A 115,160-nucleotide genomic window follows, 5' to 3' on the forward strand; every position below is an offset into this window, starting at 1 on the left:
CCCATGAAATAATTCAATGCTGATGTACTTTATTTTCCCCTCAAATCGGTTTCGAATGATTTCTAAGGCTTCTCTAAATGCGGGAGTAATATTATTTGCAACCGTTTTGTTTGGTGTATAAAATAATAATTCTGTGATAGAATCATCCAGATATTCGGAGTACATGAGGATTACCTCGATAGGGTCTTCACTGTATGGTTCCAGCGCAAGTTTCAGCGTGTTGAGCGATGCAACACGGAAATCAATCGGGACTAAAATAGTTTTTGTCATCACTTATTGTTTAAGTATTGAGACAAATCTATTTTGAGCAGATTATAAACTTTTAAGAGTGAGATTAGAATTCGATAAGAGTGGATTTATTTTTCTATCAGGGGAATTCTTATTTGTACTTTCGTGCCAACATTTACTTGTGAACTTACAATTAAGTCACCTTTATGCAGATAAACGATATTACGAGTTAGTGGCAATCCGATGCCATAGCCTTCAAAAAGATTAGTATTGGAAGCTCTAAAGAATGGGTCATAAATGTAGGCGATTTCAGATGCTGGAATACCGATTCCTTGGTCTTCAACCATAATAACTACTTGAGAATTACTAGAAGCAATATGTACTGTTACAGGTTTATTGTTTGAATATTTACAAGCATTACTCAGAATATTGGCAAAAGCTAAATGCAACAATTGTTGATTGCCTTTTACTTTTAGTTTTTTGGGGTCTTCTGGGAGGAGGCGTAAATCAACCAAAATTTTATTATTGGGATTTAGTTTATCAATCAAGCTTTTGGTTTCCCAAATAATTTCATCAATTCGAACCATTTCAAAAGTAATAGCTTTGCCTTTGTAGCCAGTTTGAGCTAAGAAAAGTAATGACTTTGTTATTTCGTTTAAACGTTCAGCCTGTTGGAGTATATTTTTAATGGCTGCAATGTATTCTTCAGAAGTTCTGGGTTTCAATAAAGAAAAATCTGCTTCGCCAATAATGGTTGTAAGCGGAGTACCAAGTTCGTGAGATGCATTACTGATGAAGTTTTTTTGGGTTTCAAAAGCCGTTTCGATACGATTAAGGAGTTCGTTGAAAGTACTGGTTAGCTCACTGATTTCACTGCTTTTATCAATATTGTTTTCCAATCGAAGATGAATATTTTCAGTACTGATTTGTTTTACTTTAATGGTGATGTCTCGAATTGGATCAAAAATATGCTTAGAAAAGTAAAATGAGAAAATCGCAACAATTAAAATTACCATCGAAATTCCGCCAATCAATACTGTTCTCAAAAAAATTAAGTGGTTGGAAACATAATAATTTTCTGCCGAAACAATGACAAAATAGCGTTTATTACCTTTTTTATACTGCGAACCCGCTATGAATAAATTACCTTGTTTTTCTTTGTAAGTTCCTACTTTTGAGAGCGAAATAAGAAAATTAAGTGGCAATTTATTTTTTTGAGCAATGTCTTTTAAGGAAACATTTGGTGAAATTTCAATCAAATATTCTTTCTCTTTTTCAAGCGTTTCTAAATGCTGTTTTCGTAAACTTTTTAAGTATCTAGAATTTAATGTTCCAGAATTTAAACTGTATTGTGCCGAAATACTTACTCTGGCTTCTAATCTTTTATAAAAATCAACATAAGAGTATTTGTCTAGAAAATAATAAACAGAAATACCAAATACAACAACAAGAGTAGTACTCAGAAAACCAAGTATGATGGCAAGTTTAGTTTGTGTTTTCATTTTTCTTTTAGCACATATCCCATTCCAACAACGGTATGAATAAGCTTGTTTTCGAAATCGCCATCAATTTTTTTTCTTAAGTAATTGATATAAACATCTACAACGTTGGTTCCCATATTGAAATTAATGTCCCAAGCACTTTCTAAAATATCTATTCTTGAAAGTACTCTTCCTTTATTTTTCATCAAAACCAACAATAAACGGTATTCTGTGGCTGTTAATGAAATTTTTTGTTCTCCTCTCATTACCGTTTTGGCATCGTCATCAATCACTAAATCGCTGATGATAAACGTGTTTTTAACTTTTTCATCTGAATGGTTATCAGTATAAGATGTTCTTCTCAAAAGGGCATTGATTCTGGCATATAATTCAATAAACTTAAAAGGTTTTACCAGATAATCGTCAGCACCAGTATTTAAGCCCAAAGCGATATTCTCGGAAGTACCAAGAGCTGTTAGAAAAAGAATGGGTGTTTTAATGCCTTGAGAACGCAATATCCTACATACTTCAATCCCATTTTTATCGGGCAACATGATGTCTAAAATGATAAGGTCAAAAGAAGATTCTGAAGCCATACTGATGGCAGAATTTCCATTCAAGGCGACGGAGACTTCAAAATTTGCTTCGTCTAAACCCTTTTTTAAAAATTCAACAACGCTAAAATCGTCTTCTACTAAAAGTATTTTTTTATTCATGTTAGTCTATATAGATTTCAAAAAATCAGCGAGCGTATATTTTACCTATTTTCCCATTACTACTAATTTGGCTTTTCTTATTTTCATGGTAGTATAAAAACGAATTTTTTCATTGTGAACAAACCAACCACCAATTGCACCAATTAAACTACCAATTGAAATGTCTAAAAAACGAGTAGCAATTAATAAATCAGGGTTAAGAATTAATGGATTGGCAGCCTCAGCGAGGAGTATCGTCATGGGCGTAATAAAAATAACGGCTAAAGCATAATGTCTAACAATTAATATTTCAATGATAAATTGTAAAACAATAATTGTAATACAAATACTGAAAGGCGAGTGGACGATTGATAGAAAAAGCCAACATAGACCCAAACCTAAAAAAGTACCCAAAATGCGATGAATAACTCTTTGCCAAATATGGTAAAGGTTTACACCTTGCATCACCGCCAAGCAGGAGATGGGAATCCAATAAGGGTTTTGCAATTTTAAAACATGTCCGATAAGCATCGAAGTAAACATAAAAGAACCTACAATCATGGCTTCAACCAAATCTGCATATTTACTTTTTACCAATAAATCAGAAATAATAGCAGCGTCTTTTTTATGATTTTTACGTTTCACTAAAAAGCTATAAAGTAAAGCCAAAGTGCAAGCCAACATGGTTCCCATAGCAATTAGACCAATCTTCTGAGGAATACTTGATAAGTCATGAGGCATGCCACTAGCCAATGAGGCAATCATGATAAAGAAGAAACTTGCAGGTGGTTTTGTCTTAAAATAAAGGTTAATCCAATAGACCATCGTTGAAAAAATGCCGAAAACGATAGTTGAAACAAATGGATTAAAACTGAAAATTAAGCCTACTGCATAAGACACCATAAAGCCAAAGGAGCAAATCAACATGGTTGCCATTCTGCTGACGATTGAATTGGCAGTAGGAATGTATAAAATGACAAGTCCTGACAGGCTTGCTAATAAACCCGATTTTACATTATCAAAAGCCAAGCCAATTAATAAAGGAATTCCTATACAGAGTGAAGCAAGTACAGGAATATGCCAAAGCCTATCCGACTTTTTAAGTTTAAAGAAGGCTTTAATCTCTTGAGATAAAAATTGTTTAATGGATAGCTCTTGCATATTGTTTTTGGATTTTCGATATACTTTGCTTTAGCTATTTATCAAGATTATTTGGGTAGTAAATCACAATACCAGAAACCATTATCAAATGGATTTTCTTGTGCAGAATCATCGCAATCATAACTTGTATCGTCTTTTTGTGTAGCAGGAGTATATTTTCGATAAACGATTTCACCTATTTCAAATTGAATAGCTTCTTTAAATATTGGTCCATCGAAAACAAAAGTATGAAATTCTCCATTTTCACCACAAGGGTCAACATTGTCGGGTAAATCACTTAAAAAGGATTCATCAATGATTCTTCCTACAAAACTCTTATCCAGATACTTATCATTTACACAAGTAGTAATAGTTTTAAAACCTAAGTCAAGGAATTCTTTGATAATATCTTTAGTTGGGATTTTCCATAAAGGAAAAACACCTTTTAAATCCAGTTCCGCTAATTTATTTTCACGATATTGACGTAAATCTTCTAAAAAAATATCACCAAAAATTGAGGCTGTTGCTCCTTTAATTTGTAAATCTAGCAAAGTATTTCTCATTACGTTTTCATAAGCCTCCATCGTAGGCATTTCAGGAAGATACATTTTTACCAAAGGAATACCGATGCTTTCAGCTTGTTGAATTAATAATTCTTCTCTAACACCGTGCATTGAAATTCTACGATATTGTTCATTGATACTTGTCAGTAAACAATTCACGTCATATTCTTTCGAATGAAGGATTTTATATAAACTCAAAGCAGAATCTTTCCCTCCACTCCAATTAAAAATTGCTTGTTGTTTTGTCATTTGTAATAAATCTAGGTTTATCGAATAGGCTTTTTTTATTGGTATTTTTTCGTGTCAAAAAAAATACTAACTCGCTAATTTACAATTCACGACTATTCTATTTATCCTCCAAACATCTTAGCTACAAAGAAAGCTGCACCCGCAGCGGCTGCGCCAATTAATGTTACTTTGATGGCACCACTTAAAGGATTTTGTCCTGTTACTTTACTTTTAAAATAACCAAAAACAAAAAGTGTTAGCAAAGTTACCGCCATTGAATAAAGTAATCCTTGATGAGCGTCTTCAACAAAAAAATAAGGGGAAAGCGGAATAATTCCACCAACGATGTAGGCAGTACCAATCGTTAAAGCAGAATTTCTAGCTCGGTTAATGTCTGGTTTTTCTAAGCCTAATTCAAACTTCATCATAAAATCTACCCATTTTTTTTTGTCTTTTGAAAGGGCTTCAACGATTAAATTTTGTGCTTCTTCATCCAAACCATAGTCGGCAAATACTTCTCTTACTTCCTCTTTTTCTCTTTCAGGAACTCTTTCTACTTCTTCGTATTCTCGTTTTAGTTCGGCATCATAATGTTCTACTTCAGTTTGACCCGCTAAAAAACCACCCAAACCCATCGCAATTGAACCTGCCACAATTTCAGCAATACCTGCTGTAGTAATGATGGAAGTATTAGCCACCGCTCCAGAAAGTCCAGCCGCCAAAGCGAAAGGAACTGTCAATCCATCTGACATCCCGATAACAATATCTTTAATAAAATCAGAGCTTTCTAAGTGTTGTTCTTCCATAATGTTTTTAAGGGCTTTGAGCAATGAGCTTTCAGCCTTGAGCTTTTTCGTGGAAATATACAAAAAATGAGCTTCAAGAAATATGATTTAAGTTTTATCTTAGTCTATTTCTTGAAGCTCAAAGCTAAAAACTCGTTAATGGCTTTACTCCGCCACTCCTACATAACGAGTTTCTTTCATTCTTGAAGCAATAGAAATATAAATCAAGAACGAGATAAACATCAACCCTGCAAAAAACCAAAAATACTTAGCGCCATCTAATTGAGCAAAGAAGCCTTTGTTAGCAATGTTTTCGTTGATAAGCGAAACGGCTAAATTCCCGATAGAAACAGTTGAATAAAAAATAGCAGTCATCGTCGATTTCATAGATTTTGGCGAATTGGTATAAGCATATTCTAAACCTGTAATTGACACTAAGATTTCACCCCAAGCCAAAACTAAATAAGCTAATATTTGCCACCAAACAGAAGGTTTACCACCAGCATCAATACTTTCTTGAATCAAGGCAATAATCACGAAAGATGAAGCTGTCAAGAAAAACCCAACGCCTAAACGACGCAAGGGCGTAGTTTTGATGCCCAGTTTTTCAAAGAAAGGATAGATAAAATAGGTAAAAATAGGAATGAAACTTACTAAGAAGAAAGGATTAAATACTTGTACTTGTTCTGGTAATAAAGCAAAGCCTAAGCCTGTATTCAAATCAATTTTTTGAGCTTGCAAAACCCATTCAGATAAATTTTGGTCCCATAGTGCCCAGAAAATTGGAATAAAAGCAAATACGATGATTAAACGATATACAGCTTTTATATCATCAACTTTTTGTGGGTCATAACTTGCTTTGGCAACGTCTAACCAATGTTCACCCTTTACTCTCTTGCCCATATTTACTAGCGCATTGAAAGAAATAAAAATAAAATTATTTCTATTAATACCCATTGGTGGCACTTTCACATATTTATTTCTACCCGAGAAGAATATTATAGTAGCCAGTACCATTAATATCCCAGGTACTCCAAATGCCCAAGCTGCTCCATATTTTGCATAAATGATTGGAATACAAAGGTTAGATACTACAGAGCCAGAGTTGATTGAGAAATAAAACCAACCATATACTTTAGACATAAAATGTTCATTAGTTTTATCGAATTGGTCGCCCACATTGGCAGAAACATTGGATTTAATTCCACCTGCACCCGCTGCGATAACCGTCATCCCTAATGAAAATAATGCAAGGTTGGTATCAAACATGGCTAACATTAAATGCCCAAAACAATATAAAATAGAGACATATAATATCACTTTATACTTCCCGAAAAACCAGTCAGCAGCAATACCTCCCAAAATAGGCATAATATATGCCAAGGCAACAAACATGTGTACTTTTTGGTTGGACTGAGCTTCGGCAGTTTGTTGAAGGAGCGGATTGAAAGTAGGATTGAAGAATTGTGCAATTAAAAAAGTAGGAAGGATAGAACGCATCCCATAAAAACTAAAACGCTCAGCGGCTTCATTTCCGATAATGTAAGGAACAGCCTTGGGATAGCTATTTGATTTTTGAACCTCTTCGGTTTCAATGGATTTTGATGTCATAAAATAAATTTGTTAATAAAGTATGTGAATGAAATGTAAATAAAATGTTAAGATTGAACGTTTCAAAATTATGCTAAAATACATTTTCTGATTTTTAGAAACAATTTTGAATACATCTCTAAAAGTAAGTCGAATGTCGATTATTTGTACTTTGTTGTTATTTATATCTAAAAATCATCATTTTTATTGTCTTAATCTAATTTTTCACAAAATAAAAATAATCATTTTAACTCATAAAATTGTCAATCCTATTGGTTGTTAATACTGAATCAAATATAGTATTATACTCATAAATCAATAATCGTGAAACATTTTGTGGAACACTCTTTGCTTATGTGGTCGGAAAGGACGATATTTGAAGTCTGTTATTTGAGGTACTGGGAATTGTGAATCGCTTGTAGGAATTAAGGAGTAAGATTTGTCTTTTTTAATTTAATACTTCTTTAACCTGTTTGCTTGTTCGTAAATGCCTAGCTTAAAAAAAGACTGTAACTCAGAAAAATCCAAGATGGGGAAAATAATTGCCATAGCCAACCAAAAAGGAGGAGTTGGAAAAACGACAACCACTATTAACTTGGCGGCAAGTTTGGCCGCTCTCGAATTCAGAACACTCATTGTTGATGCTGACCCTCAGGCAAACTCTACTTCAGGTTTAGGGTTTAATCCTAAGGAAATTGAAAATTCAATTTATGAATGTATGGTTGATGGAGTAAATGTGCAAGATATTATCATTGCTACAGATTTACCTTATCTGCATATCATTCCTTCACACATTGACTTGGTAGGTGCTGAAATTGAGATGATTAATCTTCGTGACCGTGAACAAAAAATGAAAGAATCATTAGGTGTTATTCTTGATAACTATGATTTTATCATTATCGACTGTTCGCCGTCTTTAGGTTTAATCACCATTAATGCCCTTACAGCCGCTGATTCTGTGATAATTCCTGTACAATGCGAATACTTTGCATTAGAAGGACTTGGAAAGTTATTGAATACCGTAAAAATTATTCAATCTCGTTTGAATACCAATTTGGCGATTGAAGGTATTCTATTGACAATGTATGATTTAAGAGTACGTTTGTCGAACCAAGTAGTTGCCGAAGTAACAGCCCATTTTCATAACATGGTATTCAATACCATCATACCTAGAAATATTCGTCTTTCAGAATCTCCAAGTTTTGGTGTTCCAGCCATTGCACACGATTCAGAAAGTAAAGGTGCAATTAGTTACTTGAACCTCGCTCGTGAGGTTTTGGCTAAAAATGGATATGTAACACAAGAGTAGATTTTTCCTTTTGGAAAATGCCATCCCGAAAAATCTGTTCTATATCATCGTATAAGAAATGAGTAAAGTAGAAATCCCAGCAGTAAAAAAACGTGTCGGACTTGGTAGAGGCTTAGGAGCTTTACTTCAAGATTCGGACGAAGTAAATAACACGCAGCCTCGTCAACCTGCAACACCCATCGAACGCCCTACTCGTTTAGAGCAGATTAGTTCGATGAATGAAATTTCGGTTGATTTAATCGAAACGAACCCATATCAACCAAGAACACATTTTGACGAAGAAGCCCTGAATGAATTAGCTGATTCAATCAGAGTTCAAGGTATTATTCAACCCATTACGGTTCGTCAGATTGCTCCGAATAAATTTCAATTAATTTCTGGAGAACGCCGTTTACAAGCTTCTAAAAGAGCGGGCTTGAAAAGTATTCCAGCTTATGTGCGTACTGCTGACGACCAGCAAATGCTAGAAATGGCATTAATCGAAAACATTCAACGTGAAAACTTGAATGCTATCGAAATTGCATTAAGCTATCAAAGATTAATTACTGAATGTTCTTTAAAACAAGAAGAATTAGGCGATAGAGTAGGGAAGAACCGCACAACGGTTAATAATTATATTCGTTTGCTAAAATTACCGGATGTGATTCAAGTAGCGTTAAGAGATACCAAAATTTCGATGGGTCATGCTCGTGCTATTATCAATATTCCAGATAGAGAACAACAGTTAGATATTTTTCAAAAAACCATTGCTGATGACTGGTCGGTAAGAAAAGTAGAAGAAGCAGTTCGTGAATTAGCCAATGCTTCTTTAGTAAATACTGCAAAGAAAGCAATCGGCGGAGGAGTAAAACAGGAAATCAGAAGTTTACAATTCCGTTTACAAGCCTATTTTGGTGCAAAAGTAACCGTCAAGGCAGACGATAAAGGTAAAGGAGAAATTAAAATCCCATTTACTTCTCAAGAAGAATTAGATAAAATCTTATTAGCCATCAAAGCTTAGTTGAAAATCCAGTCCTTCTATCATGAAAAGGACTGGATTTTTCTCTTAAAAAATCTTAATTACCCTTCACCAGACGGAATATTAGCGGTAATTTTGCGTTGAAGTTCAAAAAACTAAAATGAAGAAATTACTTATAGGCTTATTTTTTTTTCTTGGAAGTTTGCTGACAATGCAAGCGCAAGTATTGAAAGAAAGTAATGTTGTTAGTCTGAAAGACTCTGTAACGAGTGCCATCGTCAAGAAAGATTCTGTAAAAAAACCTTATAAAATCATTCCAAGAGTTTCAACGTTACGCTCGGCAATGGTACCGGGCTGGGGACAAATTTACAATCGTCAGTATTGGAAATTACCCTTTGTATATGGTGGCTTTGCGGTGAATATTTACTTTATCATTACCAATCAAGCTAAATATTCTTATTACAAACAGCAATACATTGATAATTTTCAAGTGACAAGCCCACCATCCAGTGCTAAAATTACACTTTATGGTGATGAAAGCGGAACTCAACGAGAAGTAACATCTTCACAGCTCAATACTTTTGTGAATGGTTATCGTAGAAACAGAGATGGTTCTTATTTATTTATTGCGGTAGTTTGGGTTGCTAATATCATTGATGCCAACGTAACGGCACATTTAAAAACCTTTGATTTGACTGACGATATTTCGTTTAAAATTCAGCCAACATTGACAAGTCCAGATATGATGAATGCTGTTTATGGCGCAAAACTTACTTTTGCTTTCAAATAACATTCGTTTATTCGACACAAATACTTATTATTTAATCATAATTAATCCTTTTGGGGAATATTCAATTATACAATCAATTTATTACTATGAATATTGTTTTACTCGGTTATGGCAAAATGGGAAAGGTTATTGAAAAAATCGCCTTAGACCGAGGTCATACTATTGTTGCTCGTATTGACGTCAATAATCGTCAAGATTTTGAGGCATTAACCACTGCGCAAGTAGATGCAGTTATTGAATTCAGCCATCCTTCTTCAGCTTTTGAAAATGTAAAAGCATGTATCAATAAAGGTTTTCCTGTAGTATGCGGAACAACTGGTTGGCTTGAAAATAAACCAACAGTAGAAGCTTTAGCACTTGAAAAAGATGGAGCTTTCTTTTGGTCATCTAATTATTCAATTGGTGTAAATATCTTTTTTCAATTGAATAAGATGTTAGCTAAATTGATAAGCCCACAGAAACAATATACAGTTTCAACCACTGAAATCCATCATACAGAAAAGAAAGATTCTCCATCAGGCACAGCAATTACCATTGCAGAAGGATTGATTGAAAACCTTGAAGGAAAAAGTAAATGGATTAATAACGAAATTCCAGCACAAGATGAAGTAGCCATTTGGTCTGCTCGTGAAGGCAAAGTTCCCGGAACACATATTGTAAAATACATTTCAGACATCGACCAAATCGAAATCTCACACGTAGCGCACGGTCGTGAAGGTTTTGCTTTAGGAGCGGTTGTAGCAGCTGAATGGATTGTAGGCAAGAAAGGTGTTTTTGGCATGAACGATTTGTTGGCGTTGTAGCTTTAAGCTATGAGCTATGAGCTATGAGCTTTAGCCTTTACTAATTTTCAAAAGCTCACAGCTCATAGCTCATCACTCAAAGCTCATAGCTAAACTGTAATTCTATTATCAACTTTACGACTAACCATTGGAGAACATTTCCAACAACGATAAAAATGTCAGAAAAAAAACAACCTAAACAAAAATCACCTTTCCGTGAATGGATTGATTCTGTAGTATTTGCGGTAGTAGCGGCAACTTTAATACGTTTCTTCTTCTTTGAAGCCTATACCATTCCAACGCCTTCAATGGAAAGTTCATTGATGGTCGGCGATTTCCTTTTTGTAAGTAAATTACATTATGGGGTTAGAACTCCAAAAACGCCTCTTCAAGTACCTTTAACGCATCAAAAAATTTGGGGGACAGATATTCCTTCTTATTTACGTTGGTTAGATTTACCTATCAAACGTTTACCGGGTTTCTCTGATGTAAAACAAGGTGATGCAGTGGTATTCAATGTGCCAAACTATACACCAGATGGCGATGCACCAGTTGATTTAAGAACTTATTATATCAAACGTTGTATCGGAACTCCGGGAAAAACTTTGGAAATCCGTGATACGCAGGTGTACATTGACGGAAAGCCAATGGAAAACCCTAAGAAATTACAACATGAGTATTTGTTGAAAGTAAAGGAACAATTGACAGACGAATTCTTTGAAGATCATAATATTTTCAATGGCGTTGATGCAACGGGTCAGTCGAATGCGAACTGGATGGAAGTAAATCTAACAGGACAAGATTCTCTTGTGGGTGGCTTACATGATTATATCATCAATACTTATGCTGGTAATATTGAAGAATTCAAAAAAATGAAGTCTTTCTACAGCGTTGATTTATTGAAAGCTCCCAAAGGTACTCCTGATGGACAAGATGGTATGACAAACGACGATGGCGCAACGCCAATGTTTGGTAGTTCTTATGTTTGGAACAGAGATAACTATGGTCCATTATTGATTCCGAACAAAGGTCTGACTATCAAGTTAGATTCTGGTAATGTAGATAAATACAAGTACATCATTAAGTATTACGAAGGAAATCAAAATGTTGTCATCGACGGACATAGGATTATGGTTGATGGCAAAGCGATTACTTCTTATACTTTCAAACAAGATTATTACTTTATGATGGGCGATAACCGCCATCATTCAGCAGATTCACGTTATTGGGGTTTTGTTCCTGCTGATCACGTGGTTGGAAAAGCAGTATTTATTTGGATGTCTTTAGACCCTAATAAGAACTTCTTGAGTAAAATTCGTTGGAATAGAATTTTCAGATTTGTTGACTAAGTGAAAAACGCTTCAAATGTTAATCGGGCTAAGTAAATGTTAACAGCATTTGCTTAGCCCGATTTTTTATAGTACATGACGATGAATATTTGCTCGCTCCGAATTGGAGTAACACATTTACGAGTGGTATTTGCTTGCTCCGAATTGGAGTGAGGCATTTACGAGTGATATTTGCTTGCTCCGAATTGGAGTGAGGCATTTACGAGTGATATTTGCTTGCTCCGAATTGGAGCGACACATTTACGAGTGATATTTGCTTGCTCCGAATTGGAGCGAGGCATTTACGAGTAATATTTGCTTGCTCCGAATTGGAGCGAGGCATTTACAAGTGATATTTGCTTGCTCCAAGTTGGAGCGACAAATCATCGAGTGATATTTTACTCCTGCACGATTCAGCTACAAGAATTCAGTAAATTTTATCCTACCATTTACCTACCTAAAAAGCCTTTGTTTTTTGATAAGCGCCGTTCAGCTAATTTTTTGAAATTAAAAATTGAATCACTTTATTTAAAAATTGATTCGTCTATTTTTGTAAGAAAAAATACAAATATGAAGAGCGTAATTACATTGATTTTGTCTGTAATGGTTTCCCATTATGGATTCTCACAATCAAGCATCAAACAAACAGAAGTAGAAAGAATTGTTAAGACCTTGAGTGCCGATGACATGATGGGTAGAAGAACTTTTACACCTGGTATTGAAAAGGCTTCCGTTTTTTTACAGGCTGAGTTCAATAGAATCGGCTTGAAACCTTTAGCAGGTTTGAATTCCTTCGAACAGAAATTTAGTATGTATTCGCTTAAACCAGAGCAATCGACTGTTGTTTTAAACAATGCTGAAATCGGCAAAGACAAGTATTTTTTCATGACTGGTCATGAAAGCGTTGCTTGGTCAAGCCCGAAACAAGTATTTTACATTGGCGAAAATGCTAATTATAGAAAGGCTTTTGGCGAGATTTTAAGCAAGAAAGTAGATGCTGTTGTACTGGTAAATCCAAAGCATCAAAAAACATTTGCAAATTATCATCGTCGTTTTAATAGCAGTTCGATGAAGGAAAGTCTTGGAAAAGGAGAGTCACAACTCTTTATCCTTGCAGATTCGGTACAAGTAAATGACCTGAAAGCTGCGTTGACCAATAAAGTAGAGACACTCCCATTAGCCAATGTTGCAGGAGTAATTCCCGGAAAAAGAGCGAATGAATATGTAGTTTTCTCTGGACATTACGACCATCTTGGCTATCAAAAAGCTGTTGAAGGTGATTCAATTGCTAATGGTGCAGACGATGATGCTTCGGGAACAACGGCAGTAGTTACTTTAGCAGATTACTACAAAAAGCTAGGGAAACCAGAACGTACTCTGATTTTTGTATGCTTTACAGCGGAAGAAATTGGCGGTTATGGTTCTCAATACTTCTCGAAACAGTTGAATCCAGATGAAATTGTGGCAATGTTTAATATTGAAATGATTGGTAAGGCTTCGAAATTTGGGGCAAATTCAGCTTTTATTACAGGTTTTGAACGTTCTGATTTTGGAACAATTTTACAAGAAGCCGTAAAAGGTAGTCCTTACAGTTTTCATCCAGATCCTTATACAGAACAGAATTTATTTTACCGTTCCGACAATGCCACTTTGGCTAGATTGGGCGTACCAGCACACTCTATTTCGTCTGACCAAATTGACATTGACAAATTATATCATTCAGTAGATGACGAATTTGAAAGTCTAGATATGAAACACATGACCAATATGATTCGTGCCATTGCAGTAGGAGCGAAGTCGATGGTAGATGGCAAGGCTACTCCGAAAAGAGTAAATAAAGCAGAAGTAGATTAGTGAGATTTCTGTTAAATATGAGTCATCCCGAATTCTCTCTGAAATCTTTTTTCGTGCTATTTCAAGAAAAAATTCGGGATGACTCGTTTTTCGTTAAGAAGTAATTCTTTGTGCTTCTACCAAATCTTCAGGAATATCAATTCCAAAACTATCATAGGGCGTAATAGCAACTTTTATTTTAAAACCATTTGCAAGCCATCTTAATTGCTCTAAAGATTCTACTTTCTCTAACAAAGCAATCGGAAGCTTTGTGATTTTATTCAAAATATCAACTCTGTAAGCATAAATTCCAATGTGTTTGAAGTAATCATGGGCATTTAACCACTTATCTTTTTCGATGCCTCTTAAGTAAGGAATTGTTTGACGAGTGAAGTAAATGGCTTCATGATAATTATTGAAAATTACTTTTGGGGTATTGGGATTGAACAAAGTCGCTTCGTCTTCAATGCGTTTTATCAAAGTCGCCAATTCTGTTTTAGCCGTCAGGCATTGCACCAAAATATCAATTTGTTTAGGCTGTATGAAAGGTTCATCGCCTTGAATATTGATAACATAATTATATCGTTGGAATTCTTTTCCCTCTTTTCTGCGTTCCAATTTAGAAACGATTTGTAAAGCCTCAAAACAGCGGTCGGTTCCGCTTGGATGTTTAGAGGAAGTCATTACAACTTCGCCACCAAAACTTTTTACGTGTTCAAAAATTCTATCATCATCTGTGGCAACAACTACTTTTGCGAGTAAGTTAGATTTTGAAGCTTGTTCATACACACGTTGAATCATGGTTTTACCACTGATGTCCACTAATGGTTTTCCGGGAAAACGAGTGGAAGCGTAGCGAGCAGGAATAATGCCTAATATTTTTAACACTGATAAACTGGATTAGGATGAGATTGCAAAAATATATGTTTAAACTTGTAATCGGAGATTCAAATTAGAATGTAAAATAACAATAAAATTTATGCTAAAAAAAATAGAGGAGACTTTCGCTGGAAAAATTTGGAATACTGTTTTTTATGAAGACAAAATGGTTTTGGAAGTAAGAGATGAATCTAGCCGACAAGTAAGCTTTTCTGCATTGAATTTAAAAACAGGTGAAGTATTATGGAAAGACTATCATCCAGAAAAATCTTGGTGGTTGGGTTTGGTTGGAATTTTTGGTAATCATTTGGTCCTACATAAATATTCAGATCAGCAAAAGCCTGAACCTCTGGGAGTAATCCTAATAAATATTACAACTTGCGAGATTGAACAAAGAATTGAAGACTGGATTTTTTTTAGTTGTGATGGCAATATATTAGTGCTTTATCAGTTAGATGAAAGTAATTTACCTATTTATCAATCGCTTGAAATCGGATTGAAACCATTTCAAAGCTTTATTCCTGAACAAAATCAGCATTTTGTGAGGCATTATCCTGATTCAAGTCCACATTTTCCAACGATTTTTAAATTCCTTTACCATTTAATAAATATTGAGGCTCAAAATGGGGTAGATTATCTGGAAGTCAATGACAAAATTGTAATTTCTTACTATATTTACAGAGGAAAGCAATTCCAAAATTATTTGTTGGTTACCAATAAAGAAAAAAAAATTCTACTACATGATTTCATCGCAGAGAGCGAAGGGATAGGAATAGACACCTTTTCTATGAAATCTGACACTTTACTATATGTTAAAAATCAAAATCAACTCATCGGATATGAAATATAACACTAAGTCCGTTGCTAAGATTGTCTCTATCTTTCTTTTATCAGCAACATATACATCATCTTTTGCCAAAGAAATAAGCCTAGATTCAGTTACAGTACGTAAAGAAGCAGGCAAAACGTATGTAATTCATAAAGTAGAACCTAAACAAACATTGTATTCTATTTTAAGAAAATATGGAAGTTCGATGTCTGAATTTAGAGCAGCGAATCCAGGGATTTCTGATAATGTAAATATTGGACAAATGGTGAAAGTGCCTTTTAATAAGGTAGTTAACACTGCTCCAGCAAAATATACAAGTAACTCAACAGCTTTATTAACCCCCGAACCTTCAAGACCAGCAACACATACTGTTGAACAAGGACAAGGTTTATACGGTATTTCTAGTAAATATAAAGTAGCAATTGCTGATTTGAGAAAATGGAATAATTTAACAAACGACCAATTGTCAGCAGGACAAGTACTCATCGTAGATGCTAAAGAGTATGAACGCAAAAGATATACTAATATCGACGTTCCTGCAAGAGGGGAAGTAAGAAATGAACCTTACAGACCAACATCAACTGTTACTGAACAACCCAAAGTAGCAGCAAAAACAGAAGAACCAGTACCAAATGATGTAAAAACTTCTTCGGAAGTAGTAAGAACAGCATCAGGATACAGAAGAACGATTGAAAGTGGTTTAGCAGAATTAATTGACGTTGAAGATAATTCAGGGAAATATTTAGCACTTCACCGTTCTGCTGGTGTGGGAACCTTGGTGAATGTGAAGAATATCGCTAACGGGCAAAGTATTTGGGTAAAAGTAGTTGGAAAATTACCCGATATTGGAAGTGATAAAGTAATCATTAAATTATCGCCAAGAGCTTTTGAAAAATTGAACCCAACAGAGAAAAGAATTAGAACAGAATTAAATTACATGACCCCTTAAAAAATGCGACGCAATAAAAGACAAATCACTTTTGGGCATATCGTGTTTAATGTTCTTTATACATTGGCATTTCCAGCCATCGCAACATTTGCTTTTTTATATACAGTGTTAGTTTGGATTTTTTCAATTCCTTCAAAACTTATCGCATTTGTTGCTTCAAAAATTAAATAAAAATACTCGGTATTATTCATCGTAATAATGCCGAGTATTTTGTTTTTATCCCTTCTATAATGACTAATTACGTCGCTGATTTATTAGCAGAAAAGTATTTACAGTACAATCAACCCAATTTTATTCCGAACGACCCAATTTCTATTCCACATCTTTTTACCAAGAAAGAAGATATTGAAATCATGGGTTTTTGGGCTTCTATTTTAGCTTGGGGACAAAGAAAAACCATTATCAATAAATGTAAAGAATTAATTACTTTGATGGATGGCAGTCCACATGATTTTATCTTGAATCATCAAGATTCCGATTTAAGAGCTTTTCTTTCTTTCAAACATCGTACTTTTAATGCTACAGATACACTGTACTTTATCGCTTGGTTTAGAGATTTTTATCAAAAACATGAATCTTTAGAACAAGCTTTCTTAGTAGAAAATAATAATCCAGAAGAATCTAATATTAAAAATAATCTTATCGGCTTTCATGACCTTTTCTTTAGTTTAGAAGATTATCCAGAAAGAACACGAAAACATGTTGCTACGCCACTCAGAAATTCTTCTTGTAAACGCTTGAATATGTTTTTGCGTTGGATGGTTCGAAAAGATAATCATGGAGTAGATTTTGGCATTTGGGAAAATATACCAATGTCAAGATTAGTTTGTCCTTGTGATGTACACGTAGAAAGAGTAGCTCGTAAATTAGGTTTAATAGAAAGACCTAAACCCGATTGGCAAATGGCGGTTGAGTTAACCGAAAATCTAAAACTACTCGACGCCAACGACCCAGTAAAATATGATTTTGCCTTATTCGGTTTAGGAGTAGAAGGAGAGATGTAACCTTGAACCCTGAACTTTTATTTTGCCTAAATTTTTAAATAGTAAGTAATATTATCCAACATGAAAATTACTCAAGAGGCATTCGGACGTTTCACTGAATACGTTTTATCGAATCCAACAACTGGAGAGACTGTTAATATTTTACCTGAATTGGGTGGAATTATTCGCAAAATGGTTTTCCGAAAAAATGAAAACTTATTTAATGTAATTGTTTGCGCCGATACCGACGAACAATTAATGCAACAAATGGCTGCATATCCTTCTGCACATTTATTTCCTTGGGGAAACCGTGTAAGAAATGGCAGATATTATTTTGAAGGAAATACCTATCAATTACCTATCAACGAAGTAGGGCTGAACAATGCCATTCATGGCTTTGTGGCTTTTGCTAATTTTGAAGTAATTGAAGAAATATCTACCGATACAGAAGCAAGTATTATACTCCGCTACCAATATAAAGGCAATTACTTTGGTTATCCATTTCCTTTTGTGCTGGAAATTAAGAATACACTATCTGCGAAAAATGGTTTTACTTTGACATACTCCATCAAAAATACAGGAACTAAAACGATGCCTGTGGTTTTGGGTTGGCATCCATATTTTAAAATTGAAGAAGAAACAGCTAATGATTGGCGAATTGATTTCCCTGCTATTGAGCAATCAATTCCGGATGAACAGTTGATTTCTGTAGAAACAAAAGCCGTTGATTTTAGTGAAGGAATCATCTTAGATGGTCAAGATTTAAATGCTGTTTTTGCGGTTAAACCAGCCGAGAAAGTAGCAGCAGTATTGCATTCAATCCAGAAAGATGTTTCGCTTACACTTTGGCAAGAAGGTTTGAAAGGTCAATTCTCTTTTATCGTTGTGTATATTCCAGAAGCACGTGACTGTGTGGCAATTGAACCAATGACGGGAAACACAAATGCTTTTAATTCTGGAGATGGATTATTGACTTTATCAGCAGGAGAGACTTACCAAGTAAGCTGTGGAGTGACTTTGTCGTAAAAGCTGTTTGAACTTTACTAGGTTTCTTTCTATTAGCAGGCGAATTAATTCGCCTGCTAATAGAAAAAAGATGATTATAACTGTTTATTCCCAGCAAATAAACAGGAGGTTTATATCTTTTGAACGGCTATTTTCAAAGCACCATAAAAATAAAGGGAAGAACATTGATTTGCTCTTCCCTTTATTTTTATTACTTCTTACGATGTTGAATTCTTTCATACACCATCTGAATAATTCCATCCTTTAAACCTAAATCAGGGACTAAAATACTTTCTGCACCAGACCATTCCATCGCAGCTAAATAAATAGATGCCGCAGGGACGATAACATCCGCACGGTCAGCGTTTAATCTCAATTTATTAATTCGCTCTTCGTATGTAAATGAGGCTACGTAATCTTTCAAACGAACTAATTCCTCAAAACTAATTGAACTAGCATCTTGATGATTCGGTGAAATATTGAATAATTTACTAATGTTACCACCAGTTCCTACCGCAGTAATTTTAGCATTTTTAACATCAATATTATGTTCTATCCAACGCTTCATTTTCTCCCAATCACCTTCTTTTTCCTTGTGTTCCAACAAACGAACAGAACCGATTTTAAAAGATTTTGAAGCAATTTTCTTTCTTTCAGAATAAATATTTAATTCCGTCGAACCACCGCCTACATCAATGTGTAAGTAATTGGCATCATCTAAAGCCTGAACAACTACATCATTGATTAATTCTGCTTCTTTTGCACCTTCGATGATATTGATTTTCATATCCAGAATTTTATGGATACGAGTAATCACAGCTTCGGCATTGCCAGCTTCACGCATGGCAGAAGTAGCACAAATCATATAATCTTTTACTTCGTGTAAATCTAATAAAAGCTTGTAAGCGTTTAATAACTTAAAAATTCTTACCTCAGATTCTGGGCTGATTTCTCCGTCATTAAAAACATCGTGTCCCAAACGCAAAGCAAAACGAACGTACTCTACTTTCTTAAAACTTATTTTACCATCGTTTTCCAGTACTCTGGAGATTTGCATTCTGGCGGCGTTCGAGCCGATGTCTATTGCGGCAATTTTCATGAATGATATTGTTGTATGATATTTCTATAATTTGTTAAAGGTAAAGCCATTTCCTTCCTCCTCAAAATCAAGCTCTATATTTATTAAATACATCAAATGGCGCTTGTCGATGATTACTTTCAATTCGTCGATTTGGTATAATTCGTCGTGTTCACCCATTTTATCAAAGCCAATTAAATAAGTGGCACTGCAAGCTCCACCACGTAAACCTACTCTCAGAAAGTAATTTTCGGGAATTCCTTTAATGCTCAAAGCCTTGATTACTTCTTGCTTGGCAATATCGGTAATACTGATGGGAATGATTGAAGTTGGATTCATGCTTTTTGTCATTATTGATGGAGTGTCTGCTGATAAAGTGATTTGTTTGCCTGTTTTCAATCATCAAACAAATCTACATTCACTCAAATTCATCAACCTTTCCACTGATTCTATCAGCAAAGGGCTTTTTCTGTGGGCAAAATTACTTATTTTTGAAAGATTATCGTGAATAATAAACCCCAACATCATGGAATTAGTTGCCGATTTAATAAAGGTTTTACTCCCCGCAGGATTAGTTTTATGGGCTATGTACCTAACAGTCAGTTCTTTTATTAGAAAAGAAATAGTAGAAAAAGAATTAAATATCAAGGCGGAAACCACCAAAACATTGTTGCCAATTCGCTTGCAGGCTTACGAAAGAATGGCTTTGTTTTTAGAAAGAATCTCGCCAAATAACTTATTAATTCGCCTTACGGGACGAGTGGCAACAGTTGCTGAGTTTCAGCAATTGATGTTGGTGGAAATCAGAGAAGAGTTTTCGCATAACCTTTCGCAACAAGTGTACATGAGCGACGAGGCTTGGCTGAACATCAAAAACGCCATGAACGAAACAGTAGCCTTGATAAACTTATCGACAAAAGATTTAGCTCCAGAAGCACCAGCGCTAGAATTATCAAAACGTATTTTGGAAGTAGCCATCAGCAAAAACATCGCACCGTCCGACGATGCCCTTAAATTCATCAAGCAAGAAATGCGAGATACTTTTATGTAGCTTTTGGATGAAAATTACTCATGTCATGACACCAATTGATGGCTTATAACTTTAAACGCTAGAGAAAAATTATTGTATTTATAATTAGACCAACGTAATTAACAAAAAAAGTCAGCAAAAAAATGCTGACTAGGATGACATGTTTTAATCATTCTCTTCATTATCCGAATTCTCAATCATTAACTTTTGAGCTTCTAAAAGCTTTTGATATTCTTTGAAATATTCATCTCGTTTCCAGTTATATATATCGCTGTTTTTTGAGTAATCAAAACAAATACGGTCACGGAGTCTGCGTAATTCATAAAGTAGCATATTATTGCCTTTACCTTTATCCCTAAAACCAAATAGACTTTCAATAGCGGTAAACACCGTAATACTAATACTAATGACAAGTATAAAATGTTCAGGATTAAAGCAGTAAATCTCAATTAATTTCGACTTAGTTCCACTGAGTATTGAAATCATAGCTCCCAAAATAAATATGAGAACCCTTGTTGTTCGATATAAGATAAGGTAGCGATTCTTTTTAGATTTAATCCTATCTATCATCTTTTCAACATCTTGATAAACAATATCATCAATTGTAAATTGTACTTAACTTCATTTAGATTATGTTTAGATTTTGATAAATCAAATATGGTAGTTATTATCTTGTACTCCTCAAAATCATAATGTGCAAATCGCCAATTATTATATATGTTTTTTAGTAAAGAGATAAAGATTTAAAGTATAGATTTATTACACCTTCTTTTAAACTTTACTCTCTCTCAAGCTTAAAAAATAAAGTCTTTTTAATTCCATTAATTTGTGTATCGCAATTATCCCTATCAGCATTATCACTAATAACATAAAATAAATTACTATCTTTAACTAGACCTTCTAAATTAGTACTGTATCTTTCTAATCTATAGTAATCGAAGCTTTCTGGAAAAATCAATTCGATTGTATTTTGATATGTTAAAGTATAGTCTCCACCGATTGAAAATAAACTTATCCCATATTTTAAAGTATCTGTTTGCTTTTTTTTATAATTTGTTGATAAAACATAGAGTTGATTTTTTTCGTAATATAAATCTGTATTTCTCGTCCAAGGGATATTATCTTTCGGAAGGTTTATTGAATTAATTCTCTCTCTTTTTTTTAATTGGTTATCCTTACCAATATCAAAAAGATAGATTTTTGATTTATCTTCATGTAATACATAACAAATTGAGTCCTTCTCATTAATAGCAATACCTTCTAATTTATATTTATTACCTTTTAATGACTTATCATCAATTCTTTTAATATTACTTTTTTGGTCTTTTAAGTCATAAGAATAGATAGCCGTATTGTTCTCATCTAATAAAAATAAATACCTATTCTTGTATAAGACAACACCTTCAATACTTACTTTGTCTTTTGGAAAAACTAAGTCATTTATCACTGAAATAACATCAAGCGTCTTTTTATTGAGGATATATATCCTATTGCACTTTTCAGCTACTAATATTATACTATCGTTCTTGATTACTATGCTTGAAAACTGGAACGGATATTGTTGTTCATTCAATTTAGCTTTCAAATCAAGCTGGGTTAATTTATAATTGATTTGTTGACTATTCACTTGGTAGGAGAATATTACCAGTAATAAAATTATACATTTCCTAATCATAGTAAAAATGGTTTTGTATTGACAAAAAAATAATTCTTTGATTGAATAAAATATGCAATAAACAATTAGACAGTGTAATCCTATCTAAGAGAAGTTTTCCTTCACCTGAGTATCAAATCAAATTCTTATTTATTTCCGATAATTTTTGCAAGGGGTAAATCCCATGTAAATCGTAAGAAAAATCGACTTGCACTTTTTGCTTCGGTAATATTGGTACTCGTTACTGTCCTCAATGCAGGTGTATATTGATAACCTAAAGCCCAACAAATTGGAGTATTTCTAATACCATGTTTGAGTGCTAACCCTGGAGAGAATACTTGCTTTAAAGTAATTTTTTCAGGTAGTTCAGATTCAGAATCGTTTAGACGATAAGCAAAAGCGGCTCCTATATCAATAACATTAAGAGATAAACCATAGTATGATTCATTTTTACGGCTTCCAACAACAATGTCAAAACCAATTGGGCATGTCACCGCAAAGGTATTTTTTGTAGAATTAAATGAATCTATCCCTTCAAAACCAGTAAAAGGAATTATACCGGGGTCTGCATTTAAAATTATACTAAAATCACTCTTTCTTTTATTCAAATAAGTATAGCTTGTTACATTTCGCTTAATAGCTTCTTTCAAATCATCTGAATTTTTTGTAGTTGTCACATCTACCATAAAAGTCCCGTATTTAATGAATTTACTAATGTATTTACTGGAAGAATCAGTATTATCCTTTAATACGTTTCTTAGTATTTTAGTGCTACCTTTTACAACACTTGTATAGTCTTTCTTTACTATGGATTTTGCCATGTCTATTGTACTTTGAGTAATTTCAACATATTTATCATCAACAAAATGATTCATATCATTCACTAATTTTATAAGTGTTGATAAATTAGAGAAGATTTCAATATATTCATCAGCTTTTACTTGTTCTTGAGCCTGAATATTTTCTATACTTTGTAGTAATGAAATTACTGTAAGAATATATTTTTGTAAATCCTTAGCTTTACCGTCTTTATCTTCATTTATTTTAAAGTCTTTTATTAGGTCATTTTTTAAGAGCATATGTTCTTTGTCTTGATGATAAATTAAGGCTAAAAAATAAACCCAATCATTTGACGTTTTGAACTCTGAAAAATCTTCTATCGTCAGCCATCTTTTTTGATAGGGTACTTTTGATAGAATAAGAGTCTGGTCTGTTTTCATTGGGTCTTTACGAATATTGCCTTGTATTAAATTAATAGAATGAATAAGGTTATAATAATTTTTATAAGCTGTATCTTCGGTGTACTTCCTATCTAAATAATTTATTAATTCAACAAAAGGTGTTTTTACTTTAATTTGGTTTCCGACGTCTAATGAAAATTTTATTGCATTACAAACCTCATTATTATTTTTATTTTTACAAAAGGAGCTTCCCAAATTACTTTTATCTACAAACTCTTCAAGTCCAAATAATATATTATCTAAATCATCATTAAATGTTTGTTTAATACTATTTCCTAACCTTTCATATTTAAACAAATCTTCTTCATTTAGATATTTGAATGTTTTTGGTAAAATATATTTAAAGTCGGATGTTTTTTGTAATTCTCTTTTAAATTTATCAATGTACATGGTTGTTGCTTGTTCTCTAAATGCCTCTGCCGAATATTTAGCAATTCCATCTATTAATATACTTTGAAAATTTGATGGTATTTTGTCAAGTATACCTTTAGTACTAGATTGTTTTGTAGGAAAATCACTAGGTACGCTTTTGTGACCATCAATATACTTCTTTAATGTATCAAACGATAAACTAGAATTAAAAGGGTCATCTAAAAATTGCTTTAAATTTTTATTTAAAGAATCTTTTGGTACTTTATTTTTTATAGAATCACTTAGTATTTTGTCTCTAATTAGTTGCAATTTTAAAGTATAATCAAAGGCATTTTGACCAAAAATGTTAGATATACTTAGTGAAAATAATATTGTCAATGAAATGAGGTAATGCTTTTTCATAGTCGTAATTGTTTAAATGAAAGGTTTGATTTGCAAAGTTTCCATTATGTCAGGTAGATGCTGTGCGATAGCAAATTCTTGTGTAGGTAAAGATTCATTAAAATCACCTGCTATTTGCAATCCTATTCCAAATTTTTGAGTACTATCAAACCACACTGCACCTGAATCCCCTTGAAAAGATATTTCTAAATCATTTTTATTTTGAATATCTTCAGGTTCAAGCCAGCATCCTTCAACCCAAGCAATTCGCCCTTCAATAATATGGTCTTGGGAGTGTTTGTAAATACCTATTCCCCTTACAATAGCATCAGTTTTACCAGTGGCTAAGCCAATTTTAGTGACTTTTTCTCCTAATACAGGATATCTTACATCTTGAATGATAATATTTGTTTCAAATAATTCATTTTTAAATGCGATAATATTGTTCACTATCTGCCTTTTAGCAAATATTTGATTCAATTGTGGAACAATTAATTCACATAAAGCGGCATCACCATTTGGGTCATATCTTTTAAATCTTGCTATGGCAAAAACAATATTGGATTTATCAGAAGGCTGTATAACAAACTGCCCATTACTAACAACATGATGTGCTGTCAATAAGGAGACTTTATTAGTTGTAACATCAATGCAAATTAACCCTAATGTTCCCCTATTGTGTCCGTCACCAATATTAATACAGGGTTGGATCACACTGAATACCTTTGATTGATTAGGATTCTCCTTTGGGAAATTTACTGTTTTATTAAAATGAATCATCGGCATTAACTTCCATACTATGTATTTTTGTGAATCTAATAAGTTTGCTAAGTTTTTCTTATTTTCTTCAGTTGTATCATTATTGTTCCCAGAAACAATAACTCTTATTTTTATGTCTTGACTTTCTGCAACCAAATCTATTCCCCAAAAACCTTCTTTCCCTTTTAGTTTTGCAAAAACTAAATTGAGTTCATCAGCCAATAGTGGATACCTTTGTCTAATTATTGATGACATTTTATCTATGGTTGTTTATTCAATACAAGATGCAACGGTTTATTCTCAAAATCACTTGCTTTTTCAATAACAAGATGCTGTTTCATACCCATATTAAACCCTTTATCATCTAGTAAATCAGCACTTATTTGATATAAGCCAACAGGGATATTTGTAAATTCAAAAAATCCTTCTTTATCTGTTTTTGTCGTATATATGTTTGAAACTATATTTTTATTAGTTAGCTTAACTTCGCAATTTTCTAATGATAGCTCCTTTAATGTATTGTCTCCAATTATAATATTTCCAGATAAGTTAGCAATCTCTTCTGTTAATACCTCTGCTTGATTATTTGTGTTTTGTACTCCATTCAAAGGAATAATCACATCTTTCAAACGGTTAAGTAGCTCAATGGCTCGTCCAGAAAAAAAACCTAAAATAAATACGAACACAATAGAGTTATTTGAGATTTTATCCAAAGAAATAAGGTTTTGACTAATTAGTAAATTCGAAGAAAAATAAAGAATAAAACTAACTGGAGGAGCATAAAATAGCTTTGCGATATGGTCATATATAAGTTTACTGGAAAATTTCCCAACATTATGTGCATTGACAACTGTGTATAACACACTTGATAAAACTCCAAACCAAATCCAAAAAAATAATTCCGCATAAGCCTTAAACCCTTTCATCCAAAAAAAACTTCTAACTTCAAAAGGATAGCTGGGCAAGACAAGCACTAAATACTCTAGTGAATTTTTATCAACTAATGAATCTATTACTTTACTTGCTTCTTCGTCTTCATTGAGTCCCACTAAAAGGCTAACTTTTAGATAATCTTTGATACCTATCTTAACTGCTGTTTTTTTATTAATAGCACTTTCACTATCTGTTTTACTAATAATAGCATTGATACTTGTAAATTGTTCTGGAGATAATGCTTTTATTTCTTTACCCTCAAAAATGATATGTAAAAAAATATATATGATTACTATAAACCCAGAAGATGAGAGTGCAAATAGGTACCATTGATGAAATAGTCTCTTTTGTTCTTCTTTTTCTTTTTTCATGGAATTTGTATTTATTTTTTTCGACACTGTTTAGAATCTATCAACATATTTAGATTATACCTCAAAGAATATAATATTTGATATGAATACTTTTGAAATAAGAATTATACTTATATAAATGCTCCCTCGCTTGGTGTAATGTAGGAACACTACGCAAAACAAAGGGTTTATTTAGAGGTTTTGCTACAATACATGACTAATGCTTGCATAATATTTTAAAGCATAGTCTTTAATTAAATTAGCTTTATCTGTACTATTAATTATTTTACGGGCATTAAACCAATCTTCGGTTTTGGGATTAAAGTAATCCGAAAGCTTTTTTTTCGTAAACCAGCCTTCTATCATTCCTAAAAACATAATTTGGGTTGCATTTGATAATATCAATACATCTGATGCATTATGCAAAAAGTCTTTTCCAAGTTCTTTTCCTGCACGTTCGTAATTTTCATACCACGTTAGTTGAACAAAGCCTCTTCCATAAAATATTTCATTGGTATCAGTATATGGTTTTTTATTCATCTTTACCCTTGTACCGTAAATCATGTTTTTACCTTTACCCCATTCTTCAATTGGTTGCATGGTTCGCCCTGTTTCATGATGAGTTGTAGCTAACATGTAGGCAAGCCAACGTTCGTCTGATTGGCTGTAGTTGGTTTCCCACTCATTCAGGATAGCTGTTAAGCCTTGTAATTGTTTAGGATTTACTGAACCGCCAAATAAGTTAAGCTTGACGTGGTCGAAAAAAAACTTTCTGTTTATCATAATTTAAGTTCTCTTTTTTAGGGTAACAAACTTTTACCTACTCTTTTAAAGGGAAAGTTTTAATAAAATCTTTAATCGGACAGAGACAAAATTATTTTGTATTTCTGCAATGTAACATTGCTGTACACTCTGACGTAGTGATGAAACACTACACCAAGCGGAGGTGTTCAATGATAGAAATAATTACACTCAAGGATACCATATTTCGTAATGCCGAGGTCTAACACCCTTTCCTGATATTTTTCTTGGAATACTATTAATATTTAAATTCGGATATTTACTACGGATTATGTCTATAATTTTGAATGCCTCATCCTTTTCTTCATCTCGACAATATCTAACCTCAACTAATTTTGGAAGACCTATTTTTTTTCCTCCAACATTTTCTATACCAGGTACAAGAAAATTTTTAGCTCGTAATGCAGACTGAATTACTTTGGTTTCATCTCTTTGCCCCTCTGTTGAGATTTGAATGTAAACTCGGGGGGGTAGCAAACTTAAATTTGGAGTATTTCCCTGTGAAGAGTTACTACGAGTATCAATAACAGCAGCAGCAGCATTAGCCTTTGCTTGCTGATTCATGGAAACTTTTGAAGTGTTGTATGAAGTGCTACTCACAATACCCTCTAAAGCCGATTCTAATTCACCTGGAAGCTCGCCTTGAACTTTAAGATATTTGGTAACTTCAATTGCTAATCTCCATTGTTTTTCCTCCTGTGAGGCTAAATAGGGTAAAAGTACAGATACAAGAGTTGCATTTCGTCGAGTATGCTCTAACTGGTTTTGTTTTTCTTCAAATCGTCTTCTTTCTCTAATTCGTTCCAGCTCTAACTGTTGTTCTTCTTTTTGTTGAAGGAAAGTGAATATGAAAGTAATTAACCCAACTACACACGTGGATAAAAACCAAAGTCCAAAATTACTATTTAAAAAAGTCCATACCTTATTACTAGGAACTTCAAGGCTTCGTTTAACTTCTTCTCTATACTTTTCTTCCGCAAGTATATGAAGTTTCATTTCTTCAGAGATCATGTTGAAATAAATGTGTTAAGTATGAGGAGCTTTTATTTTAATAGAATGTATAATGAAATATATTACTGGCAATCCAATACTTGATTTCATTTATTACTGAAATATGAGTTTTATGAATATTGGAAAATTGCTTGCAGGCAATGGATAGGGCTTGGCGATGTGACAACTTCACAGCAAATTCGTTCAAACCGTATCCAAATTTAAGTTAGAATTCGTTCGTTCAATTTATTCCAAAACCGACATATCGATAAGTCAACACTGGCAGCAGTTTTTAGTGAAGTTCTTGAACTATCTGAACCCATTTTGACGTTTGTCGGATAAAAATTTCACGATATTTATCTAATATGGCTTTATGCTTTTCAAGTAGATCAGGGTCGAGTTTACATTTTGACGGATACTCAAGGTAGATTGATTCTACATTGTTGACGCTTCCAAATAGAATTTTATATTCCTTGACTAATTCGGCTTTTGAAGGGTCATTAATTATTGGAAGCAATTCACTCGTATAAAATTGATAAGCCATGTCATTTATTGCCATTCCTTTTTCAACCCACTGTTGTGTAACTCGGCTACCAGAATACATGTAAAAGTCGCCAGTCATAACTTTTGGTAGATAATTGGGCAACTGTATATCATTATCAGTAGTACAATTTTGGTCATAATCTTCATAGTCATGAACAAATGAACCATTAATTGAATAAAACAAGTAATATTCTGAATTTAGAAATGTATAGTAAGACGCTTTACAATTCTGAACTAATAGCCACTTTCTATAAGTAATTGGTTTATCAAAAAGAGAAGGGTCTAAAACCAAAGTATCTAGTTTGCCATTTACTTTAGCTAATACTGTTGGAGCAACATGGAAGCCCCAATGAATTTTTCCCGTTGGGCTAAAGTTATTTTTATCTGGAACTTCAAGCATTTGAGAACTAAAAAAAGTCATTTTTGATGGTGCAAAATTCCATATTTTAAAATGCGATATATTTTTCTTTTTCAAAAACATACTCATTATTTCTGCTCGGTTATGACAATTATCTTGAGGGTAGTTAAACTGTATTTTTGAAGAATTCTTTAAAAAATTAAACGCTTCTACTACTTTTTGATAATCTTCAATTTTGAATTGAGAATATGTAAAAATTGGGATACCTTCATTTTGAGCTATTACGACATTCACCAAATGTTTCGGCTTAAAATCCATGTAGGTTTGTGAATAGACAGAAAGTGATAATGCTAAACAAGCAATCAGGTTTGAGACTGTTTTCATAACTTTTGTGTTTTTAATATCCGACTAATAAATTGCTACCAACAAATATACAACCGCCATACACTCAAGTTTTATTAAATTTATGACGGTTATATTTACTAATAAACCACCTCACCCCTCCAACCCCACAAAAACCCGATTAACCTTCCCCATTTTCACCACAAAAGCGTTGTCTATATAATCTTTAAAACCTGTGGCTTTAATGCTTAGTTGGTAATCTCCGTAGGTGACTGGCTTGAAAACGAAGTTGCCTTCTTTATCACTTTTCGTTGTGGCGTTTGTTGTGCCAATGAGGCTAATAACTGCCTCTTCAATGGCTTTGCCATCTACCTTGTTAATCACATTTCCTTTGATTTGGGTTACGGGTTTATTGGGTGCGTCGATATGACGTACTTTCTTATACGTATTCACAAAATCGGGATGTGTTTTGTTAAAAACTACGACTAATCTGTCTAACCTGTTTTTGATTAGTGTATCGGTTTCGTCGATTAGCTTAATGATGTTATCGTTATAGTTTGATTTTTCTGATATAGTTGTTTTTGTTTTAGGTAATAAAGCGTTGTAATCATTTATGGCTTCGGTCAATTCATCTAATGTGGAGGCTGTGATGCCATAGGTTCCAAGCGCACTGAGGTTTGACTGTGTACTGTTATAAATATTGGTAACGGTTGCTACTATTAAATCTTCCCTAAGTTTTTTTAAATCGCTTAAAGAATAATTCACCTCATCCATCAACACTTTATTGTTAATAGTAACTGCATAAGCATATACTATATTGGCTATCTCGGAAGCTACTAAGCAAAGTTTTGCTTTGGCAGTGGCTTTATCTGCTGATATACCTGTTGTGTGCCTAATTTCCCTGACTAAATAGTCTTGAATTTCATTCACTTTAATTGTTAAGGCATTAATAGCCTCTGAAAATGCGGTGTTTGTAGAAACAATTCCTGCATTGTTTTGGCAAAACAATAGTACGCCTCGGTACATGTTTACCTTTGATTCTTGTCTAGAGTTCATAGATATATTAAAATTAAAAATTGATGTAGTTATGAAAAACTAATTTGAGTGCATTAAAACCTTCGTGTAAATCCCTATTTCTCAATTGTTGGCACTCTTTTCTTGATTATGCTTACTTATTTCTTGATTGTAGTTGAGTGTTTCAAAACAACAGTTGGCTTTTTCTCAACTGTAATTACCTGTTTCTTTACTGTCAGCTATTGTTTCTTGTTTGTAATTATCTGTTTCTCAATTGTCAACTACTATTTCTCGACTGCAATTATCTGTTTCTTGACTGTCAGCTAATGTTTCTCGACTGTCATTACCTGTTTCTTGACTGTCAGCTACCGTTTCTCAATTGTCATTACCTGTTTCTTGACTGTCAGCTACTATTTCTCAATTGTCATTACCTGTTTCTTGACTGTCAGCTACTATTTCTCAATTGTCATTACTTGTTTCTTGACTGTCAGCTACTGTTTCTGAAATGTCATTACCTGTTTCTTGACTGTCAGCTATCGTTTCTTATTTTTAATTGAAATTTTGTGACTATAAGTATTTGTTGAACGGTTGTAATTTGTGGAGTTTAAGGTGCCACCTATTGTTTGAAATTATCTTATGTCTTTTCGTAAGTATCAGGAAATGAATAAGATATTGTGCTCGTTGATTGTTGAGTCAAACTTAGTTAATTGAATTTAAAATGACAAATAAAAAGTCAAAAAACTTATTATTCGGTAAGGTTTTTTGTAAAAACTCAATTTTTGTTCAAAATATCATAGGATAATAATCTTTTGAAGAGATTGATGACCAATAAAAACGGCGAGCTTAAAGGCTCGCCGCTACAATTTTTTATTTAATTTTCATACTAATTATTTGAAACTTCAGATCAAAAAACCTTGCAATTAACTTCATTGTGATTTTATGATACTAAAGCACAAAATATTTAGCACTCTAAACATTTATCAATCCACCTCCACCACCTGTTCATCTTTTGCTTTTTCTTCTAAATACACCAATATTCCTTCTACTTTGGCGTGACCCATTTCTCTGTAGATATTCATGTATTGTCGCACTTGTGTTTTGTGCGAATCTGATTTTGAACCTGTTTTATAATCCAAAATCACGATTTTGTCTTTGAGTCTGACTACTCTATCTGGACGTAGTGGCTTTCCTTTGGGCATCAGAATTTCTCTTTCGTTTTTAATGGCTTCTTCTGCTACTTCAAAAAGTGGTTTGATGGCTGGCAAACTCATAATATTTTCTAAAGTATGCTTTAAGCCTGCTACTTCCGTCGCTGTTATCAAACCTTCTCGTAAAATCTCTTGCAAAGCATAATCAGTATCATGATAAGTCTTGATTTTCGCAAAAGCAGCATGGACTTTATTGCCATAATCTTTACTTTTTTCAAATGTTTTTAGGTCAAAAAGGCGTTCAGCACTTTGTCTGAGTTTTACTTTATTGCTTCTTTCAAAACTGGTTATAGCACTGATTTCTATTAAATCCTTTGCTTTTTCTTTTTTATCTTTTTGCTTTTTGGCTTCGCCTTGATAGATGACTTCAAAATGGTTTTCTTCTTCTTCAATCGGCGGACAATTGACAAATTGATACAATTGATTGCCAACCGTCTTGTTAAAATCTTTGATGTTTTTCTTAACTATCAGGTACAATCTATCTGTTGGACGAGTAAGTCCTACATAAAGCATATTCAAACTTTCTAAAAAAGTCTTTTCTTTTTCTTCTTTGTATTGATTTACGACTGCCGTTTGCTCCAGAGATTTTGTTACTCTAAGCGGTGCATTTTTTAGGATTTTGTCAGCTTTTTCAGATGATTCATTCGCAATTATTAATTCGTTTTCAACCGGTAAATCAGCCCAAATTTCTGTTCTTAAACTGGTGTCGGTCGTCCAATGACAATAAGGAATAATAACCACAGGAAATTCCAAGCCTTTAGATTTGTGAATACTCATTACGTTTACAGCCTCTTGTCCTTCGGGTGTAGAGATAGAAAGTAATTCCTTTTTTGCTTCCCAATATTGCAAGAAATCGGTAAGATGTGTGCTCTTTTTGGTCTGAAATTCGAGGATAACATCCAAAAAACGAAAGAGAAAATCTAATTCTTTATGATGTTCAAAAAGAAAGAAAGTATTGATAATCTTTTCGGCAATTTCATATAAAGCCATTTGCTGTAAAGCAAAAGATTCTAAAGCATAGCCTTCGTCTTCTATCAATTCATAAAACAAAGTAATATCGCCAGACTCAATGGCTTGTTTGATAATATGGTTGTCTTGCGTAGCAGGAATTCTATGTAAAACCACTCGGTAAAATAAATAAATGGCTTCGTATTTCGACAAAGTATTCTCTGGATTTTGCACGACTTTCATCAAAGAAATCACCAAATTAACGGCATCCGAAGCACTTAAATTCAATGAATCTGAGGAAACAACATCAATATTGGCATCTTTCAAAGCATTGGCGATGATTCTGCCATGCTTATTTTTTCTACATAAAATGGCAATGTCTGCATAATTATAGCCTGCTTCACGTGCCTCATCAATTAATGTCATGATTCGTTCGAACATGATTTCATCCTCTACTTCTCCCTGTAAAAAATCAATTTCTAAATGACCGCCTTCTTTTGGTTTTGGCGGTACTTGTTGCGCAAAGAATTCATCATAAACAAAAGGAAGGCTAGGAGCAATGCTTTCGTTTTCGGCAGAATCTTTTATAAAACCAAACAAATCGTTATTGAAAGTAATTACCTCTTTGGTACTTCTGTAATTGGTACTCAGGTTTTCGGGCTTTAAGTATGGACGAATGCTGGCGTATCTTTCTATCAAGAAATCATTTTCTTCGTTGCCTTCTACCAATCTTTCTAAATTGTCTTTGTGCAAATGCACAATCAATTCCATTTCTCCGCCTCTGAAACGGTAAATAGATTGTTTGGCATCGCCAACCGCCAAATTGAAATGTCCGTTTGCCAAGGCGTTTTCTACCAAAGGCAAGAAATTATGCCATTGTAGCGTAGAAGTATCTTGAAATTCATCAATCAGAATGTGATTATATTTTTCTCCCAAACGTTCATAGACAAACGGAATGGGTTCTTTCATCACAATTTCAAAAATTTTACGGTTAAATTCTGAAATATGAATTTGTCCAGTTTCATTTTGAATAGTGGCAATTTCCTTTTTTAGCTGACTCAACAAAGCTAATTTCTTGGTCTGTTTAAGAATCTCTTTGAAGAGTATATATTTTGATTTTTCGTTGTCCTGAATAGAAAAAATATTACTTAAATAACTACTTAATTCGTCTGAAATGCCATCAATTGCTGCCTTAATTCCACCTTTTTGCGTTTTTGAATACCAGTGATTTTCCTCAACGGCTTTCATCACATAAGAATTGGGCGAAGCAAAAACATCATTTTGCAATTTATGGAAATAAGCTCCCACGCCCGAACGACTTTGGAAGAAATCCCCAATCGTTAAACCCGCAGAATCTATACTTTCTAAGGCTACTTGTGAAATCGTTTTGATTTTAGTTTCCAAATATTCGCAATAGGCCTTTGTTTGTCCTTCAATTTGGAGAAAATCTTCTGCTTCTAAATCCGCAATATTGTCGATAGCTTCTTGATGTTGGTCAGATAAAAGACTTTTTCCGAAAACAGATAATTCTCCAGCCAAACCATTCCAAGATTTTCCTTCATCCGCTTTTTCCATCGCAAAGCTTTTGATGGCTAAAGTAATTTGCTCGAAATGCTCTGTATTTACTTTTTGTAATAATTGCTCAACTGCGGCATCCAAGAGTACTTCAGAATCAAGACTTACTTCAAAATTGAAAGGAAAATCTAATTCCTCTGTAAAAGCAGAAACGATTTTCTGCACAAAGGAATCTATCGTAGAAACAGAGAAATTGGCATATTCATGAATGATATGTTTAAAGGTTTTAGACGCTCTTGCACGCAACTCTTCTTCATCAATTTCAATCCCTTCTTCTTGTAATTCCTCCAAAATTTGCTTTAAGATTCCTTCCGATTCTTTCCGGTCTTGCAAATCTTCAGAAGCAAATTGATGCAAGTATTTCAAGATTCTTTCTTTCATTTCGCCAGCAGCTTTATTCGTAAAAGTCACTGCCAAAATATGATTGAAATAAAAAGGAGAAGTAGTTTTAAGGGCTAATTTGATGTACTCTTTCGCCAAAGTATAGGTTTTTCCAGAACCAGCAGAAGAAGAATATATTTTGAATTTCGGGCTTTGCATTTTTTTGATTTCGGGTTTCGGATTTATTTAGATGAAAGAAGCAAGACAAAAGACACAAGAGAAAAAGGTTTAGAATAGCATTTCAAAAGAAGTGACAGACACTCTATCTTTTGCTTAGTGCTTGTCACTTTTATCAAAATCATGTCAAATGTCAGGTTCAGTGTCTCCACTGAACATCTCGACTGGTGGTTTGTGAGACACAAACCACGGCAAGAGAAACAAGAGATGCTTTAAAATAGAATTTCAAATGCTGTTCTCTTATCTCCGCTGAATAATCTTTAATAGTTTGTGAGACACAAACTACGGCAAAGAAAAACCTTTTGCTAATGCCTTGTTTCCTTCCTCTTGCTGCTTTTATCTCAAATCTTGCTTCTTGTCTCTTGCTTCTTATCTCTTTACATCTAAATCTTATTGCAAATTACAAAAAGCCTGTAAATTTGTTTATCATAATCCCTCATCATGCAACAAACATTTATTACAAACGACGCCGTTATCTTCGGAATACTACTTGGCATCATCTATTTTACCTTTTATACTTCTTCTTTAGAGAATCGTTTTTGGAAACGTTTTTATACTTTCTTTCCAAGTATTTTAGTTTGTTACTTCGTTCCCGGTTTATTGAATGCCTTTCATATTGTTGATGGCGAAAACTCTAAATTGTACGATGTAGCCTCTAAATACTTATTGCCAGCTTGTCTTTTATACTTTACCATTAATATTGATTTTCAAGCATTGAAGCAATTAGGCGGAAAAGCCATCATTGTTTTCTTAGCAGGAGCTTTGGGCGTAATGGTTGGTGGCCCTGCATCGCTTTGGATTGTGAAAATAATTAGTCCAGAAACCGTTTCGGGAGAAACTTGGCGGGGTTTAGCGACCATCGCAGGTAGTTGGATTGGAGGAAGTGCCAATCAGACGGCTTTAAGAGAAGTATTTAATCCTGCTCCAGAGGTTTTTTCTCAAGCTATCGCTATTGATGTACTTACCGCAGAGCTTTGGTTAGCTTTATTACTCTACGGTGTTGGTCATGCCACAAAAATTGATAAATTCTTCCGAGCAGACACCAGAGCAGTGGATGAAGTCCGCCAGAAAATTGAAAAAAGAGCCAAAGAAAATGCAAGAAACCCAAATGTAGAAGATCTTTTAAAGATTCTTTTTATCGGTTTTGGAGTAACAGCCATCGCTAATGCTTGTTCAGATATGATTGTACCTTTTATCGAAAACAATTATCCAAATCTCAAAAAGTTTAGCCTTTCTTCTTCCTCTTTTTGGGTGATTTCATTAGTAACTATTTTTGGTTTAATACTCTCACAGACCAAAGCAAAACAAATTGAAGATGTTGGTGCATCAAAATTTGGTTCAATATTTCTGTTTATTCTTATTGCAACGATTGGAATGAAAATGGACATTTTTGCCGCTTTAGAAAAACCTCAACTTTTTTTAGTAGGCATCATTTGGATGTTATTTCATGCCAGCTTTACTTTAGTTGCGGCATATCTGACCAAAGCGCCTTACTTTTTTACGGCTGTTGGGTCACAGGCAAATGTTGGCGGAGCGGCATCTGCCTCGGTAGTAGCTGCTGCATTTCATCCTTCATTGGCTTCTGTAGGAGTATTATTAGCCATTTTAGGCTACGCACTCGGTACTTATTGTGGATATCTTACGGGTTTGATGATGCAATGGGTGATTGAGTAATGATGAGTTTTGAATGATGAATTATGAATAAATTGTAGCTTTCAAATAAGCTGTTTTATTCAAAATAGACTTTTGTGAATCGTTAAATTGATTAACCACTCAACATACAATACATAATTCATCATTCAAAACTCATCATTACTAAAGTCCTTTCTTCAATCTACTCAACGATTGTGGCGTAATGTTGAGGTAGGAAGCAATAATATGTTGAGGAATTTTCTTTTCAACTGCTGGAAATTCAATCAGTAATTTCTGGTAGCGCAATGTGGCGTCATCTAGCATAAAAGAACGTACTCTGTTTCTTTCTTCGCAAAAATAAAATTGATTAATGAGTCTCCCAGCTCTTTCCCAACCGTGGAATTTGTCGAAAAGCCATTGTAAACGCTCGTGTGTGATGTACAATAACTTACAATCTTCAAGAGCATCTAAATAATCAGTAGAAGGTTGTTGAGAAGCAAAGCTTACTTGTTCTGTGAAGATAGTTCCATCAAAGGCGAAGTTGAAGGTTCTATTTTGTTCTCCATCTACTTTGGTATAAGCTCTCAGTGTACCTTGTAGAATAAAATAAATTTCATTACAAACATCACCTTCTTTTAGCAGAATATCTCCTTTCTTGCAGGTTTTGTATTGTAACTTACTAACGAATGATTTTACCTCCCTTTCAGAAAGTACCACGAATTTGCTCAGGTACTCAACGATGGGGTAAACTTCAGGGGTTAATTTCATGGCGGTAATGAAGTTTAAATGAATTTTGTTTAGTTTAGATAAAAATTAGCCATATCGACCTTTATTCTTATCTCTTTTCTAATTACTTATTATCTTTTTCAAAGTTAAGGACGTAATTTTGTAAAAAGTATAAGTAAATCCTGTATTAGAGCTGGTAAGTTATACAGCAACTTGAAATAAATCAATACCGTAAAATAAATAACGTGAAAAACATACGTAACTTTTGTATTATTGCCCACATTGACCACGGAAAGAGTACGCTCGCTGACCGATTAATTGAATTTACAAATACCGTTCAAAAACGGGATATGCAAGCTCAATTATTGGACGACATGGACTTGGAGCGTGAGCGTGGTATCACTATCAAATCGCATGCAATACAAATGAATTTCCCTTATAAAGGAGAAGAATATGTATTCAATTTGATTGATACGCCGGGTCACGTGGATTTTTCTTATGAAGTTTCACGCTCAATTGCTGCTTGTGAAGGTGCTTTGTTGATTGTAGATGCAGCTCAAGGAATTGAAGCACAAACTATCTCAAACCTTTTCTTGGCTTTGGGGCATGACCTAGAAATTATTCCAGTATTAAATAAAATTGACCTTCCGGGTGCAATGCCAGAGGAAGTAAAAGATCAAATCGTTGATTTATTAGGTTGTGAACGTGATTCTATCATCCATGCTTCTGGTAAAGAAGGCATTGGTATAGAAGATATTTTGATTGCCGTTGTTGAAAGAATCCCTGCTCCGAAAGGTGACCCTGCCGCTGAATTACAAGCTTTAATTTTTGACTCTGAATTTAATTCATATCGTGGTATCGAAGTAATGTTTAGAGTATTCAACGGAGAAATCAAAAAAGGAGACAAAGTAAAATTCATTGCTACAGGTAAAGAATACTTTGCAGATGAAATCGGTACTTTACGTTTGGAAAAAGAACCGAAACAATCTATCAAAGCTGGAGACGTAGGTTATTTGATTTCAGGTATCAAAGAAGCCAAAGAAGTAAAAGTTGGTGATACGATTACGCACCGTGACCGTCCTTGTAAAGAATCTATTCATGGTTTTGAAGAAGTAAAACCAATGGTTTTTGCAGGTATTTATCCTGTTGAAACGACTGAATTTGAAGATTTACGTGATGCAATGGGTAAATTACAATTGAATGATGCTTCACTTGTTTGGGAACCTGAAACATCAATGGCATTAGGTTTTGGTTTCCGTTGTGGTTTCTTAGGAATGCTACACATGGAAATTGTTCAAGAACGTTTGGAACGTGAATTTAACATGACGGTAATTACAACAGTTCCTTCAGTAAAATTCAATGTTAAATTAACAAATGGAGAAGAACTTTGGGTTTCTGCTCCTTCAGAATTACCTGAGCCAAACTTGATTGACCACGTTGAAGAACCAATTATCAAAGCACAAATCATTACTAAATCTGACTATGTAGGAGGAATTATGAAATTGTGTTTGGATAAACGTGGCGTACTTTCAAACCAAATTTATCTTACTTCTGACCGTGTTGAATTGCAATTTGACTTACCACTTTCAGAAGTAGTATTCGATTTCTTCGATAAATTAAAAACGATTTCTCGTGGTTATGCGTCTTTAGATTATGAATACAAAGGCTATCAAGAAGGCGAAATGGTGAAGTTAGATGTGATGTTGAATGGTGAAAAAGTAGATGCACTTTCAGCAATCGTTCATCGTGATAAAGCTTATGAATGGGGAAAACGTCTTTGTGAAAAGTTACGTGAATTATTACCAAGACAACAATTTGATATTGCTATTCAAGCGGCAATCGGACAAAAAATCATTGCTCGTGAAACGGTTAAAGCTTTAAGAAAAGACGTAACTGCAAAATGTTATGGTGGTGATATTTCTCGTAAAAGAAAATTATTAGAGAAACAGAAAAAAGGTAAGAAAAGAATGCGTCAAGTAGGAAATGTAGAAATTCCACAAGAAGCATTTATGGCTGTATTGAAATTAGACTAAGAGTATCATTAAAAAATCCGTTATCAGTTAATTGTTTTCCGTTCGGACTAGCAATTAATTGATAACGGATTTTTCTTTTTAGTAGCACTTAATATAACATTGCTGTCTTAGACCAACTCAAAAATCACTCAATCACAATTCACTAACTCACAACTAAACCTTCACAACTCCACCATCATTGTAATCAATTTTTCTAGTTCTTTCGTAGCTGAACCGAAATCTGAATTATACTTATTCAGCATAAAAGAGAAACACATCAATTCTCCATTTTTAGCAGTAAAGTATCCAGCATAAGCTCTTACTCCTTCAATAGAACCACTTTTTGCTCTGACATTCCCAACCGCTTTTGATTTCTTTCCCAAATGTGCCACCGTTCCAGATTCACCGACTACTGGTATTGATTCATAAAATGCTTTGAATGATTTTTCAGAGTACATCGCTTTTAAAATATCCGTCATATTATCTGCCGTAATGCCATTAGAAGGAGAAAGTCCACTACCATCTTTGATATTAAAACCTGATAGATTAACCCCTTTACTTTGCCAAATTTGTTTCAAACCTTTAATAGCATCTTTAATAGAATTTCCAAAAGATGAAATTGTCGAGAAAGTTTTCAGAAAAGCTTCGGCATAAAGGTTGATACTCTGGTAATTACAAGCTTTTGAAAGTTCTCCAAGCGAAGGCGAAGTATATACGGTGATATTCATGGTTTGCAAAGGTTTTTGATAAACCATTTTCTTTTTACTTACTTCCAAAGACGACAGTGGACTATCTTGTACTTTGATGCCAATTTCTTCTAATTTCTTTTGTAAGTAATAAGCCGCAAATAAAGCTGGATCTGGAATAGAACCTTTCACCGAAAAAGTATCGCCCGCAGGTACAAAACCTTGCATCACTAAAATATCTTGATAAGGCGTGCTGTAAATATTTACTTGGTCGCCTGTTCTAGGTTTGTCTGTTAATACTTTATTGATTTTCTGATAATAGGGGAGGTCTGGAATTGTTTTTACCAATGTAGCTTCACCTAAATATTGTGAAGGTTTAAAAACGGCATAATACAGGTTTTCATGAATGTTTAAACCATAAGCACCTGCTCCGTAATAGTTTCCCATATCTGTCCAAATCCAAGTATCAGGCAAAACATTTTCTTCAAATAGACTAGCATCAGCAAATACTCTTCCTTTGATTTCCTTGATGCCCAAAATCTTAATTTTTTGTGTCCAAGTATCAAACAAAGTTTTATAATCCATTTGTTTTTCAAATCGCCACGAACCGAACGAAGGGTCACCTGAGCCTTTGATGATAATATCTCCAGTTAATACAGAATCCGCAATTTGTCCACTGTAATTTAATTGGGTAGTATAAGTATAGTTTTCGCCTAAGGTCGATAATGCTGTTGCGGAGGAAATCAATTTTAAAGTTGAAGCAGGAGCGAGGCTTTTTTGAGCATTATGGCTCACCAATACTTTATTCGTTGTTACTGATTTAATACTGATGCCCATCATTCCATTAGCCATAAAAGGAGTATTGGCTAAGCCTTCTACATATTTTTGAAATTGTACTTGTTTAGCTTTATTGTCAAGAGAATCGGGCGTTTTTGATAAAGTAAGGACATGGAAAATACTTAACAAAAATAGTTTCATATAAATAAGAAGGATTATTGATGAATGCTGATACTTAACAAAGATAATTAAAAGCGAAAAATAACCTAATCCTTTTTATAGAGCCTTACTGAATTTAAGTAAATCCTATTATGAAAGACAGAACATAGAAAAGGCTACCATTTTCATAGTAGCCTTTTGATGAATTATAAAATCCAATTTTGAATCTATCCAACTGAACCCTCTAATGATACTGCTAGCAGTTTTTGAGCTTCAACAGCAAATTCCATTGGCAATTGGTTCAATACTTCTTTAGCATAACCGTTTACAATCAAAGCAACGGCTGCTTCAGTAGAAATACCACGTTGGTTACAATAGAACAATTGGTCTTCACCAATTTTTGAAGTCGTTGCCTCGTGTTCTACAGTAGCCGTTTTATTTTTTACTTCAATATATGGGAAAGTATGCGCTCCACAACGGTCGCCCATCAACAAAGAATCACATTGAGAGAAGTTACGAGCATTATCTGCACGTTTCATTACTTCTACTAATCCACGATATGAGTTATGAGATTTACCAGCAGAAATACCTTTAGAAACAATTCTTGATTTAGTATTCTTACCAATGTGAATCATTTTTGTACCAGTATCAGCTTGTTGCATATTATTTGTAACAGCAACTGAATAAAATTCACCGATAGAATTATCTCCTTTTAAAATAACAGAAGGATATTTCCATGTAATTGCAGAACCTGTTTCTACCTGCGTCCAAGAAATTTTAGAGTTTGCTCCTTCGCAAATACCACGTTTTGTTACGAAGTTATAAATTCCACCTTTTCCTTCTTTATCGCCAGGATACCAGTTTTGTACAGTTGAGTATTTTACTTCAGCATTTTCATGAGCAACAATTTCAACTACCGCTGCGTGTAATTGATTTTCATCACGCTGAGGAGCTGTACAACCTTCTAAATAACTAACATAAGAACCTTCATCTGCAACAATCAAAGTACGTTCGAATTGTCCAGTTCCTGCGGCATTAATACGGAAGTAGGTTGAAAGTTCCATCGGGCAACGAACACCTTTTGGAATATAGCAGAAAGAACCATCAGTAAATACTGCGGCATTGAGAGCTGAAAAGAAGTTATCTTTTACTGGCACAACTGAACCTAAATATTTTTTTATTAATTCCGGATGATCTTGAATTGCTTCCGACATCGAGCAGAAGATGATTCCTCTTTTCGCTAAATCTGCTTTAAAAGTAGTTGCTACCGAAACAGAGTCGATAACGGCATCAACGGCAACATTTGATAAACGTTTTTGTTCGTTTAATGAAATACCTAATTTCTCAAAAGTAGCACGTAATTCTGGGTCAATATCATCTAATGATTCCAAAACTTTTGCTTGTTTTGGAGCAGAGTAGTATTTAACAGACTGATAATCAACAGGTTTGTAATGAACGTTTGACCATTTCGGTTCTTCCATTGTCAACCAAGTACGGTAAGCACTTAGTCTTAAATCAAGCATCCATGCTGGTTCGTTTTTCTTTGTTGAAATCAATCTGATTACGTCTTCACTCAAACCTGCTGGCACTTCGTCAGTTTCGAAGTGACTTTGAAAACCATATTTGTACTCCGAGGAGGTAACTTCCTCTAATATATCAATTTCTTCTTTTGCCATTGCTTTAGGTAGTAATTATCCTACAAAAATAAGCCAAAAAAACGAAGAATAGTTCGCCTGTTTAGATTTTTTCTAAAAAGGCTACCCAGAAAGTGCTAAAATTATTAACCTTTATAGCCAAAAGGCACTGAACGATTTATACTTTCTTCTAAAGAAATAAATGTTTCAGTTCTTTGAATGCCCTGTACTTTTTGAATTTTATCGTGAAGCACTTCTCTTAAATGAACAGTATCACGACAAACAATTTTCGCAAAAATTGAATAAATACCTGTTGTATAATTAATACTTACTACTTCTGGAATTTTGATAAGTTGTTCGGCAACTTCAGCATAAAGCGAGCTTTTATCTAAATAAATTCCCAAAAAGGCAGCAATGTCCCAACCCAATTTAGTATGGTCTATCACCAATTGTGAACCTTTAACAATTCCAGCTTGCTCCATTTTGCCCATTCTTACATGAACGGTTCCGCCCGAAACATTGATTTTTTTACCAATTTCAGTGTAAGGCATGGTGGCATCCTGCATCAAAAGTCCTAAAATTTTCAAATCAGTTTCGTCGATTTCGACATTCTTTTCCATAATATAAGTATTTAGACTCAAATAAAATTTAAAATTTTACAAAAAACAACACTTTTGAAAAGAAATTATTAACAAATTTTAAATAAATCTACTCCACAATTGAATATAATGTAAATTTTAAGTTTTTTTTATGTAAAATTTGCAAAATAATAAAAGGTGCGCTAACTTTGCATTGTCAAGTTAAAAGAAACGAAGACAACCACACTGTAGGGTGATGAAATTTGGCAGACGTACCCTCCTGTCTCGGGGGTGGTGAACATGAAATAAAGTAAGTGTAATGCCCATCGCAAGATGGACTGGGGTTGACCACCAGACTTTGTACTTTACCTAATCACACCGTGGAGGTTCGAATCCTTCTCCTACAGCCAATTATTTGATATATTTTGAGGATAAATTTTTGTCAAAGCACAATTTTATTATTACCTTTATTCTCAAATTATCAGATTGACTACAAGATATCAAGTAGTTTTATTTGGTTTTTAGTTTGTTGATGAAGTGTAATTCAAAAAAGCAGTCTTTGTAAGTCTGCTTTTTTTGTTTTCAGCCCTTATCAATAAAAAGCCGTAGTATTTCAGGAATACTACGGCTTTTTACTTTGAGTACTTATACTTATCTTAAATTCAAAAAATTACTCCAAAATTCCCACTTTTAAATAACTTGCTGCTGATTTTTGATGATATACTTTCTGAGTAGCTTTTTGATAATCCTTTTCTTCTGCTTTAAAAATATCCATAAACTTTTGCGGATTTCTGTCGGCAAAAGGAAAGCACGAACTTTGAATTTGCACCATCATTTTATGCCCTTTCTTAAATGTGTGTAAAACATCTTGTAATTCCACATTTACATTTGTTACTTGATTAGGCACAAAAGGTTTTGGCTTTGAAATGTCATCACGATATTTTCCTCTGAAAATTTCAGAACGTACCAATTGCTGATAATTTCCATAAATTACTTCAGGTCTTTTAGGATGTTCTGGAGCGTCGGCTGGATAAACATCAATTACTTTCACCACCCAATCTGCATCCGTTCCAGAAGTCGCCACTTTTAACATCGCTTTTATTTCTCCTGACAGTGTGAGGTCTTTGTCTAAAACATCTGTTGAAAACGACAAAACATCTGGACGAGTATAAGCAAAACGTTGGTCTTCTACCATATAATCTGCCGAAAACCCATCATTGATTTTAGAAGAAAAAGGAACTGGTCGATTTGGGTCTGAAACATAATCAGAGAACGACTTTTCGTTTGTTGGTGCAGTAAACGATAATTTACCATTTGAATGAAAATATAGATTTTTCTCTTGTGTACCTTTTGCTGGATAAGTATCAAATGAACGCCATTTGTTTGTTCCAGTTTCAAAAAGAGTTGCTTCTGGTAAATCAAGTGGTTTTGAATCATCAAATAAATAGTGGTTGAAAAATTTAGCTTCAATATTTTCTTGATAATATGGTGATACTTTTGAACCAAAATCTACATCAGCAAGCATTTGTCCAGACGAACCAGCCCAACCTCCATGAACCCAAGGACCAACTACAAAAATATTTTTGATGTTAGGATTCTGTTTTTCAATAGCCTTATAAGTATTGAATGTTCCGAATAAATCTTGTTCGTCGTACCAGCCACCAACTACCATCACAGCATGTTTAATGCCTTTTAAGTGCGGTAGAATATTTCTTTTCTTCCAATGTTCATCATAACTTGGATGATCAAAATTGTCATGATAATAAACGTTTCTTCCTTTATAAAAACTGTCTTCTGAATTTTTGGTTGTTTTTACTTCATTCAAATAAAAATCATAACCATCAGGGTTATTGTTTTCAAAATATGCTGGTGGACGAGTAATCGTTGGTTTTGTTTGTTCCTGAAAGAAATTATAAAAACCAAAATTGGCTGCAATCATAAATGCTCCGTTATGAAAAGCATCATCTCGCCAAAGGTCTGCCATTGGTGCTTGTGGTGAAGAAGCTTTCAGGGCTGGATGTTCTGAAACGGCGCCAGCAGAAGTAAAAAAGCCGGGATATGAAATTCCCCATTGACCAACTTTCCCATTATTGTTATTGATGTTTTTTGTCAGCCAATCAATGGTATCATAAGTATCTGTGGATTCGTCAATATCGGTTTTGGCCTTCTTGATATCAAGATGAGGCGTCATTTCTACGAATTTTCCCTCTGAAGCCCATCTTCCTCTTACATCTTGGTAAACAACGATGTAATTACTTCTCAACATAAATGGGTTTGGTCCAATTCTCTTTTTGTATTTATCCGTTCCATAAGGCGAGCAAGTATAAGGCGTTCTCTGTATCAAAATTGGATACTTTTTACTTTGGTCTTTCGGAGCATAAACTTGTGTGAAAAGCTTGATTCCGTCACGCATTTGAACCATAAACTCCATTTTCTGGTAATTTTCACGGATGTAAGCGCTGTCTTGAGCGACTGAAAAAGGATAAGGAGATTCCGTTTTTTGAGCATAACTACAAACAGGTATTAGAAGTAGCCACAAGAAAAGTTTTTTCATAATTGATTTTGTTGATTAAGAAATATCAATGATTTCTTGACAATTTACAGAAAAGCCGTCAAAACCTAAATTGGATTGCGTAATTTTGCAGTCCGCTAGCTTTTACCTAAATAGACAAAAACAATCGTAATTAATCATTTTTAGGAAATGTTAGTATTGTGGACTAATAAATAACTGACAAGTGACTCAAAATTTAAGAATTGCCGTTCAGAAATCTGGACGCTTAAGTGAAGATTCCCTCAATCTTTTTAAGGAATGCGGAATCAAGTTTGATAATGGAGCAGGAAAGTTAAAAGCAACTTCTTCAAACTTCCCAGCAGAATTTTTGTTTCTTAGAGACGACGATATTCCCGGCTATGTAGAAGATGGCGTTGCGGATATCGGTATTGTCGGACAAAATGTTCATGTGGAAAGTAACAAAAACGTTTCTGAAGTGAAATTGTTAGGCTTTTCAAAATGTCGTTTATCAATTGCTATTCCAAGAAGCGAGGTTTACAATGGCATTGAAGATTTAGAAGGAAAAGACATTGCTACTTCGTATCCAATCATTTTAGGAAATTACCTAAAAGATAATGGTGTTACTTCTCATATTCATGAAATTTCTGGTTCAGTAGAAATTGCACCAAGTATTGGTTTGGCGCACGCTGTTTGTGATATTGTTTCGTCTGGCGGTACATTATTGAGTAACGGTCTGAAAGAAGTAGAAGTAATTTTCCGTTCGGAAGCGATTATGATTGGTTGTCCAACCATGTCGGCTGAAAAACAAGATATTCTTAATCAGATTTTGTTTAGAATTGATGCTGTTCAAAGAGCAAAAAACAATAAGTATGTTGTGTTGAACACCAAAAATGAAAACATCCAAGCAATCAGTAAATTATTGCCGGGAATGCAATCGCCATCTGTGATTCCTTTGGCGCAAGAAGGCTGGTCGGCGATGAGTTCAGTAATTAACGAAAATGACTTTTGGCAAAATATCGAAAAACTACGTGAAGCAGGCGCTGAAGGTATTTTAGTAATGCCGATTGAAAAAATGATTTATTAGTTTCCATGAAAATTATAAAATATCCCAAACAATCCGATTATCAAGCCTTACTAACACGCCCAACACAGGATATTGCTGTGATTGAACAGCGTGTAGCACCCATCTTGTACAGAGTAAAAACTGAAGGCGATATCGCCCTTCGTGATTTTGCTTTGACCTTCGATAAAGTCCATTTAGAATCAATTGAAATGCCTTCTATAGAAATTGAAAAGGCGGCATCATTGCTCTCTGATGATTTGAAGCAAGCCATTCATCAGGCTTACAAGAACATTCATAAATTTCACGAAGCTCAAAAGAGTACTCCTGAAAAAATTGAAACGATGTCGGGTGTTACCTGCTGGCGCAAGACTGTCGGAATTGATAAAGTTGGGGTATATATTCCGGGTGGCACAGCACCTTTGTTTTCAACAGTATTGATGTTGGGCATTCCAGCACAAATTGCAGGTTGTAGAGAAATCGTTTTGTGTACACCATCAAACCATCCAGCGATTTTGTACGCAGCTTCGCTTTGTGGTATTACCAAAATTTATAGAATTGGCGGAGCGCAAGCCATTGCGGCAATGGCTTATGGCACAGAAACTGTTCCACAAGTATATAAAATTTTTGGACCGGGCAATCAGTACGTTACTGCTGCCAAAATGTTGGTTAATAAAGAAGGAATAGCGATTGATATGCCTGCTGGACCTTCGGAAGTAGCCGTTTATGCAGATGATTCAGCCAATCCAGCTTTTGTCGCAGCTGATTTATTATCGCAAGCAGAACATGGTATTGACTCTCAAGTATTGTTGGTTTCAACTTCGGAAAAAATAATTGAAGCAGTAAACGAAGAGCTTACAAAGCAATTAGCCGTTTTGCCAAGAGCAGATTTTGCTTCAAAAGCCCTTGAAAATAGTCAAGCTATTTTGGTAGAAAATCAGGAAATTGCTTTAGCACTTTTGAATGATTACGCTGCAGAACACTTGATTTTATCAATAGAAAATGCGGAAGAAGTATCTGAAAAAATTTACCAAGCAGGTTCAATTTTCTTAGGAAATTTTACGCCCGAATCTGCTGGAGATTATGCCTCAGGTACAAACCATACTTTGCCAACAAATGGTTATGCAAGAGCTTATTCTGGCGTAAGCTTGGATAGCTTCGTAAAGAAAATAACGGTTCAGCATATTACCAAAGAAGGCATTCAAAACCTCGGAAAAACAATTATTGAAATGGCAGAGGCTGAGTCTTTAGATGCTCATGCTAATGCAGTGAAAATTAGAATGTAAATTATTTAAATTATGACTTTCAACTTACAAAGTATCGTTCGTAAACATATTCTTAGTCTTGCTCCTTACTCTTCTGCTCGTGATGAATATACCGGTAAAGAAGGTGTTTTTTTAGATGCTAACGAAAACCCAATTGGTTCGGCTACGCCAGAAAATTGGAACAGATATCCAGACCCATACCAAGCTGCAATCAAAGAAAAAATTGCACCAATAAAAGGTTGTCGTCCAACACAAATTTTCTTAGGAAATGGTTCTGACGAACCGATTGATTTGATTATCAGATTGACTTGCGAACCTAAAGAAGACAATATCATTATCCTTCCGCCAACTTACGGAATGTATGAAGTAAGTGCTTCGGTGAATAATGTTCAAGTTCAAAAAATTGATTTAACAGAAGATTATCAATTAGATGTTGATGCGATTATTGAAGCTATCAACCCGAAAACAAAATTGATTTTTATTTGTTCGCCGAACAATCCAACCGGTAATATTATCAATCGTGAAGCAATTTTAACTATTATCGACAATTTTGAGCATGGTTTGGTAATTATTGATGAAGCTTATAATGATTTTTCTGATGAGCCATCTTTCATTCCTGAATTAGATAATTTTCCGAACGTAATGGTACTTCAAACGTTCTCAAAAGCTTGGGGTTTAGCTGCTTTAAGATTAGGAATGGCTTTTGCAAATGAGGAATTAATCAAACTTTTGAATAAGATTAAATATCCTTACAACATTAACGGATTAACTCAAAAACTGTTAATTGAAAACATTTCGAATACTGATTTCGTAGTAAATTCCGTTAATACGCTAAATAATAACCGTAAGCTATTAGCAGAAGCATTATCTGAATTATCTATCGTCGAAAAGATTTTCCCATCGGATGCCAATTTCTTATTAGCGAAATTCCAAGATGCTAAAGCGGTTTTCGATTACTTGATTGAGCAAAAAACCATCGTTCGTGACCGCTCAAAAGTAAAACTTTGCGATAATTCTTTAAGAATTTCGGTTGGTACGGCAGAAGAAAATACTCATTTGATGAATCTACTGAAAGCTTACAAATCATAATCTTATTTCTTATGAAAAAAATTGCTTTTATCTGTTCTCTAATGCTATTTGGTTTCTCTGGGTTTTCGCAATACAAAACTTGGGCTGTTGGTGCAAAACTTGGTGACCCTTCAGGTTTATCTATTCGTCATTATTTAAGTAATGATAAAAATGCTTTAGAACTGAATGTAGGTGTTTATGGAGCACTTTGGGGATTGAGAAGTCCATATAGAGATGGACATTTTGATGGAGCAGGTCTTTCTTTTAGCGGAATTTATCTTTGGCATCAGCAATTGGGCAATTCTCCTCTAAGATGTTATTATGGTTTTGGTGGACAGATTACTTCTCGTTCATATATTTTAGCGAGTAAGCAAACAGCCAACACTGGAATTGGTGGCGTTGGACAAGCCGGACTAGAGTATGGAGTACCAGATTCACCTTTGTCAGTTTTTGGGGAATTAGGACTTTACATAGAGCTTGTACCTGCTTTCTTTTATACGCATCCTCAAGGGGGTTTAGGAGTAAGGTACAATTTTTAAGAAATTACCTTCTTCAATTTTGCTTACTAGTTCATATTGGATACTTTTGTGAGTATTCTTGGGGGCTTAGCTCAGTTGGCTAGAGCGCTACGCTGGCAGCGTAGAGGTCATGGGTTCGAATCCCATAGTCTCCACTAAAAACCTTTGTACAAGCTTGTACAAAGGTTTTTTTATGTTTTTTGGTATTAATCAGAAAAAAAGTTCATTTTTGTTTATAAAACATTAAAACCCTTTTACATCTGATTAAATATCATTTACGCTATTTTCATTTATGAATCTCAGACAAATATATTGGTTAATGCAAATTTCTAGTTGGTTACTCATCGCTTTAATGGCTTTGAAATACACTATACTAGAAGAATCGGGTTATAATCTTTCTATTCAATACTTTATTGCTGTATTTATATTTGGTCTTTTTACGACACATACCTACAAACTTATTGTTGATAAGTACAAACTTGATGATGCTTCGGTACAAGTTTTCCTTTTATTCCCATTGGTTGGTAATGTTATTTTAGGCTTCTTATTTTTTATATTGGATATTATATTTACCTCAAATGAAGTATTAAAAAGTGATTATAATAGCTTTGGCGATTATTTCAGTTTGTTTATTGACGATATTTGGGTAACTACTCCTTGGTTTTTCTTCTTTCATATTCTTAGGTATGTTGCTCAAAAACAAACTATGAACGAGAAAATGATTTCGATGGAAAAGATGCTTATCAAATCGGAATTAGATGCCCTTAAAACACAATTACATCCTCATTTTTTTTTTAATGCACTCAATAGTATCAAGGCTTTAATGATTATTGACCATCACGAAGCCCGTGAAGCAGTTGATCAGCTTTCAGATTTGTTGCGTTTATCCCTCAACATTGGGGAATCACAAACTGTACGAGTTGAAGAAGAATTAAAATTAACAAAGGCTTATCTCTTTTTAGAAAAAATTAGGTTCGATAAAAGGTTGATGTATTATTTTGACATCGACGAAAAACTGAGTAATAAAATGATTATTCCTATTTCGTTGAGTACTCTTATCGAAAACGCTATCAAACATGGAATTGCTAAACTAAAAAATGGAGGAGAAGTAAAAGTGCGAATTTTTGAAGAAGATGAAAACTTAATGATGCAAGTAATCAATACTGGAAAGCTTGTTAAGCAAGATGATACAAAAAGACAAGATGGCGGCGGTATTGGTTTAGTGAATCTAAAAAAACGCTTAGAATTACAATATACAGGAGAAGCTTCCTTGAAAATTGAAGAAATTGAAGACAAAGTAGTTTCTACCATTATCATTCCTCTTGCTAGAACTTGGTAAACACAAATCATTACAAATACATTGTTTCCTTATTTTATATTGCATTTATACTCAACAAATATTCATCAAAAAACATGAAAAAATTATTACTGTTGTTAGCTCTTTGTAGCTTTTCATTTTATAATCAAGCACAAAAGCTAACGGTTGCTCAACTCGACTCTGCCTTTGTTCGTGAAAACTATGTTAAGACGCAATACGAAATCGAAATGCGTGATGGCGTAAAACTCTTCACAAACGTTTATACGCCAAAGGATGCCTCAGCCAATAAAAAATACCCGATTATCCTCAAAAGAACTTGCTACAGCGTTGCTCCTTATGGTAAAGACCAATTACCCAATCTAATTTCGAACTCAAGATACTTGATGCGTGAGAAATTTATTTTTGTTGAACAAGATGTACGTGGACGCTGGATGTCGGAAGGTAATTTTACCAATATGACTCCACATATTTCAAATAAAAATAGCAATAAAGATATTGACGAAGCTTCTGACACTTATGATACCATTGATTGGCTGGTAAAAAACTTGCCGAATAACAATGGAAATGTTGGTCAATTCGGTACTTCATATCCCGGTTTTTATACGATTGCTGGTGCTTTGTGCGGTCATCCAGCATTAAAAGCGGCTTCACCGCAAGCACCTATTGCAGATTTTTTCTTTGATGATTTTCATCATAATGGAGCCTTTACAATGGGCTATGGTTTAACATTTCCTGTATTTGGGGTACAGCATCCAAAACCAACTACTAATTCTTGGTATGATGAGCAATTTCCAAAAATCAAAACTTTTGATGGTTTCGAATGGTACAAAACGATGTCTCCTCTCAAAAATTTAGGAGAAAACTATGCCAACAATTTCTTTTGGCAAGAACATGTAGAACATCCTAATTATGATGAATTCTGGCAAAAAAGAAATATTCTTCCACACCTAAAAAATATCAAGCATGCTCCTGCTTTCATGGTAGTTGGTGGTTGGTTTGATGCTGAGGATTTATATGGTCCATTGTCAATCTATAAAACACTTGAGAAAAATAATCCAAATATTTACAATTCAATTGTGATGGGTCCTTTTGGTCATGGTGATTGGTCTCGTGAACGTGGACATCACTTCCATTCAAATATTTACTTTGGTGATAGTATTGCTACACATTATCAGAAAAATATTGAATTGAAATTCTTCAAACATTTCTTGAAAGAAGCGGGCGATGGCAACAGTAAATTAGCAGAAGCAACATTATTTGATACTGGTAAAAAAGAGTGGAAAGAATTTGCTGAATATCCTGTAAAGACGGCACAAAAAATAGACTTTTACTTGAATCCAAATGGGAAAATTGCCACAGGAACACCAGCAAAAGGCTTTGCAGAATTTGTTTCTGACCCTTCAAAACCTGTTCCTTATACCGAAGATCCAAAACAAATTTTAGGATTTAGTCCAAGAAATTACATGAGTGAAGACCAACGTTTCGCTGGACGTAGAACAGATGTTTTGACTTTTGAAACAGATGTGTTAACAGAAGACATTACTTTGGGCGGAGAAATCATGGCGAAACTAAAAATTTCAACTACTGGAAGTGATGCCGATTGGTTTGTGAAATTGGTGGATGTATATCCGGGTGATGAAAAGAATAGTCCTTACACGCCAGCACATATTACTTTGGGGGGGTATCAACAAATGGTAAGAAGTGAAATTATGCGTTCTCGTTTCAGAAATTCATTCAGCAAACCAGAACCATTAATTGCCAACAAAGTAACAGACATCAATTTCCGTTTGCAAGATGTATTACATACATTCAAGAAAGGACATAAAATCATGATTCAGGTACAATCTACCGTATTTCCTTTATTTGACATCAACCCACAGAAATACGTAGAAAATATCTATAAAGCTAAAGAAAGTGATTTTCAAAAAGCGACTCACAGAGTATATGGTGATAGTAAGATTTCTGTTGAAGTATTGAAGTAATATCAAATCCAATATCAACAACATGAGTCATCCCGAATTTTAAAATCACAAAAAAGCGGTCGAAATTAGTTTTTCGACCGCTTTTTTGTGATTGATGGGCAACGAATTCCTACTGTTTGAGCGAAGCGAGTCGGTTCGCCGCTGCGATTAGGAATTCTTGATTTTTTTGCGGCCGCCGCTGCGGTTACTTTTTGTATCAAGACAAAAAGTAAGGACGAGAACAAATCCAAAAAACTTTTAAATCTTCTAAAACTCGCTATTTTAGGAGAAAATTCGGGATGACTCATGTTTTTATGGATGTTAATTTTCAAAGAATACACTTGCTCTTTATTTCCCTTTAGACTGAGCTTCACTCTTTACATTACTTTGTTTGCTGAAAATTGATTCTAATTTCTTTCCTAAAGCTTCTCCTCTTAGATTTTTAGCAATGATTTTACCATCAGGGTCTAATAACAAATTTTGAGGAATGGCTTGAATGCCGTAAAGTTTGGCTACTTCATTATCCCAATATTTTAAATCAGAAACATGTGTCCAAGTAAGTTGGTCGTCGTGAATGGCTTTTAACCATTTTTCTTTAGCATTAGGTTGGTCTAAAGAAACACCAATGATATGAAAACCTTGGTCTTTAAACTGGTTAAATACTTTTACAACATTCGGATTTTCTCTTCTACAAGGTCCACACCAACTTGCCCAGAAGTCAATTAATAAATATTTACCTCTTAATGAAGATAATTTAACAGCTACACCCAAAGTATCATTTTGTGTAAAATCTAAAGCTTCTCTGCCAATACCAGTAAGTTTTGCTGTTTCAATTTTAGCTTTAAATTCTACTCCAGCAGGAGAAGATTTAACAGTACTCGACAATAAATTAAAAAGCGGTTCTACTTTATCGACAAGCAATTCATAGCCTGAATATGTTTTTAAAGTATATAAAGCTATGGGAGAATTCGGGTTTTTCTTCAAATAACTTCCATAAACATCTTCTCTTTGTTTTTCGTCTAACGAATCAATAGATGCTTCTACTTTATCAGCAGCTACTTTGTTCTTATTTTTATTGAATTCTGAATATTGCTTATACAATACTTCTAATTGACTATCGTAAGGTTTTGAAGCCAAATTCAATTTTTCAAATTCAATATGAGATTTAGAACCTTTTACACTAACATTCGTAAATGAATCTACACTAGCCACATTAATAATACCCGGTTCGATAAAAACACTAGCAACATTTCTTTGAGTAAGTCTAGCTTTTTTGTTTGCCGCATTTTTAGCAGAAAATTGTACTCTTACAGGTTCACTTACAGTGATATTAAAGGCATATTGTCCATTCACTACGTTGGCGCTATCTACTACTCTTTTACCATTTGCAGCATAATTTGCATAGATAATCGAAAGAGTGTCTTTGATGTTTTTAAGTGTTCCTTTTACTTGAACATTAGGTTTTACTTTTTGTGCATGAACAGCCATAGGGAGTGCAAGCAGAACGATTGCAAATAGTTTTTTCATTGAATAAGGATTTTTAGTTTGATAATTGATGGTTGACTCTCAACAAATATACGTAGTTGTAAAAAAAAATCCTATTGGTTCGATAGAGTAATTTGGAGTTTGTTATTTAACAGGAGAGAAATTAAAGTGTTAATGAATAGGCTCGGTTCTGCTCGTTAGAAGGCTTAGATGTTGGGATAGTATAAATAAGCTCATGGGCTAATCGGTCAAAATTTGCCAATGCAGATACTTATATTCCTTTTGCGGATGCTCTAATACTAAATACGGAAGCCTATATTCCTTTTGCGGATGCTCTAATACTAAATGCGGGAGCCTATATTCTCTTTGCGGATGCTCTAATACTAAATGCGGGAGCCTATATTCTCTTTGCGGATGCTCTAATACTAAATGCGTAAGCCTATATTCTTTTTGCGGATGCTCTAATACTAAATGCGGAAGTCTATATTCTTTTTGATAATTTGTATCTCAATTTTGTTGAATAATCAGTAAAAAACAGTAGCGGCAAACCCTTGCGGTTGCCGAATCGGGTGATTCAGGAACCAAAGGTTTGCCGCTGTTAAGGTGATTAGTTCAATTATCAATCAATCCTAAACCTTCAATTTAGTTTCTGCCTTAATTTCTGACATCACGAAAATACTATGGGTACTACCAATGTTTTCTAAAGAAGCCAATTTGTTCATTAAAAAACTTTGATATTCACGCATATCGTGTACGATAATTTTGAGCATAAAATCATAATCGCCCGAAATATTGTAGCATTCTTGTACTTCATCTAGTTGAACAATTTCTTGTACAAATTTTGCTCCTGCTTCTTGTGCATGTTCTTTCAAACGGATGCTACAAAATACCATTAAATCCTTTTCGATTTTCTCACGATTTACCAAGGCTACATAACCTTTAATAACGCCTTCTTTTTCAAGTCTTCGCACACGCTCATAAACGGGAGTAGGTGATAAATTAAGTCTTCCCGATAATTCTTTGGTTGTCAGATGAGCATCTTCCTGTAGATGTTTTAAGATTTCTCGATCGGTTGAGTCTAGTTTCATGTTGATGTGTTTTGTGGTTTAAGTATTTACTGAGATAATTTATCCCTATTCTTTTAAATTAAGCTTTGAATTTAATGAATATTATCCAATCGGCTATTTAAAAGTAGAAATTATATCCAAATTGATGAATTAAAGCAAATGAATTATCTTTTTGGGATAACTTTGTAGTTAATTTATGTTATTTGAATTAACACCAGTAATTTTGCAGTTTATTGTGCAAACTGTATGATTTAATTTCGTCGAATTAATAAGTAATCTTACTTTAAACGATGAAACATGAACGGTGTTATTGCGAAAAGATTAATAAGTCAAAAAAGCTCAAAGCTAATTGCTTACAGCTAGCGCTAAAAAAGATATGAACAATCCCAATATAAGAGAAATCTTGAAAAATAGAATCCTTGTTCTTGACGGAGCAATGGGTTCATTGATTCAAGAGTATAAATTAAGTGATGCCGATTACAGAGGTGAAAAATTTCGTGATTTTCCGCATGAAGTAAAGGGAAACAACGATATGCTTTCTATCACAAAACCAGAAGTAATCAAAGAAATCCATGCGAAATACTTTGAAGCAGGTGCAGATATTGCCGAAACCAATACTTTTTCGGGAACCTCTATTGCTATGGCTGATTATCACATGGAAGATTATGTGTATGAATTAAACTATGAATCAGCGAAAATTGCTCGTGAAGTAGCAGATTTATATACGGCTAAAAATCCCAATAAACCTCGTTTTGTAGCAGGTTCAATTGGACCAACGAACCGCACACTGTCGCTTTCGCCAGATGTAAACGACCCAGGTTATCGTGCAGTTACTTTTGATGAATTGGTTGATGCCTATTACGAACAAATCCAAGGTTTGGTAGATGGCGGTGCAGATGTATTATTGGTTGAAACCATTTTCGATACGCTCAATGCAAAAGCAGCTTTGTATGCGATTGATTTATATCAGAATGATAAGAAAAATGGAACGATTCGTCCGATACAAAGTACTTCAATTCCCAAGCAAAATAATCCTAAGGCAGTATTAGCTAATCCAGCGACCAAAATCCCTGTGATGGTTTCTGGAACAATTACTGATGCTTCTGGACGTACTTTATCTGGACAAACCACAGAGGCTTTCTTAGCTTCGGTTTCACATATTGATTTACTTTCTGTGGGTTTGAACTGTGCTTTAGGAGCAGATTTGATGCGTCCTTATGTACAGATTTTAGCTGATAAAGCGCCATTTATGGTGTCGGCTCACCCGAATGCAGGTTTGCCAAATGAAATGGGAGAGTACGACCAATCGCCAGAAGAAATGGCTGTGATTGTCGAAGATTTTCTTCAACATGGTTTTATGAATATCATTGGCGGATGTTGCGGAACTACGCCAGCACACATCAGAGCCATTGCTGAAGTTGCAGCAAAATATCCTCCACGCCAATTACCAGAAGTACATAATCATCAAATAATCTCTGGTTTAGAGCCTTTGATTATTAAAGAAGATACCATGTTTGTCAACATTGGCGAGCGTTGTAACGTAACGGGTTCAAAGAAATTTGCTCGTTTGGTACGTGAAGGAAAATACGACGATGCCATTGCTGTAGCTCGTGAACAAGTAGATGGTGGTGCGCAAGTAATCGACGTAAACTTGGATGAAGGAATGATTGATGGCGTTGAAGCCATGAAAACCTTCTTGAATTTATTGATGGCAGAACCTGACATTGCCAAATTGCCAATTATGATTGACTCCTCGAAATGGGAAGTAATCGAAGCAGGTTTGAAATGTGTACAAGGGAAATCTATCGTAAACTCAATTTCCTTAAAAGAAGGAGAAACAAAATTCAGAGAATCGGCAGAGAAAGTAAAGCGTTACGGAGCATCGGCAGTAGTAATGGCTTTTGATGAACAAGGTCAGGCGGATTCTTATGAAAGACGTATCGAAATTTGTAAACGTGCTTATGATATTTTGGTGGATGAAGTAGGTTTTCCTGCGGAGGACATCATTTTTGACCCTAACATTCTTACGGTAGCCACAGGTTTGGAAGAGCATAATAATTATGCTGTTGACTTTATCAATGCTACTCGTTGGATAAAAGAAAATCTTCCATTCGCCAAAGTATCGGGTGGGGTTTCTAATATTTCATTCTCTTTCCGTGGAAATGAGCCTGTTCGTGAGGCAATGCACACAGTGTTTTTATACTATGCCATTAAAGCGGGAATGGATATGGGAATCGTAAATGCTGGTCAGTTAGGCGTTTATGATGATATTCCAAAAGATATGTTAGAGCTTTGCGAAGACGTATTGTTGAATCGCAGAGACGATGCAACAGAACGTTTGGTAACTTTTGCAGAAACGGTAAAATCAAAAGGGAAAGAACAAGTAATTGATAATGCTTGGAGAGATTTACCTGTATCGAAACGTTTGGAACACGCTTTGATAAAAGGTTTGACAGAATTTATCGACCAAGATGTTGAGGAGGCTCGTCAGCAAGTAGAAAAACCTTTACACGTAATTGAAGGGCCATTAATGGACGGTATGAACGTAGTAGGGGATTTGTTTGGAGAAGGAAAAATGTTCTTGCCACAAGTAGTAAAATCTGCTCGTGTGATGAAAAAAGCGGTAGCTTATTTATTGCCATATATTGAAGCAGAGAAACAAGTAGGTGAAAGTTCTTCGGCAGGTAAAATTTTGTTGGCAACGGTAAAAGGCGATGTGCATGATATTGGTAAAAATATTGTGGGCGTAGTGTTGGGTTGTAATAATTACGAAATCATTGATTTGGGCGTAATGGTACCAACACCTAAGATTTTGGAAGAAGCCAAAAAACATAATGTGGATATTATCGGACTTTCGGGTTTGATTACGCCTTCATTGGATGAAATGGTGGGAGTTGCTAAAGAAATGGAGCGTCAAGGTTTTAAATTGCCTTTGTTGATTGGTGGAGCAACTACTTCAAGAATCCATACGGCGGTGAAAATTGACCCACATTATTCTGGGCCAGTAATTCACGTGTTGGATGCTTCTAAAAGTGTGCCTGTGGCAGGTAGATTGATGCAGAGTGACCAAACCAAAGAAGAAATTTTTGATGAAATTAAAGCACAGTATGCTCAGATGAGAGTTGACCATGCTGGTCGTCAAAAAGATAAAAACTATGTGCCGATTGAAAAGGCAAGGTTGAATAAAGACAAAATTGACTGGACTAACTTCAAAGCGAAAAAGCCTACTTTCTTAGGAAATCGTTATTTCGATAATTATGATTTAGCCGAAATTGCGAAATATATTGACTGGACTCCATTCTTCTCTACTTGGCAATTGTCTGGAAAGTATCCAAAGATTTTTGATAATGAAGTAGTAGGAGCAGAGGCACGCAAGTTATTCAATGATGCTCAAGCTTTATTGAAAGAAATCATTGATGATAAATTATTGACGGCTCGTGCGGTGGTTGGTTTTTATCCTGCCAATTCAAATGAGGATGATATAATTCTTTCTGATTTTGAAGAAATAAGCAGAGAAATTCCTTGTGAAAAACATGGTGTTCATATTCATACAGAATATCGTGTAACAAAGAATGAAGAAAATCCAAAGGTACTTCATAATCTTCGTCAGCAAGGACAAAAAGCTTCACATTTGCCAAACCTTTGCTTGAGTGATTTTATCGCTCCAGTAACAACTGGAGAACAGGATTATATCGGAGCTTTTGCTGTTACTGCTGGGATTGGCATTGAAGCCTTAATCGAAAAGTACGACCGTGACCATGATGACTATAATTCTATCATGGTGAAAGCCCTTGCCGACCGTTTGGCAGAAGCATTTGCTGAATTGATGCATGAACGTACTCGTAAAGAGTTCTGGGGATATTCTAATGAAGGAAATTTAAGTACAGAAGATTTGATTTCAGAGAAGTACGATGGTATTCGTCCAGCACCGGGCTATCCAGCTTGTCCAGACCATACCGAAAAAGCAACTTTGTTTGAATTATTACAAGCTGAAGAAAAATTGGGAATTATTCTTACTGAAAGCTTTGCCATGTATCCAGCTAGTTCAGTAAGCGGTTGGTATTTCTCGCATCCAGATAGTAAGTATTTCGGTTTAGGCAAAATCGCTAAAGACCAAGTAGTAGATTATGCTCAAAGAAAAAATATGAGTTTGGAAGATACTGAAAGATGGTTAGCACCTGTGTTGAATTATGATTAAGTACTTCGGGATTTCATCCCGAAAACTGCAATATAAAAAGCCCTCTTACCATTTTGGCAAGAGGGCTTTTTTATGCTACAAGTTGAAGTAAAACAAAAAGCCTAACTACATGAAGTAGTCAGGCTATTGACAAGTACCCAGAGCCGGAGTCGAACCGGCATGCCAGTGAAGACACTGGTGTTTGAGACCAGCGCGTCTACCAATTCCGCCATCTGGGCATTTGATTTCTCAAACTTGATGCAAAGATAAGTGATGTTTTTGGACTACACAACCTTAATATTTAATTAATCTGAAACTTTTTTGTAAGTGTTCTTGTAAGTTTCTGATTACTAGATTGGTTATAGTAGCTGTAAAAATGAAAAAAATTATTCATATCTCAGCGATTCTATTGGGTCTAGCTTTGAAGCTTTATATGCAGGATAAATTCCAGAAAATAATCCTACTACAACACAAACGCCAATTCCGATTGACATCCAAAACCAAGGCATGATAAAACTTGCAGTACCACCCATTAATAATTGTGCAAATAGATTACCAATCAAAATGGCTAAAAAGATACCACCTAAACCACCTAATATACAAATTACCACGGCTTCAATCAGAAATTGTAAACGAATAAGATAAGGTGTTGCTCCTAAGGATTTTCGGATGCCAATTTCTTGCGTTCTTTCAGTTACTGAAACTAGCATAATGTTCATTAAGGCGATGGCTGCACCTAATAAAGTAATAAAACCTACTCCAAAACCAGCTACTCTTAAAATTCCAGTAATACTTTCAGATTGTTTTGCCAATGAATCTGAACGTTCTATTGAAAATGAGTCTGGTTCACCAATTTGGTCTTGTCTGATAATTCTCATTACTCCTCTGGCTTCTTCAATTACATTATCAATATCAGTAATATTCGGGACAGAAGTAACAATATCAAAAGTAAGTGTTTTTCCTTGAGCCATTTTTCTGCCAGTTTCTAAAGGCATAAAAATTACTCTATCATCTCCGCCACCCATCAAACTTCCTTTTTTCTCTAGTAAGCCAATTACTTTAAATTTTTGTCCGAGAATATTGATTTCTTTATCAATTGGGTTGATGTTTTTTCCAAAAAGTTGGTCAACAATGTCAACACCGATGATACAAACATTTACTGCATATTGTAAATCATTTGCTGAAAATGTTCTTCCTTTTGAAATTTTATAGCCTTTAATGTCCATAAAATTATCATCAGTACCCATTACTCTTGAATTTGGATTCGTTTTCTTCGATTCATATTTTACTTCAACCGAAAAGCTAACATTTACTTTCAATCCTATAATAGCTGAATGTCCAAATTTTTCTTTGTACATTTTTGCTTCACGATAATCAATTTGCGGATAATTCTTTTCTTTTTCACCGTCTTTTCTGATTTTGAAAATATCTCTGTTTCTAAGGTCAAAAGCATTTGCTCCTAAGCCAGCAAAACTATTATTTACTGAGCTTTGAATTCCATCAATTACAGTAAGACTTCCAACCAATGCAGTGACACCGATAGCAATAATTAAAGCTGTGAGAGTGGTTCTCAGCATGTTTGCTTTGATAGAGCGTAATCCTTCACGAATATTTTCTAATAAATTCATAGTTGTGGATATTGAAATGGATTCGATTTGAAACCAAAATAAATCAAGATGAACGCATGTTTAGCCAATCAGGATTGTGATTAGCACTAATAATATACTAAATTCGTTTATCGTTTATGAATAACAAATTTAGTTCAGAGAACTTAAATAACTTCACCAATGAAAAGGCTATTATTTCCGTTTATCATATTCTTAACGTTTACTGGTCGCTTGTGGGCTTCGCAGATTCTGATTCCGATGGATGAGAGTCAGAAAAACCATCTAAAATCTTACGGAATAGCTTATTGGATTCTTAAAACACATGATACGGAAGTAGAATGGCTTTTGAACTATCGTGGAGGTGCTTTTATGTTCCCTCAAGCTCAGAAATTTGAAAATGAATTAATCATTAGAGGAGTAAGCTATGAAGTGATTTCAGAAGGACAAGCTTCACAAATTAGAGCAGAAGTAAGCAGTCCAGATGTAAATATGGATGTTGTAAAACTACAGAAACCACCCAGAGTAGCTGTTTATTCACCTAAAACTGCCCAACCTTGGGACGACGCCGTTACTTTAGCAATGACTTATGCTGAAATACCTTACGATTTGATTTTTGATGATGAGGTAATGACAGGAAAATTACCAGAATACGATTGGCTACATCTTCATCATGAAGATTTTACTGGGCAGATGGGTAAGTTTTTGAATCAGAGTGGGCAAACGTGGTATCAAGCACAATTGAGAGAAGACAAAAAGAATGCACAAAAATTTGGCTTTGATAAAGTATCTCAACTGAAATTAGGCGTTGCCAAAAAAATAAGAGAATTTGTAGCTGGCGGAGGTTATATGTTTGCGATGTGTACTGCAACCGATACTTATGATATTGCTCTAGCAGCCGAAGGAATTGATATTGTGGATGCTTTTTATGATGGAGATGGTTATGATAGAAATGCAGATGCTAAATTAGACTTTACAAAGACTTTTGCTTTCCAAAATTTTAATTTAATTTTTCATCCTCAAATAATTGAGTTTTCGAATATTGAGGCTTATACAAATGAATCAAGACCTGTTGGAGAGGAGAATGATTTCTTTAATCTTTTCCAATTTTCTGCAAAATGGGACCCAATTCCTACTATGTTGACCCAAAATCATGAAACTACCATTCATGGTTTTATGGGACAAACTACTTCTTACAAAAAGGAACTGTTGAAACCTGAAGTAATTGTATTAGGCGAAAATCGCTCGTTGAATGAAGCTCGTTACATTCACGGTACTTTCTTGAAAGGTTTTTGGACTTTTTATGGCGGACATGACCCTGAAGATTACAGACATTATGTAAATGAAGAACCAACCGATTTGAATTTACATCCTAATTCACCCGGTTATCGTTTGATTTTGAATAATGTTTTATTCCCAGCAGCAAAGAAGAAAAAGCAAAAAACATAAAACAAAATACTCCAAAAGAAAAGCCTCTCAGTATTATTGAGAGGCTTTTTTACTAAATAAAGTTTCTAATCTCCATTTTACATTAGCATAAACTTTCATCAAACCAGTTGGAATAATAAAGTCTTGAAAAACCAACTTTAAATGTTTTTTTGAATTGGGCTTTGTTAAATACAATGAAATAAAAGCAAAATAAATACTTTGGAAGTACTGGTTTTTAAGCTTAAAAACATTCGTAAGTAATAAATAATATTCGCCTAAAATGGGCTTTATCAAATGATTATATTTGAAATTTAGTTCTTTATCGACATTAGAATACATAAACATTCTGTTCTTGATAAATACTTCATCTAAATTGCTATCAGTATAACTCATTCCACTCAAATGCCTTCTATACACACACATTACTTCAGGGATATAACCAATGTAACCTTTGTTTGATAACATTAAATACAAAGGGATATCGCCACTTTTTGATTGCAAAAACCAATCTGGAAACTTTTCTCCTATCAGATTTCTCCTGAACATCACACTTGCTGTTGCCATAAACCATACTTCTTTTTGACCAAGAAAATCTTCTGGATAGATTTTAGTTTTTTGGTCTGGAGGATTGATATTGGTATTGGGTCTTCCTGTTCCATCTTCATACGACATAATGGCGTTATGAAAACAGGCAGAAGCATCAAGGTTTTGCTCTAAAAAATCATACTGCATTTGAAGTTTATGATTATTAATTAAATAATCGTCGGCTTCGATATGAACAATGTATTTCCCTTTACATTGATAAAATGTATTTGTAAAATTTCCCTTGCCTGGACATTTTTTTGAACCTTGGTTTACTTCATATAAAATAGGAACAATTAATTCAGGATATTTATTAGCATATTCAATGACAATGGCACGAGAGTTATCAGGGGAACAGTCTTCCCCAATAACAATTTCAAACTTGAAATTAGTTACTTGACTAACAAGACTATCTAGGCATTCTCTCAGAAATTTTTCGTGATTGTAAACCGTAATGAAAACACTTACTTCAATATTTGCAGCTTGTTTTGTTTCAATCATGACTGAAAATAATTAGTAACATCTTCAAGTTGAGGATAGTCTGGCGTAATTAAATCTGGATTTGGATAATACACATAAGGATGCGGATAACCACGTTCGATAAACTGGTTTTCAGATAAATCATTATATCTAAAATGGCAAGACCAACGAATACCATTTTCAGTTGAATTATCACCTGATTGGTGAATTAATAATGAAGAAAAAAATAGGACATCACCTTTGCGTACTTCAACAGGAACGAACTGATTTCCTTTCACTAAATCATCAGGAATAAGTCCAAAAGAATCTACCATTTCGGTCGTCTGTAAACCTAGTTTATGGCTTTCTGGTATTACTTCTAAGGCTCCAAGTGATGTGTCAATGTCTGCTAAAGCTACCCAAACAACCATTGAGTTTAATGAACCTTGCATACTTCTCCAATCTTGATGAGCATCTGTTTTCCAATAAACCTGCTTTTTAGCGAGTTTTTTAGCATTAAAAAACATAACAGGACGAGTACAAATATTAGGAACTTGAAGTCCCAATTTTTGTAGATTACTTACAATACGTTCGTCTAAAGAAAGTCTATGAAGGGAAATAAGGTGTTGGATATGTTTTCCACTAGCAATTAATCTATTGGGATGCTCCTCAAAAAGTTGAAACAATAATTTGTTGAAATCTTCATCTGAGCTAATATTATCAATTGGATAGTTGAGGTATCGCATTTGATTTAAAAAAATATTGCTAGCATCTTGTCTGATTTGGTCGATTTCTTCGACTGTGAAGAGTCCTTTAATAAGCTGGTAACCAGTTTTTTTGAAGTTTTCTACATCTATCATATTTTGATATGTTTATTTTGAAACAGCATAACCAAAACCGCTTGCGCCAAAGCCATTTCCGTTATAAAACATTATTTTTTCTCCTTTGTGATTAATGACTAATGGATATTCAATCATTTGAGCATCCCAACCACTTTCAGAAATATCAATTCCTACTTGTTCGTCTAGTCTGGTCCAATCTATTCCATCCTGAGATTCGGCATAACCAATTCTATAACTTCTTTCGGTATTAGTTCTATAATCGTCAATTGCTCTGTAAGAATACCACATTTTGTAAATACCATCTTCAATCAGTACTGTAGGTCTTGAAATACCGCCTTCAACTTCATCTTTATAATCAATAGCAATTTTACCTTGACGAACCCAATTAATGCCATCTACAGATTCGGCATACTTTAAATGATAGCAAGGTTCAATTTTGCCATCGGGAGCATTATACCAATCGGTACAGTTTAGATACCATACTTTAAAAAGTCCTTTGTCAAATAAAACACAGCAACTTCCATTAAAAAGTGGTTCTGTGGCAATGGTATGAATTACTGGTCCTTCAAACATTTTTGTGAAGTTCAAGCCATCAGTACTTTTTGCAATGCCAATTGAATTATGATATGGAATAGTATTTCTGACTGTCCAACCGATATAATAAAGCCATTTTTCGCCATTAGGATGATTCAGAAACCATGTTGGCATTATACCACAATCATCAAATGTTCCTGCTTTACCTAGTGCTAAAGTTGGTTTGTCATGAACATAAAGTACTTCTGATAAATTGTTCGGATTTAGGTCTAAAAACGAAGCAATACATCTTCCTTTTTCATCACGTGTAGAATAATGAATGCGTAATTTATCCTCGAAACTAGTATCAGCACAAAGCACATGCGCATGCGTTTGATTCCAACCAAATTTACCATCGGGCTTGTAGATGAGTCCTTTTTTTATCCACTTCATAAATTATAATTTAATGTCTTTACTTGAAATTTTTGCTTTTTCCGCAGGATTACCTTTATAAATACTCCATTCATCGGATTTTTTGCCTGTAAAGTTGGTTCCCATTGCAATGAGCGTTCCTTCTGCTAAATGTACTCCGTCTCTGATGGTAGCATTTACACCTAAAAAGCAATAAGGTTCAACAATACAACGTCCTGAAAGTACAATGTGGGAAGTAAAATACACATGGTCTTTGATAACACTGTGATGACCAATATGATTGCCCGACCAAAGTACTACATCATTGCCAATTGTTACAAAAGGTTGAATAGTATTATCTTCTAAAATGAAACAGTTTTCGCCAATTTTATCGGTTAAAACTGTTGCTTTCGAGCTGATGTATGAAATAAATTCATAGCCTTTATCTTTTGCTTCTTGATAGATTTTTGCCCTAATTTGATTCATTTTTCGTTCTGAAAGCGGAGCGAAAAACTTAAATTCAGCAGGAGGGAAGAGCGTAGTAACTTCTTCGAAAGCTACTACTGGAAGACCACAAAAAGTGGGTTCTTTGATATATTCTTGATTGACAGTAAAAGCAACAATTTCGTGCTCAGAGTCATTTGTTAAGTAATAGTGGGCTAATTCCGCCACTAATTCAGTTCCGAAAACTACTACTTTTGCCATTTTTTAAGGTATTTTTTGAGTGGTGAACCACTGATTTTTTCAGAAGTAATAAATATTAGCTAAACTAATTCAAAGTTATTTAGATATTCTTTGACTTCCGTTTTCGAACAAAACATCAAAACATCAATAATTGAAAGCCAAGGTACAAACTCATTTTTAAATTGTTTATAAGTACATGCTTTACTTTTAATAAAAAACAATGCCATGTCCTGATTTTTGAAAACAGATTTATCATACAATTCCAAGCCACCAATCGGATTGATGTAAGTTGTTGCTTTTTCTTGCAAACAAATATCAATAATTCTGTCTTGGGCTTTTAGATGAGTGTTATTGTAAATGCTTGAACTGTTTATTATTTCAGTGTTAATGTCGAGATATTCGTTGACTAATTTTAAATTTAGTGTAATTACTTCAGAAATAGTAGTGTGGTTTATGCTGATAGTTTTTTCAATTAATGGAAGAACATCCAAGTAAAATGGTGCTTTTTTATAGCTTTGTTCGATGGTTTTTAGAAATTTACTTTTCCACGATTCATCCCAATTTACTACAATTTCATTAATTAATTTATTCTGACTTGCCTCTTTCAATGGAATCGTAAATAAGCTGTCTTTGCCATTTACAAGTATTCTATTCCGATTAATCCAACCTTTGTTGATATAATTTACATCATCATAAATGATAAATTTATCAACAGCATTAATTAATTGAAAATACCCAATGTATGGGAATATGTAGGGTTGCATAATTGCAATTTTCATAATCGATTATTAAAGTAATTAATGCAATTTTCTAAGGTAATAATCTTCACCTTTTACAATTACATTTTTAGTCATGGTTGTATCTGTTCCCAAACGAATGTCGCCAATTTTGGGTTTAATGACACTTTTAGCAAAGAATAAATAATCAGCTTCTTTAGGAATTGGGCGTAAACCTTGTTCAAAAGGATTGATGACAATTAATTTTCTGGTAAGTTTATCTCCCCATAATGGATATTCGTAGTCATCGTTGATGGTTGCCAGAGCAACAGTTGCATCTTGCGGAACTATTTTATTGAAATTCTCATAAGCTTTGGTTATATCTGGTCTTGCTTCTGTTAATATTTCCATTCTCGTCATATCAAACGCTGACTTTCTACCATAAGCACTAAAAGGAAGACATCTATAATTTAAAAAGGTAGATGAAAGAGCAGAAGCGATTCCAATAATTACAACAAAACCAACATAGGCTTTTAAAAAGATATGCTTTGTTTTCTCAATAGAATATTGTTCTGTAAAAAGTAAAGCCAAAAAAGGTACAGCAAAAATGGCACTGCTTATCATGTATCGTCCTTTCCAAGGGTCGTAAGCTGCGGTGTAACATAGCGCAATAAAGTGTAGCGTAAAAGCTAGTCCTAAATAATAGTAAACAGCTTTTGCTTTTATGATACGGAAAAGCACCATTAATACCAAAGGAAGAATTAAACCAAAGCCAAAAATTCCCCAATAGGGACTCATATTATAAAACTCAAACCTTTTATGATAAGTAAATGGAACGATGGTAAAATCTTTTTCGGCTTCTAAACGTGTTTTTAAAACATTTCTTTCAAACCAAATAATTGGTTTTTTCATGACCTTATTTAACTGTTCGCCTGCTTCCCAGTTTCTCAAACCATCTAAATTAATTAAATCAATACTGTATCTTAAAACATTGCGAGAACCTTGTTTGATAAGATTGGTTTTTGAACCTGCTCTATCAACAGACTGATGTTTTAAAGCCGTTGGAGGTCCAATTGGATGATGATATTCTTGAATATTTTCTATGTATCCAGCAGGAAGTGCAAATAGCAAAAAGCCTAAAACAAAGCCAACAACTAAATGTTTAAAATGCGCAAAAGTAAGGCGAAGGAAATTACTTTTTTCGTCATCTCTGAAAACAGTGTAAAGTAAAATCAAGAAAACAGGTGGAAGAGAAAACACAAAAGTTATTTTATGACCAAGTGCAATGCCAAAGCTAAACCCAGCCAAATAAAGATATCTTCTTTTTTTCTTTTCGTTAAAACTGAATAGAAAATAAACCAAACAAGCTAAATATGAAGCAAGTACAATATCAGATTCAGTCGTAATTGTTTGTTTTAAAACATCAGGTAGTAATAACACGACTAAGGCGCAAAAGAAACTAGCCGTTAGGTTTTTGCTGATACTTCTAACAATACCAAAAACGCCAAAACCAATCATCCAGTAAGCAGTATGATGAATGGCTTTGAACCAATTTTCAACTTTACCAGACATTAAATAATTATAAATTTGAATCGTACAGGCACTTCTTGGATAGCTGTCGATGTTCCAGTTTGTTCCACCGAAATGGGACATTGTATTGTGTTGAAGATAATACAAAAGTCGATTCAAATGTCCTGTCATACTGTCCCATTCATTAGGAGGAGTATAGCAAATTAAAATGAAGTTGGTTATTTCGATAATCCCAAGACTAATGAAAAGCCCAGCGAAAATACATTTTAAGAATACCGAAAGATTCCCAAACCAATTCCAAACTGCCTGAATTTGGCTACCTATCATTTGAAAGACAGTAAAGTTTTCGTTTCTATCTTTCCCGAAAAATTTTGTGAATTGAATGTAGAAAATAAAAGCAGGAATAAATACTCCGATTGCCCAAAACCTTCTATCATTCATTTTATGAATTTCAGAAAGGGTAAAACCTGTTAGAATAACACTTCCACAGAAAACAATGTAGGCAATAATAATGAGATCAATTAATGATTTCTGACAAACTCTTGCCGATACTCTAAATACAAAACCAATGAAAATGGCAAATATGATAGGATACAAGAAAGTCATATTCTTTATGAAATAGTGTTATTAATTATCGTACTAATTCTTTCAACATCAGTATGGGCTAAATCATAATAAAGCGGTAAAGCCATTGCTCTTGGAGCAGCATCATCAGAAACTGGGCAATTACTTTCTGCTGTTACAAACTTTAATGTACTTAAAGAAGGGTAGAAGTAGCGTCTTGGAAAAATGTCTTCAATTTCTAATGCTGTTCTTACTTTCAATAAAACCTCTTCAGATTCAAAGAAAATAGGATAATACGCATGGTTACTTTCTATAGGGAGTTTTACTTTAGGCTTCGTTAATTTATCCCAGTTCAACAGTTTATCATACAAAGCAAAAATGTTTTTTCTAGCTTCTACAATTTCCTTTACTTTAGGCAATACACATAAGCCCATTGCAGCATGAAATTCCGAATTTTTTCCATTAATACCAATGGTATAATAGTTATCACTTTTATGTCCAAAGCTTCTGTAACTATCAATCAAATACGCTAATTGGTCATCATCCGTAAAAATAGCACCACCTTCTGTCGAGTGAAATACTTTTGTGGAATGAAAGCTACAAGTACTTATATCGCCAAAATTAAATAATGAAGTACCATTTACTTTTACGCCAAAAGCATGGGCAGCATCATAAATTAATTTTATGTTGTGCTTTTGAGCAATAGCAGCCAATGTATCTACCTCACAAGGATTTCCATATACGTGAGTGGCTAAAATAGCTTCGGTATTTTCAGTAATTAATTGTTCTACTTTTGAAGGGTCAATACAAAAATCATCAGGCGAAATATCTGCAAACACAGGCGTACAATTTTCCCATACAATCGCATGAGAAGTAGCACAATAAGAAAATGGTGTAGTAATTACTTCTTTGGTAATATTCAGTACTTTCAGTGCTATTTGTATTGCAATAGTTCCGTTGCTTACATAAAAGCAATGTTTTACGCCAAGATATTCTTTAAGCTTTTTTTCTAATTCCTGAACTAATGGGCCGTTATTAGTTAATTGATTTCTCTGCCAAATACCTTTTACATATTGTTGGTACTCTTCAATGGGAGGTAAATATGTTTTTGTAACGTTTATCATTTGTTGATGTTAAAGGAAAAGAATTAATGAGTTTTAATAACCTTTTCCTAGCTAACATTTTCTAGTTCAAGTTGAGTAATAGGAAAGTTGATTTTTGGTCTAATATAACCTGGCCATTTTCCGTACCAAGCTGTTCCTTCACGATAATCTTCAATTTCAAAAACTAATACTTCACCGAAATTATGAATTACGATTGATTTATCTTGAACAATCATCAATGATATTGAATATGAACCATCGTTCATAAAATCAGAAGGAATTTCACATTCAGCATAAATTACGCCTTTTCTCAGTTCTAAGGATGGTGTACCAATATTAAAGATACATTCACCCGTTAAAGAATTTAGATGTAAACTTATATTGGCGTTAATGTTATCGACCATGTTCCAAAATTCAATTTGAATCTTAAATGATGTTCTAACATCAATATGTTTTAAATTACCTTGATAGTCTGGAGTAAGTTTTACCTTTTTGAGTCTAACTTTATCGTTTCCTGGAGCGTCTTCTGGTTTTGTCCAACTAGATTCTAATTCTGTCTTCTGAACATGACTTAAATAGGTAGCTAATACTTGGTTGGTTTCACCCATTTCAAGTAATTTACCTTTTTGCATGTACATAGATTTGTTGCAAAGTCCTTGTACAGCAGTGAGATTATGGCTTACAAAAAGAATGGTTCTTCCAGAGCTAGAAGCATCTTTCATTTTGCCTAAACATTTTCTTTGAAATTCAGCATCGCCTACTGCTAATACTTCATCTACAATCAAAATTTCAGGCTCAAGATGAGCAGAAATGGCAAAACCAAGGCGAACATACATTCCAGAAGAGTATCTTTTCACCGGAGTATCCAAGAACTTTTCTACTCCAGCAAAATCCACGATGGCATCAAAATGTTTTTTGATTTCTTCTCGCTTCATTCCCAAGATTGAACCATTCAAATAGATATTCTCACGCCCAGAAAGTTCTGGATGAAAGCCAGTTCCAACTTCAAGTAAACTAGCAACTCTTCCTTTAATCTTGATTTTCCCTTCGGTAGGTTCAGTAATTCTGCTCAAGATTTTTAACATTGTTGATTTACCAGCTCCGTTCGAACCAATAATGCCAACCCTGTCACCTTGCTCAATTTTAAAACTAACATTCTTCAAAGCCCAGAATTCTTCGTGGCTTATTTGTTCTTCAGTTTTTTTATTGAATATATTTTTTAACTTATCTGTTACTACCTCTCTGAGTGTATTCGCTTTCGCATTACTTTTGATGTGGTCGATAATGTATTTTTTACTTATATTTTCAGCTTCAATTACTGTCATTTTCAGAGGGTTTTTCTACATTATGCAAATAATGTTAAATGTAATCCACAAAAGAATTCTCTTTTTTACGGAAAAAAATGATTGCCAGCGTAGTGGTTAAGGTTACAAATATGATGGTTGGGATAAAACTATTCCATTCGAAATCTGTATAATTTGGAATTAAACACCATCTAAAGCCTTCTATAATTCCCGCTAATGGATTTAACCATTGATAGATTGGATACCAAGAGAAATCTTTTAAGGATGATATTGGATAAGCTACTGGACAAACAAAAAAACCATATTGAACTACCAAAGGTACAATTTGCTGGAAATCTCTAAATTGAACATTTAGAGAGGCAAAAATTACGCCTAAACTAAATGAAGCAAAAAACGCTAAAAATAGAAATACTGGAACAAATAAAATATTGATTGTTGGTGTATATCCTTTGTAAATTAGAAATGGAATCATAACTACAAAACCAACAATAAAATCAAGTAAAGGTACTGCTACTGCACTCAATGGCATCAATAATCTTGGAAAGTAAACTTTGGATACCAAATTAGCATTTCCAGTAATACTATTGCTTACTTGTTGGAATGACATGGCAAAGAAATTCCAAAAAATAACACCAGTAAAAATAATGATTTGTAAGGGTATTGTAGAATGGCTTTCTATTTTGGCTACTTTATCAAAAGCAAAAACAAAGACTAATACCGTAAGTACTGGGCGAAAAATAGCCCAAGCAACTCCTACAAATGTTTGTTTATACTTTACGGTAATATCTCGAATTGCCAGAATGTAAAGTAATTCTCTAAATCTCCACAAATCTTGCCAATAATACTTTTCTGACCTACCTGACTCGATAACTGTTTCTTGCATATTTTTAAATAATTACTCTTCTACTTTATTAGTTATTTTACCCATTGTTTTCGAAAAGACAACGTATAAAATCGAAAGCAATAATCCTAAAACGGTTCCAATAATTGTTCCTTTTGTTATTCTGTCGGTCTCCTTCGGAAAAGGTAACTCAGCATCGTCGATAATGCTATAAAGTGGAGATTCTTTTACCATCGAAAACCTCATATTATCTAAGCTTCTTACAGCTTCATAATATAAACTTTGTAATTGCGAGCTGTTCGTAGCCAAACGTTGTTGCTGAACCAATCCTTGTTGAACAATTACTTGTTGGTTTTGGTCTGCAAATTTTGCCGCTGCACCCTGAGTACGATACAGTTCTTTTCTCAAAGAATCTACTCTGTTTTCAACCAATACTAGTAAATCTTTAGATTTTTTGGTTTTGGTTTCAATATAAAAATCTGTAATGGTTTTCAGATAAAGATATGACCATACATAAGATAATGTGTCGTTTCTTGTAATAACCGTCAAAGTAACAAAAGATGCTTTTTTACTTTCGTTAGCGATATCAGTTAGAGGCATCAAAAAGTTTTGAATATTCCTTAACTGAGCTTTCTCTTTAACAGTACATTCTTTGTAATTACTATGTTTGAATTGAAAGTTTTGAATCTCTTCATCATCTTCCATTTCAATTTCACGAATACCACTTTTACGTAAAAAATAGTTGGCGAAAATTTCATCTTTACCCTTTACTTTCACTTTAGTAAGTAATGCTCGGTTATAAAGATTTTTAGTTCTGATAAGTTCATTGAAGTTCTCTCCAACAAACAAATTAGAAGAAGGAGCTGCCCCTGTATTTACACCAAAAGCACTTGCCAAATCTGATAGTCCACCTGATGGAGAACTACCACCATTTTCCATATTAAATAGAATTTTGGAAGTATAAACGGGAGGTTTTCTGGTGATTAATTCCCAAGATAAACCACAAGCCATACCTATGAACGTGGCAATTGTGACAATTTTCCAATTAGCTACAATTAACTGTTTTAATTTTATGACTTTTAAAACTATGTCTTCAAGCGAAAATTGATCTTCTGGTAATGATGTATGTTGTTTTGCTGACATCTTAAATCCTGAATTATAATATTATTTAAAAGTTCTGATAAGTGCGAAAAGAGTAGCAACACTTGTTAAGCCCATCGTAAGTGTTTGAATCGTTTGTAATGCTTGTTGTGAAGCACCTTGTCTGATATTCAAGCTTGGTACTACGATTTCAGAACCCGGTTGAACTTTTGGATAGATATTTATCAAACCTAAAAACTTTCTTGTTCTATCTACAGAGCCATTTGCGTAAATGATATAAGAACGTTTGCGTGATGATAATTCTGTAAAACCTCCAGCTTCAGAAATATAATGTTTGAAAGGCAAGCTTTCAACGTATCTCGTTGATGTTGGGTACAAAACTTCTCCTTGCATTCTTACTGTTTGTGGTTCTTTAGGGATTTTGATAATATCACCGTCTTGCAAGAGCATATCAGCTGAAGAATTTGGTTGTTCTAAGGCTTTCACTAAATCAATTCCAATTGATTCAGATGTTTCTTCTTTTACCGATTTTACTTTAACACTAGCTTCAGTTGTATTATCAGATAATTCACTCATTTGCTCGCTTTTTCTATCAGCTTCTTGTTTGCTTATTTTGAATTTACGAACCAATGTAGCGCCTTTTGGATAAGCTTGAGCATTTAATCCGCCTGCACGAGTAATAACTTCAGAAATACGTTCATTTTTTCTTTCTAAGCCATAAACACCAGGGAAAGTAACTTGTCCTTCAATTGAAATAAATTGTTGCTTTTCGTAGTTTGGAGACGAACGAACAAATACTTCATCAAATGGTTCTAAAATAAATTTTGAAGCACTTGGGTCAATTGATAAATTACTGTTGATGGCAAAATTAAAACGCTCGCCAATTGTAGATGTAATTTGCGAAGGGTCATCTTTTCCAATATTCTTCTTTCTTCTAATTACCTCAATTCTACCTGTAGCTGCAGATTCTTTTAAACCACCAGCTTTTTCAACTAAATCTTCCACCGTCATATTATGCAAAAATGGAAAAGTACCAATAGGTGATTCATTGTTAGGGTTTTCACCAGGGGTTTCTGAAACTGCTGTTGAGCCTTTTTCAATAGCACTTGTTAAAGGGGCATCTTCTTTTAAATTAATTTCACCTTGAATACGTACTGTGTATTTTTCCATCAATTCTACTACTGAATAAACGGTAACGATGTCTTCACGATGAAGGGCAATGTCAGGGCTTTTGCCTGAAAGAATGTCATTGTAATTAACAGAGATGTTTTCTTTCGTTAAATCATCACGAAGTCTGACGATAGAAATTCTTCCTAAAAAGGCATCTTCTCTAAAACTATCGGCTCTTTTAATCAACTTTGTTAGGGTTGGACTATCGTTAATTGAAAACTTACCCGGTCTGAAAACAGCACCTTCTAAGGTTACTGCATTTTCAATTCTATTCATCAATACTTTTTCAACAGTGATAACATCGCCTGCTTTTGGGTAAAATGATGATAACAAATCATTACTTAAATCAATCAATTTACTGTCTTTTTCAGTAATACGTTGAACTTTTAATACTGATTTGTAAGCCATTGGAGTAAAACCATTGGCATATTCGTTGATGATTTTCTCTAAACTTTCACTCGGTAACGTTTCGAAAACCGCAGGTTTTTTAACTTCACCGATGATTTCTACCCTTGATTTGTAAGAACCTACTTGGATAATATCTTGGTCATGTAAACCAACGTTTTGGCGTAAATTACCTGTTGTCAACAAATCATATAAATCGAGCTGAGCGATTAATTTGCGGTCTCTAATTACTCTGATTTCACGGAAAGTACCATTTTCATTTGGTCCGCCCGATAAGTATAGAGCATTCATTACTCTTGATAAAGAAGAAATAGAATATGTACCAGGTGCTACTACATCACCCAAAACAGAAACTCTAATGGTTTTAATACTACCCAAAGATATTGTCGCAGTTGTATTGGCTGGAGCTCCTCCATAAGGTCTTAAACCTACATAAATTTTAGAAAGTCTGTCTATAATTCTTTTTTTCGCTTCTTCGATAGAAATACCGCTTACGAACACATTCCCAACCTTAGCAATTTTTACATAACCTTCAGGAGTAATTGGAAGTGTATAATGTTCTTCTGAATAACCATTGATGTCAATAACCAATTCATCGCCTGCTCCTAAGATGTAATTTTTGGGTGTTGGAATGTTCAAAGAGCTTTCAAAAGTGATATTCGGATTATTAAACATGTTAATCCCAAAAATTTTCTTTTTATAAGCTGCACTAGCTGAATCTGCCGCACTTACAACACTACCGGTAGCCTTTGCTTTTAAAGAATCACTAGAAGATTTTGCATTTGCAGTAGCATTTACTTTTCTAGGGTCAACATTTGGAGATTTTGCTGAAGAAGTCGAAATTTTACTTCCTTGCATTGGAAGTGCTAAATTTTGTAGGTCTCCAAGTGTGAAGTTTTGTGAATTACCATCATTTGATAAAAAAGTGAGACACAGGAAAAGAGCAGAAACAATAAATTTACTTAAGTGTGAAGAAATAAATCGTGTGCCTACTTTGTTAGAGCAATCGTTTGCTTGCATGATTTTGAACATATAATTTGTTGCCTTTGGGTTTAAAAGGATTACTTTTCTACCAATTTAATCTTATTGACAATAGAAGTTAATTCTAAACAAAGTGCAAAGTAAAACAACTTTTAGTAATTTCTAACGACCTCCTCTAACATTAATTATCTGTTCTAAGATTAAATTATGCTAATTTTATAAATTCTTAATGTTTTTGTAGCTTTGTTTCACTGATAAGTAGAATAGAGGAAACGTACAATTTTTGATAACTTTATCTCTTGGAAGTTTATTAGTAGTTTTAATTGTTTTTGATAAAAATTGTTTCACAACAAATTTTAGAAAGTATTAACCCTTGCTTTGAATATGTCAACAAACCCTACTTCTGTACAATACACCGAAGATAATATCCGCTCTCTTGACTGGAAAGAGCATATTCGCCTTCGTCCGGGTATGTATATCGGAAAATTAGGAGACGGTTCCTCTATTGATGATGGTATCTATGTCTTAGTAAAAGAAATCATGGACAACTCTATCGATGAGCACATGATGGGAAATGGAAAAACAATCGAAATTAAAATTAGTGATCATCGTGTAGAAGTACGTGATTATGGTCGTGGAATTCCTTTAGGAAAAGTAATCGACTGTGTTTCTAAAATTAATACGGGTGGTAAATACGATTCTGGTGCTTTTCAAAAATCTGTTGGTTTGAATGGAGTTGGTACTAAAGCTACGAATGCCCTTTCTTCTTATTTCAAAGTACAATCATTCCGTGAAGGAAAAACCAAATGGGCTGAATTTAAACAAGGTGAACTAATTGCTGAATCGCCAGATGGAACGGAATCAAATGCTAGAAATGGTACTTATGTAATATTCGAACCTGATAATACGATTTTTAAAAACTATCATTATATCCCTCAATACTTAGAAAATCTTATTTGGAATTATGCTTATTTGAATGCTGGTTTAACCATCAATTTCAATGGACAAAAATATTATTCCCAAAATGGTTTATTTGATTTATTGAGTAAGTATTCTGCTGAAGAAGAACGTCGCTATCCAATTATTCACTTAAAAGGTTCGGATATTGAAGTAGCCTTGACGCATGGAAATCAGTATGGAGAAGAATATTACTCTTTTGTAAACGGACAAAATACTACGCAAGGTGGAACGCACTTGCAGGCTTTTCGTGAGGCAATTGTTCGTGCTGTTCGTGAGTTTTATAAAAAAGATTATGCGCCTGAAGATATTCGTGCAAGTATTGTTGGTGCAATTGCCATTCGTGTGCAAGAACCTGTTTTTGAATCTCAAACAAAAACCAAATTAGGCTCAAATAATATGTCGCCTGATTCAAGCTCACAGTCGGTTAGAAGTTTTATTGGAGATTTTATCAAAACAAATCTTGATAATTTCTTACACAAAAATCCAACTACGGCAGATGCTATCAAGAAAAGAATTGAGCAATCTGAACGTGAACGTAAAGACATGGCTGGAATTAAAAAACTTGCCAACGAACGTGCCAAAAAAGCTAATTTACACAACAAAAAATTAAGAGATTGTAGAGTTCACTTGACTGATGAAAAAGCTGATAACCGTTATGAGTCTATGCTTTTTATCACAGAAGGGGATTCTGCTAGTGGTTCAATTACGAAATCTCGAAATGTACAAAGTCAAGCGGTATTTAGTTTAAGAGGTAAACCTTTAAATTGTTTCGGTCTGACAAAAAAGATTGTATATGAAAACGAAGAATTCAATTTACTTCAACATGCGCTGAATATTGAAGAAGGTTTAGAAGGATTGCGTTATCATAAAATTATTATCGCCACTGATGCCGATGTGGATGGAATGCACATTCGTTTGTTGATGATGACTTTCTTCTTACAGTTTTTCCCAGATTTAGTAAGAAATGGACATTTGTACATTTTAGAAACGCCTTTGTTTAGAGTAAGAAATAAAAAGGAAACTATTTATTGCTACACTGATGAAGAACGTTTGAATGCTATCGAAAAGCTAAGTCCAAAACCAGAAATTACTCGATTTAAAGGTTTGGGTGAAATTTCGCCTGAAGAATTTGGGAAATTCATCAATGATGATATTCGTTTAGAACCAGTAATTCTAACAAAAGATACTACGATACCTAAAATTTTGACTTACTTCATGGGGAAAAATACACCTGACCGTCAGAAATTTATTATAGAAAACCTGATTATTGAAAAAGATCCAGCCGAATTAGCGGCTTAAATTAAAATAGGTGAGTGAATTAATGATTGCGTGAATTGTGATTATCTGTTCATTAATTCACATAATCCTAACATTCTCAATCTAATATTGTCAAAAATGTCTCTCGAAGAATTAAGAAATCAAATTGACTCATTCGACGACCAAATGCTTGAAATTCTCAATAAGCGTATGGATGTTGTAAAACAAGTTGGTGAGTTAAAAAAACAAACTCAAACTGTTATTTATCGTCCTGAACGAGAAAAACAGATTGTTGATAGGCTAGCTGCTGCCAACAATGGGTTATTAAATAGAGCCGCTATCGAGGCGATTTATTTAGAAATTTTTGCAGTTTCTCGTAATTTAGAATTACCCGAAAGAATTGCTTACTTAGGTCCAGAAGGTAGTTTTACACACCAAGCCGCTGAAAGTAGATTTGGCGCAATGAGCGACTATTTGGCTTTGCCTAATATTCGTTCAGTTTTTGAAAGTGTTGATACGGGTCGTGCAAGATTTGGTGTTGTACCTATCGAAAACAATTTGGAAGGAATTGTAAAAGAAACGATTGATTTACTCAATGAAACAGATTTGAAAATTGTTTCAGAAGTAGTGATTTCTGTACACTTTACTTTTGCAACCAAAGCTGAAAAATTATCAGATATTAAAAGAATTTATTCAAAAGATATTGCATTTGGGCAATGCGAGCGATTCTTGAACGATTACTTTGGCGGTAAAGAAGACGATTTTTTTGTACAAGTAGATTCAACATCAAAAGCAGCGAAATTGGCTGGTTTGGAAACTGACTCAGCGGCAATTTGTTCGCATATCGCTGCAAAATTATTTGATGTGCCAATCCTATTTGATAATATTCAAGATTCAGCGCAAAACCGTACTCGGTTCTTTATCATTGGTAAAGATTTTATCAATCAAAAAAGTGGAAACGATAAAACGACAATCATTGCCAAATTACCAGAAGATGGTAAGCCCGGAACACTTGTTCGTTTCTTACAAGAATTTGAAAGTCAAGGAATTAACCTTTTGAAAATAGAAAGTCGCCCTATAAAAGAAGGCGAGCAATTTAATTTCTGGTTTTTGATGGAATTTGATGGCTATTTCTTAGATGAGAGTGTTCAGAAAATTATGGCGAAACATGCTTCAGAAATTAAATGGTTAGGAAGTTATGTTAAAACAGTTTAGGCTAGAATTTAAATAAATATTCAAAGCGGCGATTCATTAAATGAATTGTCGCTTTTTTGTTTTTACAGATTTTCATTTGAATTTTTATCAAAAAATATTCAAAAAACTACCGAATAATAAATATTAAGCGATTGAAATAAAGATACTTGTCAAAGTATTTTGTTTTTTTAGGATGAATGCTATTTTTGAAGTTAATAATTGAAAATTATACGCTTATCTTAATCAATAATTCTATGACACTCTTTAATAAAGTTTTCGCACTCCTGAAGAAAGTTGAACCTAAGACATCTTTAGAAAAACAGATTGTTGTTTCCAACAGTTTAACTACAAAATCCACAGAGAAACCAAAATCTTATGAATTTGATTATGTGGTTTTAGATGTTAAAACAGCAAACGTAGCATTGGATAGTATTTTTTCGATTGCGATTATTGCCATCAAAAACAATAAGATTGTTGAAAAAAAGCATTGGTATGTTCGTCCAAATCCTTTTAACATAAACCCAATTTATTATCAAAGTCCTTATTTTTCTAAGCAAATTTTAGAAGATGCCGACTCGTTTTCTGAAGTTTGGGAAGAACTAAACCCTTACATTTCCAATCAAAAAATAGTAGCGCATTTTATTGATTTTAACATTGGAGCACTTAAGTCAGCACTTAATAATGCTCATTTACCTATCCCTCCATTTGCTACTTACTGTACTTATCTCAATTCAAAAAAGACTTGGGTTTTCCCTGATTTTCAATTGCCAACACTTGCAAAACATTTGCGTTTAAAAGTAAAAAAAAGAAATGTTTTTAAAGATGTTTATTTGTGCGGAAATGTCTTTTTAAAATTAAAAAAGGCAAAAGATAAGGTAGTTTTTATCAGTCCAATCCATGTTCAGCAAAGTAAATGTATCAAATTAGGAGCAAGCCCTTTCTTAGGTAGAAACATAGCCGTAACTGGAGCTTTTCAATATTTTAAACATTATGAAATTAAAGAAAAAATAAGAGCTTTAGGAGGGATTTATGTTAAAAATGTAACTGCCAAAACCAATTATTTGATAGTAGGAGAGACTTCTACTAATGAAATTTGCCCCAAAAAAATTGATGCTATTACTTATGGTGTTAAAACGCTTAATGAAGAACAATTCACCAAGTTTTTGAATGAATAAAGAGGTTTTTTAAAATTTCGCCAATAACGTATAACTAATACGACGACTTTATTATATGAAAGATAAGCATATAATTTTGTGGTCTTGGGGCGTTATGTTATTTTTGAACTTTGGAAATAACAATTAATTCAAAATAAATGGCTTTATTACAAAACAAGGTAGTCTTGGTAACGGGTGCTTCAAGAGGCATCGGCCGTGCAATTGCCTTCAAAATGGCTCAAGAAGGGGCAAATGTTGCTTTTACTTATCTTTCATCTGTAGAAAAAGGACAGGCTTTAGAAGCAGAATTGTCTGCTTTAGGAATAAAAGCAATTGGTTATCGTTCGGATGCTTCTGATTATAAGCAAGCTGAAGAATTGATGAATTCAGTTGTTGCTGATTTTGGTGGAATCGATGTGTTGATTAACAATGCAGGTATCACTAAAGACGGTTTATTAATGAGAATGACAGAGGAACAATGGGATTCTGTTATCCAAGTAAACTTGAAATCTGTTTTCAACTTAACAAAAGCAGCTACAAAACCAATGATGAAAGCCAAAGCTGGTTCTATCATCAACCTTACTTCGGTGGTGGGTATTCGTGGAAATGCTGGACAAGCAAATTATGCGGCATCTAAAGCGGGTATTATTGGTTTTACAAAATCAGTTGCTTTAGAATTAGGCTCAAGAAATATTCGTTCAAATGCTATCGCTCCGGGTTTTATTGAAACTGAAATGACTGGCGAATTGAACGCTGCTGCTACAGAAGAATGGAAAAAATCAATTCCATTGAAGCGTGGCGGACAACCTGAAGAAGTAGCTGACGCTTGTGTTTTCTTGGCTTCTGATATGTCAAAATATATTTCAGGACAAGTATTGCAAGTAGATGGTGGAATGCTTACCTAGTTAGCTATTTAGTGAATGAGTGAGATTTAATTGTGAGTTAGTGAGTTGTGGATTAGTGAATTATTTTGGAAAAATAAAATGATTTTCGAGAACTTTCTTTTTTAAAATAGACTTTGAATTCACTAATTCACTAATTCACTAATTCACTAATTCACTAATTCACTAATTCACTAATTCACTAATTCACAATTCACTCAATCACTAAATAATTTTGATAAGAGACAACAAACAACGCACATGATGAAATTCGATTTTCTCTTTCAATCTTCTCCTTGGTTTATTCCACTTTGTTTTTTATTGGCAGGTTTGTATGCTTTTGTGTTGTATCAGAAAAACACAAACTGGACGAAAACTCAAAATTACTTAATGGCTACTTTCAGGTTTTTGGCTGTAAGTATTTTAAGTATGCTTTTGTTGAGCTTTCTTATCCGACAAGTAAGTCAGAAGATTCAAAAGAAAACGGTGGTTTTGGCAATTGATAATTCACAATCGATGAATGTTGTCGGAGCAGAGGTATTGGAAGATTTGAAAAAAAATCTGAATGATTTAAAGGAAAGCCTTCAAGAAAAAGATTATGAAGTAGCCTTTGCTACTTTCAATGAAGAAAATACTCAGAACCTAGAAAAACTTCAATTCAAACAAAAAACTTCAAACCTTTCAAATTTACTTTCGGGCATTAAAAATACTTTTGAAGACCAAAATCTAACCGATGTCGTCTTGATTTCAGATGGGATTGTCAACGAAGGAATAGCTCCCGCTTCTGAATCCTTTAAATTTCCTGTACATACTGTTGGTTTGGGCGATACCATTCCTAAAAAAGACATTGCTGTTAAAACTGTTTATGCCAATAAAATAGCTTATTTGGGTAATAAATTTCCTGTGCAAACGGATATTACTTCTTTCGGTTTTGAAGGAAAAACAGCTAACGTCTATCTAAAACAAGGAGCAAAAGTTTTAGAAAAACAAACAATTACTTTCAATCAAAAAGAAGATTTAAAAACGCTTACTTTCAATACTACTGCCACCCAAATTGGCGTACAGCATCTTACGGTTGAAGTTGATTTTTTATCAGGAGAGTTTTCAAACAGAAATAATCGTCAGGAAGTTTATATCGAAGTAATTGATGGAAAAGAGAAAATTTTATTGTTGGCATTAGCACCGCATCCAGATGTAAAGGCTTTGAAGAGTATCATCGAGAAAAATGAAAACTATGAGTTGGATGTAAAAATCCTGACAGAAAATGCGAATCCAGAAATTACAAAAGCTTACGATTTGATGATTTTACATCAATTGCCAGATGCTTACAATACTTTCTCTAACGTCTTTAAACCACTTTTAGACAAAGGAATTCCTACTTTTTTTGTGATGGGAAATCAGTCTGGAGTAAATAATTTGAATCAATTAAACCAAGTAATGCAAATCAATGCAGATTTTGGTGAAAGCGATAAAGTAACAGGAATTTTCAATAATAATTTTAAAGTACTGAATTTTGAAACGGAACAAATGAATATCATTACCAAGTTTCCACAAATTTCAGTGCCTTTTGGTGATTATACTTTATTGCCGAATTCAGAAGTATTGTTGTATCAAAGAGTAGGGGCTGTTCAAACACAGAAACCACTTTTGGCAATGAATATCGGTGCTAAAAAATCTGCCATTTTTACAGGAGAAGGACTTTGGGCTTGGCGTTTAGAGGAATATCAATTGAGTGAAAAACAAGTAGTGATTGATGATGTTATCTCTAAAGTATTGCAATATATTTCTGCCAAAGATGACAAACGAAAACTCAGAGTTTATCCTTTAAAAACACCTTTATCATTAGGCGAAAAAGTAGTTTTTGAAACAGAAATTTACAATGCCATTTACGAGAAACTGTATAATTTGCCGATTAAACTGACTATCAAAGACGAAAAAGGTTTTACTAGAAATTATACTTATTCTACTTCGGCAGATAATACAAAATTTGAAATCAGTGGCTTACCGGCTGGAGTTTATCGTTTTAATGCGAGTGCTACTGTTTTGGGAAAATCGGAACAATCAACAGGAGAATTTGTGATTCAAGATTTACAAATTGAAAACATTAATCTTACCGCAGATTTTGATGTACTCCGACAATTATCTAATAAAACAGGTGCTTTGTTTGTTCAAAAGAATGATTTTGAAAAACTGAAACAAAAGATTTTAAGTCATGAAGTACCTGATAAAATAGAAGCTACGGAAGACTTGAAAGAAATGATAAATCTTCGTTGGATATTTTTCTTAATTCTGACGCTTCTCACGGCAGAGTGGGTAATGCGAAAGTATTTAGGAGGATATTAAATGTATAATAAATTCAGTCAATGCCAGGCTGAATTTATTTTTTTTATGCAATCTTTGAAAACAATTCATCTCAAAAAACTATGAAAAAAAATACTCCTCAACGGCTAAAAATAGCTGTATTAATGTTACTGGTTTTATTTGTCTGCAAAACCAACTTACAAGCTCAAAATCCTGATTCTTATATTTTTGGCGACGCACTACCCGATGCTCCTGAATTATCAGCCAGAGGAGAATATAAAGTTGGAGTAAGGACGCTTGAATTTGTTCATAAAGGACAAGTAGATGTACTTAAATCTAAAGCAGGAGTAGATGCAATCTATGACAGACCTTTAAAAGTAGAAGTTTGGTATCCTGCTAATTTAGCCGATAATGAAAAAGAAGTCGTAGCTTATGACCAAGTATTTGGAGTATCAAACGATCCAAAACGACCTTTGATTCCCTTTCAGTTTTCAGGAAGAGCCGCTCGTGATGCTAAACCTAAAACAGGCATTGGTGCATTTCCTTTGATTGTGGTTTCACATGGTTATTTGGGTTCAAGATTATTAATGACGTATTTGACTGAGAATTTAGCGTCAAAAGGTTATGTAGTGGTGGCAATAGACCATACGGAATCTACTTATCGTGATGCTTCACCTTTTCAAAGTACTTTATTGAATCGTGGCAAGGATATTTTATTTACGCTCAATCAAATAGCTGAACTAGCTAAACCAAAGAATAAGAGTTTTCTGGAAGGTTTGGCAGATGTCAACAATACAGCTTTGATAGGCTATTCAATGGGTGGTTATGGCGTTTTGAATGCAGCAGGTGCTGGTTATAGTCAGCAAGCAGCTACTTTATTTACTACTATGACGGGTGGGAGTAAAGCCATTGAAGTACGTACAGCAGGGAATTCTGAATTTATCGCTTCGCAAGACGAACGTATCAAAGCAGTAGTAGCTTTTGCTCCTTGGGGAATGCAACGTGGTGTTTGGGATGCCGAAGGATTAAAAGGTTTGAAAGTGCCAACATTTTTTGTAGCAGGTAGTCAAGATGATATTTCTGGTTATGAAGATGGCATCAAAGCGATTTATAAAGGGACTGTCAATAGCGAACGTTATTTATTGACTTATATGAATGCTCGCCATAATGTAGCGCCGAATCCTCCTCCAGCGGAATCTTATAAACCAGAACGTGCAAGAGATTATGCTCATTATTCAGAACCAGCTTGGAACGAACGACATATTAATAATATCAATCAACATTTTGTAACAGCTTTTTTGGGTATTCAACTCAAACACCAAGATTTTGGTAAATACTTATTACTTCAACCTAATTCTAATGAAAAGAACTGGACAGGTTTTCCTCCACGCTCATCAGTTGGCTTAGAATTACTGCACGAAGTGCCAGCAAAATAGCTTAATTTTGTAGAAATATTTAAAATGAATAATCTCGTTTTTTTTGTATTTAAAGGCGGTCAAAATTATTTTTTTGACCGCCTTTTTATGATTGATGAGTAACGAATTCCTACTGTTTGAGCGATAGCGAGGCGGTTCGCCGCTGCGGTTACTTTTCTTTCATCAAGGAAAGAAAAGTAAGGACTAGAGAAATAACAAAAATCTCTGAAATCTTCTAATATCTACCTATTTTTGACGAAAAATATGGATAATACATGTTTTACAAATAGCTATTCAAATGGAATTTTTCACAATTATCAATATAGGCGGAACAATAGCTTTTGCTATTTCAGGTACTTTAGCAGGCATTCGAAAGCAATTAGATATTTTTGGTTTACTGGTTATTGCTTTTGTTACTTCCATTGGCGGAGGAACAATTCGAGATATGTTAATTGGTCATTTGCCAGTGCGATGGCTGTTAGATTCTTCGGTCATTTTGTTAATTACAGGTACTTTCATCCTAACAATCCTCTTAAAAAATCATATCGACAAAATAGATAAAACACTAACCCTTTTTGATTCGCTTGGTTTAGGTTTCTTTACTTTAAGAGGTATTCAAGAAGGATTAGCCATCCAATTAGACATGTCAGCTTGTATTATTTTAGGAACAATCACCGCTTGTTTTGGAGGATTAATTCGTGATATTTTATTAAATGAAATACCATATCTTCTAAGAAAAGAAGTTATTTATGCAACACCTTGTATCATCGGCGGTTTATGTTATTTCTTGATGAAACAAATTGCTCAGCCAAATGAATTGATAGATTTATTTACCATCCTTATCATCTTCGGAATTCGAATATTGGCTGTTAAAAAGAATATTTCTTTGCCGAGAGGAGGTTAAAGCGTTTTGAATGGTTAAGCCTAAAGATTATCAATTGTTCATTTTTTAATAATTCTGTCATTTCTTCAGAATTATTAAAGACTAAATCAAAATCCCGAAGGGATGTTAGGATTATAGATAAGAAAATTGAGGAAAACACTAACCCAGAAAGGGTGATATAATGATATGTATGTATCACCCCTTCGGGGTTTTAGGAACAATATCTTGCTTTTTCTATAATCCTGCCATCCCTTCGGGATTAAAATAAGAATCAATACTTTCCACGCAATTATATAATTGATTTATCAACATAAATTCAAAGGCGTAAATCAAAATCCCAAAGGGATGGTAGAATTATAGATAACAAAATTGAGGAAAATACTAACCCTGAAAGGGTGATATAATGATATGTATGTATCACCCCTCCGGGGTTTTAGGAACAATATCTTACTCTTTTTTCTATAATCCTGTCATCCCTTCGGGATTGGACAATTTGTAGAATAGGTATTTTTACGCTGTTATATAAAATGTTAAATAAATATTTTTGTAAAAAACGATATGAAACTATTCCCCAACGAAAAATTCATATTTATAAACCACAGTTGGAGTTTACATTAGGGAAAAGGAGTTTAGTGTCATTCCTTTTGATTTGTCTTTGATTAAAACAGATAAAAATAAGTTTTTAGTCAAATTAATAAATTGCTTAGTCATAATCTTGTATGTAATTTATTCATGTGGCATGATATGGGTATTTTCTTTACTTTTAATTGATTAAGTCATCCTAGAAATCTTCTTTATCTTTACAATACTTACTCATAAAAACTCAATCAGCTTTTTGTCAATACCATATTTCATTTTACAAAACATTACTACAAAACATCAATCACCTCCATTTTCTCAAAACCCTACCGAATAATAAAAATACGCTAGTGCTTGTCTTTCCAATTCAAAAAAAACACCAACTCTAATTAGTTGCCAATTGAACATAGATAACAGTGGTTTGTGCAAAGCCTGTAGTTACTTGATAAAATGCTGTAGTGACTTGTGCAAAGCTTGTAGTTAATAGATAAAATGCTGTAGTGATTTGTGCAAAGGTGGTAGTTAATAGATAAAATGCTGTAGTGATTTGTTCAAATGCTGTAGTTACTTGATAAAATGCTGTAGTGATTTGTACAAAGGCGGTAGTTACTTGATAAAATGCTGTAGTGATTTGTGTAAAGGCGATAGTTACTTGATAAAATGCTGTAGTAATTTGTTCAAAGGTGATAGTTACTTGATAAAATGCTGTAGTGATTTGTTCAAAGGTGGTAGTTACTTGATATAATGCTGTAGTGATTTGTGTAAAGGCGGTAGTTACTTAATAAAGTGCAGTAGTGATGAGGCTGAACCTAAAATATTAGCCTCCTAAAAGCGATTTAGTGGTGCTGTATTTAGGTTCAGCCTCATTTTGTGTAATAAGCGAAACGGGAGGGAATATTAGTATTGTAAAGGTGGCCCAACCACTTATATCGTGTTCTGCAAATATTTTTGCTCCCTGTTCGGGGCTGGGTGGAGCAGTTAAATTTCCGAGTGCTCTGAAAAAATCTTCCATTTTGCCCGATGGCTGAAAAAGAAAGAACATTTTACCCGTCTCTGAAAGCTGTGCAAAAGTATGGGGAATGGTTCTAGGTAAAAATATGGTATCGCCTGCTTTTAAAGTATGCTTATCTTCCCCAACTTGAAAGAGGTATTCTCCTGCTACAATAAAAAATATTTCGTCTTGATTGGGATGTACATGAAGCGGAGGACCTCCTTTTTCGTTTCCGATATACTCAAAAACCGTTAGGTCGTTGTTCGTATCTTTTTGAGATACCTTGATGTTGTTTGGACTTTTGCCACCTATCAATGTTTTTTCACCAAATCTACTTTCGTTTGCCTTTATGACAAAACCTTTTTTGGGACGTTCTACTTTTTTGGCAAGTACATCGTTCTTCATCAAGATAGTGGGAATTGCCACTGCGCTTGTTAATAAAAATTGCTTTCTTTTCATGTTTATATTGTTTAATTAACAATGCAAATCTCTGATGAAGAGCCAAGAGCTTGGTGGTAAAAAAACGACATTTTAGTAGGTGTCGGATTCTCCAAATTTTCTTTCGGGAGAGCCACTATCCAACAAGTGAAAACCAGTAGGTGTTTGGTTGGTAAACTCTTTATAGTCTTTCACCAAGTGTTGATAATCGTAGTAACCACAACGCATGGCAATAGAAAGCCAATCTAAATGAGGTTCTTTATTCTTAATTCTGAAGGCATTTTCGAAGCGAGCAATTTTATTGAAATAGCGTGGAGAAATGCCCATACGTTCGATGAATTTTCTTTCATATTGGCGTAAACTTAAACATGATTCATTGGCAAGCCATTCTATATTCAAGCCTTTTTCTGATTTCAAGATTAGATTACTCACATGGTCTAGTCGATGAAAGTCTTTCACACCGCTATTTACTTGTTTCCATAAAAATGATTCAACTACTTGAACCATTTGCGTGAAATTAAGAGCGTCGTTCAATTTGTCATTTACCTCTCTGAGGGCATTTCCAAAAATAGTTTCGGCATCAATATAACAATTGTTGAGTTCTTGTGCGGGAATCCCCGTCAAACGAAACAAACCTCCTGGACTAAACACTACTTGAAAAACTAAAAAATCTTTTCCGACAAATCTATTGGTTACTTCACTTTGTTGCCCAATCAAAACCGTTTTTAGGTTATTGATTTTCGTTCCTTTGTTAGCAAATTCAACGGTTTCGGTATCACGAGGATAAAAACTTAGACAATGTTCAGGTTTAGGCGGATAAGGTTTGTAAGGAATGTTTGTAATATCTTCAAAAACAAAATGAACAACTCTATACACCCGAACAAATTCGGTTAAACTTGGGCTTGGAGCAAACTGGTAAAGAGCCATAGCGTTTAATCGTTAATGTCATTGTTGAGATTTATTAGGAAAAATACAATCTATATTTCTTGTTTAATAAGGGTACATTACTGATTGATAGCTGTAAGCCAAGTGCTATTTCAACATTTTATTATTCGTCAATTCAATACTCTTTATTGCACCTATTGGAGCGATTTTGATGGCTTTGTTGCCTTTTGCAAGATAAAAATAATAGACACTGTTTGAGCTTATCAGGTAAATCTGCTCTGAATCGCCACTGCTGTAATTAAGCTTTTGGTTATACATTATTTTGTTGTTCATTATTTTCTTTGATAAGCCAATCCCTTCACCAATTCCTATTCCAAGAAAGAATGCCAATAAGCTAATTGTGAGATATTTAATGAATAAATTGGTAAGATTTTCACTAAGCTCTTCATTACTTAACTCATTTTTACTTTTTAAACCAGATATTTTCTGAATCCATTTTCTATGGCTTTGTTTAGATAAGTATGTTGGAAAAGCATAAGCAAAAACAATCACCAAAATTACGGCTATCAATATGATTGGATGTGCGGTAAGCGTAGCAATCGGACTAATCAAAATATCCATGATGGTAGAGTATTTCAAAATATTTATCCCGATTTGGTAATAGAAAACACTCTCTTTCAAGATGCCCATTACCACAAGAAATAGATAACCAAATGGAAGTATTTTTTGTAAACCTTCTGAAAATTTCATTTAATAAATAGGGTTTGGAGTTTATTTAGGTTTTTATTGGTTGTAAAATACAAAAGCTCATTGCCATTGTTTGTGTCTTCACAAATAATTCATCGAATTATTTCGTAGTGATACGAACAATGGCAATGAGGCAATTAACAATAGCTTATCTAGCTTTTTCGTGATTTTATTTCAGTTTCTATTTGTTTTAGAGCAATAATACTTGGTAAAAAAGTTAGACCACTACCACCAGCAACAGCAAGTAATACATAATTTTTACTTTTTATAGCAAGATAAATAAGAGTAATTAAAGCAATTGCCATCACGATGCCGAGTCCTATAACAGCACCCTTTGCCTTTTTTTGTTTTATTAGTAATTCTTCTAATGTTAATTCAGCGAGTTTGTTATTTTCTTTCATTTGATTATTTTGGTTTATTGGTTTGATGGATTTTTTAAACATTTATTTATTCTTATTGCCATTATTTGTGTCTCTACAAATAATTTGGTGAATTTTATCTATTAATATGATAATACACGGGTTTTTCGTGAAGACACGAACAACGGCTGTAAAATACTAAGTTTTTGTAAAAACACAAAAAAACGACAGGAGAAGGAATTGTATAATTATTTTATTTTTCAGAAAAAAGCTTTGTTTTTCTTAGATATGCTGCAACAATCGTGACTAGAACAATTAGCAATGTAAGTAAAAAAGGTTTCCCTTTATTGATATGGACAAAAACTACAAATGTCATATAAGAAGCTAAAATTGAAGCACCAATAATTACGGTTTTTTGAAATAAAAATAAGGTGGTTGCAATTAATAGAAAAATGCCTACCCCAATAACGGAGGTATTACTTAATCCAAGTTTAGATATTTGATTTGACTGAAATATTTTTTCAAAAGCATTCTGGATAAAGAATAAAGCTATTATGATTGATGGAAGCCATATTAAAGCTGTCTTAAAGTTTTTTATAGTTATCATTCTATTTTACCAGTTTTTTAAATTAAATCTATTGTCATTGTTTGCGTGTACACAAGTAATTCTACAAATTAACTTATCCATTAAGCTCAATCATATTTGATTAATGTAACAAAACACAAAGTTTTTTGTGAAGACATGAACAAGGCTGGAGTATTAAATATTTTTAAGTTGATTGGGTGACGTTCTAAGCTGACTGTTAACTTAAAGATGTACGTATATTTGCCTTTTTTCTTAAAAGTAAATAAATAATGGAAATTAACCAATTAATATTTTAGGATACTCTTAAATGGGTATTTATGAGTTGATTATGGTGTGTTTATTTGTTAAGTAAAATTCTATTTATCCCCATTTTTTCCAACCCATTCCAACAAATTACTCTCTAAAATACGCAAAATTCCGATGAAAGTTGAGGTATTTGTTTTGGATGCTGACATGCCTTGTAAGCAAGTATTCTTGGATATTTTGATGACAAACAGAGCAAATTTGTAAGTCAACAAAACTTTATTGTAAGCTTACAAAATTGTTTTGCAACCCTACAATGCTTTATTGTAAGCTTACAAAACTGTTTTGCAACCTTACAAAACTTTATTGTAAGCTTACAAAATTGCTTTATAACCTTACAAAACGATACAGAATACCATCGAAATAAGAGAATGTTCTTTTGTTGAATTGGAATTATCTGTCTGTAAAGCAGTGTGTTATATATTTTTTATAGATGTGGGATTATATTTATATTTGTATCCACTTTGAAAACAGTTAAAAGCGTTCCATTAAAATATTATGATGAAAGTAACAACTGAGCACAATGAGCGAATTGCAAAAATGACTTTTGCATCGGTATATCCATACTATGTTAAAAAAGTTGAAAGCAAGGGCAGGACAAAAGAGGAATTACACCAAGTTATAACGTGGTTGACGGGCTTTGATGATAAAGAGCTAGATGAATTGATTTCTGAAAAAGTGACGTTTGAAACATTTTTTCAGAAAGCTAACCTCAATCATAATGCGTCTCTTATTACAGGTGTAATTTGTGGCTACAGAATAGAAGAAATAGAAAATGCTTTAACGAAAGAAGTAAGGTATTTAGACAAATTAGTAGATGAATTAGCAAAAGGCAAAAAGATGGAAAAGATTTTGCGTGTTGCCAAAATATAAATATTAAATATTCAGAAGTATTTGATTAAACCTATAAGGATTTTTACAATTGACTAATAAAAAGAGTTTTAACCTCAAATCCTTATAGGTTTATATGCTCAATTAATTTATTCTTATAATGCTAATCGCCAATCACTCTTTACTAATCACTATATAATTCACAATTCACAACTCCAAAATTTATGATTTCTGTTCAATGTTATTGTGGTTCAAACTTAGCTTTTAGCGAATGTTGTGAACCAATTATTTTAGGAAAAAAAGAAGCCCTTACAGCGGAGGCATTGATGCGTTCGAGGTATTCAGCTTATGCCTCTGTAGCACCTGATTATTTATTAGCAAGTACCCATTTTACAGAACGTGCTAAGTTTAGCAAACAAGATTTAGCAGATTGGGCAAGCGAAAATCAATGGCAAAAACTTGAAATATTAAACACTAAAAATGGACAAGTAAATGATGTGAATGGAGAAGTAACTTTTAAAGCTTATTTTAACAACGCTCAGGGACAAACGTCAATTCACCATGAACATTCTACTTTTGTAAAAGAAAATGGAAAATGGTTTTATGTAAAAGGAATTATTAATCCTAAAAATGCTTCATCAGAAGTACTTATCAGCAGAAACGACCCTTGTATTTGTGGAAGTGGAAAGAAATATAAAAAATGTTGTGACGTTTAGATAGCTGTAAGCTTTGAGATGTGAGCAGTGAGCTTTTTTAAAGTTAAATTTCTCAGATAACAGATTCCAAATAACTGTTAACTGTAACTAAAGCCCTAAATTGCGAACAAATTAACAATTAAGAAAATGAATATAGGAGATAGAGTAAGACTATTACGTGGGAAAGAAGAAGGAATCGTTACCAAGATTTTGTCGAATAATATTATTGAAATAGAAATTGAAGACGGTTTTACGATTCCCGTAAAGCGTTCGGATGCCGTAATTATTGATGAATTAGAACAAAAAACATTTAAACCAGTTGCACCTTCTCGTTCATTTGAACCACAAGCAAGTATTGAGCGTCGCCAACCTACAACACCAGAAATATTAGCAAACAAAGGTATTTACATGGCTTTTGTGCCTGTGAATGATCGTGAACTTTCGCAACATCTTATCAATAATACCGATTGGGAATTACCTTTTATGCTTTCGGTTGGTTCAGACCCACACCATAAAGGTTTGGCAGCAGGAACATTGAAACCAAAAACTTCTATCAAAGTACAAAACGTTTTAGTAAAGGATTTTGAAGAATGGGGAACATTTGTTTTTCAAGCGTTTTTCTATCGTTTGGCATTTATGAAATTGCCAGAACCTTTGGTAAGACGTTTGAAATTTAGAGTAAATACTTTTTTCAAGAGTAAACAAAAAGCTCCGATTCTGAATCAAGATGCACATTTGTTTCAATTAGATTCTGAAGATGCTGTTAATCCTGTTCCAACAAAAATTGATACTGAGAAATTGAAGGAACAAATGTTTGAAAAACAAGTACCAGAACCAGTAGCAACATTACCAGCTAAACCAGCTCTTAAAGTTGATTTACATATCGAAAAATTGTCTGCTGATTCATGGGCGATGTCGAATCGTGAAATGTTAGCTTTACAAATTACTACTTTTGATAAACAGTTTGAAGCAGCCATCGCTAACGGAATGGATGAAATTACTTTTATTCATGGTGTTGGAAACGGAGTACTCAGAGATGCCATTCACAAAAAACTTTCGGGACATAAAAATGTAAAATACTTTGAAGACGCTCAGAAAGAAAAGTTTGGCTATGGCGCTACTAATGTGAAGATTAAATAGGTTTTAATAGATATGAGTTATGAATTATAAAATATTTGGGCGTCAGCATTTTTACGAAATTCCGCTGTTTGAGCGTAGCGAGTTTCGGAATTTCTTGACTTTCTTTTGTTACTTTTCTTGTGTCAAGACAAGAAAAGTAAGGTCTTGATAAAATAAATATTTTTTTTGATGAAAATAAATAGAAGTATTTATTCACGAATACCATAGTCAATTTTAAAACGTAATCTATAGAAAAATATAAAACATAAATGAAAAAAACACTTTTTGCCTTAATTGCTATTATTTTGCTTCAAGGCTGTGCTGGTTCAAAAAATACAAATACTACTGCTAATCCTGAAGCACCCAAAGAATCGTATATGTATAATGGAAAACAAGTAGAAAAAAGTCTTTCGACGATTGGAATCCCTTTTGAAATTACAATGGGCGATGTAGAAAGACAAATCAATGCCAATATCAAAGACTTGATTTATGAAGACAATAGCATGGAGGATAACAATTTTGATAACTTCATGTGTAAAGTAAACAAGCGAGATAACATTACAGTAACGACCAAAGACGAAGCCTTTTTATTTAGCGTTCCGCTAAAAGTATGGGTAAGAGCAGGCTATAAAGTAATGGGGATTTCTATTCCTCCACAAGAATTATCTTTTGATTTCAATCTGAAATTTGGAACAAAATTCTCTATTTCTCCGAATTGGACAGCAACAGTACAAAGCTTTCCGATGGGTTATGAATGGATTAAAAAACCAACTTTGCGTTTAGGTGGTTATGAAATACCAGTAACAGGTTTGGTAGAAAGAGCCTTGAATTCGCAACAAGCAACCTTGTTGAAATCAGTTGATGATGCTGTGAAGAAAAATGTCGAAATTAAAAAATATGTGTTACAAGCTTGGAATACAGCCATGCAACCTTATTTACTTTCTGAAAAATATCGTACTTGGTTGAAAGTAACACCAGTTGGTTTACAAATGACACCGCTTACTACCGTCAACAACAAAGTAAAAGCAACGATTGGTATTCAGGCTTATACTGAAACGATAACAGGTACAAAACCTACTTTCCAAGCAGTAAATACAGTGCCAGATTTAAAATTGGTCAATGAAATTGCTGATGATTTTAAAGTAGGTATCATTGCTGAAATTCCATTGCGTGAAGCTGCGAAGTTGACGGCTGATACTTTAATTGGACAAAATTTCTCTTTTAAAGATGGTAAGTACAATGTAGGAGTAACCGAAATTGATATTTATGGAGACCAAGATAAAATGGTTATCAAAGCAGGTTTGAAAGGAAGTATCAACGGTAGTATTTATTATAAAGGTGTTCCAGCTTACGACCCAACAACGAAATCGGTTTATTTGCAGAATTTCGATTATGATTTAAAAACGAAGAATTTATTGGTAAATACAGCCAATTGGTTTTTTCAAGGAAAGTTTGCCAAGAATATGAAAGACGCTTTGACGTTTAAAATCGGTGGACAAATTGATGAGATGAAAAAGCAAATGCAGGCGAACTTAACCAATAATAAAGTAGCAAAAGGCATTACTTTGAATGGAAGTATTAGTGAATTAACGCCTGATAAAGTATATCTAACACCCAATTCTATCATTGCGGTAATCAATGCGAATGGAAAGTTAGATATAAAAGTAGATGGTTTGTAAAAACTAAAAGCTAACTTTGTAACAGAAAGCATTCGTCTTATCGCCTTTGTGAAAGCAGGGGAGGAAAGTCTGGACAACACAGAGCATCATGCTTCCTAACGGGAAGGTACGGTTTTGGAGACGAAACCGTAACAGCAAGTGCCACAGAAAATTACCGCCTGAAAGGGTAAGGGTGAAAAGGTAGCGTAAGAGACTACCGCTCGGTTGGTGACAAACGAGGCATCGGTAAACCTCATGAGTTGAAAGACCAAATAGGCTGGCAAGCGGCGTTGGCAACAACAAAGTAAAGGACGGCTCGTTCGTGTCAGTGGGTAGGTTGATAGAGGTAGTAGGTGACTACTATTCGAGATAAATGATAAGACTTTTGAAGATTTCTGTAAAGAAAAATTCAATCGACAGAATCCGGCTTATAGAATGTTTTTTAAAAAAAGTCCCCGCAGTGTGTAAATGCTGTAGGGACTTTTTTTGACTTTAATACTAGAGAATTTTATGACTGAAAAAGTTTTAAACATGTTACTTATAACTGTGATAAAATATCAAGTAATACAGTCTTTCTTTAAAATTGATAGTGTTATGATGCTTTTTCGTAAATAATTGGATTCAATGGTGTGTTAACAACCTCTCCAACTTTTGCCCCTGGACACCAAGTTTCCCAATCTGCTTGTTGATTTACATTTTCAGGATTTTTAAGTGTCATATCTTTATCCATATAAATCATTGTCATTACTTGTCGCATTTTATCAGTTTGATTAGCGCCAGCTCTATGGAAAATCCATCCAGAATGAAAACTTACTTCTCCCAATTCAAATGCTTCTTTTACTTGTAGGAAATCGCCGAGTCTTAATTTTTTTTGAATTTCAATCTCACTATCATCACTGATTTTAAGATTGCGTCCTTCTTGCATTAAATGGCTTTTGGCACTAAATTCAAGTGGACCCATTTCTAAAGGTGTTTCTTGTAATGGAATCCAAGCAGTAACGGTTTTATCGCTTTCTAAAGGCCAATAATATTGGTCTGCATGCCAAGGAGTAAAGCCTCCTCCTGGTTCTTTGAAAAGTGCTTGGTCATGATAAAGCCGAACACCATCTACTTGCATTAAATCACTAGCGATTTTTGCAATTCTTTTACTGAATACAAATTCTTTAATGGTAGCACTCTGAGTCCAAATATTCATGATTTGTAAGAAAGCTTTGTTATAAACATCTCTTTCTTCAAGCGGGATATTCATGGTATTTAGTTCTTGTACTTTCTCTCTTATTAAGAGATTATATAGTTCAATAACATCTTTGTTTAATACATTCTTGAGTTTAAGATAGCGGTTTTCTTGATAAAACTCAATCTGTTCTTGGCTTAATTTATAAGGCTTATTGAGGTCTTCCAAAATTGATGTGGCGATTTCAAACATGACATTAAGAATTTAATATTCAGTAAAGAATTGACCACAAAATTATTCATAAAGTAAAAGTATATTCTCCACTAAAAATTCAAAATATAGCACTATATTGAAATATTTAATTTGTATTTTAATATTTTTTGTTAAAAATAGTGTTTAAATGAAAGCAATACTTGAAGATTTAAGTGCTGATAATCAAATCAACTCTTTTATAATCAATCAATATACTACTCCAAATTTTGAATATAGATGGCATTACCATCCAGAATTTGAATTGACGCTTATTGAAAGTGGGATAGGAGACAGGTTTATTGGAGATTCTTTTGAGAGTTTTCAAAAAGGAGATTTGGTCTTGATTGGTCCAGATTTACCACATACTTGGATGAGCGATAAAGAAAAAAACGTTGTTTCAGCTGCTGTAGTTATACAATTTACCAATCATTTTATCGAGCGTTTTTTAGTCTTAAATGAATTTAGTAAGCTTAAAAAGATATTGGAGATGAGTGGTCAAGGTTTATATTTTCCTAATCCTCCTTTGGAAGTGATTAGTAAAATGGAAACCATCAATCAGAAAGAGGGTATAACAAGGATTAATATTTTGCTTGAAATATTTGAAATTCTTACAGAACTACCCTATGAAGTATTAGCTTCTCCTTTTTTTCAACCGATTAAAAATGAAGAAAATGAACTAAGAATTAATACGGTTTGTCAGTACATGTTGAAGAATTTATCAACTGATATTTCATTGAAAAACGTCGCTGAGTTAATTCATTTATCTGAAAGTGCCTTTTGTAAGTTCTTTAAAAAAATGACTGGAAAGACTTATTCAGATTATTTGAATGAAATCAGAATCGGAAAGGCCTGTTCATTATTGACAGCATCCGATAAAACGATTGCTGAAATTGGCTTTCAGACAGGATTTGAAAGTATTACTTATTTCAATAGAGTGTTTTTAAGAAAGAAGAAAAGGACGCCAAATGAATTTAGAAAAATGAGTAGAAACAACTCTGATAAAAGCGCATAAAAAAAGCCGTCAATTCAACAGAAATGACGGCTTTTGTATATCAATTTAATTATGCAACTGCGAAACTTGAAATATTTTTAGCTTCTAGTACAGATTCTCCCATCAAGTAAATATCAGCTGCACGTGCTGCTTCTCTACCTTCTGAAATTGCCCAAACTACTAAAGATTGTCCTCTGCGCATATCACCAGCAGCAAATACTTTATCAATTGCTGTTTGATAATTATGAGCTTTCACATTGCCTCTATCATCAAACTCTAGTCCTTTTTCTTCCAATTGTGCAAGGATACCTTCACGTTGTGGATGTAAGAAACCAGCAGCAATTAAGGCTAATTCTACAGGAATTTCACGCTCATTGGTATGAACTTGGTGCGCTTTTCCATCAACAACTTCCATTGCAATGTCAGCAATTTTAAGCCCTTTTAAGTTTCCATCAGCATCGCCAATAAATTCTTTTACGGCAATAGACCAGTGACGATCAGCACCTTCTTCATGCGAAGTAGAGGTACGTAACATCATAGGCCAATTTGGCCAAGGAGTATGTGCTGCTCTTTCTTTCGGCGGCATTGGCATTACCTCAACTTGTGTAACAGATTTTGCTTTATGACGGTTTGAAGTACCAACACAGTCAGAACCAGTATCTCCACCACCAATTACAACAACATTTTTATCAGTAGCGTAAAGTTCGCCCATTGGATAAGGCTTACCCATGTGATTCACTTCACGTTCGATACCAGCTACTCTTTTGTTTTGTTGAGATAAGAATTCCATTGCTGGATAAATTCCTTTCAAATTAGAACCCGGAATACCTAAAGTTCTTGGAATTGTTGAACCACCAGAAAGAACTACTAAATCAAAATCTTCTAACAAATCATCAGCTTTGATGTCAACACCAACATTTGTATTTGTTTTGAAAATAATTCCTTCTTGTTCCATTACTTCAACTCTACGTTGAACAACCCATTTCTCTAATTTGAAATCTGGGATACCGTAACGTAACAATCCACCAATTCTGTCAGCACGTTCAAAAACAGTTACTGTATGACCAGCTTTATTTAATTGAGCAGCAGAAGCCATACCAGCAGGGCCAGAACCTACAACAGCCACTTTTTTACCAGTACGTTTTGTTGGAATATTTGGTTTTACCAAACCATTACCGAAAGCATATTCAATAATTGATTTCTCAATATATTCAATCGTTACTGGTGGTTTATTGATACCTAACACACATGCAGATTCGCATGGAGCTGGGCAAATACGACCAGTAAATTCAGGGAAATTATTCGTAGAAGAAAGAATCTCATACGCATAAGCCCAGTTTTGATCATACACTGCATCGTTGAATTCTGGAATAATATTACCTAGTGGGCAACCACTGTGGCAAAAAGGTACGCCACAATCCATACAACGACTTGCTTGAGATTTTACTTTATCAGCAGTAAAATCAATATCTATTTCTTTGAAGTCTTCGACACGTTCTGCTACGGGTCTTTTCTTTGGAGTTTCTCTAGTAACCTCTAAAAATCCTGTTGGTTTTCCCATTTCTTTAATTTGAAAATTTGAGGATTTGAAAATTTGAAATCAATCTTTAATATTTTTTGAGATTGATTTTGAGATGCGTCAACTCAAATAGTTTTGAATTGACGCATTTTCAAGTTTTCAAATGATATTAATGTGCAATTTCTACTTGAATATCTTTGTAAACAACATCCTTGTTCTCTAAAACTTCTGCTACGCTGATGTTGCGTGAAGCCAGCGCTTTTTTGAAATCTTGAGGCATTACTTTTAGGAATTGTGGTAAAGTAGTAGCCCAATTATCAAGAACAGTTTTAGCAGTATCTGAATCTGTATATTGTAAATGTTGTTCTACATACATTTTTAATATATTTTGATCTTCAACTGTCAATTCTTCAATGGCTACCATTTCACCGTTCAATTTAGGAGCAAAGTCTCCTTTTTTGTCCCAGATGTAAGCCACACCACCCGACATACCAGCACCGAAGTTTCTACCTGTTTCACCTAAGATGACTACTAAACCGCCTGTCATGTACTCACAACCGTGGTCGCCAATACCTTCTACGACAACTTTAGCACCTGAGTTTCTTACACAGAAACGTTCGCCTGCCATACCTCTTAAATATGCTTCGCCAGATGTTGCACCGTAGAACGATACGTTTCCAACTACTGCATTTTCAGATGGATTGAATGTTGCTTTTTTACTTGGATATACAATTAGCTTAGCGCCACAAAGTCCTTTTCCGATATAATCGTTAGAGTCACCTTCTAATTCAAATGTGATACCATTTACAGAGAACGCACCAAATGATTGTCCAGCAGTTCCTTTAAATTTAACATGAATTGTGTCGCTTGGTAAACCTTTTGCACCATATTTCTTCGTGATTTCGTTCGATAACATCGTTCCGATAGTACGATTCACGTTGATTACTTCTAATTCACCTGTTGATTTTTCTCCGTTTTCAAGTGCTGGTTTAGCTATCTCTAACAATTTCCAGTCGATTTGGTCTTGTAAACCATGATCTTGATCTTCTTGCTTATATAAAGCAACATCCAATGCCATTGGTTGTTTATACAAGATTGGAGATAAATCTAAATGCTTCAATTTCCAATTGCTAAGAGCTTCTTTCATCTCTAATCTATCTGCTTGACCAACCATTTCGTTAACCGTTCTGAAACCTAATTCAGCCATGATTTCACGCAATTCAGTTGCCAAGAAAGTAAATAGATTCACAACGTGTTCTGGTTGACCAGTATATAACGCTCTTAAACGTGGGTCTTGTGTTGCTACTCCAACTGGACAAGTATTCACATGACATTTACGCATCATAATACAACCAGCCGTTACAAGTGCAGCTGTTGCTACACCAAATTCTTCAGCACCTAATAAAGCCGCTACTGCTAAGTCTTTACCAGTTCTGATTTGTCCATCAGTTTGAACTGTAACACGTCCACGCAATTTGTTTCTTACCAAAGTTTGGTGTGCTTCAGCTAAACCAAGTTCCCAAGGTAAACCAGCATGACGAATTGATGAAAGCGGAGATGCTCCAGTGCCACCATCGTGTCCAGCAATCAAAATATGATCAGCATGGGCTTTTGCAACACCCGCTGCAATTGTTCCAACACCTGCTTCAGAAACTAATTTTACAGAGATTCTAGCGGCACGGTTAGCATTTTTTAAATCGAAAATTAGTTGAGCTAAATCTTCAATTGAATAAATGTCGTGGTGAGGAGGAGGAGAAATCAAACCTACTCCAGGTGTAGAGTGACGAGTTTTTCCAATCCAATCATCTACTTTGTGTCCCGGTAATTGTCCACCTTCACCTGGTTTTGCACCCTGAGCCATTTTGATTTGTAACTCAGTAGCGTTAGTCAAGTAATGAGCCGTTACTCCAAAACGTCCAGATGCTACTTGTTTGATAGCAGAGTTCATTGAATCTCCATTAGCAAGTGGAGTAAAACGGATTGGGTCTTCACCACCTTCACCAGAGTTTGACTTACCGCCAATTCTGTTCATCGCAATCGCTAAAGTAGTATGCGCTTCATAAGAAATTGAACCGAAAGACATCGCACCAGTAGCAAAACGTTTGAAAATATTTTCAATTGGCTCTACTTCACTAATATCAATTGATTTACCTTTCTTGAATTTAAGCAAACCACGTAGGGTCATTGCTTTTTCAGATTGGTCGTCAATCAATTTAGAATATTTTTTATACTGCTGATAGCTGTTATTCTTAGTTGATTGTTGTAAAAGGTGAATCGTTTCTGGATTGAACAAGTGGGCTTCACCACGTTGTTTCCATTGATAAATACCTCCAACTTCCAATTTAGGATTAGCTACTGGCAATTCAGGGTAACCATTTCTGTGTTTGATTAAGGCTTCTTTAGCGATGCCTTCTAAATCAATACCACCGATTCTTGAAATAGCACGAGAGAAATAAGTATCTACTACTTCTTTACCTAAACCAACAATTTCAAAAATCTGAGCACCTTGATATGATTGAAGTGTTGAAATTCCCATTTTAGAGAAAATTTTCAACAATTCACCATTAACAGCTTTAATGTAATTTGCTTGAAGTTTTTCATAAGGGTAATCTACTTGTAGAATACCTTTTTCCTTCATCCCATTAATTGTTTCAAATGCCATGTAAGGGTTTACAGCAGATGCACCGAAGCCAATTAAAGTAGCGAAGTGATGTGTTTCCCAAACGTCTCCAGCTTCAACAATTAAACCAACTTGAGCTCTTTTTCCTTGACGAATTAAGTGATGATGTACCGCACTAACAGCCAATAAAGATGGAATTGGAGCATGTGATGAATCCACACCACGGTCAGTTAATAAAATGATAGCATATCCATCATCCACTGCATCTTCTGCATATTGACAGATTCTATCTAAAGCTCTTTTTAATTGACCTTTCTCACCTGTTGCACGGAAAGTAGCGTGAATAGATTTCGTTTGGAAGTTTTTGTGGTCTATCCAACGAATTTTCTCAATTTCACCATTTGTCAAAACTGGTTGACGAATTTCAATCTGACGGCAATGTTCAGGAGATTCTTTCAACAAGTTTTTCAAACCACCGATGTCAGATAATAATGACATTACTGTACGCTCACGAATTGAGTCAATTGGTGGGTTGGTTACCTGTGCAAATAATTGCTTAAAGTAATAAGATAAATGTTGAGCTTGGTCAGAAAGAATAGCCAAAGGAGTATCAACACCCATTGAACCTAAAGCTTCTTTACCAGTTTCAACCATTTGAGAAAGAATTACTCTTAAATCTTCTGTAGTGAAACCGAATACTTGTTGACGTAATAATAATTCACGTTCAAATGGAGTACGGTATTCAGCACCAGCCGCAGGTAAATCTTCTACTTTAATTTTATTCGTTTTCAACCATTCTCCGTAAGGATTTTGTTGACAGATTTTCTCTTTTAATTCATCATCAGGAATGATACGACCAGCTTCCATGTCCACCACGAACATTTTACCCGGTTGTAAACGTCCTTTTGACACAATTTTAGCGGGGTCAATATCTAAAACACCTGCTTCAGAAGCCATGATAACGAAATCATCATCAGTTACCCAATAACGAGATGGACGTAAACCATTTCTATCTAAAGTTGCACCAATCATTTTTCCATCTGTAAATGAAATCGAAGCTGGACCATCCCAAGGCTCCATCATGGCTGCGTGGTATTCGTAAAAATCTTTTTTGTATTGCTCCATTTGCTCGTTACCGTCCCAAGCTTCAGGAATCAACATCATCATTACATGTGGAAGTGAACGACCGCTCATGTACAATAATTCGATAGCATTATCCAAAATGGCAGAGTCGGACTGACCTAACTGACAAATTGGTAAAATCATCTCCATTTCTTCCTTAGTGAAGTACTCAGATTCAAACAAAGCAGACTGAGCTTGCATCCAAGCCGCATTACCTTTCACAGTGTTGATTTCACCATTGTGACCAATAAAACGGAATGGTTGTGCCAATTTCCATTCAGGGAAAGTATTTGTAGAGAAACGAGAGTGAACAATTGCTAAAGCAGAAGTAAATTCTTCACGTTTCAAATCATCAAAATATCCCGGAACTTGCATTGTCGTTAACATACCTTTGTAAATAATGGTATGAGCAGACAGAGAGGCAAAGTAAAATTTATTGTCTAAACCTTTGACTGTTTCGTTGATAATACGAGCTGTGTATTGACGGAAAACGTACAATTTTCTTTCAAACGCCATTTCATCTGTGATGCTAGCCGGACGCTTGATGAATAATTGTTCCATCTGTGGTTCTGTATTTCCAGATTCAGCACCTAGAATTTCAGAATTATCACATGGAACTACACGATATCCCAAAATTTCTAAGCCTAAGCGCTTGGCCTTTCGGGTAATAATCTCCTTACATTCTTCACGAATTGTTTTATCCTTTGGAAAGAAAGTCATACCTACTCCGTATTCCTGAGCAGCAGGTAAGTCGATACCTAAATTAGTACATTCTTCCAAAAAGAATTCGTGAGGAATTTGTAATAAAATTCCTGCACCGTCACCTGAATTAGGGTCACAGCCGCACGCACCACGGTGATCCATACGAATGAGCATCTGAATTGCATCCGCAACTACTTTATGAGACTTACGTCCTTTCATGTTCGCTACGAAGCCGATTCCACAAGCATCATGCTCGAATTCTTTACGGTACAAACCTTTATTGTCGAAATTAGTCATGGTAATGGGTCTGTTTTTAAATTTACTAACAGAGAACTTGAGATTATGTTAGTGGCAATTGTTTTACTATAATATTGGAAAATTGTCAGAGAAATACAGTATAAAATGAAAATAATAAAATTGAAGTAGGATTTTCTTTCACTTCAATTTTATGAAAAATGAAGAATGTATTGCTTTCTGTTTTGTTATTACAAAGATATACAAGAAATTCTTTGGAAAAAATAGCATTTTGCCGAATAATCATCTGAATGATATAATTTCAAGAATTCGTAAAATTTTATCTTAGTTAGATGCAATTTTTAAAGATATCGTCCAAAAACATTATTTGCTGAATATGAATATTTTTTTTGCGAAAAACGACTTTTTTTAGACTGGTTTTTAATGATTTTGCAATTTTGTAATAAATCTTACTTTAAAATTAATGGTAAAATATTGAAAATTTCAATTTTAATTAATTTATAAGTTTTTTATGAAAAAAATCTCATTTTTATTCATTTAGCTGTAAAAATTCTAAAAAGCAATGATTAAAGAGCTTATTTTTATATTTATACGATGTAAATGCTTGGATACTAGCCTATTAATTCTATAGTGTTAATTAGAATCAATTTGTGATTAACTTGGTAAAGATATTCAATTTTTTAGACTACATTGATAACTTATTGAACTCATTACAAACCTTTTACTTATTTGATGTTTTTAGATACATTTCTTTAAATAAATTTCGTTTTAAGGACGATAATAAAAATAAGATTTTGAAGTATTTAGATTATTAATTTTGAGTACATATAAACAACCTTTATCCCTTTTGTTTTGTCAATAATATCGTAAAGTAAGTTTGTCAATCAATAATTTGTAAAACCTCCTGTTTTAACTGTATGAAAAAAACTTTACTCTCTTTGTTCTTATTGTTATTTTCAATGTTACAAGCCAATGCTACGCATATTGTTGGCGGTGAGATTGAATTACAAGTAGTGAAAAATCAACCTAATGCTACTCACCGCTTAAGCCTTAATTTATATTTTGATGATATTAATGGTAATGTTGGAGCTAAAGACCCAACTGTCTCTTTGGTTTTGTATAGAAAAAGGGATAATTTATATCTAGGAGTAGCTACTTTACCGATAATTAGTGATAGTTTAATAGGTTTTTCTAATCCGAATTGTGTTCAGAATAATTCTGTAAGAACTAGATTGATTCGTTACAGCGGCTACATTTACTTACTCCCAGACAATTTTACGGATCCAGATGGTTATTATTTTGTATGGGAACGATGCTGTAGGAATAATATCATTACTAATATTCAAAACCCAGAAGCGGCTGGTTCTGTATTTTATTTGGCGTTTCCTGCCTTAAAAATTGATGGAAAAACATTCGAAAATTCTTCTCCAATATTTGGTAAACTTACTGGTGATTATATTTGCCGTGGTCGTCCGTTTGTATTTGATTTTGGTGCAACAGATGCCGATAAAGATAGTTTGGTTTATAGTTTAGTGACGCCATTAAATGGTTTTTCTAACACACAAAACCCCAAGCCAGATTTCGCAGTTGGTAGTAGTAACTATCCACTTGTTCGCTGGCAAACAGGTTATGGTATCAATAATGTGATTCCCGGTCCTAAACCTTTAAGTGTAAATCCCCGAACTGGTCAACTTTCAGTAACGACAGACCTTTTAGGCTTGTATGTTTTTTGTGTGTTAACTGAAGAATTTAGAAATGGCAAGAAAATAGGAGAGGTGAGAAGGGATTTTCAATTGAAAGTAATTGATTGCCCAACCAATAATGCACCGCTAAGTTTTTTAAGAGAAAAAGGTAAAACAGACTTTTATGATACCAATCAAACGATAACAATTAAGGCTAATCAACAAAAATGTTTAAGTTTTTTAGTGACTGATTTAGATCCAAATCAAGAACTCAACTTAAAAATTCTTCCCAATAATTTTACAGGTTCTTATACGCTTACTCCAACTTCAACTCGTACAAATACTTATAAAGATACGCTTAGAGCTGAATTATGCTTTGATGCCTGTACAGCTAGTTTTGATGGAAAACCATTAATATTTGATTTGATTGCTTCGGATAATGGTTGTCCGCAGCCGATGGTAAGTACTTTAAGAGTAAAGGTAATTGTTGAACCCGATTTGAATAATCGCCCCAATATTTCAACTGATTTACAAAATAGAAAAGGAGAAGTAATCATTAACCAACAATTGAAATTTAATCTGTTTGGGAAAGATATAGACAATGATAATATCACGATTACAGCCAAAGGTAGAGGATTTAACCTTGCAGATATTGGTATGAACTTTGGCTCTGTAACAGGATTAGGAACAGTCAGTTCGCCTTTTACTTGGACACCGAATTGTAATGCCGTCAGGAGTAATGATTATATCGTAGATTTTTTTATTACTGATACTCGTTGTAATAGAAATTTAAGAGATAGTATTTCGGTTAATTTAAAGGCTTTGCCCATTCCTAGCCTTGCACCGAACGTATTGACTTCTTTGGCGAAGAATGAAATAGAAATCATCTTAGATGGGACGGAGGTTCAACCAATTAATTTTGATGTTACTGCACAAGACCCAGACGCCGACCCAATAAAATTATATGCTTTAGGAAAAGGTTTTGATTTGGCTAAAGTAGGAGCAGTTTGGACAGATAAAAATGGTGTGGCTAAAATCATTAATCCCTTTGCATGGAAAGTAGATTGTAGCTTACTTGATGGAAAAGACCAAGCTACTTATGTAATTGATTTTATTACAGAAGATAATTCTTGTAGTCCGAATAGATTTGATACTGTTTCCGTAAATGTTGTGCTAAAAAGTAAGTTGGTAAGTTATGATGCCTTTAAGCCTGTAAATGTATTTACGCCTAATGGCGATGGAAAGAACGAGTACTTTACGCTAACTGATTTGCCAGAAAATAACTGCTTTGAAAAATTTGAGTTTATCCAAATTTTCGACCGTTGGGGCGGGATGGTCTATGAATCGAAAGATAGGAATTTTAGATGGACTGGTGGCGAGTATGCTTCTGCGGAATATTATTATTTATTGAAATTCACTAAACGGGAGTTCAAAGGTTGGGTCAACTTAATTCGATGAATTAAACTTTGATGTCTCGAATTTTATGCGTTTCGCCTTCAATGGCTAAATAAGAATTCATAAATACTTCACGAGCTTCAGCTAAATGTGTTTCTAACTCTTTGTATCTCGAAGAATAATGCCCAATAATAAGCTTGCCTACCTTTGCTTTTTTGGCAATTAAGGCAGCTTGTTTGGTGGTAGAATGATTTGTCTGCGTAGCTCTTGGTAATAGTTCATCCAGAAAAGTTGCCTCATGATATAGCAAATCGACATTTTTCACAATATCAATAACCGATTCATTAAAAAGCGTATCAGAACAAAAAGCATAACTACAACTTTTTAAAGAAGGAATCGTATAATTTTCGTTTTTATACTTCACAGAACCATCCGCATTAATGATGTCTTCTCCATCTTTTAACATTTTGATTTCTTCAAAAGTCAAATCACTAGGTTTTGTATTTTTTACGATTTTTCTTTTCTTACTTTTTTCTCTGAATAAAAAACCACAACAAGGTACTCTGTGAATCAGTGGAATTGTCGTGATAGTCACATTCTCATTTTCAAAAAGTAGATAGCTCTTTTCGGTTTGTGTTTCTGTAAAATGTATTTTAAAATTCAGCCGAGTATCAGAATATTTTAATTGAATTGTGATAATTTCGGCGAGTCCTTTTGGCGCAAAAATCCATAAATCTTCGATTCTTCGGTGCATATTTAAAGTAGATAAAAGACCGATTAAACCAAAAAAATGGTCGCCGTGAAGGTGTGTAATGAAAATATACTTGAGTTTTGTTGTCCTGATTTTATAATGAAGTAACTGACTTTGTGTGCCTTCTCCACAATCTATCAAATAGCCTTCCTGCTCAATCTGGAGATGATGAGCCGTCGGGTTTCTCGTTAAAACGGGTGTGGCAGAACCCGTACCTAGGATGGTTAGCTGAAAACTCAAGATTGTTTATGGATTGTATAGTTTTAAATCAATATCAGTCTAACAACTAAAAATATTGATTTGTTATAAGAGAGGTCAGTTTTAGAACTGACCTCTCCTTAATATTAATAATCATCATCAGAACCGCCTTCGCTGTATTCGCCGTGGTCGTATTCATCATCTTCGTCTGATTGGAAATCGTTTTCCAATTCATTCAAATAAACAGCATCAATTGCTTCTTGAACGGTTGGCATTACTGTCAATTCTTCAATTTTTGCAGCATCTAACTGGTCGATAATTTCTTGATTTTTGGTAACGATAATTAATAGTCCTAATTCATTCAAACAAATTTTATTGGCTTTACGAATTATCGAAATACCATGTCCGTCTAATTCAGTAATAGTATTAAATTCAATAATAATATTACCATAACCTTCTCTGAAAAGCTGGCGAATTATTTTTTCTAAATCAGCGTGATTTTCCTGCGTTAAGGCAGTTTCTTTAAGTTCGATAAGAGCGTACTGCTCATTTTTTTCTACCTTAAATTCCATAAATTGTTGTAATTTCTTGTTTTACTTCCTACAAAGACTTTAAATAACTGTTTACGTTTTCTTCAACTCTAGCCAGTATGTTTTCTGAATTATCTTTCACAAACTTTTTGCCTGTTACTTGTTCAAAAAGCTCGATATAACGTTCAGAAACTTGATTAACCCACTCGTCTGTCATTTCAGGAATAACTTGTCCGTCTTTACCTTGAAAACCATTTGCAATTAACCATTCACGAACAAATTCTTTTGAAAGTTGCTTTTGTGATTCATTATTATTTTGGCGTTCTTGGTATCCATCCGCATAAAAATAGCGAGAAGAATCTGGCGTATGGATTTCATCAATCAAAGTGATTTGTCCATCTTTATTACCAAATTCATATTTTGTATCTACTAAAATCAAGCCTTGTTCAGCAGCCATTTCAGTACCTTTTGCAAAAAGAGCCAATGTGTATTGCTCAAGTTGAACATATTCTGCTTCAGAGACTAATCCCTTTACAAGAATTTCTTCTCTTGAAATATCTTCATCGTGCCCTTCGTGAGCTTTGGTAGTTGGTGTAATAATTGGCGTAGGCAATTTGTCATTTTCCTTCAAACCTTCTGGTAAAGTTACTCCGCATAAAGTGCGTAAGCCAGATTTATAAGTACGCCAAGCATGACCCGCCAAATAGCCTCTTACAACCATTTCTACAGGATATGTTTCGCATTTTAAACCAACACTTACATTAGGGTCTGGAGTAGCAACAAGCCAGTTAGGAACTACATCTCTGGTTGCATTCAGAAAATGTTCAGCGATTTGATTTAATACTTGTCCTTTAAATGGAATTGCTCTAGGTAAAACTACATCAAATGCTGAAATTCTGTCAGAGGCAACCATCACCAAAAGATTTTCAAAAGAATATACATCACGTACTTTTCCTTTGTAAAAATTTGTTTGGTTGGGAAAATTAAAATTTGTGTTTTTAATTACGTTCATTATGTTGTTTTGCGATTTTAATCACGCTTGTTTAATGCTGTTTAGTGAAATAATTTCTGCAAAATTACCACAAACTTTCAGAGATTACATCCTTTCAATCACAATAGCAGATGCTCCTCCGCCACCATTACAAATACCAGCGGCTCCGTATCTTGCTCCTTTTTGTTTTAAAATATAAATTAAAGAAGTAACAATTCTAGCTCCGGATGCTCCTAGTGGATGCCCTAAAGCTACTGCACCACCGTGTACATTTACTTTTTTATGTGGAATATCCAATATTTTTTCAAAAGCCAAAGGTACAACAGCAAAGGCTTCGTTTACTTCATAATAATCAATTTCTTCTTTGATTAAATTAGCCATTTTGATTGCTTTTGGCAAAGCTACTGTTGGCGTTGTTGTAAAGAATTCTGGTTCTTGTTCAGCATCTGCCATACCAATAATTTTGGCGATTGGCAATAAACCTAATTTATCAGCTTTCTTTTTAGACATTAATACTAAAGCAGATGCACCATCACTTAGGTTTGATGAACTTGCAGCAGTAACAGTTCCTCTTTTTTCAAAAGCTGGTTTTAAATCTGGAATTTTCTCAAATTTTACTTTTTTGAATTCTTCATCTTCAGTAATAAGAATACTTCCTTGTTTGGTTTTTACTTCTACTGGAACAATTTCGCCTGCAAATGAGCCACTTTCTGCTGCTGCGGCAGCACGTTTGTAAGAATCAATGGCATAACTATCTTGTGCTTCACGGCTAATTCCGTATTTACGAGCGGTTCTATCAGCAAAAAAGCCCATTGAACAGTTTTCATAAACATCTGTTAAACCATCTTTTTCTAATCCGTCAACAATAGTTGATGAACCATATTTATAACCGAATCTTGCATTCGGAACATAAAATGGGGCATTCGACATGCTTTCCATTCCGCCTGCTACTACAATATCCGAAATCCCAAGCATGATGCTTTGAGCCGCCAACATAATTGCTTTTGTTCCCGAAGCACAAACTTTATTGATTGTTGTACATTTTGCCTGAGGTGATAAACCAGCACCCAAAGCTGCTTGGCGAGCAGGAGCTTGCCCTAAATTGGCAGAAACAACATTGCCCATTAATACTTCTTCTACACTTTCAGGCTTAATATTTGCCTTTTCAACAGCCGCTTTGATAGCGATACTTCCTAATTGAGTAGCCGATAGGCTAGATAATGCTCCTCCGAAACTTCCAATCGGCGTTCTAACTGCCGAAATGATATAAACTTCCTGTGTATTCATAAATGCGGTTCTTACCAGTTTTGCTTTGTTATTGTTTTATTAGGGTTTTTGGTGACTTTTTGACGTTGCTGGATATATTGGATTTCACTATTTTTCATAGCGTCCAATATGGTTTTGGCTTTGTCAACTGTTAAGCCATAGTTTTTTAATGTTTTAAGTAACTCTTGTTGGTTTTCATTTTTTGCTACTTCAGCATTTTCCTGAGGAGGAGGTTTAGGAGGCGTTTTTTGACTGCTGGGCGGCGGCGGTTTAGGTGGCTCTTGCTTAGGGTTGAATTTCCTTTTCAATAATTCATAATTAAACCTAGCGATATTGTTTTCGGGCATCATCACTAAAGCTTGCTTGAAAAGTGTCAATGCTTTAGCGGTGTCTTGCTGATTACAAAATATTAAACCCAATTGTACTAAAGTAGTTGAAGTTAATTTAGCTTCTTTTAGTCCACTTAATCGAGCATATATTTGGCGGGCAGCAAGCGTGTCTTTAGCCTCAAAAAGAGCATGTGCATAATTTAAAGATACTTCTGGAGGTGTAAAAACAGATTGTTTTGATAAAATAAGATACTGGTTTGCCGCTTCACGATAATTACCTTTCCTGAATGCAATTAATGCCTCGATTTTTGCTCGATTTCTATTGTTTACTTTTGAAAAAGAGCCATTATCAAGTATCCAAAGAAAAATATATAAGACAAATTGATTTAACAAAGTTGATTAATATTTAGTGATTTTTAAAATCCGACAAATTAAAATTTATCAATAATATAAAATTTTTTGTTATTTGATTTTTAAAATACGCTACTCCAACACTATAATTGGAAAGTTCGCACCGTGAAAAAAACATCAATTCCGAGCAAAAATAATGCAATGATTAGAAAATAAAAATATTTATTTACGGCAACATTAATTTGCTGATTACTGGAAATTGTACTTGTAATTTGATTTATTTCGGTTATCAACTCCGTCAAACTATTGGATATATTGCTAATTTCTAAGTATTTACCTTTGGCTTCGTTCGTTACTTTCTTCAATAAAATGTTATCTAATTTGGTGATAACAACATTTCCTTCACTGTCTTTTTTAAAGGTATTTTCTTCTTTGATTGATGAACCTTCAGGCGTTCCGATGCCTACAGCGAAGAAATTGATACCATTTTGCTTGATTTGCCCAACGATATTTCTATCGTATTCATCTGCAAATTCACCATCACTTATCAAGACAATTACTTTTGATTTATTTTTTGATTTAGATTTTTGGAAGCGATTATACGCTAATTCAAGTGCAGGATTGATTTGTGAACCTCCGCCAGTTAACAAATTAGTATTGATTTTCGGAACAAACAAACTGATGGCATTTCTATCAAAAGTAAGTGGCGATAATAAAATAGCTTCGTCTGAAAACACAATAATACCAATTCTATCATTCGGAAATTGATTAATTACTCTGTTAATCTCAAACTTGGCTTTTTCAATTCTACTGGGCTGAATATCTGTAGCGTCCATTGATTTTGAAACATCTACCAGAAAAAATATTTCTCTACTTTCTGCTTTTATGGCTTCGTTCAATTCTCCAAAAGATGGATTTAACAAAGCTAGCAACATTAAACCAAAATAGATGGTTCTTAGAAAGAATTTCAAAATACTTGAGCGTGCTGTGGTTTTTAGTCTTCTTGCTATCCAAAAAACCCGACCCAAATAAATTAAATACAAAATAAAAAATATAGCGATAAACCAATATTCAGTTTTCCCTAACTCCGAGGTTAAATTCATCTTTTGAGGAAATAAAGGTATTACGTTTACTTCACTAGTAATTTTCTGATTAAAATTACAAATAAACCAAAAATACTGTACCAAGCAAAGAAAGGCAATATCATTTCGGTTAATCTTAAGCAAAGTAAACTACAAATGATGAGTAACTGAAAGCCTAGTCCCAAGAAAGAGAGTAAACTCATAAACCATTTTGGGAATTGCTTTACAAAAAGAGCGGGCTTGTCTAATACTAAAACCAAAGCATCGAAGACTACATATAAACACAAAAATGTGGCATGTAAAACATTGGCTATTTTCTGATTTTCGTAATGATAGCTGATTGGCTTCCTAAATTCAAGAATACGACTTGTCTCATCATTGTTCAAGCGTCTCCTCAAAATTACATAATAATAGTTATAAATAGAACATTGAAATTCAATCCCAAAAAAGGCAAGTAAAAAAGTAAGTTTTGACGAACTTTCGATACTGAGAATACTTAGTAGAATAAGCAGATTAATGATAAAATCGAAAATAGAATCTAAATATCGACCAATGATAGAAGGATGTTTGGTGATTCTTGCGATTTCACCATCCACAGCATCTAAAATATTTTTTAACATTAAAAACAAAGCAGCCAACACAAAATGATGTGTAAGAATACAAAAGGAACAAGCAATACCAGCCAAAAAGAAAGTAAAAGTTACTTGGATAGCATTTACTTTTAACCTTGATAAATGAAGTGCAAGAAAACTGGCAATAGGTCGTCCGTAGTCAGAGAAGTCAATAAATTTATCGTCAATAGAAAGTTTTGGCATTATGGAGTTGAAAATACTGAATAGATAATTTAACAAATAGGTAGAAAATAATGGTCTTTGTATAACTCGTTTTCAAGGTCTTTGTTATCGAATTTTTGTATTAAAACAGAAACGGCTCTATTTTGCATGATAAATAGAGCCGTTTCTATGGAAATTTATTTCAATAAACTATTCTACAGTTTTTCATAATAAGCCAAAACATTAGCTACATCACTCCATTCCTTAATTTTAATGTTTTCTTTTTTGAAATACTCTTCTAATTGACTTGATTTATCACTTAAAATGGCAAGAATAGCCTTTTTGTCTTTTTTAACTTTTACCATTGTACCATCAGTTTTATAAAGATAGTAATAAGTATTATGTAAAAATTTCTTGATTTTAGTAGCCGAATTATAAGGCTTTTCTTCATACATCACCGCATTTTTGAAACATAATAATTTTAGTTTTCCATCATATAAAACTTCGTAAAAACTATTGTTGCTTTGTCCGTCGATGGCAGGGAAACCTTTTCTAAACGTAGCGTTGATAAGCGTAAATTCATCAAAAGGATTGGTTAAAATAAAAGCTTGGTCGTTTCTTTGAAATTCAAGTTCGCCCGATGCCATATTATATCTCAAAGCATTATAATTAATTACAGCACCATTTTTTAGCTTAATACTTCCGACTGTCCACTGTTCGGGTAAATATGGATTTCCTTCTATTTCTACATAATTGTTTGAAAGAATAGGTTTTCCGTTGACGTCTTGTAGCATAGTCCCAGCGTTGCTCATTCCCTGAGCATAGCCAGAGATTACTTTAATAGATAGTAAGAGGATAAAAATTGTTTTTTTCATTTCGTTGTTGATTTTTTCTTTTAACGACTAAACTTAACAAAATATTCAATTTGATACAAGTTTTAAAATTAGCTTTCAAGCTGTGCTTGGATGAGATTATTGAAAATAAACTTCTAATTTTTGTACCTTTGCAAAACCAAATGAGATTAACTTTTGGAAAACAGTAAACAGTGTTGAAAGATGAAAGAAACGGATAGAAGAGTTAGTGAACGAAATCCAAAAGATACAAAAAAAGCAGAAGTGCATTTTGAAGTAAGCGAACCTGCTGAATTAATGACTTTTTTATTGGATAAAATGCCACATAAAAGCCGTCATAATATAAAGTCGTATTTAAGAGACAAACAAGTATTAGTTGACAACAAAGCTGAAACCCAATATAATTATAAGTTGAGAGTAGGGCAGAGCGTGAATATTAAAAGCTCTAAAGCTCCAGAAATTCAGAAGTACAAAGGACTGACGATTATTTACGAAGACCAATACCTACTTGTCATTGAAAAACAAGAAGGCTTCCTTTCTATCGCTACAGAAAAACAAAAATTGTACAATGCCTACAGTACTTTGAGCGACCACGTAAAGAAACAAGACCCCGCCAACAGAATTTTTGTAGTGCATCGTCTCGACCGTGAAACTTCAGGTTTGATGATGTTTGCCAAAAGCGAAAGAATTCAAAAACTTTTACAAGAATCTTGGAATGAAACCATTCAACAACGTACATATTTAGCAGTGGTGGAAGGAAATGTCGAATATCCACTTGGAACGGTTCGTTCTTATTTAGTAGAAAGTAAAGCTTTAACAGTGTATTCAACTTCCAATCCAAACTTAGGAAAAGAAGCCATCACGCATTATGATACCATTAATGCGACGGAATTTAATACTTTGCTAAAAGTGAATTTGGAGACAGGACGTAAAAACCAAATCAGAGTACACATGAAAGATATTGGTCATCCGATTGTGGGTGATGAAAAGTACGGTGCTAAAACCGACCCAATTGGTCGTTTGGGGCTACATGCTTGGGTACTTTCTTTTGTTCATCCAATTACTGATGAAGAAATGTATTTTGAAACAACAGTCCCTAAAAAGTTTTTGAGTTTGTTTTAACCATTGACTGTTATCGGTTATCAGAAAGCCATTAACTGTTCAGTATAAAATCTTATCACAATCCCTTTCTCATTCAGAGAAGGGGATTTTTTTGTAAAATAAATAATCCTCTTCTTTCTTTATTACAAGTATTATTTTATGTTTGTGAAAAGCTAAACATGGTTGTGCACCAGAGATATAACACCGAAAAACCACTCCTTAGCTTCCTGATTTGTTACCCTTTTTATTAATTAGATTTTAAACATTCATCACAATTGATGTCATCGGAGAGATATTTTGTGATTCCAGAGGCATATTTTATGTCATTGACGAGATGTATAGTGATTCCCGAGAGATATTTTATGTCATCGGAGAGATAAAAAGTGATTCCTGAGAGATGTTTTGTGTCATCGGAGAGATGTAAAGTGATTCCTGAGAGATGTTTTATGTCATCGGAGAGATGTAAAGTGATTCCTGAGAGATGTTTTGTGTCATTGACGAGATGTAAAGTGATTCTTGAGAGATGTTTTTCGCCTTCGATTTCTATGACAAAAACAAGGGAAATTTATCGGAATTTTCATATTTTTCTTTTCTTTGGACGACCGAAATAACTCGATGCAAAAGTT

The 115,160-nt window shown here is 34.0% G+C and carries 92 protein-coding genes, 2 tRNA genes and 1 other RNA gene (1 of these 95 cut by a window edge); 37 read left to right on the forward strand and 58 right to left on the reverse strand.

The features are described 5' to 3' along the window. The 7 genes from ABID42_RS12480 to ABID42_RS12510 all read right to left on the reverse strand — a co-directional run. A protein-coding gene (locus ABID42_RS12480; RefSeq protein ID WP_367283934.1) for an adenine nucleotide alpha hydrolase family protein crosses the window boundary here: on the reverse strand, nt 1-270 show its 5' portion. 207 nt of this gene lie to the left of the window's left edge; the window shows 270 of its 477 coding nt (coding positions 1-270); it begins with the start codon at nt 268-270; the stop codon falls past the left edge of the window. An 86-nt stretch (nt 271-356) separates the two neighbouring features. Continuing rightward, on the reverse strand, nt 357-1,730 hold the full coding sequence (locus tag ABID42_RS12485) for a sensor histidine kinase (RefSeq protein ID WP_367283935.1): 1,374 nt from the start codon (nt 1,728-1,730) through the stop codon (nt 357-359). Then, nucleotides 1,727-2,425 carry a response regulator transcription factor gene (locus tag ABID42_RS12490; RefSeq protein ID WP_367283936.1) on the reverse strand — a complete coding sequence of 233 codons (699 nt, stop codon included), beginning with the start codon at nt 2,423-2,425 and terminating at the stop codon, nt 1,727-1,729. Before ABID42_RS12490 ends, ABID42_RS12485 begins: the two co-directional genes overlap by 4 nt. Before the next feature lie 45 nt (nt 2,426-2,470). Next, a complete protein-coding gene (locus tag ABID42_RS12495; RefSeq protein WP_367283937.1) occupies nt 2,471-3,565 on the reverse strand; it encodes an FUSC family protein in 1,095 nt (364 codons plus the stop codon). 47 nt (nt 3,566-3,612) lie between these two features. Further along, a complete protein-coding gene (locus ABID42_RS12500; protein WP_367283938.1) occupies nt 3,613-4,356 on the reverse strand; it encodes a Dph6-related ATP pyrophosphatase in 744 nt (247 codons plus the stop codon). A gap of 101 nt (nt 4,357-4,457) precedes the next feature. Continuing rightward, nucleotides 4,458-5,141, reverse strand: coding sequence for a VIT1/CCC1 transporter family protein (locus ABID42_RS12505; protein WP_367283939.1), 684 nt, complete (start codon nt 5,139-5,141; stop codon nt 4,458-4,460). Between the two features lie 144 nt (nt 5,142-5,285). Next, nucleotides 5,286-6,731 (reverse strand): POT-type proton-dependent oligopeptide transporter, encoded by a 1,446-nt coding sequence (locus ABID42_RS12510; RefSeq protein ID WP_323260884.1) that lies wholly within the window; start codon nt 6,729-6,731, stop codon nt 5,286-5,288. 508 nt (nt 6,732-7,239) lie between these two features. Here ABID42_RS12510 and ABID42_RS12515 point away from each other — a divergent pair. The 6 genes from ABID42_RS12515 to ABID42_RS12540 all read left to right on the forward strand — a co-directional run bounded on the left by ABID42_RS12515 (nt 7,240) and on the right by ABID42_RS12540 (nt 13,731). Continuing rightward, the gene (locus ABID42_RS12515) at nt 7,240-8,019 is read left to right on the forward strand and encodes a ParA family protein (RefSeq protein ID WP_309920033.1); all 780 of its coding nucleotides are present in this window, start codon (nt 7,240-7,242) and stop codon (nt 8,017-8,019) included. A 58-nt stretch (nt 8,020-8,077) separates the two neighbouring features. After that, nucleotides 8,078-9,019 (forward strand): ParB/RepB/Spo0J family partition protein, encoded by a 942-nt coding sequence (locus ABID42_RS12520; protein ID WP_323699075.1) that lies wholly within the window; start codon nt 8,078-8,080, stop codon nt 9,017-9,019. Between the two features lie 118 nt (nt 9,020-9,137). Continuing rightward, nucleotides 9,138-9,767: a DUF5683 domain-containing protein gene (locus ABID42_RS12525; RefSeq protein WP_367283940.1), complete on the forward strand. Its 630-nt coding sequence runs from the start codon at nt 9,138-9,140 to the stop codon at nt 9,765-9,767. A gap of 86 nt (nt 9,768-9,853) precedes the next feature. Continuing rightward, nucleotides 9,854-10,570 (forward strand): 4-hydroxy-tetrahydrodipicolinate reductase, encoded by a 717-nt coding sequence (dapB, locus tag ABID42_RS12530; RefSeq protein WP_367283941.1) that lies wholly within the window; start codon nt 9,854-9,856, stop codon nt 10,568-10,570. A 155-nt stretch (nt 10,571-10,725) separates the two neighbouring features. After that, complete coding sequence (lepB, locus tag ABID42_RS12535; RefSeq protein ID WP_367283942.1) at nt 10,726-11,898, forward strand: signal peptidase I; 1,173 nt, start codon at nt 10,726-10,728, stop codon at nt 11,896-11,898. Between the two features lie 549 nt (nt 11,899-12,447). Then, nucleotides 12,448-13,731: a M28 family metallopeptidase gene (locus ABID42_RS12540; RefSeq protein WP_367283943.1), complete on the forward strand. Its 1,284-nt coding sequence runs from the start codon at nt 12,448-12,450 to the stop codon at nt 13,729-13,731. 93 nt (nt 13,732-13,824) lie between these two features. On the opposite strand, the gene kdsB is transcribed toward ABID42_RS12540, so the two are convergent. After that, nucleotides 13,825-14,598, reverse strand: a complete 774-nt coding sequence (gene kdsB / locus ABID42_RS12545) for a 3-deoxy-manno-octulosonate cytidylyltransferase (protein ID WP_367283944.1) — start codon at nt 14,596-14,598, stop codon at nt 13,825-13,827. 91 nt (nt 14,599-14,689) lie between these two features. On the opposite strand from kdsB, the gene ABID42_RS12550 reads away from it, so the two are divergent. Then, on the forward strand, nt 14,690-15,439 hold the full coding sequence (locus ABID42_RS12550) for a DUF4905 domain-containing protein (RefSeq protein WP_367283945.1): 750 nt from the start codon (nt 14,690-14,692) through the stop codon (nt 15,437-15,439). Next, nucleotides 15,429-16,367 carry a LysM peptidoglycan-binding domain-containing protein gene (locus tag ABID42_RS12555; protein ID WP_367283946.1) on the forward strand — a complete coding sequence of 313 codons (939 nt, stop codon included), beginning with the start codon at nt 15,429-15,431 and terminating at the stop codon, nt 16,365-16,367. The genes ABID42_RS12550 and ABID42_RS12555 overlap by 11 nt, the downstream gene beginning before the upstream one ends. 56 nt (nt 16,368-16,423) lie before the next feature. Here ABID42_RS12555 and ABID42_RS12560 read toward each other — a convergent pair whose 3' ends face one another. Next, nucleotides 16,424-16,558 (reverse strand): hypothetical protein, encoded by a 135-nt coding sequence (locus tag ABID42_RS12560; protein ID WP_323260865.1) that lies wholly within the window; start codon nt 16,556-16,558, stop codon nt 16,424-16,426. A gap of 39 nt (nt 16,559-16,597) precedes the next feature. Here ABID42_RS12560 and ABID42_RS12565 point away from each other — a divergent pair, with 39 nt between their 5' ends. Both ABID42_RS12565 and ABID42_RS12570 read left to right on the forward strand, forming a co-directional pair. Continuing rightward, on the forward strand, nt 16,598-17,371 hold the full coding sequence (locus tag ABID42_RS12565; RefSeq protein ID WP_367283947.1) for a TIGR02757 family protein: 774 nt from the start codon (nt 16,598-16,600) through the stop codon (nt 17,369-17,371). A gap of 60 nt (nt 17,372-17,431) precedes the next feature. Then, nucleotides 17,432-18,376 (forward strand): aldose 1-epimerase, encoded by a 945-nt coding sequence (locus ABID42_RS12570; RefSeq protein WP_367283948.1) that lies wholly within the window; start codon nt 17,432-17,434, stop codon nt 18,374-18,376. Nucleotides 18,377-18,566: 190 nt separating this feature from the next. Here the strand turns inward: ABID42_RS12570 and ABID42_RS12575 are convergent, their stop codons facing one another. Further along, nucleotides 18,567-19,454: a Ppx/GppA phosphatase family protein gene (locus tag ABID42_RS12575; protein ID WP_323260859.1), complete on the reverse strand. Its 888-nt coding sequence runs from the start codon at nt 19,452-19,454 to the stop codon at nt 18,567-18,569. A gap of 24 nt (nt 19,455-19,478) precedes the next feature. Next, nucleotides 19,479-19,772, reverse strand: coding sequence for a HesB/IscA family protein (locus tag ABID42_RS12580; RefSeq protein ID WP_367283949.1), 294 nt, complete (start codon nt 19,770-19,772; stop codon nt 19,479-19,481). Nucleotides 19,773-19,959: 187 nt separating this feature from the next. On the opposite strand from ABID42_RS12580, the gene ABID42_RS12585 reads away from it, so the two are divergent. Then, complete coding sequence (locus ABID42_RS12585; protein WP_367283950.1) at nt 19,960-20,484, forward strand: DUF7935 family protein; 525 nt, start codon at nt 19,960-19,962, stop codon at nt 20,482-20,484. Nucleotides 20,485-20,628: 144 nt separating this feature from the next. Here ABID42_RS12585 and ABID42_RS12590 read toward each other — a convergent pair whose 3' ends face one another. From ABID42_RS12590 to ABID42_RS12635, 10 genes are all read right to left on the reverse strand, one after another. Further along, the gene (locus ABID42_RS12590) at nt 20,629-20,949 is read right to left on the reverse strand and encodes a hypothetical protein (protein ID WP_367283951.1); all 321 of its coding nucleotides are present in this window, start codon (nt 20,947-20,949) and stop codon (nt 20,629-20,631) included. A gap of 292 nt (nt 20,950-21,241) precedes the next feature. After that, the gene (locus ABID42_RS12595; RefSeq protein ID WP_367283952.1) at nt 21,242-22,090 is read right to left on the reverse strand and encodes a hypothetical protein; all 849 of its coding nucleotides are present in this window, start codon (nt 22,088-22,090) and stop codon (nt 21,242-21,244) included. A 173-nt stretch (nt 22,091-22,263) separates the two neighbouring features. Continuing rightward, complete coding sequence (locus ABID42_RS12600) at nt 22,264-24,132, reverse strand: hypothetical protein (protein WP_367283953.1); 1,869 nt, start codon at nt 24,130-24,132, stop codon at nt 22,264-22,266. Nucleotides 24,133-24,144: 12 nt separating this feature from the next. Next, a complete protein-coding gene (locus ABID42_RS12605; RefSeq protein WP_367283954.1) occupies nt 24,145-25,125 on the reverse strand; it encodes a hypothetical protein in 981 nt (326 codons plus the stop codon). 5 nt (nt 25,126-25,130) lie between these two features. Continuing rightward, nucleotides 25,131-26,174, reverse strand: coding sequence for a carboxypeptidase-like regulatory domain-containing protein (locus ABID42_RS12610; protein ID WP_367283955.1), 1,044 nt, complete (start codon nt 26,172-26,174; stop codon nt 25,131-25,133). A gap of 183 nt (nt 26,175-26,357) precedes the next feature. Then, nucleotides 26,358-26,936 carry a glycoside hydrolase family 19 protein gene (locus tag ABID42_RS12615; RefSeq protein ID WP_367283956.1) on the reverse strand — a complete coding sequence of 193 codons (579 nt, stop codon included), beginning with the start codon at nt 26,934-26,936 and terminating at the stop codon, nt 26,358-26,360. A 189-nt stretch (nt 26,937-27,125) separates the two neighbouring features. After that, nucleotides 27,126-27,965: a hypothetical protein gene (locus tag ABID42_RS12620; protein ID WP_367283957.1), complete on the reverse strand. Its 840-nt coding sequence runs from the start codon at nt 27,963-27,965 to the stop codon at nt 27,126-27,128. A gap of 271 nt (nt 27,966-28,236) precedes the next feature. Beyond that, nucleotides 28,237-29,229: a protein-glutamine glutaminase family protein gene (locus tag ABID42_RS12625; RefSeq protein ID WP_367283958.1), complete on the reverse strand. Its 993-nt coding sequence runs from the start codon at nt 29,227-29,229 to the stop codon at nt 28,237-28,239. A 111-nt stretch (nt 29,230-29,340) separates the two neighbouring features. Continuing rightward, nucleotides 29,341-30,243: a carboxypeptidase-like regulatory domain-containing protein gene (locus ABID42_RS12630; RefSeq protein WP_367283959.1), complete on the reverse strand. Its 903-nt coding sequence runs from the start codon at nt 30,241-30,243 to the stop codon at nt 29,341-29,343. 938 nt (nt 30,244-31,181) lie between these two features. Further along, nucleotides 31,182-34,472 carry a UvrD-helicase domain-containing protein gene (locus ABID42_RS12635; RefSeq protein ID WP_367283960.1) on the reverse strand — a complete coding sequence of 1,097 codons (3,291 nt, stop codon included), beginning with the start codon at nt 34,470-34,472 and terminating at the stop codon, nt 31,182-31,184. A 459-nt stretch (nt 34,473-34,931) separates the two neighbouring features. Here ABID42_RS12635 and ABID42_RS12640 point away from each other — a divergent pair, with 459 nt between their 5' ends. Further along, the gene (locus ABID42_RS12640) at nt 34,932-36,164 is read left to right on the forward strand and encodes a DUF819 family protein (protein ID WP_367283961.1); all 1,233 of its coding nucleotides are present in this window, start codon (nt 34,932-34,934) and stop codon (nt 36,162-36,164) included. Between the two features lie 141 nt (nt 36,165-36,305). Here ABID42_RS12640 and ABID42_RS12645 read toward each other — a convergent pair whose 3' ends face one another. Beyond that, the gene (locus tag ABID42_RS12645) at nt 36,306-36,890 is read right to left on the reverse strand and encodes a Crp/Fnr family transcriptional regulator (RefSeq protein ID WP_323260834.1); all 585 of its coding nucleotides are present in this window, start codon (nt 36,888-36,890) and stop codon (nt 36,306-36,308) included. A gap of 203 nt (nt 36,891-37,093) precedes the next feature. On the opposite strand from ABID42_RS12645, the gene lepA reads away from it, so the two are divergent. Further along, nucleotides 37,094-38,881 (forward strand): translation elongation factor 4, encoded by a 1,788-nt coding sequence (gene lepA / locus ABID42_RS12650; RefSeq protein ID WP_367283962.1) that lies wholly within the window; start codon nt 37,094-37,096, stop codon nt 38,879-38,881. A 161-nt stretch (nt 38,882-39,042) separates the two neighbouring features. Here the strand turns inward: lepA and dacB are convergent, their stop codons facing one another. The 4 genes from dacB to ABID42_RS12670 all read right to left on the reverse strand — a co-directional run bounded on the left by dacB (nt 39,043) and on the right by ABID42_RS12670 (nt 45,248). After that, nucleotides 39,043-40,524 (reverse strand): D-alanyl-D-alanine carboxypeptidase/D-alanyl-D-alanine endopeptidase, encoded by a 1,482-nt coding sequence (gene dacB, locus ABID42_RS12655; RefSeq protein WP_367283963.1) that lies wholly within the window; start codon nt 40,522-40,524, stop codon nt 39,043-39,045. 185 nt (nt 40,525-40,709) lie between these two features. Beyond that, nucleotides 40,710-42,158: a Fe-S cluster assembly protein SufB gene (sufB, locus tag ABID42_RS12660; RefSeq protein WP_323260829.1), complete on the reverse strand. Its 1,449-nt coding sequence runs from the start codon at nt 42,156-42,158 to the stop codon at nt 40,710-40,712. A 104-nt stretch (nt 42,159-42,262) separates the two neighbouring features. Then, nucleotides 42,263-42,736 (reverse strand): Lrp/AsnC ligand binding domain-containing protein, encoded by a 474-nt coding sequence (locus ABID42_RS12665; protein ID WP_323260828.1) that lies wholly within the window; start codon nt 42,734-42,736, stop codon nt 42,263-42,265. Between the two features lie 628 nt (nt 42,737-43,364). Beyond that, nucleotides 43,365-45,248, reverse strand: a complete 1,884-nt coding sequence (locus tag ABID42_RS12670; RefSeq protein ID WP_367283964.1) for a CocE/NonD family hydrolase — start codon at nt 45,246-45,248, stop codon at nt 43,365-43,367. A 181-nt stretch (nt 45,249-45,429) separates the two neighbouring features. Here ABID42_RS12670 and hisG point away from each other — a divergent pair, with 181 nt between their 5' ends. The 7 genes from hisG to ABID42_RS12705 all read left to right on the forward strand — a co-directional run bounded on the left by hisG (nt 45,430) and on the right by ABID42_RS12705 (nt 52,417). Further along, a complete protein-coding gene (gene hisG / locus ABID42_RS12675; protein ID WP_323697933.1) occupies nt 45,430-46,290 on the forward strand; it encodes an ATP phosphoribosyltransferase in 861 nt (286 codons plus the stop codon). A gap of 5 nt (nt 46,291-46,295) precedes the next feature. Continuing rightward, on the forward strand, nt 46,296-47,552 hold the full coding sequence (hisD, locus tag ABID42_RS12680) for a histidinol dehydrogenase (RefSeq protein WP_367283965.1): 1,257 nt from the start codon (nt 46,296-46,298) through the stop codon (nt 47,550-47,552). Nucleotides 47,553-47,564: 12 nt separating this feature from the next. Continuing rightward, nucleotides 47,565-48,620, forward strand: coding sequence for a histidinol-phosphate transaminase (gene hisC, locus ABID42_RS12685; RefSeq protein WP_367283966.1), 1,056 nt, complete (start codon nt 47,565-47,567; stop codon nt 48,618-48,620). 11 nt (nt 48,621-48,631) lie between these two features. After that, the gene (locus ABID42_RS12690) at nt 48,632-49,138 is read left to right on the forward strand and encodes a hypothetical protein (RefSeq protein WP_323260819.1); all 507 of its coding nucleotides are present in this window, start codon (nt 48,632-48,634) and stop codon (nt 49,136-49,138) included. Nucleotides 49,139-49,198: 60 nt separating this feature from the next. Beyond that, nucleotides 49,199-49,272: transfer RNA gene (locus tag ABID42_RS12695), tRNA-Ala, on the forward strand. A gap of 164 nt (nt 49,273-49,436) precedes the next feature. Continuing rightward, nucleotides 49,437-50,456, forward strand: a complete 1,020-nt coding sequence (locus tag ABID42_RS12700; RefSeq protein WP_323260818.1) for a sensor histidine kinase — start codon at nt 49,437-49,439, stop codon at nt 50,454-50,456. A gap of 74 nt (nt 50,457-50,530) precedes the next feature. Continuing rightward, nucleotides 50,531-52,417: a CocE/NonD family hydrolase gene (locus ABID42_RS12705; RefSeq protein WP_367283967.1), complete on the forward strand. Its 1,887-nt coding sequence runs from the start codon at nt 50,531-50,533 to the stop codon at nt 52,415-52,417. Between the two features lie 65 nt (nt 52,418-52,482). Here ABID42_RS12705 and ABID42_RS12710 read toward each other — a convergent pair whose 3' ends face one another. From ABID42_RS12710 to ABID42_RS12720, 3 genes are all read right to left on the reverse strand, one after another. Continuing rightward, complete coding sequence (locus ABID42_RS12710) at nt 52,483-52,704, reverse strand: hypothetical protein (protein ID WP_367283968.1); 222 nt, start codon at nt 52,702-52,704, stop codon at nt 52,483-52,485. Between the two features lie 40 nt (nt 52,705-52,744). After that, a complete protein-coding gene (locus ABID42_RS12715; RefSeq protein ID WP_367283969.1) occupies nt 52,745-53,923 on the reverse strand; it encodes a redoxin domain-containing protein in 1,179 nt (392 codons plus the stop codon). A 587-nt stretch (nt 53,924-54,510) separates the two neighbouring features. Further along, nucleotides 54,511-54,969 (reverse strand): Lrp/AsnC family transcriptional regulator, encoded by a 459-nt coding sequence (locus tag ABID42_RS12720; protein WP_323260809.1) that lies wholly within the window; start codon nt 54,967-54,969, stop codon nt 54,511-54,513. Between the two features lie 355 nt (nt 54,970-55,324). Here ABID42_RS12720 and metH point away from each other — a divergent pair, with 355 nt between their 5' ends. Then, nucleotides 55,325-59,146: a methionine synthase gene (metH, locus tag ABID42_RS12725; protein ID WP_367283970.1), complete on the forward strand. Its 3,822-nt coding sequence runs from the start codon at nt 55,325-55,327 to the stop codon at nt 59,144-59,146. A 134-nt stretch (nt 59,147-59,280) separates the two neighbouring features. Here metH and ABID42_RS12730 read toward each other — a convergent pair. Both ABID42_RS12730 and ABID42_RS12735 read right to left on the reverse strand, forming a co-directional pair. Then, nucleotides 59,281-59,364: transfer RNA gene (locus ABID42_RS12730), tRNA-Leu, on the reverse strand. 147 nt (nt 59,365-59,511) lie between these two features. Beyond that, nucleotides 59,512-60,753, reverse strand: a complete 1,242-nt coding sequence (locus ABID42_RS12735; RefSeq protein ID WP_323260805.1) for an ABC transporter permease — start codon at nt 60,751-60,753, stop codon at nt 59,512-59,514. A 159-nt stretch (nt 60,754-60,912) separates the two neighbouring features. Between ABID42_RS12735 and ABID42_RS12740 the strand changes: the two genes are divergently transcribed. Further along, nucleotides 60,913-62,178, forward strand: a complete 1,266-nt coding sequence (locus tag ABID42_RS12740; RefSeq protein WP_367283971.1) for an asparagine synthetase B — start codon at nt 60,913-60,915, stop codon at nt 62,176-62,178. A 33-nt stretch (nt 62,179-62,211) separates the two neighbouring features. Here the strand turns inward: ABID42_RS12740 and ABID42_RS12745 are convergent, their stop codons facing one another. The 11 genes from ABID42_RS12745 to ABID42_RS12795 are packed head-to-tail and all read right to left on the reverse strand — an operon-like array spanning nt 62,212 to nt 75,402. After that, nucleotides 62,212-63,240: a glycosyltransferase family 2 protein gene (locus ABID42_RS12745; protein WP_367283972.1), complete on the reverse strand. Its 1,029-nt coding sequence runs from the start codon at nt 63,238-63,240 to the stop codon at nt 62,212-62,214. Then, nucleotides 63,237-64,058, reverse strand: coding sequence for a phytanoyl-CoA dioxygenase family protein (locus tag ABID42_RS12750; RefSeq protein ID WP_367283973.1), 822 nt, complete (start codon nt 64,056-64,058; stop codon nt 63,237-63,239). The genes ABID42_RS12745 and ABID42_RS12750 overlap by 4 nt, the downstream gene beginning before the upstream one ends. Before the next feature lie 12 nt (nt 64,059-64,070). Further along, complete coding sequence (locus tag ABID42_RS12755) at nt 64,071-65,006, reverse strand: glycoside hydrolase family protein (RefSeq protein ID WP_367283974.1); 936 nt, start codon at nt 65,004-65,006, stop codon at nt 64,071-64,073. 3 nt (nt 65,007-65,009) lie between these two features. Further along, nucleotides 65,010-65,669, reverse strand: coding sequence for an acetyltransferase (locus ABID42_RS12760; protein ID WP_323260794.1), 660 nt, complete (start codon nt 65,667-65,669; stop codon nt 65,010-65,012). A 59-nt stretch (nt 65,670-65,728) separates the two neighbouring features. Continuing rightward, entirely contained in the window at nt 65,729-66,412 is a 684-nt protein-coding gene (locus ABID42_RS12765) for a WbqC family protein (RefSeq protein WP_435521475.1), read from the reverse strand. A gap of 33 nt (nt 66,413-66,445) precedes the next feature. Beyond that, nucleotides 66,446-68,500, reverse strand: coding sequence for a glycosyltransferase family 39 protein (locus tag ABID42_RS12770; protein WP_367283976.1), 2,055 nt, complete (start codon nt 68,498-68,500; stop codon nt 66,446-66,448). A gap of 5 nt (nt 68,501-68,505) precedes the next feature. Beyond that, nucleotides 68,506-69,582, reverse strand: a complete 1,077-nt coding sequence (locus ABID42_RS12775) for a DegT/DnrJ/EryC1/StrS family aminotransferase (RefSeq protein ID WP_367283977.1) — start codon at nt 69,580-69,582, stop codon at nt 68,506-68,508. Nucleotides 69,583-69,629: 47 nt separating this feature from the next. Continuing rightward, complete coding sequence (locus ABID42_RS12780) at nt 69,630-70,886, reverse strand: ABC transporter ATP-binding protein (protein ID WP_367283978.1); 1,257 nt, start codon at nt 70,884-70,886, stop codon at nt 69,630-69,632. Between the two features lie 34 nt (nt 70,887-70,920). After that, nucleotides 70,921-71,748 carry an ABC transporter permease gene (locus tag ABID42_RS12785; RefSeq protein ID WP_323260784.1) on the reverse strand — a complete coding sequence of 276 codons (828 nt, stop codon included), beginning with the start codon at nt 71,746-71,748 and terminating at the stop codon, nt 70,921-70,923. Nucleotides 71,749-71,760: 12 nt separating this feature from the next. Continuing rightward, the gene (locus ABID42_RS12790; RefSeq protein ID WP_367283979.1) at nt 71,761-72,849 is read right to left on the reverse strand and encodes a hypothetical protein; all 1,089 of its coding nucleotides are present in this window, start codon (nt 72,847-72,849) and stop codon (nt 71,761-71,763) included. A gap of 21 nt (nt 72,850-72,870) precedes the next feature. After that, the gene (locus ABID42_RS12795; protein ID WP_367283980.1) at nt 72,871-75,402 is read right to left on the reverse strand and encodes a polysaccharide biosynthesis/export family protein; all 2,532 of its coding nucleotides are present in this window, start codon (nt 75,400-75,402) and stop codon (nt 72,871-72,873) included. Between the two features lie 345 nt (nt 75,403-75,747). On the opposite strand from ABID42_RS12795, the gene ABID42_RS12800 reads away from it, so the two are divergent. The 7 genes from ABID42_RS12800 to ABID42_RS12830 all read left to right on the forward strand — a co-directional run bounded on the left by ABID42_RS12800 (nt 75,748) and on the right by ABID42_RS12830 (nt 85,429). Beyond that, nucleotides 75,748-77,622: a DNA topoisomerase IV subunit B gene (locus ABID42_RS12800; RefSeq protein WP_323260778.1), complete on the forward strand. Its 1,875-nt coding sequence runs from the start codon at nt 75,748-75,750 to the stop codon at nt 77,620-77,622. Between the two features lie 96 nt (nt 77,623-77,718). After that, the gene (gene pheA / locus ABID42_RS12805) at nt 77,719-78,795 is read left to right on the forward strand and encodes a chorismate mutase (protein ID WP_367283981.1); all 1,077 of its coding nucleotides are present in this window, start codon (nt 77,719-77,721) and stop codon (nt 78,793-78,795) included. Nucleotides 78,796-79,028: 233 nt separating this feature from the next. Further along, nucleotides 79,029-79,949 (forward strand): exonuclease domain-containing protein, encoded by a 921-nt coding sequence (locus ABID42_RS12810; protein WP_367283982.1) that lies wholly within the window; start codon nt 79,029-79,031, stop codon nt 79,947-79,949. Between the two features lie 137 nt (nt 79,950-80,086). Then, entirely contained in the window at nt 80,087-80,833 is a 747-nt protein-coding gene (fabG, locus tag ABID42_RS12815; protein ID WP_367283983.1) for a 3-oxoacyl-[acyl-carrier-protein] reductase, read from the forward strand. A 237-nt stretch (nt 80,834-81,070) separates the two neighbouring features. Beyond that, nucleotides 81,071-83,152 (forward strand): VWA domain-containing protein, encoded by a 2,082-nt coding sequence (locus tag ABID42_RS12820; protein WP_367283984.1) that lies wholly within the window; start codon nt 81,071-81,073, stop codon nt 83,150-83,152. Between the two features lie 80 nt (nt 83,153-83,232). Continuing rightward, nucleotides 83,233-84,546, forward strand: coding sequence for an alpha/beta hydrolase family protein (locus ABID42_RS12825; protein WP_435521476.1), 1,314 nt, complete (start codon nt 83,233-83,235; stop codon nt 84,544-84,546). Nucleotides 84,547-84,823: 277 nt separating this feature from the next. Continuing rightward, entirely contained in the window at nt 84,824-85,429 is a 606-nt protein-coding gene (locus ABID42_RS12830; RefSeq protein ID WP_367283985.1) for a trimeric intracellular cation channel family protein, read from the forward strand. A 1,375-nt stretch (nt 85,430-86,804) separates the two neighbouring features. Here ABID42_RS12830 and ABID42_RS12835 read toward each other — a convergent pair. The 5 genes from ABID42_RS12835 to ABID42_RS12855 form a co-directional block, all read right to left on the reverse strand. Beyond that, entirely contained in the window at nt 86,805-87,437 is a 633-nt protein-coding gene (locus ABID42_RS12835) for a cupin domain-containing protein (protein WP_367283986.1), read from the reverse strand. A 72-nt stretch (nt 87,438-87,509) separates the two neighbouring features. Continuing rightward, nucleotides 87,510-88,343 carry a helix-turn-helix domain-containing protein gene (locus ABID42_RS12840; protein WP_367283987.1) on the reverse strand — a complete coding sequence of 278 codons (834 nt, stop codon included), beginning with the start codon at nt 88,341-88,343 and terminating at the stop codon, nt 87,510-87,512. A gap of 105 nt (nt 88,344-88,448) precedes the next feature. Then, on the reverse strand, nt 88,449-89,051 hold the full coding sequence (locus tag ABID42_RS12845; protein WP_367283988.1) for a hypothetical protein: 603 nt from the start codon (nt 89,049-89,051) through the stop codon (nt 88,449-88,451). A 149-nt stretch (nt 89,052-89,200) separates the two neighbouring features. Then, the gene (locus tag ABID42_RS12850; RefSeq protein ID WP_367283989.1) at nt 89,201-89,449 is read right to left on the reverse strand and encodes a hypothetical protein; all 249 of its coding nucleotides are present in this window, start codon (nt 89,447-89,449) and stop codon (nt 89,201-89,203) included. A gap of 211 nt (nt 89,450-89,660) precedes the next feature. Beyond that, entirely contained in the window at nt 89,661-90,014 is a 354-nt protein-coding gene (locus tag ABID42_RS12855; RefSeq protein WP_367283990.1) for a hypothetical protein, read from the reverse strand. A gap of 783 nt (nt 90,015-90,797) precedes the next feature. On the opposite strand from ABID42_RS12855, the gene ABID42_RS12860 reads away from it, so the two are divergent. The 5 genes from ABID42_RS12860 (at nt 90,798) to rnpB (ending at nt 95,046) form a co-directional block, all read left to right on the forward strand. Beyond that, complete coding sequence (locus ABID42_RS12860; RefSeq protein WP_367284006.1) at nt 90,798-91,169, forward strand: DUF2200 domain-containing protein; 372 nt, start codon at nt 90,798-90,800, stop codon at nt 91,167-91,169. A gap of 182 nt (nt 91,170-91,351) precedes the next feature. Then, nucleotides 91,352-91,843, forward strand: coding sequence for a YchJ family protein (locus tag ABID42_RS12865; RefSeq protein WP_367283991.1), 492 nt, complete (start codon nt 91,352-91,354; stop codon nt 91,841-91,843). 126 nt (nt 91,844-91,969) lie between these two features. Further along, entirely contained in the window at nt 91,970-92,962 is a 993-nt protein-coding gene (locus ABID42_RS12870) for a Smr/MutS family protein (RefSeq protein WP_367283992.1), read from the forward strand. Nucleotides 92,963-93,210: 248 nt separating this feature from the next. Beyond that, a complete protein-coding gene (locus ABID42_RS12875; RefSeq protein ID WP_367283993.1) occupies nt 93,211-94,620 on the forward strand; it encodes a DUF4403 family protein in 1,410 nt (469 codons plus the stop codon). Between the two features lie 24 nt (nt 94,621-94,644). Beyond that, an RNA gene (rnpB, locus tag ABID42_RS12880) (RNase P RNA component class A) lies at nt 94,645-95,046 on the forward strand. A 145-nt stretch (nt 95,047-95,191) separates the two neighbouring features. Here the strand turns inward: rnpB and ABID42_RS12885 are convergent. Beyond that, the gene (locus ABID42_RS12885) at nt 95,192-96,025 is read right to left on the reverse strand and encodes a phytanoyl-CoA dioxygenase family protein (RefSeq protein ID WP_367283994.1); all 834 of its coding nucleotides are present in this window, start codon (nt 96,023-96,025) and stop codon (nt 95,192-95,194) included. Nucleotides 96,026-96,173: 148 nt separating this feature from the next. On the opposite strand from ABID42_RS12885, the gene ABID42_RS12890 reads away from it, so the two are divergent. Then, complete coding sequence (locus ABID42_RS12890; RefSeq protein WP_367283995.1) at nt 96,174-97,037, forward strand: AraC family transcriptional regulator; 864 nt, start codon at nt 96,174-96,176, stop codon at nt 97,035-97,037. A 49-nt stretch (nt 97,038-97,086) separates the two neighbouring features. Here ABID42_RS12890 and ABID42_RS12895 read toward each other — a convergent pair whose 3' ends face one another. Next, nucleotides 97,087-98,577, reverse strand: a complete 1,491-nt coding sequence (locus ABID42_RS12895) for a glutamate synthase subunit beta (RefSeq protein ID WP_367283996.1) — start codon at nt 98,575-98,577, stop codon at nt 97,087-97,089. A gap of 127 nt (nt 98,578-98,704) precedes the next feature. Beyond that, a complete protein-coding gene (gltB, locus tag ABID42_RS12900; RefSeq protein ID WP_323260744.1) occupies nt 98,705-103,276 on the reverse strand; it encodes a glutamate synthase large subunit in 4,572 nt (1,523 codons plus the stop codon). A gap of 875 nt (nt 103,277-104,151) precedes the next feature. Here gltB and ABID42_RS12905 point away from each other — a divergent pair. Continuing rightward, on the forward strand, nt 104,152-106,374 hold the full coding sequence (locus ABID42_RS12905) for a T9SS type B sorting domain-containing protein (protein ID WP_367283997.1): 2,223 nt from the start codon (nt 104,152-104,154) through the stop codon (nt 106,372-106,374). A 1-nt stretch (nt 106,375) separates the two neighbouring features. On the opposite strand, the gene ABID42_RS12910 is transcribed toward ABID42_RS12905, so the two are convergent. From ABID42_RS12910 to ABID42_RS12945, 8 genes are all read right to left on the reverse strand, one after another. Beyond that, nucleotides 106,376-107,302 carry a ribonuclease Z gene (locus tag ABID42_RS12910; RefSeq protein WP_367283998.1) on the reverse strand — a complete coding sequence of 309 codons (927 nt, stop codon included), beginning with the start codon at nt 107,300-107,302 and terminating at the stop codon, nt 106,376-106,378. Nucleotides 107,303-107,406: 104 nt separating this feature from the next. Then, nucleotides 107,407-107,832 (reverse strand): STAS domain-containing protein, encoded by a 426-nt coding sequence (locus ABID42_RS12915; RefSeq protein ID WP_323260738.1) that lies wholly within the window; start codon nt 107,830-107,832, stop codon nt 107,407-107,409. Nucleotides 107,833-107,860: 28 nt separating this feature from the next. After that, the gene (locus ABID42_RS12920) at nt 107,861-108,802 is read right to left on the reverse strand and encodes a phosphoribosylaminoimidazolesuccinocarboxamide synthase (RefSeq protein ID WP_367283999.1); all 942 of its coding nucleotides are present in this window, start codon (nt 108,800-108,802) and stop codon (nt 107,861-107,863) included. Nucleotides 108,803-108,886: 84 nt separating this feature from the next. Further along, complete coding sequence (locus tag ABID42_RS12925) at nt 108,887-110,068, reverse strand: acetyl-CoA C-acyltransferase (RefSeq protein WP_367284000.1); 1,182 nt, start codon at nt 110,066-110,068, stop codon at nt 108,887-108,889. Nucleotides 110,069-110,079: 11 nt separating this feature from the next. Continuing rightward, on the reverse strand, nt 110,080-110,769 hold the full coding sequence (locus tag ABID42_RS12930) for a tetratricopeptide repeat protein (protein WP_367284001.1): 690 nt from the start codon (nt 110,767-110,769) through the stop codon (nt 110,080-110,082). Between the two features lie 101 nt (nt 110,770-110,870). Further along, nucleotides 110,871-111,830 (reverse strand): vWA domain-containing protein, encoded by a 960-nt coding sequence (locus ABID42_RS12935; RefSeq protein ID WP_323260730.1) that lies wholly within the window; start codon nt 111,828-111,830, stop codon nt 110,871-110,873. A 26-nt stretch (nt 111,831-111,856) separates the two neighbouring features. Beyond that, nucleotides 111,857-112,624, reverse strand: coding sequence for a CDP-alcohol phosphatidyltransferase family protein (locus tag ABID42_RS12940; RefSeq protein WP_367284002.1), 768 nt, complete (start codon nt 112,622-112,624; stop codon nt 111,857-111,859). A 173-nt stretch (nt 112,625-112,797) separates the two neighbouring features. Further along, complete coding sequence (locus ABID42_RS12945) at nt 112,798-113,457, reverse strand: hypothetical protein (RefSeq protein WP_367284003.1); 660 nt, start codon at nt 113,455-113,457, stop codon at nt 112,798-112,800. A gap of 180 nt (nt 113,458-113,637) precedes the next feature. Here ABID42_RS12945 and ABID42_RS12950 point away from each other — a divergent pair, with 180 nt between their 5' ends. Further along, nucleotides 113,638-114,555 (forward strand): RluA family pseudouridine synthase, encoded by a 918-nt coding sequence (locus tag ABID42_RS12950; RefSeq protein WP_367284004.1) that lies wholly within the window; start codon nt 113,638-113,640, stop codon nt 114,553-114,555. The last annotated feature ends 605 nt before the right edge of the window (nt 114,556-115,160 follow it).

Source organism: Arcicella rosea, assembly GCF_040543805.1.
GTDB lineage: Bacteria > Bacteroidota > Bacteroidia > Cytophagales > Spirosomataceae > Arcicella > Arcicella rosea.

Excerpts from the sequence above, each read along its gene's own strand:
- ABID42_RS12600 (WP_367283953.1), bottom strand. The coding sequence starts at position 24,132 with ATGAAAAAGCATTACCTCATTTCATTGACAATATTATTTTCACTAAGT.
- dacB (WP_367283963.1), bottom strand. The coding sequence starts at position 40,524 with ATGAAACTATTTTTGTTAAGTATTTTCCATGTCCTTACTTTATCAAAA.
- ABID42_RS12515 (WP_309920033.1), top strand. The coding sequence starts at position 7,240 with ATGGGGAAAATAATTGCCATAGCCAACCAAAAAGGAGGAGTTGGAAAA.
- ABID42_RS12510 (WP_323260884.1), bottom strand. The coding sequence starts at position 6,731 with ATGACATCAAAATCCATTGAAACCGAAGAGGTTCAAAAATCAAATAGC.
- ABID42_RS12495 (WP_367283937.1), bottom strand. The coding sequence starts at position 3,565 with ATGCAAGAGCTATCCATTAAACAATTTTTATCTCAAGAGATTAAAGCC.
- ABID42_RS12840 (WP_367283987.1), bottom strand. The coding sequence starts at position 88,343 with ATGGCTCTTTACCAGTTTGCTCCAAGCCCAAGTTTAACCGAATTTGTT.
- ABID42_RS12885 (WP_367283994.1), bottom strand. The coding sequence starts at position 96,025 with ATGTTTGAAATCGCCACATCAATTTTGGAAGACCTCAATAAGCCTTAT.
- ABID42_RS12735 (WP_323260805.1), bottom strand. The coding sequence starts at position 60,753 with ATGAATTTATTAGAAAATATTCGTGAAGGATTACGCTCTATCAAAGCA.
- ABID42_RS12665 (WP_323260828.1), bottom strand. The coding sequence starts at position 42,736 with ATGGAAAAGAATGTCGAAATCGACGAAACTGATTTGAAAATTTTAGGA.
- ABID42_RS12640 (WP_367283961.1), top strand. The coding sequence starts at position 34,932 with ATGCAACAAACATTTATTACAAACGACGCCGTTATCTTCGGAATACTA.
- ABID42_RS12820 (WP_367283984.1), top strand. The coding sequence starts at position 81,071 with ATGATGAAATTCGATTTTCTCTTTCAATCTTCTCCTTGGTTTATTCCA.
- ABID42_RS12625 (WP_367283958.1), bottom strand. The coding sequence starts at position 29,229 with ATGAAAACAGTCTCAAACCTGATTGCTTGTTTAGCATTATCACTTTCT.
- fabG (WP_367283983.1), top strand. The coding sequence starts at position 80,087 with ATGGCTTTATTACAAAACAAGGTAGTCTTGGTAACGGGTGCTTCAAGA.
- ABID42_RS12620 (WP_367283957.1), bottom strand. The coding sequence starts at position 27,965 with ATGATCTCTGAAGAAATGAAACTTCATATACTTGCGGAAGAAAAGTAT.
- ABID42_RS12780 (WP_367283978.1), bottom strand. The coding sequence starts at position 70,886 with ATGACAGTAATTGAAGCTGAAAATATAAGTAAAAAATACATTATCGAC.
- hisC (WP_367283966.1), top strand. The coding sequence starts at position 47,565 with ATGACTTTCAACTTACAAAGTATCGTTCGTAAACATATTCTTAGTCTT.
- ABID42_RS12875 (WP_367283993.1), top strand. The coding sequence starts at position 93,211 with ATGAAAAAAACACTTTTTGCCTTAATTGCTATTATTTTGCTTCAAGGC.
- dapB (WP_367283941.1), top strand. The coding sequence starts at position 9,854 with ATGAATATTGTTTTACTCGGTTATGGCAAAATGGGAAAGGTTATTGAA.
- ABID42_RS12945 (WP_367284003.1), bottom strand. The coding sequence starts at position 113,457 with ATGAAAAAAACAATTTTTATCCTCTTACTATCTATTAAAGTAATCTCT.
- ABID42_RS12605 (WP_367283954.1), bottom strand. The coding sequence starts at position 25,125 with ATGTCATCAATAATTAGACAAAGGTATCCACTATTGGCTGATGAACTC.
- ABID42_RS12700 (WP_323260818.1), top strand. The coding sequence starts at position 49,437 with ATGCAAATTTCTAGTTGGTTACTCATCGCTTTAATGGCTTTGAAATAC.
- ABID42_RS12920 (WP_367283999.1), bottom strand. The coding sequence starts at position 108,802 with ATGAACGTAATTAAAAACACAAATTTTAATTTTCCCAACCAAACAAAT.
- ABID42_RS12890 (WP_367283995.1), top strand. The coding sequence starts at position 96,174 with ATGAAAGCAATACTTGAAGATTTAAGTGCTGATAATCAAATCAACTCT.
- ABID42_RS12670 (WP_367283964.1), bottom strand. The coding sequence starts at position 45,248 with ATGAAAAAACTTTTCTTGTGGCTACTTCTAATACCTGTTTGTAGTTAT.
- ABID42_RS12810 (WP_367283982.1), top strand. The coding sequence starts at position 79,029 with ATGACACTCTTTAATAAAGTTTTCGCACTCCTGAAGAAAGTTGAACCT.
- ABID42_RS12690 (WP_323260819.1), top strand. The coding sequence starts at position 48,632 with ATGAAAAAAATTGCTTTTATCTGTTCTCTAATGCTATTTGGTTTCTCT.
- ABID42_RS12865 (WP_367283991.1), top strand. The coding sequence starts at position 91,352 with ATGATTTCTGTTCAATGTTATTGTGGTTCAAACTTAGCTTTTAGCGAA.
- gltB (WP_323260744.1), bottom strand. The coding sequence starts at position 103,276 with ATGACTAATTTCGACAATAAAGGTTTGTACCGTAAAGAATTCGAGCAT.
- ABID42_RS12750 (WP_367283973.1), bottom strand. The coding sequence starts at position 64,058 with ATGATAGATGTAGAAAACTTCAAAAAAACTGGTTACCAGCTTATTAAA.
- ABID42_RS12575 (WP_323260859.1), bottom strand. The coding sequence starts at position 19,454 with ATGAAAATTGCCGCAATAGACATCGGCTCGAACGCCGCCAGAATGCAA.
- ABID42_RS12580 (WP_367283949.1), bottom strand. The coding sequence starts at position 19,772 with ATGAATCCAACTTCAATCATTCCCATCAGTATTACCGATATTGCCAAG.
- ABID42_RS12520 (WP_323699075.1), top strand. The coding sequence starts at position 8,078 with ATGAGTAAAGTAGAAATCCCAGCAGTAAAAAAACGTGTCGGACTTGGT.
- ABID42_RS12855 (WP_367283990.1), bottom strand. The coding sequence starts at position 90,014 with ATGATAACTATAAAAAACTTTAAGACAGCTTTAATATGGCTTCCATCA.
- ABID42_RS12550 (WP_367283945.1), top strand. The coding sequence starts at position 14,690 with ATGCTAAAAAAAATAGAGGAGACTTTCGCTGGAAAAATTTGGAATACT.
- ABID42_RS12630 (WP_367283959.1), bottom strand. The coding sequence starts at position 30,243 with ATGAACTCTAGACAAGAATCAAAGGTAAACATGTACCGAGGCGTACTA.
- metH (WP_367283970.1), top strand. The coding sequence starts at position 55,325 with ATGAACAATCCCAATATAAGAGAAATCTTGAAAAATAGAATCCTTGTT.
- pheA (WP_367283981.1), top strand. The coding sequence starts at position 77,719 with ATGTCTCTCGAAGAATTAAGAAATCAAATTGACTCATTCGACGACCAA.
- ABID42_RS12720 (WP_323260809.1), bottom strand. The coding sequence starts at position 54,969 with ATGAAACTAGACTCAACCGATCGAGAAATCTTAAAACATCTACAGGAA.
- ABID42_RS12835 (WP_367283986.1), bottom strand. The coding sequence starts at position 87,437 with ATGAAAAGAAAGCAATTTTTATTAACAAGCGCAGTGGCAATTCCCACT.
- hisD (WP_367283965.1), top strand. The coding sequence starts at position 46,296 with ATGAAAATTATAAAATATCCCAAACAATCCGATTATCAAGCCTTACTA.
- lepB (WP_367283942.1), top strand. The coding sequence starts at position 10,726 with ATGTCAGAAAAAAAACAACCTAAACAAAAATCACCTTTCCGTGAATGG.
- ABID42_RS12490 (WP_367283936.1), bottom strand. The coding sequence starts at position 2,425 with ATGAATAAAAAAATACTTTTAGTAGAAGACGATTTTAGCGTTGTTGAA.
- ABID42_RS12500 (WP_367283938.1), bottom strand. The coding sequence starts at position 4,356 with ATGACAAAACAACAAGCAATTTTTAATTGGAGTGGAGGGAAAGATTCT.
- ABID42_RS12850 (WP_367283989.1), bottom strand. The coding sequence starts at position 89,449 with ATGAAAGAAAATAACAAACTCGCTGAATTAACATTAGAAGAATTACTA.
- ABID42_RS12505 (WP_367283939.1), bottom strand. The coding sequence starts at position 5,141 with ATGGAAGAACAACACTTAGAAAGCTCTGATTTTATTAAAGATATTGTT.
- ABID42_RS12540 (WP_367283943.1), top strand. The coding sequence starts at position 12,448 with ATGAAGAGCGTAATTACATTGATTTTGTCTGTAATGGTTTCCCATTAT.
- ABID42_RS12830 (WP_367283985.1), top strand. The coding sequence starts at position 84,824 with ATGGAATTTTTCACAATTATCAATATAGGCGGAACAATAGCTTTTGCT.
- ABID42_RS12940 (WP_367284002.1), bottom strand. The coding sequence starts at position 112,624 with ATGCCAAAACTTTCTATTGACGATAAATTTATTGACTTCTCTGACTAC.
- ABID42_RS12925 (WP_367284000.1), bottom strand. The coding sequence starts at position 110,068 with ATGAATACACAGGAAGTTTATATCATTTCGGCAGTTAGAACGCCGATT.
- ABID42_RS12710 (WP_367283968.1), bottom strand. The coding sequence starts at position 52,704 with ATGAGTCATCCCGAATTTTCTCCTAAAATAGCGAGTTTTAGAAGATTT.
- ABID42_RS12775 (WP_367283977.1), bottom strand. The coding sequence starts at position 69,582 with ATGATAAACGTTACAAAAACATATTTACCTCCCATTGAAGAGTACCAA.
- ABID42_RS12950 (WP_367284004.1), top strand. The coding sequence starts at position 113,638 with ATGAAAGAAACGGATAGAAGAGTTAGTGAACGAAATCCAAAAGATACA.
- ABID42_RS12755 (WP_367283974.1), bottom strand. The coding sequence starts at position 65,006 with ATGAAGTGGATAAAAAAAGGACTCATCTACAAGCCCGATGGTAAATTT.
- ABID42_RS12800 (WP_323260778.1), top strand. The coding sequence starts at position 75,748 with ATGTCAACAAACCCTACTTCTGTACAATACACCGAAGATAATATCCGC.
- ABID42_RS12825 (WP_435521476.1), top strand. The coding sequence starts at position 83,233 with ATGAAAAAAAATACTCCTCAACGGCTAAAAATAGCTGTATTAATGTTA.
- ABID42_RS12555 (WP_367283946.1), top strand. The coding sequence starts at position 15,429 with ATGAAATATAACACTAAGTCCGTTGCTAAGATTGTCTCTATCTTTCTT.
- ABID42_RS12870 (WP_367283992.1), top strand. The coding sequence starts at position 91,970 with ATGAATATAGGAGATAGAGTAAGACTATTACGTGGGAAAGAAGAAGGA.
- ABID42_RS12785 (WP_323260784.1), bottom strand. The coding sequence starts at position 71,748 with ATGCAAGAAACAGTTATCGAGTCAGGTAGGTCAGAAAAGTATTATTGG.
- ABID42_RS12645 (WP_323260834.1), bottom strand. The coding sequence starts at position 36,890 with ATGAAATTAACCCCTGAAGTTTACCCCATCGTTGAGTACCTGAGCAAA.
- ABID42_RS12585 (WP_367283950.1), top strand. The coding sequence starts at position 19,960 with ATGGAATTAGTTGCCGATTTAATAAAGGTTTTACTCCCCGCAGGATTA.
- ABID42_RS12590 (WP_367283951.1), bottom strand. The coding sequence starts at position 20,949 with ATGATTTCAATACTCAGTGGAACTAAGTCGAAATTAATTGAGATTTAC.
- ABID42_RS12705 (WP_367283967.1), top strand. The coding sequence starts at position 50,531 with ATGAAAAAATTATTACTGTTGTTAGCTCTTTGTAGCTTTTCATTTTAT.
- ABID42_RS12790 (WP_367283979.1), bottom strand. The coding sequence starts at position 72,849 with ATGTCAGCAAAACAACATACATCATTACCAGAAGATCAATTTTCGCTT.
- sufB (WP_323260829.1), bottom strand. The coding sequence starts at position 42,158 with ATGGCAAAAGAAGAAATTGATATATTAGAGGAAGTTACCTCCTCGGAG.
- ABID42_RS12715 (WP_367283969.1), bottom strand. The coding sequence starts at position 53,923 with ATGAAAAAACTATTTGCAATCGTTCTGCTTGCACTCCCTATGGCTGTT.
- ABID42_RS12935 (WP_323260730.1), bottom strand. The coding sequence starts at position 111,830 with ATGAATTTAACCTCGGAGTTAGGGAAAACTGAATATTGGTTTATCGCT.
- ABID42_RS12740 (WP_367283971.1), top strand. The coding sequence starts at position 60,913 with ATGAAAAGGCTATTATTTCCGTTTATCATATTCTTAACGTTTACTGGT.
- ABID42_RS12760 (WP_323260794.1), bottom strand. The coding sequence starts at position 65,669 with ATGGCAAAAGTAGTAGTTTTCGGAACTGAATTAGTGGCGGAATTAGCC.
- ABID42_RS12560 (WP_323260865.1), bottom strand. The coding sequence starts at position 16,558 with ATGAATAATACCGAGTATTTTTATTTAATTTTTGAAGCAACAAATGCG.
- ABID42_RS12895 (WP_367283996.1), bottom strand. The coding sequence starts at position 98,577 with ATGGGAAAACCAACAGGATTTTTAGAGGTTACTAGAGAAACTCCAAAG.
- ABID42_RS12525 (WP_367283940.1), top strand. The coding sequence starts at position 9,138 with ATGAAGAAATTACTTATAGGCTTATTTTTTTTTCTTGGAAGTTTGCTG.
- ABID42_RS12745 (WP_367283972.1), bottom strand. The coding sequence starts at position 63,240 with ATGATTGAAACAAAACAAGCTGCAAATATTGAAGTAAGTGTTTTCATT.
- ABID42_RS12915 (WP_323260738.1), bottom strand. The coding sequence starts at position 107,832 with ATGGAATTTAAGGTAGAAAAAAATGAGCAGTACGCTCTTATCGAACTT.
- ABID42_RS12485 (WP_367283935.1), bottom strand. The coding sequence starts at position 1,730 with ATGAAAACACAAACTAAACTTGCCATCATACTTGGTTTTCTGAGTACT.
- ABID42_RS12565 (WP_367283947.1), top strand. The coding sequence starts at position 16,598 with ATGACTAATTACGTCGCTGATTTATTAGCAGAAAAGTATTTACAGTAC.
- ABID42_RS12845 (WP_367283988.1), bottom strand. The coding sequence starts at position 89,051 with ATGAAATTTTCAGAAGGTTTACAAAAAATACTTCCATTTGGTTATCTA.
- ABID42_RS12615 (WP_367283956.1), bottom strand. The coding sequence starts at position 26,936 with ATGATAAACAGAAAGTTTTTTTTCGACCACGTCAAGCTTAACTTATTT.
- ABID42_RS12635 (WP_367283960.1), bottom strand. The coding sequence starts at position 34,472 with ATGCAAAGCCCGAAATTCAAAATATATTCTTCTTCTGCTGGTTCTGGA.
- ABID42_RS12770 (WP_367283976.1), bottom strand. The coding sequence starts at position 68,500 with ATGACTTTCTTGTATCCTATCATATTTGCCATTTTCATTGGTTTTGTA.
- ABID42_RS12795 (WP_367283980.1), bottom strand. The coding sequence starts at position 75,402 with ATGCAAGCAAACGATTGCTCTAACAAAGTAGGCACACGATTTATTTCT.
- ABID42_RS12610 (WP_367283955.1), bottom strand. The coding sequence starts at position 26,174 with ATGAAAAAAGAAAAAGAAGAACAAAAGAGACTATTTCATCAATGGTAC.
- ABID42_RS12860 (WP_367284006.1), top strand. The coding sequence starts at position 90,798 with ATGAAAGTAACAACTGAGCACAATGAGCGAATTGCAAAAATGACTTTT.
- ABID42_RS12765 (WP_435521475.1), bottom strand. The coding sequence starts at position 66,412 with ATGCAACCCTACATATTCCCATACATTGGGTATTTTCAATTAATTAAT.
- ABID42_RS12905 (WP_367283997.1), top strand. The coding sequence starts at position 104,152 with ATGAAAAAAACTTTACTCTCTTTGTTCTTATTGTTATTTTCAATGTTA.
- ABID42_RS12570 (WP_367283948.1), top strand. The coding sequence starts at position 17,432 with ATGAAAATTACTCAAGAGGCATTCGGACGTTTCACTGAATACGTTTTA.